This is a genomic window from Pseudomonas chlororaphis subsp. aurantiaca, from assembly GCF_013466605.1.
GTDB classification, from domain to species: Bacteria; Pseudomonadota; Gammaproteobacteria; order Pseudomonadales; family Pseudomonadaceae; genus Aquipseudomonas; species Aquipseudomonas chlororaphis_I.
Map to the genome: position 1 here is coordinate 5,582,899 of NZ_CP059162.1, position 113,469 is coordinate 5,696,367.

A 113,469-nucleotide genomic window follows, 5' to 3' on the forward strand; every position below is an offset into this window, starting at 1 on the left:
GTCCCGCGGGTCCTTGAGCAAGCGGTCGGCCAGTGGCTGCAACAAGCGGTGATAGCTCGTCACCAGCCAGCCGCCCAGGGCCTTCATTCCCGGCAGCCACGACAACATCCGGCGCCCGGCCTGCAAGGTGCACGACAGGGCCAGAATCACAACGATGGCCGCGGTGTTGAACACCAGCAGCAGACTGAACAGCGGAACAGCCAGGCAGTGAAACCCGCGACCGACATTGGCCGGGCGCGGCGGATAGAGAAAATCGCTACTCATGCTTCTACTCCATTAGGCATGTTGCCGAGGCCGGAGCGACGCCAGGGGCGCCACAGCTCCGGCTGCGGTAGCAGGCGAATCAGGCGCTGTAGGACTCGCGCAGGAACTGCGCCAGCAACGGCGTGGCGGCGCCGCGGGAGATCGGGTGGAAGCAGATCGCCCGGGAGGCCGCCAGCAGATAGGCCACTTCGTCGGAGGCGATGAAAGCCATGCCGCCCAGCAGCTCGACGCTGAGGTTGGTCGAACGCTCGATCGCCGCCTGCACCAGGAAGCGCGTGCACAGCGCCTTGTGGTAGGTGTTCATCGGCGCATCCTGTTGCGCCTGCAATTCGCCGGCGGTGCCGAGCAGCGCCTGATGGGCACCCTCCAGTTCGATGCACAGCAGCGCCAGTTGCGCGGGGTCGGCGAAAGCTTTTCGCAGCAACCGATCGACCAGGGCCGAGGCCACGCCCAGGTAGCTGCCGCCGACCATCAGCTGGAACCAGCTCAGGCCGTTGAGCGAGGTTTCCATGGCGGTGGCGGCCACCTCTTCGCTGTCGGCGCCGTCGGCCAGCAGCATGCGCTCGCTGGGCACGAACACGCCGTTGAACACCAGTTCGTTGCTGTCGGTGGCGCGCAGCACCGTGGCGTTCCAGAAGGGTTCGCGGGTGACCGTGCTGCCATCGGCGAAGACCACGGCAAAGCCCTGGCTGACGCAGCCTCCGTCCTGCTCACAAGCGACACCGACCACGATCACATCCATGTGGTGGCTCATGGTGCAGGGCTTCTTGCTGCCGTCGAGGACGAAACCGCCCTCCACCGGCCGCGCCTTGACGCTGCGGTTGAAGATCTCCGAGCCCGGCTTGCCCTCGGCGAAGGCCGAGGCGATCAGCAGCTGGTTCTGGGTGATGCCCCACAGCAGTTCTTCCGCCGCCGGGATCAACCCGCCCAGTTGCACGATGGTGGCGATGGTGTGGTGGTGCATGGTCATCATCACCGCCAGGGACGGGCACAGCGAACCGATGGCCCGCAGGATCTCCACGGTTTCCTCCGGCGAGGCGCCGAGGCCGCCGTAGGTCTCGGGGATGATCAGGCCGGCGGCGCGATAGTCGCGAAACAGCCCGCAGAGCACGGCCGGGTCGGCCTGTTCCAGGGCCATCAGGCCACGCTCCCGGAGGGCGGCGAGCAGGCCCGGCAGGTACTTCTCGGTGGCGTTGCGGGCGTTGTGCATCGACATGGTGTGGACTCCTTTCTCGTTGTCAGGGTTAACCGGCTTTTTCGATCAACTGCTCCACCGCGGGGGCGAAACCGAAGGCTCGGGCCAGGTCGAAGATCGCCTCGGCATCCTCCAGTGGAGGACGCTTGCCGATGCTGTAGTCGCGCTGCAGGCCGGCCATGGTCAGGACCATGGTTTCGGCCAGGCAACTGAAGGTCACGCCCGTGGGCAGGCCGGTGAGGTTCTGTTGGCCGAAACGCTGGCTGCGGTCGGGCAGATGGATCAGGCCACCCTCGATCACCGTGACGTCCGGGCGCAGTGCCAGGGTGACGTGACCGATGTCCGGCGGCTGCGCGCAGTCGCAGATGATCGCGTTCTGATGCAGGACCAGCGGGTCGATAAAGGCCGAGCCGTTGGAGGTGGCCGAGAGCACGGTTTCCAGGCGCGGCAGCCAGCTCCCCAGGTCCGCGGTAATCACCAGCGGCGGCTGCACCTGCGGCTTGCCCTGGGCCAGGGCATCGATGCGGTCGAACAGTTCGCGCAACTGCTCCTCGTCGCCGAGGTCGCGATCCAGCAGTTGCTCGACGCTGGCCAGGCTCGGCAGGAGCAGCACCAGGGTCTTGGCGATGCCGCTGCTATGGCCGCCCTGGATCTGCAGCAAGGCGTCGCGATACAGCTCGCCGGCCACCAGCCGCAGCTCGTCCATGGCGCCCCGATTGGCCCCATTGCCGAGCAGTACCAGGTGCTCGCAGAAACGCCCCAGGCGCAGGCTGGCCAGGCGGCCCACCGAACCGTAGGCGCCGATCACCCCGGTCAGGCGCTTGGCCAGCGGCGCGCCCCGATTGGCGCAGGTGCTCAGCAGCGCATCGACACCGACCATGGCCGTCAGGCTGTTGCCGGTGGTGGTGTGGAACCGCTCGTTGATGACATCCATCCCGGCACTGGAAATCACCGAGGTGTAGGCCCCCAGCCCGACGAAATCCACCTCCAGCTCGGCGACGCTGTCCAGGTAGTTGCCCAGCAGCTTGCGCCGCTTGCCCAGGCTCAGGCGCATCAGGTCGCGCGGTTGCAGCAGGCTGCCGACCAGCCAGCCTTCGACGTAGTCGCCGGCATCGTTGTAGACCCGCCGGGCGTGATAGGACACACCGGCATCGAGGTCGGGCTTGGCCCATTCGGAGAAGTCGTCGAGCCAGCCCTGCATGAAGGTTTTTTCCGCCGCCGACAGCCCCAGGCCGTCCACCACGCTGTCGCCGTTGACGCTCTCGGCGGTGGTCGGGTGCAGCAGGAAGGCGAAGCGCCCCAGGCAGCGCCCGCTGCTGCGCGGCTTGCCGGGCACCACCCAGGGGCTCGGCACACCCCGTGGCCCGGCATAACCGTGGGCTTCGAGGATCAAGCGATGCTGCTGGTTGTGCACCACCAGTTCCGCCACCGCCTTGAGGCCTTCGAGCAGCAGGTCGATGTCGGCGCGTTCGATGCACAGCGGTGGCTGGATGCGCAGCACGTTGCCTTCGGTGAGGGTCGGCAGGCAGTACACGCCATGGCGGCTTTTCAGGTAGCCGCAGACGATCGGCACCAGGGCGCCGAAGGCGCTGGCCAGGGACAGGGTGTACAGGCGCTCGCCGCTCCAGCGGCGGAATTTCAGGCCGAGCATCAGGCCGCGGCCGTCGAGACTGTGGAACACCTCGGGATAGTCGCGCACCAGACGCGACAGCCCGGCGTGCAGGTAGGCGCCCTGCTGCGCCGCGTGCTTGAGCTGGGCGCCGTCGTTGGCCGTGAGCTGGTCGAGCACGGCCAGGCCGATGGCGGCGCTGAAGCCATTCACGGCGAAGGTGGAGCTGTGGTGCCGGTCGAAATCACGGCTCCAGCACTGCTCGCCGTAGATGCACGCGCCAATGGCCGCGACACCGCCGCCCAGGGCCTTGGCCAGCAGCACCACGTCCGGCTCCAGGCCGTGGGCGGTGGCGGCGAACAGCTCACCGGTGCGGCCCAGGCCGGTCTGGATTTCATCGAGGACAAACAGGGTGCCGTATTGGCGGCAGAGGTTCTGCGCCGCCAGCAGGTAGCCTGGCGGCGGGGTGATCATGCCCGCCTCGCCCTGCACCGCCTCGATGAAAAAGGCCGCGGCGCGGCGGGTTTTCAGTTGCTCCTCGAGGGCCTCCAGGTCGCCATAGGGCACATGGCTGAAACCCTCGGCGCGAATCTGGAACGGCTCGCGGTAAGTGGCCTTGCCGGTGACCCCGACCGCGCCCTGGGTCTTGCCGTGAAAGCCGGTCAGGGTGCCGATCACCAGTTCGCGCTGGGTCGCGGCGCGGCACAGCTTGATCGCCGCCTCGACGGTTTCCGCGCCGCTGGTGGTGAAGGTCACTTTCGAGTGGGTGCCCGGCGCCAGCTCGATCAGGCGCCGCGCCAGTTCTTCGGCGCCGGGGTTGATCAGCGGCTGGACCAGCGAGGCCTGGCCACTGGCGAGGAATTTGTGGATCGCCTCGGTGATAGGCGCCGCGCCATAACCGAAGGGCACCGCCCCGAACTGGCCGACGAAATCGATCAGAGTCCGGCCGCTGGCGGTTTCGATACGGGTGCCCTGGGCACGAACCACGGTCTCGTTGAGGCCGACGAATTCCAGCAGTTCCTGGCGGGTGATATTGAGCAACGAGTCAGCCATGACTTACCTCCCCACCGCGCCGAGCGCGCCCTGGTTGATGACGCCGTACAGGTGCTGGCTGACCTTGCTCACGGTGTCATGCAGGTAGGCCAGTTCCGGGTCCAGGGAGATGTCGAAACGGTCTTCGAACTCGGCGGACAGACCGACGATCAGCACCGAGTCGACGCCCATCTCATGGAACGAGCGCTCGACGTCCAGCGACCCGGAATCGACTTCCAGCAGGCTGGCCAGGGTTTCGGTCACGGCAAAGGTTATTTCGTCTATGTGCACAGTCGCCTCCCAGCGTATTTCGCTTCCTTTGCATGGCCGTTGGCCCGCGCCACCCGTGGTGAAACCACGGGATCGACGCTTGGGCAGGCGTCATGATGCAAACGCGTTTTGAGTGTGGATGACCCACCGCGGCAGGCCATTTGCTACACCCCGATGCTCGGCGTCATTCCGGCTCAGCTCAATACTCCGTAAGGAGTAGCGCCCGGTTTTGTAGGCGCTGCCGCGGGCTGCAATAAGGTCCGCAAGATCTTCGGCGGTCTCCAAACCCTGCGCCCGCTTCGCGGTCGATCGCAGCCTCGCAGGCTCGGCAGCGGCTACAGAGTTCAGCGCCGACCGGCAGGTCGCGCCCGGCTTTGGCTTTGGCTTTTGATCTTGATCCACCCGCCCCATCGCGAGGGAACCTGAGCGCAGCGAAGGCCGTACGCAGGGGCAAGCGTTTTTGGTTCCTTTTTAGGCGTTTGTAAAAAGGGACTCGCCGTAAGGGCGAAACCATAAGTGGCCGTTACCACAGGAATGGATATGTACACCGTCCAAAAAATGCAGCGCCTGCACAGACGCAATCGCGGGCAATCGAACGTCGACCGGCCGCTCCTACAGAAGCCAGCAAACGTGTCCGCCATGACCGCAGGAGTGGATGTGTACACCACCCCAAACATGCAGCGCCCAAACAGCCCCCATCACGGCCAATCGAACACCGACCGGCCGCTCCTACAGAAGCGCAGGCGACGCCGAAGCACTGAACCTCGTCAGCACTGTGGGGTGGTTACTGGATGAAAGGCAGGCAGCACTCACTCGTCGCAGAACAACGCCGCGATCTGCGCCCGACTCGACGCCTGGAGTTTGGAGAAAATGTTCTGCAGGTGGGTTTTTACGGTCTTGTCGCTGATGCCGAGGATCTGGCCAATCTCCCAGTTGGTCTTGCCTCGGGCCACCCAGCGCGAAATCTCCGCTTCGCGACTGGACAGGATGGACAACAGTTGATGGTTCGGCCCCGGGTTGTGGCGCAACAGCTTGCTGCCCAGCGCCCGGTTCAGGGCGATGTGCAGGTACGGGGCGAAGACCATCATGCGCATTTTGCTTTCATGGGCCACGGTGGTCGAGATGTTATGAAAGAAGTAGCCGGTGAAGGTGTTGCGGTGCAATCCGGGCAGCAGGGTCCAGCCCAGATTGCGTATGCCGTGTTCGCGAAAAATCTTCGCCCACACCTGGTCCTGCGAGTTGCCCAGGCGCTCCAGGGTGGTGAACTTGGGGCGCCCGCAATGCTCGATGGGGTCGATGCCCAGCGGCGGAATCATGCCGTCGCGACCGACGATGGCCTTGATCAGGTCATCGGAGACGCTGTCCGGATGAATCAGGTGCGAAAAGAACACCCGGTGCGCGCGGACCCGTCCGCTGGCGAACACGAAGTTCTCGCACGGCAGGATCTGCGGCAGCGCCAGCTGGGTCTGCTGCGTCAGCTCGGCGATGCTGCGCGCCGAGGTGATGGAGTTGAGCACGCTGGTCAGCTGCAACCGTTGCTGGCTGTCGGTGGGCGGCAACGACAGCACCGACCGCGGGCGGCTGGCCAGTTCCAGCCGCGGTTCGCAGAAGGCCGGCTGGGCGAACAGCAACGCCGCGGGTTTGGGCGCATGCACCGGGCCGATCGATAGACTGGTCATGCTTCCACGACCTGGCTGTCGGCGGTGATGTCACGCAATACCCGGCCGTTGCTCTCCACCGCGACCACCGACTTGTCCAGCGGGTGGGCTGCGGCCGGCGCCGGGCCATCGAGTGCCGCCAGCCAGGGAGCGAACTGCTTGCGGCACTCCTGGCGCTTGATCTTGCCGCTGGAGGTACGCGGTAACGACCCGCCGAACACCAGCAACAGCACCGGTCGCGCCAATTGGTGCTGTTGCCACAGCCGCGCCTTCAAGTCGCTGAACAGCTGCGGCAGGTCGAGGCTGCGCAAGGCCCGCCGCTCCATTTCCTGGGCGATCACCACCTGCTCGCTGTCGCCGGTCTCGATGCTGAAGGCCGCAGTGCCGTCCGGACGAAAGCTGTCATGGGTACGCAGCACGGTGTTCTCGATATCGCCGGGGTGATGGTTGACGCCATTGACGATGATCAAGTCCTTGAGGCGCCCGGTGACGAACAGCTCGCCGTCGAGCAGGAACCCCAGGTCACCGGTGCGGAAGTAGCGCGACCAGCCGAGCGCCGGCGGGGCCGGGCGAAAGGCCGCGGCGGTGCTCTCCGGACGCTGCCAGTAACCGCTGGCGACGCTGTCGCCGAGGATGCAGATCTCGCCGACCCGCCCGTCCTCCAGCGGCTGTTCGGTGTGCGGATCGCAGATGAACGGGCCCTGCCCGGGAATGCCGCGACCGCTGCTGACCAGGGTGCGCAGGCGCAACCCGGCGTCGCTGCCCTGGCCGTCGTGCAGGCGCGCCACGTTGTCCTCCAGCAAGCCGGCATGGAACTGGCGGATCACTGGCTCGCGCTTGCTGCCGCCGGCGCTGACCATCAGCGTGCCTTCGGCCAGTCCGTAGCAGGGAAAGGCCGAGGTGCTGGCAAAACCGGCGCGGGCGAAACGCTCATGGAAGGCGGCAATGGTCTGCGCCCGCACATGCTCGGCGCCGTTGAAGGCCACCTCCCAGCTGCTCAGGTCGAGGCCGGCCAGCTCTTCGTCCTTGATCTTGCGCAGGCACAATTCATAGGCGAAGTTCGGCCCGCCGCTGACGGTGCCGCGGTAGGTGCTGATGGCCTGCAACCAGCGCAGCGGCCGTTGCAGGAAGTGGATCGGCGCCAGCAGGGTCGAGCCGAAACCGACGAACAAGGATTGCAGGATGCCGCCGATCAGCCCCATGTCGTGATACGGCGGCAGCCAGCTGACCAGGTGGCTGTCCTTGTGGGTCAGAAAGCCGCGGCTGATGCTGCGCGAATTGTGAATCAGGTTGCCGTGGGTCACCGCCACTCCTTTGGGAATCCCGGTGGAGCCCGAGGTGTATTGCAAAAAGGCGATATCGTCGCGGGTCACCGGGACGCGCCGCCATTCGCCGGCCAGGGCCAGGTCGAGGCTCGCCATGTCCAGCACCCGCGGACTTTCGGCCTGCCCCAGCCGGGCCTGGATGGTCGGGACATCCTCGCCACTGGCCAGCGCCGCCGTCGGCTGGCAGTCGTCGATGATGCCGTCCAGCCGGTCCAGGGTCTTGGTGGCCCCCGGCGGATAGGCCGGCACCGCCACCAGCCCGGCATACAGGCAGCCCATGAAGGCGATCACATAGTCCAGGCCCGGCTTGAGCAGGATCAGCACCCTGTCCCCCGCCCGGCAATGCCCCTGCAACCGGGCCGCCGCCGCTCTCGCCGCGCGGTCCAGTTCAGAGAAGGTGATCAGGGTTTCTTCGTCTCGCCCGTTGTGCAGAAAACGATAGGCCAATCGGTCCGGGATCGTATGGGCGTGAAGCTGCAGACATTCCGAAAAATTCGCATACGGAACGTCGCTATCGTGGTCGTTCGTAGTCATTATTTTGTGTCCAGGCAGCCGTACTTAGCCATCTCCCGCAAGGCCCGAAATCTGCGGCCTTGCGCATCCATTACGCTTGATCATCCTCTGGGAGCGCGCAGTCGAAGTTAATACTCCGAACGGCGTATACCCGCAATTTCCGCCCCCGGCGCATATTCGCCTCACAGCTCGATGCATGCATGGCTTTTTGCCATATACCCTTGCAGTCATCAGCCCTTTTCAAAGATGTGAAGCCGACTATCCGGGCCTGCGCAAGCTGGGCTTGTGTAACTGGCCATGTCATGAAATCCACGCCGGAACGGGAGCGTTCCGGTATCGCCACCAGCGTGCGCAGCACCGGGAGAACAGGATGTCTTTTAGCGAATACGCCACCTTCGATGCGGTCGGCCTGGCCAATCTGGTCAGAACCAGGCAGGTACGCCCCTCCGAACTGCTGGAGGAAGCCATACGCCGCATCGAAGCCTTCAACCCAGCGGTCAATGCCGTGGTCTACAAAGCCTACGACAAGGCCCGGGCACAGGCCGCCGAACAGGACAAGGCGCCAGCGACGGGCGCGCTGCACGGCGTGCCGTTCCTGCTCAAGGACATCCTCGGCGACTGCCAGGACCTGCCTTCGACCCTGGCCTCGCGCATGCTGCAAGCACGGGTCATGCCCCAGGACTGCGAGCTGGTGAAACGTTTTCGCCAGGCCGGACTGGTGTTCGTCGGCAAGACCAACGCCCCGGAGTTCGGCATTCTGCCCACCACCGAAGGCGCCTTCCATGGCCCGGCGCGCAACCCGTGGAACCTGGACTATTCCACCGGCGGCTCCAGTGGTGGCGCGGCCGCCGCGGTGGCCACCGGCATGGTTCCGGCGGCCCATGGCAATGATGGCGGCGGCTCGATCCGTATTCCTGCGTCCTGCTGCGGCCTGGTCGGCCTCAAGCCGACCCGGGCGCGCAATTCCCTGGCCCCGGACTTCGGCGAGCTGCTCAGCGGCCTGCTGGACGAACATGTGCTGACCCGCAGCGTGCGCGACAGCGCCGCCCTGCTCGATGCCACCCATGGCGTGGTGCCGGGCGACCCGTACCGCGCGCCGCCCATGCAGGGGCGTTTTCTCGACCAGCTCGGCCGCGAACCGGGGCGCCTGCGCATCGCCTTTTCCAGCACCGACCCGGCCGGGCGGCCGCTGCACCCCGACTGCATCGCAGCGGTGGAAAGCACCGCGCGCCTGCTCGAATCCCTCGGCCACCATGTGGAAGAAGCCGCGCCGCAGCTGGACCTGCAAAGCTTCGCCGAAGCCTTCAGCGCCCTGTGGTTCTCCGGAATCGCCTTCGCCGTGGAACTGATGAGCCTGCAACTGGGACGCGGCCCGCTGCCCGGCGAGCTGGAAAACCTGACCCAGGCCGTGCATCAACGCGGCCTCGGGGTGAGCGCGGTGGAGTACCAGATGTCCGAGCTGGTGTTGCAGCAGGTGGGCCGGGAAATGGCGCGTTTCCATCAGACTTACGATTGCTGGCTGACCCCGACCCTGGCCCGGCCGCCGCTGCGCAACGGGGTGGTGGATATCCATTCCAGCGACCTGGAAAACACCTATGGCCCGCTGATCGACTACAGCCCGTTCACCGCCATTCACAACGCCTCGGGGCAACCGGCGATCTCCCTGCCGCTGCACTGGAACGCCGAGGGCCTGCCGATCGGCCTGATGCTCAGCGCCGCCTTTGGCGAGGAAGGCCTGTTGTTCCGCCTGGCCGGCCAGCTGGAACAGGCACGGCCATGGAAGGATCGGCGGCCGCAGCTGTTCATGCAGCACAGCCCCGACGAAGCGGTTATCGGCTAAGGAGAACAGCACACATGCGCACGCTGGACACCTCGACCGCCCCGCCTTGTTGCCCCGCTGGTTCAGGCCAGGAGCAGCGCCTGCCGGGGGCCATTCCCTGGCCCACCGATGGCATGAACCGCGAGCAACTGGCGCGTTATGGCAAGGAGCTGATTCGCCAGACCCTGCCCTTCACCGTGGAAAACCGCCGCCTGAGCTGGTGGCATTTCTACTCGACGCTGCTGGTGATCGGGCTGTTCGGCGCGGCCGTGGCCATGCCGTTGTGGTGGCCGCTGCGCCTGGCGTGCAGCGTGCTGCTGGGCTTGTCCCTGGTGCGCATGTTCGTGCTGTACCACGACTATATGCACGGCGCGATCCTCAAGGACTCGCGTTTTGCCGAGGTGTTTTTCAAGACCTTCGGCTTGCTGCTGATGGCCCCGCCGATGCTGTGGAAGCAGTCCCACGATTACCACCACGGCCACAGCTGCCAGTACGTGGGCGCGGAAAAGAACCGCCTGCCGCTGCTGTCCACCCACACTGACCTGGGCACCTTTCCCCTGCTGTCCACCGAGGAATATGCGCGCGCCGGGCGCCTCAAGCGCTTGCGTTATCGCGTCGCCCGGCACCCGCTGATGATCCTGCTGGCGTCATTCAGCATCTTCATTTTCAGCATCTGCCTGGTGTCGCTGATCACCCAGCCGCGGCATCGGCTCTGGTCGCTGCTGGCCCTGGCGCTGAACCTGGCGAGCGCCATCGCCCTGGCGCTGCTGGCGCCGGACATCCTGCTGTACGGGGTGCTGGTCCCCAGCCTGTCCGGCTCGGCGCTGGGCGCCTATATGTTCTACTGCCAGCACAACTTCCCCGGCGTGCGTTACCCCGAGCGCGCCGACTGGGACTACGCGGCCACCGCGGTGTTCTCCTCCAGCTACATGCGCACCGGCCCGCTGATGGCCTGGTTCACCGCCAATATCGGCTACCACCATGTGCATCACGCCAACTCGAGCATCCCCTTCTACCGCTTGCCGCAAGCCATGGCGGCGATCCCGGCGTTGCAATCACCCATTACCACCTCGCTGCACCCGCGGGATATCTACCGCTGCCTGCGGCTCAAGCTGTGGGACCCGGCGCACCAGCGCATGATCTCCTTCGCCGAGTTTCACCAGCAGGCGCAACGCTGAAGGAAATGAGCTGCGAGGCCCCGTCGGGCGTTGCCCGGCGAGCGCTCGCCAAGGATGATCGGCGCCGGAATTTTCCCGTCGATCGTGGGTCAGTAGAGCCACGCCTTTTCGCACCGGTCCGTTGGTCCGTGACAATGGGGCCTCGGTCCCATAAATTAGGCGCCCTGAAAAGGCCCGGTGCTTTTCTAGCCTCATTTCCAGTTAAACGAAGTAGTGAAATATCAATGTCCGATTCCAATACAGAAGAATCCGTAAACGCCTTGTCGTCCAAAGCGGAATACGAAAACGCCATCAATCTTTCACAGCACGTATCCCAGGCCAAGACCATCAGCGAGATGGTCCTCGATGCTTTCCAGTCCACCAAGGAAAGCGACCAGATCCGCGAATTGCGCGCCGAGATCCGCCAGGCTCACGACCGCTTCGACGACGACCGCGCCTATGAACTCATGGGCCAGCTCAAGCAGCTCAAGGACGCCGAGGCCGCCGACAGCGCCGCCCTGGAAGACCTGAGCAGCAAGTTCCCGATCAGCCGCATCCTGTCCAGCTACAAGGACGACCCGAGCTTCCAGGAACTGGTCTACGGCCTGGCGCTGAAAGTGCTGAACCAGACCCACCAGGCCATCAGCAACCCCAGCGGCGGCAAGGGCAAGGCCTCGCGGGCCAAGAAGGAAATGGAAGTGTTCGCCATCAGCAAGGACGGCATCAGCGTCACCCTGCCGATCCGCCCGCGCTCCAAGGCCAACGTCGACCGTGAAGCCTTCGAGTTCCTCGGTTTCGCCTTTGTCGGCGAAGGTGACGAAGCGGAACTGGAAAGCGAAGTGTTCCTCGACAAGGACGGCAACGAACAGCCGGCCACCCGCAAGAACATCGTCACCGCGATCCAGCAGCAGACCGCGTTCGAAGGCTACAGCGCTCTACAACAGCAATAACCCGTACCAGCGAGCTGGCTCGTGCAGGTGGCGCGCCCCTCAGCGGCTGGCTCCTGTGAATGAAAGACCGGGGCCCCCTCAGTTGCCCCGGTAATCGGCGATGGGGTACATCGCGCACAACGCCTCGGTCTGGAGACGGAACTGCTCCTGCAACTCAGGCTCCAGGCTGTACTTCTGCTCGCTGAGGGGCGTGACCTTGTCCAGTATCCGGCACACCAGATCGACCACTTCACGGCACCCCTGAGGATCGATGTAGCGTTGGGCGATGGAACCGGTGCCGATACACAAGCCATTGGCGACGAATGAGGATCGGGTTTCCCCCAGTGCGCGGTTTTTACTCACGATGATGCCGCATCGCTCCAGTGCCGAGGCGGCAATCGAACCGCTGATGCCCCCATGCAGCCTGAGCAGAACCGTGTGGTTCTCCGTCCCCCCGCCCACGACCTCGTAGCCCTGCGCCATGAATGCGCTGGCCATTGCATCGGCCGTGCTGCGAATCCGCCCCATGTAGGCATCGAACTCGGGGGACATCGCATAACCCAGCGCAGCGGCCTTGGCCGCGATCATGTTGACCGCCGGCGCGCCTTGCATCCTGGGGAATACCGCTTGCTCAAGGACACGACTGAAGCTCGCCCTCAGGCCGGGAACCTTGGTGTCGGCGTCCCGGCCGGAAAGGATGAGGCCACCACGAGGCCCCGCGAGTTGCTTGTGGGTACAAGCGGTGGTGACATGTGCCACGTCGATCGGGCTCGGATGCCGCCCCGTTGCGACCAGCCCGGCGATATAGGAGATATCCGCCAGCAGGATGGCCCCGGCCTCATCGGCAATAGCGCGAAAGCGTTGGAAGTCCACGACCCGGGAATAGGCAGTCGCACCGCAGATGATGATCCGCGGACGATGGGCGAGCGCCAGTTGGCGTACCTCTGCGTAATCGATCACGCCCTGCGAGGTGGTGCCGTAGCGGATCGCCTTGTAGTGGGCGCCCGTGAATGCGACAGGGCTGCCGTGGGTCAGGTGCCCGCCATGATCGAGGGCCATTCCGAGAATGGTGTCCCCCGGCTCGAGCAGGGCGGCCAGCACTTGGTAGTTGGCGTTCGAGGCGGAGTGTGACTGGACGCTGGCATATTGCGCCCCGAACAGCTCCCGCGCCCGGCGAATCGCCAGGGATTCGACCAGGTCGACGTTCTCGCAGCCAACATGATGACGCTTGCCTGGAGTGCCCTCGGCTGTGACGTTGACCAGTGCCGAGGCAGACGCTGCCAGGATGCGAGGGTTGGCCGCGCAGGAGGATGAAACCAGGGACAGTGTGCGGTGTTGACGCGTGACTTCAGCGTCCAGGATCCCGGCCAGTTCGGCGTCTTCTGCGCGCAGATCCGCCAAACCACGTCGTAACAGGTCGGCCTGGTCCCTCAGTGGTTCTGTATAAGCTGCCATCGTTCGGTGTTCCTTCCTTGTCATTTGCGTGCCACGAACGACAGCACGCTTCCTGGTTTAACGTTCGTGGGCAGCTAATTAATCAAAAAATTAAACACTTTCCAAATTAAATGCTTCTTTTCCGAGGAGCGGGAAGGGACACCAGGTTTGCGTTGCTGCTGAATGTTCGCCAATCAAGGCTATGGCACCGAGCATTTCGGGGCTTTATTGTCATGATGGGGACATGCAACACTTGCCCCCGGTCCGAACCCTCCCAAGGATTCCGGGCGCGCCCTACTACCGACAGCGAAATATTCCAGGATGGATGCAGGCTGGCTAAAGGAGCACTAGCGAGTTGGTACAGACCACGAAAGAAGCCGACAAGCTCTTGCCGCATCAATCCGACTGTTCTCACCCCTGGCGTCGAGCAGTTGAATGTCATGCAAGCCACGCACGCTATGAAAGCCCCTAAGCGTGGCGACTATAAGGAAATGGTGAGCATTTGATGCACAGAAGAGAAAGAACAGAGTATTTGAAGAGCAATATCAAATACCTGATAAAAAGCCGCGGCGAGACGCAACTGTCTTTATGCAATGCCAGTGGCCTGACCAGGACGACCATATACAACATTCTGGAAGGCAAGGTCAGCAACGTACAGCAATCCACCATTCGCAAAATCTCTGATTTCTTCGGTGTCTCCTACGAAGAAATAGAAACCGTCGATTTTGAAGAGAAGGAAATCATCGACAGCAGTATTTCCCCACAAGGAAACATGAACCCGGCGGCGGTTCCGATCCTCAAGGAAAGCCTGTTGATGGTCAACATGGACAAACGGATTGGCGAACTGGCCATACTTCACCCACTGACCTATTACTTCGGCGCATCCTACAACTTGATAGCGGTGCTGCTCGAAAATGAGATCAAGGGCCTGTACGAGGCCGGCGACCTCTTGATCATTCAAAAGGGAGTGTCGACCGACGACAAGGAAAAACTGGTCTACGACAGACAGACAAGAAAGCTGTTCATCATCAATGAGCCATGCTCCGACTCAGACCGAGTACTTGTGGTGGGTGACATCATCGAGGAGCGATTCAATGGCAGCTTATGAAGGCGAACTCGAGAACAGCAAATATAAACTTCTGGGCTTCGAAAACAACAAGAACCTGGCGGTGATCATGATCATCGCTACAGGCAAAGTCATAAAGATCAAATTAAGCGAAGTGCTTAACAGCGAAATAATGGAAAACCTGAACAAAATGGAAGTTAAAAACATCTACAAGAAGTTCTACTCCCAAGGAGGAGCGCTTACCGCATACGATCTGAACGACCGCCACGAAAGCTCATGGATGATTTATATCATCCTTAATCTGCTGCTCTTTACCTTCTATATCTTCACCAGCATTGCCGCCACCAAGCCCATTTATCTTGAATCACTTGGCATCATTATCACTCCAGGTACCTTCCTTTACCCCCTGACATTCCTGATCGTTGACCTGTTGAACGAAAACTTTGGACTCCGGCTGGCAAGAAAAGCGATCTTCTTTGCCTTTGCCAGCAACGCCATGATTATCATCCTGCTCTATGGCTCGACCTTTCTCCCCGGTCTGCCAGGCTGGAAGCTCGACACCCCGTACAACGACGTGATCATTCATGTGTCATCTGTCCTGGTGGCGTCCTCTGTCTCTTTCCTGGTTTCCGAGAACATAAACTCGTACTTGCTGTGCAAGATAAAAGAGCTGACGAACTCCAGATTCCTGTTCCTGCGGATATTCTTGAGTACTCTGTTCGCGGTCATTATCGACAGCTTCCTGTTTTGCTACATCGCCTTTTATGGCTCGATGCAAAACAGCGACATCCTGAACATGATTTATGTGCAGATCGCGATCAAGGTATGCTTTGCCTTCCTCAACATCTTGCCTGCCTATGGAGCAAGGTCACTGTTCAAAAGATACATAACGGACAGTCAAACAAAATAGTTCAACCACTCTTTATCTCAAGCTGATGGATTCAACACTCATCCGGCAGGTGGATGCAGTGTTGAAATCCATTGACGTGCTGTCGATCAAGCCTTCATTGCAGATTCATCTTGCTTCTCAAGCTATTCATGACTGCTGTCTTGTTCCCCAGATAATCATTCAGCCCTCTCGCACGAAGGTTGCAAGCATCGCAATTGGCACAACCGCTGCCAACAATGCCGTTGTAGCACGTCAGGGTATGCTCGCGAACCAGGTTCAACTGGTTGTGATGATCCGCCAGCGCCCAAGTCTCCGACTTGTTCAGCCACATCAGTGGCGTATCAAGACGCAGGCGGTATTCCATGCCCAACTCGACGGCCTTGTTCAAGGCTTTTACAAACTCGTCACGGCAATCGGGATAACCAGAGAAGTCCGTTTCACACACACCCGTAATGACCGTTTCAGCCTTTACCTGGTAGGCATAGATAGAGGCCAGGGTCAGAAACAGAATATTTCTTCCCGGCACGAAAGTGCTAGGCAGGCTTTCACCTGAACTGTTCACCGTCGGCACCGGAATATTGTCTCGAGTGAGACTGCTGATCGCCAATTCATTGAGCAACGAAGCATCCAGCACTTTGTGGACTGTCGCTCCCAACTGCTTCGCGAGCTGCTGCGCCACTTCTATTTCTGCGCGATGGCGCTGACCGTAATCAAAGGTAATACAGTGCACTTCATCATAGAGCGGCAATGCGTGGATCAGACAGGTCGTCGAGTCCTGCCCGCCACTAAATACGACAACAGCTTTTTTCTTCATCATTCTGCTTCCTGCATGAATAGAGTCATTTGAATATTTAAACAGCCCACTGACTGACACTCAATAAAAAAACCCCGCGCTTCTGTCGAAGGCGGGGCTTTTTCATAGCGTTTGCAACTTATGGCGCGTAGGTCAGCAGCAGCTCGCTCGGTACCTTGAAATCCAGGGACATCATCACGCTCAGCGCGGTGATGGTGAAGATCGAGAACACGAACAGCTTGCGGGCCCAGACGGTGTCGTCCACCGCCTTGTAGCCGGTCCAGGCCATGTACAGCCAGTACATGCCCATCGCGGCCGCGACGGCCAGGTAGCTCATGCCGGCATACCCGCTGAAGGTCAGCATCAGGGTCGCCACCAGGAACGCCAGGATGTAGAGCAGGATGTGCTTCTTGGCCACCAGGATGCCGCGCTTCACTGGCAGCACCGGAATCGATGCGGCCAGGTAATCGTTGAAGCGGAAGATCGCGATGGCGTAGGAATGTGGCATCTGCCACAGGCTGAACATCACCAGCAGGGTCAGCGCAGCCATGTCGAAGCTGTTGCTCACGGCCACGTAGCCGATCACCGGCGGCATCGCCCCGGACAGGCTGCCCACCAGCGTGCCGTGCACCGACTTGCGCTTGAGGTACAGGCTGTAGAAGCCGACGTAGATGACAAAGCCGATCACGGCGAACAGCGCCGCCAGCGGATTGGCCACCTTGTACAACAACGCAACGCCGGCGACACCCAGGAGGGTCGCGTAGACCAGTGCCACTTTCAGGGAGATCAGGCCCTGAACCAGCACACGGTTCTTGGTGCGCTCCATCTTCAGGTCGATGTCACGGTCGATGCAGTTGTTGAACACGCAACCGGAAGCCACCACCAGGGACGTGCCGATCATCGCGGCCAGGAAGATGGCCAGATCGACATGTCCCTTGGAGGCCAGGAAGAAGCCGCCCGCCACAGAAAGCACGTTACCGAAAATGATCCCCGGTTTGGTGATTTGGATAAAGTGCTTCAGCGACATCGGGTCTTACCTCACTTCGCCATCATGAACGTGTGGATGCTGAACATGATCCACAACGACAGGCCAACCAGCAGGACGATCACCAGCGCAGCGAAGACGAACGCGATCACGTTGTTACGCTGGGCCTCGGAGCGGTCCAGGTGCAGGAAGTACACCAGGTGAACCAGGACCTGGATCACCGCGAAGGCGAGCACGATCATCAGGGTGATGGATTTCGGCAGGGTCGGGTACATCACCAGGCCGAACGGGATGATCGTCAGGATCACCGACAGGATGAAGCCGATGGCGTACGACTTTACGCTGCCGTGGCCAGCATCATGGCTGTCATGGGAGTGTGCATTAGCCATTACATAGTCCCCATCAGGTAAACAACGGTGAAGACGCAGATCCAGACCACGTCCAGGAAGTGCCAGAACAGGCTCAGGCAGCTCAGGCGGGTCTTGTTGGTTGCGGTCAGGCCGTGCTTGTTGACCTGATACATCATGATCGCCATCCAGATCAGGCCAGCGGTCACGTGCAGACCGTGGGTGCCGACCAGGGTGAAGAACCCGGACAGGAAGCCGCTGCGGCTAGGGCCGTAGCCTTCGGAGATCAGCAGGTGGAACTCGTTGATCTCCATGCCGATGAAGCCCAGGCCGAACAGGAAGGTCAGGGCCAGCCAGCCCAGGACCTGCTTCTTGTTACCCCGGAAGAACGCCAGCATGGCGAAGCCGTAGGTGATCGAACTGAACAGCAGCAAGGCGGTTTCGCCGAGCACGTAAGGCAGTTCGAAGATGTCGTGGCCCGACGGGCCACCCGCTACGTTGTTTACCAGTACCGCGTACACCGCGAAGATCGACGCAAACAGAATGCAGTCGGTCATCAGGTAGAGCCAGAAACCGTATACGGTCATCTCGCCCGAGTCGTGGTGATGGTCATCGTGCCCATGGTCATCGACATGGGTGTGTCCAGCATTGGTCACTAAGTTCGACATGGTTTAAGCCTGTTCCAACGAGGTTTCTACACGGTTGGCCGGAATCTTCTTCTCGGCTACCAGGCGAGCGTGCTGCTCGGCTTCGATGCGTTCGATCACGTCGACCGGCACCATGTAGCCTTGATCATCGCGAGCCGCGTGGATCACGAAGTAGATCACGGTACCGGCCAGGCTAGCGATCGCCAGCCACCAGATGTGCCAGATCATCGCGAAACCGAAGACGGTCAACAGAGCCCCCATCACCAGGCCGGTGGCGGTGTTGTTCGGCATGTGGATCGGTTCGTAGCGAGCAGGCTTCTGGTACGCGGTACCGTCTTCCTTGGCTTCGGTGAACGGGTCGATGCCATTGGCCTTCGGCAGTACGGCGAAGTTGTAGAACGGCGGTGGCGACGAAGTCGACCATTCCAGGGTGTGGGCATTCCATGGGTCGCCGGAAACACACTGGTTCTGCTTGCGATCACGCACGCTGACGTACAGCTGGATCAGCTGGCAGGCGATACCGATGGCGATCATCACCGCACCGAACATGGCGACGTACAGGTACGGCACCCACTCTGGGTTGGTCGTGGCGTTCAGACGACGGGTCATGCCCATGAAGCCCAGTGCATAGAGCGGCATGAACGCGACGAAGAAGCCCGAGATCCAGAACCAGAATGCAGCCTTGCCCCAGCCTTCGTGCAGCTTGAAGCCGAACGCTTTCGGGAAGTAGAAGCTGAAGCCAGCGATGTAGCCGAATACAGCACCACCGATGATCACGTTATGGAAGTGCGCGATCACGAACAGGCTGTTGTGCAGGACGAAGTCGGCACCCGGGATGGCCAGCAGTACGCCGGTCATGCCGCCGATGGCGAAGGTCACCATGAAGCCCAGGGTCCACAGGACCTGGCTGGTGATACGCAGACGGCCGTGGTAGATGGTGAACAGCCAGTTGAACAGCTTCACCCCCGTCGGGATGGAAATCAGCATGGTCGCCAGGCCGAAGAAGGCGTTGACGCTGGCCCCCGAACCCATGGTGAAGAAGTGGTGCAGCCAGACCATGAAGCCCAGTACCGAGATCGCGCCGGAAGCGTAGATCATCGAGTGGTGGCCGAACAGGCGCTTGCCCGAGAAGGTCGAGATGACTTCGGAGAAGATACCGAACGCCGGCAGGATCAGGATGTACACCTCAGGGTGACCCCAAGCCCAGAACAGGTTCACGTACATCATTGGATTGCCACCAAGTTCATTGGTGAAAATGTGGAAATCCATGTAACGGTCGAGTGTCAGCAGTGCCAGGGTAGCGGTCAGGATCGGGAACGAAGCGACGATCAGCACGTTGGCCCAGGTGCAGGTCCAGGTGAAGATCGGCATGTCCATCAGCTTCATGCCCGGGGTGCGCATTTTCAGCACGGTGGCCAGGAAGTTGACCCCCGTCAGCGTCGTCCCTAGCCCTGATAGCTGTAGCGCCCAGATGTAGTAGTCGACACCCACGCCCGGACTGTATTGCAGGCCCGACAGCGGCGGATACGCAACCCAGCCGGTCTTGGCGAATTCGCCGACGCCCAGGGACAGGTTGATCAGCACGACGCCGGAAACCAGCAGCCAGAAGCTCAGGGAGTTGAGGAACGGATAGGCAACGTCACGCGCGCCGATCTGCAGCGGCACTGCAAGGTTCATCAGGCCGGTGAAGAATGGCATCGCCATGAAGATGATCATGATCACACCGTGGGCGGTGAAGATCTGGTCATAGTGTTCAGGAGGCAGGTAGCCCGGCGAACCCTCGGTGGCCATGGCCAGCTGGGTACGCATCATGATCGCGTCGGCAAAACCGCGCAGGAGCATGACCATGGCGACGATGATGTACATCACGCCGATTTTCTTGTGGTCGACCGAAGTCAGCCATTCGGTCCACAGGTAGGACCACTTCTTGAAGTACGTGATACCCGCGACAAGCGCCAGACCACCGAGGATGATCATGGCAACGGTCACCATGACAATCGGCTCGTGGAACGGTATCGCGTCCAGACTTAATTTACCAAACATCGTTTACTCCTCTGCCCCAGCAGCTGAATGCGAGCTCATATCAGTCCCTTCCACAGCGGCCACTTCTTTCTTCTCGTGCTTGACCGGCTTGCCTGGTTTCATGCCTTCATACTTGTCGACGATTTTCTGAAACAGGTCCGGCGTGTACGAGGAGTACAGCGCGACAGGGTTGTTCTGGCTTGGCTTGGCAAGGGCTTCGTATTCAGCTTGATCAAGCTGTTTAGGTGCGGCCTTGACTTCGGCTACCCAGGCGTCGAAATCTTCCTGGCTCGTCGAGATCGCTTTGAATTTCATGCCGGTGAAGCCAGCGCCACTGTAGTTAGCGGAGATGCCTTCCATTTCAGCTTTCTGGTTGGCGATCAGGTGCAGCTTGGTCTGCATGCCTGCCATCGCGTAGATCTGGCCGCCCAGAGCAGGGATGAAGAACGAGTTCATCACGGCGTCGGAGGTGATCTTGAAGTTCAGCGGAGTGTGCTCCGGGAACCGGATTTGGTTAACAGTGGCGATACCCTGGTCCGGGTAGATGAACAGCCACTTCCAGTCCAGCGCGACCACTTCGATGTTGATCGGCTTGACGTCGGATTCCAGCGGACGATACGGGTCCAGCGCGTGGGTGGACTTGTAGGTCACATAACCCAGGGCAATGATGATGAGGATCGGGACCAGCCACACCGCGATTTCGATCTTGGTGGAGTGCGACCACTTGGGCGCGTAGGTCGCGTTGGTGTTGGACGCGCGGTATTTCCAGGCGAACGCGAAGGTCATCACGATCACCGGAATCACGACCAGCAGCATCAGCAGGGTAGCGGTGATGATCAGGTTTCGCTCATCCAGACCGACCTGTCCTTTCGGGTCGAGCAAGGTCCACTTGCAGCCTCCCAGCATTAACATCATGCCAAGCAGCGGCAAAAAGCCTAGTAATCGGGGGTACCTGTTTTTACTCATCTCACGACCTCTAAAGCAGCTTGCGCAATGCAGTTGGGTTTTGATGGCCAACACTTCACCGTGCCAAGGGTTGGCATTTTTTCTTCGATTGAATAAGGGCCTGCCCGGCGCGTTACGCGCTGTTTGACAAATCCTGGGCTAGCAGTGAGTTCTTATTCGAATTCGTGGTCAAAGGCCTTGTTACAGACCAATTCCATTTGGTGCGGATATTTGGAAGGTGCCGACACCTGGGGTCGCATGGAGCGTCCAACGCCCCTCGACCGCCGCCGTAAGCTCAGGGTGAGCAGCGCCGGAAATTCAGTGCGGGCGATTGTAGATATGTCGCGTTTTATAAACCATGTCTTATCCCGAAATAATTTTTATCGGTTCGCGCAACAATGCGTGGTGATTATTGCAACGGGTCGGGATCATATCGATATTCATTCGCAATAAAAAGCCCCGAAAACGCCTTCCAGCCAGGTCGAAAAAGGTGCCTTTCCGCAATGGAAAATCCACCGATGGCATCGCGCTGTCCCTTGTAAAACGAGGGCTGAAACGATTTATTTAGATAGCCGGCTATGTTTGTTTTGCCGCTCGCTACGCCAATACGAACTGACAGACTTTTTCCGTTTCTGACACAAAAAAAACGGCGTACTGTCATCTGCGCAAACACAGGTGCGACACCCTCCATGTGACAACATGTCGCACTTTTATCGCGCAGCCGATTGCCCCATATCACGCCCCTTTCGCACATTGTCCTACACGCAAAAAAGCCCCGGTCCCGAACATCGGGACCGGGGCTTTTGGCGTCGGGTCAGGCGCTTTTGCGACGATTACGAATGATGCCCAGCGGCACCAGCACCAGGGTCAGCACAAAGGCCACCAGCGCCCACTGCGCCAGGGACAGGCCCAGCACCGGCGGGTACGGCGTGGAACAGAAGCCATCGACCTGGAACCCCAGCGGGAAGACGGTCGCCAGCGGCAGGCTGTCGACGATCGGCTGCAGCACATCGATGCCGCAGCTGACCGCAGGATGGGCCTGGGTGTAGACGTGATGCCCCGCCACCGCCGCCCCGAACAGCGCGCTGATCACGACCAACGCTTCCAGCACCGTGAGACTGCGACGGCTGCGCATGGCCGCGCCGATGAAGGCGAAAATCGCGATCAGCAGAAACGCGTAGCGCTGCAGGATGCACAGCGGGCAAGGCGCCTCGCCCAGCACCACCTGCATGTACAGCGCGCCGCCGATCAGCGCCAGGCAGATCCCCCCCAGCAACACCAGAAAACGTCGCTCGCGCCCCAAGCGCAGTGTGTCGTCAGTCATCCTCAATTCCTTTCTGTTTGTGGCTCAACCCGATGGTAGCGCTTGCAACTGCTGCATCAGGCTGAGGTTGTCTTCGATATGCCAATTGGCGGTGATCCGGCCATTGGCGATCTGATAAATGTCGGTTGCCCGGAAGTCTACACGCTGACCATGACCTTTGAGTGCATTGAAGGTCCCGCTGAAGTGCCCGCGAAAATGCAGGTGCAGCACCACCCGATCCCCGGCCACGATCATCTGCTCGATTTCCGCACTCAGGTCCGGCACCGCCGTGCGAAAGAACCGCGACGCCAGCAGCGGCCCGGTCGGGCCCTGGACCCGCCCTGCAGGCGGCGTCATATCGACGAAGTTCTCCGCCAGCGCGGCCTTGGCCAGGCTTTCATCGCCGCTGTTCCAGAAACTGCCGTAGCGCCGCGCGGCCAGTTCCATGGCCTCGCGCTGGGCCTTGGGCAGGTTCTGATCGACGACCAGGGTCTGCGCCTGGAGCAAGGCCGGCTCGGCGAAAACCAGGGGACTGGCGAGCAAGGATGCGGCCAGGGTGATGCGGGGAATGGCTGAGAGTTGCATGGGATGATCCTGATCAGTGCGAACGAGCGCCTATCATCAGCATCGGGGAATTAACGATAAACAGGTTAAGAACGGATTAACCTTTAAAGGATTTTTATGAGTGCGGCTACAAAGAGGCCAGCCTCCGGGCGGGGGCTGGCCGATGGGGGTTACTCCAGTGCCGCGGCCGGGCCAAAGAACTCGTAGCGGCTTTGTTTTTCCGGTACGCCCAGGGCCTTGAGGTGGCGCTTGATCGCCGCCATGAAGGCTTTCGGACCGAGGAAGTAGGCGTCCAGGTCACGCTCCTGCGGCAACCATTCGGCCAGTTGTTCCTGGCTCAGCAGGCCGACCTTGTCCGCCGCCGGGCTGACGCCGTCGTCTTCGGCGTAGCAGTAAAAGCGCTTGAGTTGCGGATGACGCGCGGCCAGGCCGTCGACCCAATCGCGGAACGCATGCACCCCGCCGTTGCGCGCGCAGTGGATAAAGTGCACCGGACGCTCGGTGTCCAGCGCGGCTTCGAGCATCGGCAGGGTCGGCGTGATGCCGACGCCGCCACTGATCAGTACCAGCGGCTTGTCGCTGTCCACCAGGGTAAATTCGCCCGCTGGCGGGAACAGCTGGATGCTGGCGCCGACCTGCATCTGGTCGTGCAGGTAGTTGGAAGCACGGCCACCGGGCTCGCGCTTGACGCTGATGCGGTACTGGCCGGCGTCGGACAGGGCCGACAGCGAATAGTTGCGGCGGATTTCCTCGCCATCGAGGAACAGCTGCATGCCGATGTACTGACCGGGCTCGGCAGCGAGAATCGGGCCGTTATCCACAGGTTCGAAATAGAACGAGGTGATTTCCGCGCTCTCCTGCTCCCGGCGGACCAGCTTGAATTCCCGCGCGCCGCGCCAGCCGCCCGGGGCCTGGGCCTTCTGGTCGTAGATCGCGCCTTCGGCACCGATCAGGATATCCGCCAACTGGTTATAGGCCGCACCCCAGGCGCTCATCACCGCCGGCGTGGCGATTTCTTCGCCCAGCACTTCGGAGATGGCGCGCAGCAGGCAACTGCCGACAATCGGGTAATGCTCCGGCAGGATTTGCAGGGCCACGTGCTTGTTGATGATCTTCGCCACCAGATCGCCGAGCTGGTCGAGCTGGTCGATATGCCGGGCGTACATCAATACACCGTTGGCCAGGGCCCGTGGCTGGTCGCCGCTGGCCTGGTGCGCCTGGTTGAACAGCGGGCGCACTTGCGGATACTCGGAGAGCATCATCCGGTAGAAGTGGGTGATCAGGGCTTCGCCACCGCTTTCCAGCAACGGAACGGTGGATTTGATGATGGCACGATCTTCGACGCTAAGCATAAGAACAACTCCTGAGCTTTCTGACTTCTTGCAGGTTGCCCTTCACCTATCAGTTTTCATGCCAAGAATAAAAATAATATAAATCAATAACTTAAAATACTTGTAGTCATATCGACACACCGGCTTTTATAGTCATTAAGACCACACGGAGTCATTATGACCGCAAAATCCCTGCTCACCGCCTTGTTGCCCCTGGTCTCCGACCTGTCCCGCGAACTGCCCGAAGGCGAGCGCTACCGCCGCCTGCTGGAAGCCATGCGTGCCCTGCTGCCCTGCGACGCCGCCGCGCTGCTGCGCCTGGATGGCGAATGGCTAGTGCCGCTGGCGGTGGACGGCCTGAGCACCGACACCCTGGGCCGGCGTTTCAAGGTCAGCGAACACCCTCGTTTCGCCGCCCTGCTCAGCCACCCCGGCCCTACCCGCTTCGCCAGCGACAGCGACTTGCCGGACCCTTACGACGGCCTGGTGGATGGCCTGCATGAACACCTGGAAGTCCATGACTGCATGGGCTGCCCGCTGTTTATCGACGAGCGCCCCTGGGGCCTGCTGACCCTGGATGCCCTCGACCCACAGCGCTTCGAACCCATCGAACTGGATGCCCTGCAGGCCTTCGCCAGCCTGGCGGCGGCCACCGTCAACGCCGCCGAGCGCATCGAGCGCCTGGCCCTGCGCGCCGAAGACGAACACCAGCGCGCCGAGGTCTATCGCCAGGCCAGCGGCCAGAACCGCGAAATGATCGGCCAGAGCAAGGCGCACAAACGCCTGCTGGAGGAGATCGGCCTGGTCGGCGGCAGCGACCTGACGGTGCTGATCACCGGCGAAACCGGGGTTGGCAAAGAACTGGTGGCCCAGGCCATCCACGCCGCCTCGCCCCGGGCCGACAAGCCGCTGATCAGCCTCAACTGCGCCGCCCTGCCCGACACCCTGGTGGAAAGCGAACTGTTCGGTCATGTACGCGGCGCCTTCACCGGCGCCACCAACGACCGCCGCGGCAAATTCGAGCTGGCCAATGGCGGCACGCTGTTTCTCGACGAAGTGGGCGAGTTGTCGCTGACCGTCCAGGCCAAGCTGCTGCGCGTGCTGCAAAGCGGCCAGCTGCAACGCCTGGGATCGGACCAGGAGCATCAGGTCGACGTGCGGCTAATCGCCGCCACCAACCGCGACCTGGCCGAAGAAGTGCGCAGCGGCCGCTATCGCGCGGACTTCTATCACCGCCTCAGCGTCTACCCGCTGCTGGTGCCGGCCCTGCGCGACCGCGGCCGCGATGTGTTGCTGCTCAGCGGCTACTTCCTCGAACAGAATCGCTCGCGCATGGGCCTGGGCAGCCTGCGCCTGACCAGCGATGCCCAGGCGGCGCTGCTGGTCTACGCCTGGCCGGGCAACGTCCGTGAGCTGGAACACTTGATCGGCCGCAGCGCCCTCAAGGCCCTGGGCAACTGCCGCGAACGGCCGAAAATCCTCAGCCTGAGCGCCGCCGACCTGGACCTGCCGGACGCCTCGGCACCCGTCGCGCCCCAGTCCGCCCCGGCAGCCATGGCCGAGATTCCCGGCGGCGGCGATCTGCGCCAGGCCACCGAAAACTACCAGCGCCAACTGATCAGCGCCTGCCTTGAGCGTCACCAGCACAATTGGGCCAGCGCCGCCCGCGAGCTGGGCCTGGACCGCGCCAACCTGGGGCGCATGGCAAAGAGGCTAGGCTTGAAGTGACTCACCAGCCGAAGGCTGCGATCGGCCTGGGTGGCATTGCGACAAAACGGCCGTGAACCCGCTACATAAGGGGTGACCGAAACGACGCAATGGCTGATCTTGCGAGGACTGCGTCCTCGATCGCAGCCTTCGGCAGCGGCTACAGATTGCGCGGGGCGCGGATATTGGGATTAAGCCTAAAGCCAGCCCTTCGCGCGTCGATAACCCGTTATCGCTAGCTGTTCGCGGCCTATCGCGCGAACCACCTTTTTCCACAGAAGGTTTTTATGTCTTCCAACAAAGCCCGCGCAGACTCCCTTTCGCTTCTGCTGTTCACCTTGCGCAGCGGCAAGCTGATGGCGATCAACCTGCTCAAAGTCAGTGAAATCATTCCTTGCCCGCCGCTGACCAAACTGCCGGAATCGCATCCGCACGTGAAAGGCATCGCCACCCTGCGCGGCAATTCGCTGTCAGTCATCGACCTGAGCCGGGCCATCGGCGAACGGCCGCTGGAAGACCCGGAGGGCGGCTGCCTGATCGTCACCGACGTCAGCCGCTCCAAGCAGGGCCTGCATGTGCAGGCGGTGAGCAAGATCGTGCATTGCCTGACCACCGATATCCGTCCGCCGCCCTATGGCTCCGGCGGGGTCAAGTCCTATATCACCGGGGTCACCCAGGTCGACGGCACCCTGGTGCAGGTGCTGGACATCGAGAAAGTCATCCACGGCATCGCCCCGGCGCAGATCGAAACCGCGCCGACCGAGCTGAGCATGGAAGATGCCGAACTGCTGGGTAACGCGCGGATCCTGGTGGTCGACGATAGCCAGGTGGCCCTGCAGCAGTCGGTGCATACCCTGCGTAACCTCGGCCTGCAATGCCACACCGCGCGCAGCGCCAAGGAGGCCATCGACTGCCTGCTGGACCTGCAAGGCACCGCCCAGGAGATCAACCTGATCGTCTCGGACATCGAGATGTCGGAGATGGACGGTTATGCTCTGACCCGCACCCTGCGCGAGACGCCGGACTTCGCCCACCTCTACGTCTTGCTGCATACCTCGCTGGACAGCGCCATGAACGCGGAAAAGGCCCGCCTGGCCGGCGCCAACGCGGTGCTGACCAAGTTCTCCTCGCCGGACCTGACCCGCTGCCTGATCGAAGCGGCCCGTCACGTCGCCGCCCAGAGCGCCTGAGCCATGGCCGACGATTACTGCCTGCTGATGCGCCGCGACCTGACCGGGCAACCGGCGCCCGCCAGTTGGCCGGCCGCCTTCAGCCTCGACAGCTATCGACCCGAGCTGGCCGAAGCGGTGCATGGCCTGATGCATCTTGGCTACCAGGACGGCGGCGGGCGCGCGCCGGAACTGGACATCTGGCGCCAACGTTTCGAAAGCGACGCCGAATACGACCCGCAACTGTGCCTGGTGGCCCGGGATGCCGAGGGCGTCGCCGGGGTGATCCAGTGCTGGACCAGCGCCTATATCAAAGATCTGGTGGTGCATCCGCGGGCCCGTGGCCAGGGCCTGGGACGGGCCTTGCTGCTGCAGGCCTTCGAGGTCTTCCTTCAGCGCCGCGAAGCCTTTGTCGACCTGCGGGTGCTGGAAGACAACCAGCGAGCCCGCGGGCTGTACGACAGCGTCGGCATGCGGGTGATCCGCCGCGAGCAGGTTCCCCACACGCCGCTGTAACGCCTGTAGCCGCTGCCGCAGGCTGCGATCGCGCCCGGAGAGTGCGCAAAATCTCAAGATCGTCGAAGGCCTGCGGCCTTATCGTCCGAACGCGGCCCGAGCCTTCGGCAGCGGCTACAGGGATATCTTTCAGCGCCCGCGCCTCAGGCATACTCCTGCGCTCCCCCGCGAACGAAGGAACGCCCCGCCATGAAAGCCCTGCCTCTGAGCCTCGCCTGCCTGACCGCCCTCCTCGCCTGCCAGGCCCAGGCCTCCAGCCCCGACGCCTGGGCGACATTCGACAAGCAGGTGCGGGCCAGCTGCATCAAGGCCAGCCAGTTGAAGAATGTCAAAGTGCAGGGCAATGCCGCGCAGTTCGACGACCGGGTCGGCTACAGCGCCCTGCTGCTCCAGGGCCAGTACCCGCAAAAACACATGAAGGGCCAGACCGGCGTGGAACTGTGCCTGTACGACAAGCAGCGCAAGAGCGCCCATGTCACCGAATGGGATTCGGTCCGCCCCGCCCTCGAGGCCAAGGGCCGGTGACTGGCGCATAACTTGCTTCGAGAGCGCTATTTAGAGGGCGATGTGAATCATTCCGTCGCCGCTTCCGTCTTTCGACTATGGTTGCCGGCTCAATGAATACTCGTTTTTCCTGCGTAGGCTGCGGCAAGTGCTGCAACGATCACCACGTTCCCCTGACCCTCGGCGAAGCCCGCCAGTGGGCGCTGGATGGCGGCCAGGTGATCGTGCTGGTGGAAGGCTTCCTGAGCAATGGCCTGGGGCTGCCGGCACAGCAGCGCGAGCACGCCGAACGGCGTTCCTGCGTGGTGCCCAGCGGCAATGCCCAGGCCCATGTGGCGATCACCTTCGCCGCCTACAACGTCGGCCCCTGCCGGAATCTTGACGAAGACCAGCTGTGCCGGATCTATGAGCGCCGGCCTCTGGTGTGCCGCATCTACCCGATGGAAATCAATCCGCACATCCCGCTCAACCCGGCGATCAAGGAATGCCCACCCGAGTCCTGGGAAAAAGGCCCGCAGCTGATTGTCGGCGGTGAACTGGTGGACCGGGAACTGGCCGAACTGATCCAGCGCTCACGCCAGGCCGACCGCGACGATATCCACAGCAAACAAGCCATCTGCCAGCTACTGGGGATTCACACCACCGCCCTCAAGGGCGACGGCTTTACCGCCTACCTGCCGGACATGGCCGCCCTGGCCGAAGCCATCGAGCGGGTCCAGGCGCAACCGCTGGCCGCGCCGGCCAGCGAGTGGCTGTTCCATGTCTCTGGCGCGGACATTGCCGGGCAGGTGCAGGACGCCGGCGCCCAGGTAGTGACCGAGGCGCCGCTCACCTACGCCTTCATTTCCCTGCGCGCGGCCTGACCTGTAGCTGCAGCCGCAGGCTGCGATAAGGCCGAAGGCCTTCGGCGATCTTAAGGCCGTGCGCCCGCTTCGCGGTCGATCGTCCGAACGCGGCCCGAGCCTTCGGCAGCGGCTACAGAAGCCCGGACTCAGCGCTTGCCCATCGAGCGACGGGTGCCGGGTGGCGCCGCGCCCGGGGTCTTGGTGTGGCCGTTGGTGGCGCCGTTCTTGTACCAGGGTTGCTGGGCACTCTTGGCCTGGACGAATTCGGACGGCTTGAACGGAAACTTGAACGGCGCGATCGCCGGCTTGCCTTCGCCAGGCGCGCTGGCGTCGTCGACCTGGTCGGCGCTGGGAGCGTCGGACACAGGCGGTTGTGCTGGGGTAGTCATGGAAGCTCCGGGGTGAAAAGCAAAGGCCGGGCCCGGGGAAACGGGCCGCGAGGGCCGGCAGTATACCCACGTTGCGGGTCTTTGACCTGCCGCGACCGGCATGGGCCAGGGTCATGCGGTCGGCCTTTGCTGACAGCGCTGTCAGGCAGGCGTCACGTTGCTGACCGGGTCGGCCGGCTATAAAGGGGCCCTCGATACTGGCCATCCTCCCGTCCCACCTGCCCCCCCCGGCGCTGGCGTCCATGCGTAATCGAAAAACAACCCTTGTGCTCGCAGGTGTGTGCGCCGTTCTCGCCGCCACGGGCCTATGGCACCTGCTCAAGCCGCCCAGCGCCAAACTGGCAGCGCCGACCGCGGTGCCGGTACGGGTGATCAGCGTCGCCCAGCGGGATGTGCCGCGGTATGTCAGTGGCATCGGTTCGGTGCTGTCGCTGCACAGCGTGGTGATCCGGCCCCAGGTGGACGGCATCCTCACCCGGCTGCTGGTCAAGGAAGGCCAACTGGTCAAGGCCGGCGACCTGCTGGCGACCATCGACGACCGCTCGATCCGCGCCAGCCTCGACCAGGCCCGGGCGCAACTGGCGGAAAATCAGGCGCAACTGCAGGTGGCCCAGGTCAACCTCAAGCGCTACAAGCTGCTGTCGGTGGATGACGGCGTGTCCAAGCAGACCTACGACCAGCAGCAAGCGCTGGTCAACCAGCTCAAGGCCAGCGCCCAGGGCAACCAGGCCGCCATCGATGCGGCGCAGGTGCAGCTGTCCTATACCCAGATCCGCTCGCCGGTGTCCGGTCGCGTCGGCATCCGCACCGTGGACGAAGGCAATTTCCTGCGCACCAGCGATACCCAGGGCCTGTTCTCGGTGACCCAGATCGACCCGATCGCAGTCGAGTTTGCCTTGCCGCAACAGATGCTGCCGACCTTGCAGGGGCTGCTGGTCGCCGAACGCCCGGCCACGGTGGACGCCTACCTGGGCGCCGATACCGACTCCAATACAGGCGAGCGCCTGGGCGAAGGCCACCTGAGCCTGATCGACAACCAGATCGACACCAATACCGGGACCATCCGCGCCAAGGCCGAATTCAACAATCCCGGGCAAAAGCTCTGGCCCGGCCAGCTGGTGACCATCAAGATCCGCACCGCCGTGGAGAAGGCCGCCCTGGTGGTGGTGCCCAACGTGGTGCAGCGCGGCCTGGACAAGCACTTCGTTTATCGGGTCAAGGACGACAAGGTGGAAATCGTCCCGGTGCAGATGATCTATCAGGACAGCGGCCAGAACATCATCAAGGGTGTACAGGCCGGCGACCTGCTGGTCAGTGACGGCCAGTCGCGACTCAAGGCCGGCTCGCGCATCGAGGTGCTCAGCGAACCGCCACAACAGATCCAGGCCGCGAACACGGAGCCGCAGCCATGAAGGGCCACGGCTCGATCTCCGCCTGGTGCGTCGATCATCCGGTCGCCACCCTGCTGCTGACCTTCGCCCTGGTGCTGCTGGGCGCCATCGCCTTTCCCCGGCTGCCCATCGCCCCGCTGCCGGAAGCCGAATTCCCGACCATCCAGGTCTCCGCGCAGTTGCCCGGCGCCAGCCCGGAAACCATGGCCTCTTCGGTGGCCACGCCGCTGGAGGTGCAGTTCAGCGCCATCCCCGGCATGACCCAGATGACCTCCAGCAGCGCCCTGGGCTCGACCATCCTGACCCTGCAGTTCACCCTCGACAAGAGCATCGACACCGCCGCCCAGGAAGTGCAGGCGGCGATCAACACCGCTTCGGGCAAGCTGCCCAACGACATGCCGAGCCTGCCCACCTGGCGCAAGGTCAACCCGGCGGACAGCCCGGTGCTGATCCTCAGCATCAGCTCCACGCAGATGCCCGGCACTGAACTGAGCGACTACGTGGAAACCCTGCTGGCCCGGCAGATCAGCCAGATCGACGGCGTTGGCCTGATCAACATCACCGGCCAGCAACGCCCGGCGATCCGCGTCCAGGCCTCGCCCGACCGGCTGGCAGCCATCGGCCTGACCCTGGCCGATATCCGCGTCGCCCTGCAGCAGGCCAGCCTCAACCTGGCCAAGGGCGCGCTGTATGGCGAATCGAGCATCTCGACCCTGTCGACCAACGACCAGCTGTTCCATCCCGATGACTACGGCCAGTTGATCGTCTCCTACAAGAACGGCGCACCGGTGCAGCTCAAGGATGTCGCCCGGGTCATCAGCGGCCCGGAAAACGCCTATGTGCAGGCCTGGTCCAACGACCAGCCGGGGCTCAACCTGGTGATCTTCCGCCAGCCGGGAGCCAACATCGTCGACACCGTGGACCGTATCCAAAGCGAGTTGCCGCGCCTGGAAGCCATGCTGCCGGCCTCGGTGGACGTGACCGTGCTCTCGGACCGCACCAAGACCATCCGCGCGTCCTTGCACGAAGTGGAAATCACCCTGCTGATCGCGGTGTTGCTGGTGGTGGCGGTAATGGCGCTGTTCCTGCGCCAGCTGTCGGCGACGCTGATCGTCTCCAGCGTGCTCGGGGTGTCGCTGGTGGCCAGCTTCGCGCTGATGTATGTGCTGGGCTTCAGCCTGAACAACCTGACCCTGGTGGCGATCGTGATCTCGGTGGGTTTCGTGGTCGACGACGCGATTGTCGTGGTGGAGAACATCCATCGCCATCTGGAAGCCGGCGACGGCATGCGCGAGGCGGCGATCAAGGGCGCCGGCGAAATCGGCTTCACCGTGGTGTCCATCAGCTTCTCGCTGATCGCCGCGTTCATTCCCCTGCTGTTCATGGGTGGCGTGGTCGGGCGACTGTTCAAGGAATTTGCCCTGACTGCCACCTCGACCATCCTGATTTCGGTGGTGGTGTCGCTGACCCTGGCGCCTACCCTGGCGGCGCTGTTCATGCGCGCCCCGACTCATCATCCTCACGATCGTCCGGGCTTCGGCGAACGCCTGCTGGCGTTCTACGAACGCGGGCTGCGCCGGGCGCTGGACCATCAGCGGCTGATGCTCGGCCTGTTCGGCCTGACCCTGGGCCTGGCCATCGCCGGCTATGTGTTCATTCCCAAGGGCTTCTTCCCGGTGCAGGACACCGGCTTCGTACTGGGCACCAGCGAAGCGGCGGCCGACATCTCCTACCCGGACATGGTGGCAAAACACCTGGCCCTGGCGAAGATCCTCGGTGCCGACCCGGCGGTGGAAACCTTCTCCCACTCGGTCGGCGTCACCGGCAATAACCAGACCATCGCCAACGGCCGCTTCTGGATCGCCCTCAAGGACCGCGGCCAGCGGGACGTTTCCGCCAGCCAGTTCATCGACCGCATTCGCCCGCAGCTGGCCAGGGTCCCGGGCATCGTCCTGTACCTGCGGGCCGGCCAGGACATCAACCTCAGCTCCGGGCCGAGCCGCAGCCAGTACCAGTACGTGCTCAAGAGCAACGACGGGCCGACGCTGAATACCTGGACCCAGCGCCTGACGGAAAAACTGCGGGCCAACCCGGCCTTTCGCGACCTGTCCAACGACCTGCAACTGGGCAGCAGCATCACCCATATCAGCATCGACCGCAGCGCCGCGGCGCGTTTCGGCCTGACCGCCACCGATGTCGACGAAGCGCTCTACGACGCCTTCGGCCAGCGCCAGGTCAACGAGTTCCAGACCGAGACCAACCAATACAACGTGATCCTCGAACTGGACGCCAGGCAACGTGGCAAGGCCGAAAGCCTGAATTACTTCTACCTGCGCTCGCCCCTGAGCGGCGAGATGGTGCCGCTGTCGGCGCTGGCCAAGGTCGATCCGCCCACCGTCGGCCCGCTGTCCATCGCCCACGACGGCATGTTCCCGGCCGCCAACCTATCGTTCAACCTGGCGCCCGGCGTGGCCCTGGGTGATGCGGTGATCATGCTCGAGCAGGCGAAAAACCAGATCGGCATGCCCGCCTCCATTGCCGGCAACTTCCAGGGCGCGGCCCAGGCCTTCCAGAGTTCCCTGGCCAGCCAGCCGTGGCTGATCCTCGCGGCGCTGGTGGCGGTGTACATCATCCTCGGCGTGCTCTACGAGAGCTTCGTCCATCCGCTGACCATCATTTCCACCCTGCCCTCGGCCGGCCTCGGCGCGTTGATCATGCTCTGGCTGCTGGGCCAGGACTTCTCGATCATGGCCCTGATCGGCCTGGTGCTGCTGATCGGCATCGTCAAGAAAAACGGCATCCTGATGATCGACTTCGCCCTCGAAGCCCAGCGCAAGGGCGGGCTGTCGCCACAGGAGGCGATCTACCAGGCCTGTATCACCCGTTTCCGGCCGATCATCATGACCACCCTCGCAGCCCTGCTCGGCGCCCTGCCGCTGATGCTCGGCTATGGCGCCGGCGCGGAGCTGCGCCAGCCACTGGGGATCGCCGTGGTCGGTGGCCTGCTGGTGAGCCAGGCGCTGACGCTGTTCACCACTCCAGTCATATACTTGTGGCTCGAGCGGCTATTCCATCGGCCCACACCAGCGCCAGCGCTGGCAAGCACATCCTGAGGCGGGGTCATGCGCGTTCTGATTATCGAAGACGAAGAAAAAACCGCAGACTATCTGCACCGCGGACTGACCGAACAAGGCTACACCGTGGACCTCGCGCGCGACGGCGTCGAGGGCCTGCACCTGGCGCTGGAAAGCGACTACGCGGTGATCGTGCTCGACGTGATGCTGCCCGGCATCGACGGCTTCGGCGTGTTGCGGGCCCTGCGCGCGCGCAAGCAGACGCCGGTGATCATGCTCACCGCCCGCGAGCGCGTCGAAGACCGCATCAAGGGCCTGCGCGACGGCGCCGACGACTACCTGGGCAAGCCCTTTTCCTTCCTCGAACTGGTGGCGCGCCTGCAGGCCTTGACCCGTCGCAGCGGTGGTCACGAACCGGTGCAGATCAGCATCGCCGACCTGTGGATCGACCTGATCAGCCGCAAGGCCAGCCGCGCCGGCACGCGCCTGGACCTGACCGCCAAGGAGTTCTCGTTGCTCAGCGTGCTCGCCCGGCGCCAGGGCGAGATCCTGTCGAAAACCGCGATCGCCGAGATGGTCTGGGACATCAACTTCGACAGCGACGCCAACGTCGTCGAAGTGGCGATCAAGCGCCTGCGGGCCAAGCTCGACGGGCCATTCGAACAGAAACTGCTGCACACCATCCGCGGCATGGGTTACGTGCTGGAGAACCGCGGTGCCTCGTAACTCGATTGCCCTGCGCCTGAGCGGGCTGTTCACCCTGGTCGCCCTGCTGATCTTCCTGCTGATCGGCGGCGCGCTCTATCAACAGGTGGACAAGGGCCTGGGCCTGCTGCCCGAGGCCGAACTGGACGCGCGCTACAGCGTGCTGGAATCGGCCCTGACGCGCTTCGGCAACCCGGAGCACTGGGCCAAGATCAACAACAAGCTCAAGCTGCTCAGCGAAGAAGACAAGCGCATCCGTTTCTGGGTGGTCAGCGGCGACCCCGCCTACGAATACGGCAACCCCGCCCCGCAGATCCGCCGCTTCGCCCAGGGCCCGCTGGGCATGCGCGACCTGACCCTGCCCGGGCATCCCTATCCGCTGAAAGTGCTGGTCAGCCAGCTACCGGCCAAGGAGCTGCGCCCGCCGCTGCGCTTTCTGATCGCCATCGACACCGAGACCTTCTACGAGACCCAGCACCAGCTGTTGATTGCCCTGATCAGCCTGGCCATCGTCGGCGTGTTGCTGGCCTCGGCGCTGGGTTACTGGGTGGCGCGCATCGGCCTCAAGCCCTTGATCGGGCTGTCCGAAGAGGCCCAGCGCCTGGCCCCGCCGAGGCTTTCCGGGCGCTTGCAGCTGTCGTCGCTGCCGCCGGAGCTGACGCAGTTCGCCAACTCGTTCAACTCGACCCTGGAGAGGGTGGAACAGGCCTATTCGCGCCTGGAATCCTTCAATGCCGACGTCGCCCACGAACTGCGCTCGCCGCTGACCAACCTGATCGGCCAGACCCAGGTGGCGCTGACCCGCGGGCGTTCCGCCGAGCATTATTTCGAGGTGCTGCAATCCAATCTCGAAGAGCTGGAACGACTGCGCTCGATCATCAACGACATGCTGTTCCTGGCCAGCGCCGACCAGGGCAGCAAGGCCACCAAGCTCACCAGCACCTCCCTGGCCAGCGAAGTGGCAACCACCCTGGACTACCTCGACTTCATCCTCGAAGACGCCCAGGTCAAGGTCGAGGTGCGCGGCGATGCCCAGGTGCAGATCGAGATCGCCCACCTGCGCCGGGCGCTGATCAACCTGTTGAGCAATGCCGTGCAGCACACCGAACCCGGGCAGGTGATCCAGGTACAGATCGATGTGCAGGAACACCAGGTAGCCATCGCCGTGAGCAACCCTGGCCAGGCCATCGCCCGCGAACATCTGCCACGGCTGTTCGAGCGCTTCTACCGGGTCGACGCCTCCCGCAGCAACAGCGGCGCCAACCACGGCCTGGGGCTGGCGATCGTCAAGGCCATCGCCCTGATGCACGGCGGCGACGTGTTCGTGCGCAGCGATGACGGCATGAATACCTTCGGCATCTACCTGCCGATCTGAGCCCTCCTCTTCTTCCGCAGGAGCAGCCGATCGACGCTCGATTGCTCGCGATGGCGGCATGTCAGATGCACCGCATTGACTGCATCGCCGGCAAGTCTGGTTCCTGCAGAAGCGGTGTCAACTATTGCTTTTGGTGTAACAGTGCTTATCCTGTTCGGCGCTTTTTCCAGCAGCCCTGAAGTTATATTTTTGTCGCACCTAATTTGAACTTGCTCTGCAAGAAGGTCTTCAGAAATGTCCAACAGTATGGGTATTGCCAGCGCCTTTGTTTTGTCCTCCCTGTTCTTGGCCCCTATGGCCATGGCCGAAGAATCGCAGACTTTCGCCGCGCATAACGCTGCACGTGCCGCTGCATTCCAGGACGCCCAGGAAGCGCTGGCTGCCAAGCAACAGAACAGCGGGAAGCCGCAGAACATCACGGCGGAACAACGCCAGCCGGAAGTTCGGAAAGACAGCTGATACCCGCTACCGACTCGTTTCCCTCGACAACTTCTCTGCTCTACCCCCTGGAGTAAGTTGTCTTAAAGCCGCTGATAACAGCGGCTTTTTTTTGCCATGTAGAACCGACTGTTTCATTCGTTTCACCCAGAACAAGAAACACCCGAATCGACAATAACAACTGTCATCATTCATCCAAGGAGCTTTATACCGGTGAAGGTCACTTCAACTCTCAGCCCGTTGTTCATTGCAATGGCTGCAACTATCGCCCCCTGTGCCCAGGCGGCCGATCAGGCCAGCCCCGAAGGCTTCGTCGAAGGCGCAAGCCTCAAGCTCAACGCCCGCAACTACTACATGAATCGCAACCGCCACCAGCAGAACGATGACAACATCGAGTGGGGCCAGGGTTTTCTGGGGATCTTCGAGTCGGGTTATACCCCGGGTACGGTCGGTTTCGGCCTCGATGCCAACGCCATGCTCGGCTTGAAACTCGATGGCGGTGGCGGTACCGACGGCTCGAGCATCCTGCCGGTCAGCGATGGCAACGGCAAAGCCCCGACGTCGTTCTCCACCGCTGGCGCCACCCTGAAAATCCGCGCCTTCGACACCGAGCTCAAGGCCGGCGACCTGTTCCTCAACAATCCGGTGATCGCCGGCGGCCAGAGCCGCATGCTGCCGCAGACCTTCCGCGGGGTTAGCCTGACCAACCACAGCTTCGATGGCTGGCTGTTCGAAGGCGGCCAGGCCAGTTTCACCAAGCTCTACAACCAGAGCGGCCGCCAGCGTATCGACACGGCCTACGGCAAACTGCTGGACGGCGACGAAAGCCGCCACCTGAACTGGGCCGGCGTGGCCTGGAGCGGCGTGAGCGGGTTGATCAGCAGCCTGTACGCCGCCGAACTCAAGGACATCTGGAACCAGTACTACTACGACCTCGACTACAGCTATGCGCTGAACGAGTTGGTGACCCTGAACCCGGGCCTGCACTTCTATCACACCCAGGACACCGGCGACGCGCTGCTGGGCGACATCGACAACAACACCTACAGCCTGCATTTCACCCTGGGCGTGGGCCATCACAGCCTCACCGCCGCCTACCAGCGGGTGAACGGCAACACACCGTTCGACTACATCAACCAGGGCGACAGCATCTACCTGGATAACTCCCAGCAGTATTCGGATTTCAACGGCCCCAACGAGCGCTCGTGGAAACTCAAGTACGCCTACGACTTCGCCGGCCTCGGCCTGCCGGGCCTGACGTCGGCGCTCTCCTACTCGCGCGGCGAGCTGGACCTGACCAAGGTCGATCCGCACAGCCGTGGCTACGCCCACTGGTACAGCGCCGGCGGCGAGCACGCCAAGCACTGGGAACGCGACCTTGACCTCAAGTACGTGGTGCAGGGTGGCAAGGCCAAGGACCTGGCGGTCCGCCTGCAGTGGGCCACCAACCGTGGCGGCAACGGTTATGGCGCGCTGGACAACGACACCGACGAATACCGGGTGATCGTCGATTACCCATTCAATGTGCTCTAAGCGCCAGTCAGCAAAAGGCCAGCATCATTTTGCTGGCCTTTTTTTTGTCTGCGATTTATACATGCGCCCGCAGGCGCGATCGGTCTCTGCAACTCTGCTCGCTTCACCCGAAACACCCTTATAGAAAACGTACACAACGCAGAAGTCAGAACCATGAGTGTGAGTAGTGCGACACCCCGCAACGCGACCACTTCGACCCGGTCGGAAAGGATGCTGATTCTTGGAAGCTCATTGATGGTCATCTCCATCCTGAGCATCGTGACCTTCTTGCTGATTCGCGAACGCGGCAGCGCCGAAATGGCCGCCACCCGCGCGGCTTCCAACATCGTGCAATTGATCGACGCCGACGTGCTGCGCAACGTCGAGCTGTACGACGTATCCCTGCGAGGCCTGATCAGCGCCTCGCAACGCGACGACCTGAAACAGGTCTCGCCGACCATTCGCCATATGGCGCTGTTCGACCGGGCCACCGCGGCGCCCTACAAGGGCAATATCCTGCTGCTCGACGCGCGCGGCGACGTGCTCGCCGACTCCACTTCGGCCGAACCGCGCAAGGGCAACTTTGCCGATCAAGAGTATTTCCAATCCCATGTGAATAACCCCGATCCGGGCATGCTGATCAGCCGACCGTTCCGCGCCCGCTCGCCCGAGCAGGATTGGCGCATCAGTTTCAGCCGGCGGGTTTCCAGCGAGCGCGGGGAGTTCCTCGGCGTGGCCGAAGCGGCCATGCGCCTGGACTACTTCAGCCAGTTGTTCAAAAGCCTGAATGTCGGCCACGACAGCTCGGTCAACCTGATCAGTCGCGACGGTATCCTGTTGGCCCAGGAACCGCCGCGAGCGGACAACCTGATCGGCCAGAACTTCAGCCAACGGCCCAATTTCATCCGCATCCTGCGCGAGGGAAACGGCAGCTTCAAAGGCATGTCCAGCACCCAGCAGCCGCGCCTGTACACCTTCTCCCAGGTCGGGGACCTGCCGCTGATCGTGATCGTGGCGCTCTCCAGCAATGAAGTATTCGCCTCCTGGCAGCGCACCGCGCTGGTGGTCGGCGGCGCCACCGGTGCGCTGTGCCTGGGCCTGCTGTGGCTGACCTGGCTGCTGTGCCGGGAATTGCGCCGACGCCAGAGCGCCGAGCAGGAACTCGCGCAACTGGCGGCCACCGATGCCCTCACTGGCCTCGACAACCGTCGCAGCCTGGATCAGACCCTGGCTCGCGAATGGGGACGTGCGCAGCGCTCCCATAGTGCGCTGTCGCTGCTGATGTTGGACGTGGATCACTTCAAGGCCTTCAACGACCGCTACGGCCACCCCCTCGGCGATGAAGCCCTGCGCATCGTCGCCCGGGTGATCAGTGACAATATCCGGCGCCCCGGTGACCTGGCCGCACGCTATGGTGGCGAAGAGTTCGCCGTGGTCCTGCCGGAGACTGACAACGAGGGCGCCCGGCGTATCGCCGAGCATATTCGCCTGGCGATCGAGCGCCTGCCGCCGATCCAGGATGGCGCCTCGCCGATCACCATCAGCATCGGCCTCAGCACCTGGGCGGGCACGCCGAAGTCCAGCCTGAAAGCGCTGTGCTCGATGGCCGACAAAGCGCTGTACCAGGCCAAGGCCGAGGGGCGAAACCGGGTGGTAGCGGGCTGACCTCGCTTCTGCATGCCCTGCGCTGCCCGCAGGAACTACCTGCGACAACATCACTAGGCGCACAGAAACCTGCGGACATAAAAAAAGGCCACCCGAAGGCAGCCTTTAAAAACAAAAGGAAAGAGAGTGTTAGTTACACGACCGCAACCGGACGCACATAAGAGATCGGTGCAGTGCTGGCATCTTCGAAGATCACGACTTCCCAAGCGTCTTTCTGCTCAATGAGCTTGCGCAGAAGCTGGTTGTTCAGTGCATGGCCCGACTTGAAGCCTTTGAACTCACCTATCAGGCTGTTGCCCAGCAGGTAGAGGTCACCAATTGCGTCGAGGATCTTGTGCTTCACGAACTCGTCTTCGTAGCGAAGGCCGTCCTCGTTCAGTACACCATCCGCGTCGACCACGATGGCGTTTTCCACGCTGCCGCCGAGTGCGAGGTTGTGCTTGCGCAGGTACTCGATATCACTCATGAAACCAAAGGTACGGGCGCGGCTGACTTCCTTCACGAACGAAGTGCTGGAAAAGTCCACGCTTGCACTCTGGGTGCGGTCACGGAAAACCGGGTGATCGAAATCGATCTCAAAGCTCACTTTAAAACCGTCGAAAGGCACGAAAGTGGCGCGCTTGTCGCCGTCTTCCACCGTCACCTCACGAAGGATGCGGATGAACTTCTTGGCTGCGTCCTGTTCTTCCAGGCCGGCAGATTGAATCAGGAATACGAAGGGTCCAGCGCTGCCATCCATGATCGGGACTTCGGACGCGGAGAGCTCGACGTAGGCGTTATCGATGCCCAGGCCAGCCATGGCCGAGAGCAGGTGCTCCACCGTGTCCACTTTGGCGTCACCGTTGACCAGGGTGGTCGACATAGTGGTTTCACCAACGTTTTCCGCGCGAGCAGGTATCTGCACCACAGGGTCCAGGTCGGCACGACAAAACACAATGCCGGTGTCGACAGGCGCAGGCTTGAGGGTCAGGTAAACCTTCTCCCCAGAGTGCAGGCCTACACCTGTGGCACGGATAATATTCTTCAGGGTGCGTTGTTTAATCATGGCTTGGGCCGCTTCAGCGCAAATTGCGAACTGGTATCAACAAAGGCTGGCGATAATAACAGACCAGGCCTTTGCTGAACACCAATCACCCTAATACCCCTGATACATTCCATCAATCGGCCTGGCGACGCAGGAAAGCCGGGATGTCCAGATAGTCCAGATCATCTTGCGGATTCAGCTTCGCCGCAGTCGCAGCACTGGCCTGGGCCTGGTTGCGCATGACGGTCGGACGGTCCAGATCACGGTAGTTGACCGACGGCAGTTCCTGACGGGCAGGGGCTGGCGCCTGTGCAGCGGCCATGGAGGTTTGCACGGTATTGTCGATGACCTTCACAGGCTTCTCGATTTTCGCGCCCAGCCCCGTGGCAACCACGGTCACGTGCAGCTCGTCGCGCATGTCCGGATCGATAACGGTACCGACCTTGACCATGGCGTGCTCGGAAGCGAAGGCTTCGATGATGCTACCCACGTCGGAGTACTCGCCCAGGGACAGGTCGGGACCTGCGGTGATGTTCACCAGGATGCCACGCGCGCCTTGCAGGTTCACATCTTCCAGCAGTGGGTTGCGGATTGCCGCCTCGGTCGCTTCACGGGCACGGTTAGGACCGCTGGCGCAGCCAGTGCCCATCATCGCCATGCCCATTTCACTCATCACGGTACGTACGTCGGCGAAGTCGACGTTGATCATGCCCGGACGCTTGATGATGTCGGAAATACCGCGAACGGCACCGGCCAGAACGTCGTCGGCCTTGGCGAAAGCCGACAGCAGGCTGGCGTCCTTGCCGAGGATGGTCAGCAGCTTTTCGTTGGGAATGGTGATCAACGAATCGACGCTTTCGCTCAGCGCGCGGATGCCTTCATCGGCGATCTGCATACGCTTGCGGCCTTCGAACGGGAACGGACGAGTCACCACCGCAACGGTGAGGATGCCCATTTCCTTGGCCACTTCGGCGATGATCGGCGCGGCACCGGTACCGGTACCACCGCCCATGCCGGTCGTGATGAACACCATGTTGGTGCCCGCCAGCACTTCGGCGATACGCTCGCGGTCTTCCAGGGCGGCTTGACGGCCGACCTCAGGATTGGCGCCAGCACCCAGGCCCTTGGTCACGCCGGTACCCAGTTGCAGGATGGTCCGCGCGCCGATGTTTTTCAGCGCTTGAGCATCAGTGTTGGCGCAGATGAATTCGACGCCTTCGATGTTGCTCTTGACCATGTGATTGACGGCGTTGCCGCCGCCACCGCCAACACCGATAACCTTGATTACCGGACTTGCGGGGACGTTGTCTACGAGTTCGAACATTTTCCCTCTCCTTTCATTTCTCTAGTTTTTTCGCCTACTGCTTACAACGGTGTTGCGGTAAATCTTCAGAAGTTGCCCTGTACCCAGCTCTTGATGCGATCGAGCAAGGCTGCCTTGGGTTCGTCGCTGCTGTAGCTGTCCCGGCTGCCGATGCCGGAGAACGAGATACCGTCGGACTGCTTCTGCAGCCCGTACAGCAGCAAGCCCACGCCAGTGGAATAGATCGGATTGCGCACCACGTCGGACAGGCCCTTGACGGTGTGAGGCACGCCCAGGCGCACCGGCATGTGGAAAATCTCTTCGGCCAGTTCGACCGCGCCTTCCATTTTCGAAGTACCGCCGGTCAGCACGATGCCGGCCGGGATCAGGTCTTCGTAGCCACTGCGACGCAGTTCGGCCTGGATCAGGGTGAACAGCTCGTCGTAGCGCGGCTCGACCACTTCAGCCAGGGCCTGGCGGGACAGCTCGCGCGGTGGACGGTCGCCGACGCTTGGCACCTTGATGGTTTCACCGGCACCGGCCAGCTTGGCCAGGGCGCAGGCGTAACGGATCTTGATTTCTTCGGCGTACTGGGTCGGCGTACGCAGCGCCATGGCGATGTCGTTGGTCACCTGGTCGCCGGCAATCGGGATCACTGCGGTATGGCGGATCGCGCCTTCGGTGAAGATCGCGATGTCGGTGGTACCGCCGCCGATATCCACCAGGCACACGCCCAGCTCTTTCTCATCGTCGGTCAGCACCGAATACGCCGAGGCCAGCTGTTCGAGAATGATGTCGTCGATTTCCAGGCCGCAGCGACGCACGCACTTTTCGATGTTCTGGGCGGCATTCACCGCGCAGGTCACCACGTGCACCTTGGCTTCCAGGCGTACGCCGGACATGCCCAGGGGCTCGCGCACCCCTTCCTGGTTATCGATCACGTAATCCTGCGGCAGGGTGTGCAGCACCCGCTGGTCGGCCGGAATCGCCACGGCCTGCGCCGCGTCGAGTACCCGCTCCAGATCCGCCGAACTCACTTCGCGATCACGAATCGCCACGATGCCGTGGGAATTCAGGCTGCGAATGTGATTGCCCGCCACGCCGACGAACGCCGAGTGGATACGGCAACCGGCCATCAGTTGCGCTTCTTCTACCGCGCGCTGGATCGATTGAACGGTGGACTCGATATTCACCACCACGCCCTTCTTCAGGCCGCGCGATGGATGGGTGCCGATACCGACGATTTCCAGCGTGCCATCGGCCGCGACCTCGCCTACCAGCGCCACCACCTTGGAGGTGCCGATATCCAGACCGACGATCATTTTGCCGCTTTGCACGTTTGCCATGGTCCTGCCTCTTCTTAATTCTTCGCGACGGCGGGTTGGGCCGTCGTGGGCGCTACAGGTTCCCGCCAGCCGACGGCCAGGCCGTTGGCATAACGCAGATCGATGCGCGCGATGTTCGTAATCTGTTCTTTCAGCGTTTTTTCATAAATGGCAATGAAGCGGCGCATCTTCTCCACCAGATGATCGCGTCCGAGCAACAGCTCGATACCAGGACCGGCGCTGCCGGCCCCCGTGGTCAGGAACCAGCTGCCGCGCTCGCGCAACTCCAGACGGGCGATGGAGAAGCCCATCGGGCGCAGCATCTGGCTCAGCACCTGGTACTGCTGCATCACCTGCTGCTGGGCCCGCTGCGGGCCGAACAACTGTGGCAAGTGCTCGTAGTTCGCCAGCTCACGCGGGGTGAAGGCCTGGCCCTGGTTGTTCAACAGCGCTTCGTCGCCCCAACGGGCCACCGGCAGTTGTTCTTCCAGGCGAATCACCACCTGGTCCGGCCACACACGCCGTACCTCGGCATGAGCGATCCATGGCATCTGTTCCAGCTCGGTACGCATGCTCGCCAGGTCGATGGTGAAGAAGCTCGCCGCGACGTAGGGCGCGATCCGCTGCTGCACCGCCTGCTGGCTGATGTAACTCAGGTCGCCCTGCACTGCGACCTTGGTGATCGGCCGGTCGGCATAGGGCAACAGGCGTTGCGCGCCTTCGTAAGTACCGAAGCCCAGCGCGACCAGCAGCACCGGCCACATCAGGCTTTTCAGCACGCCAAAGTTGGCTTTCGGCAGGCGCGCCGACATCGGCTCCTTGGCCACCATCCGGCTGGCACCACGCGGCACCGGCTTGCGGCCGGGAGCGGGTTGCTGATGACGTAGCTGGGCGCCTTGCATGGCCTTAACCTCGCGGCTCTGCGTTACTGACGACACTCTCCGCCAGGATGGCCAGAACCAGCTGTTGGAAATCCAGACCGGCGGCACGCGCCGCCATCGGAACCAGGCTGTGATCGGTCATGCCGGGAGCGGTATTCACTTCCAGGAACCAGAATTGGCCGTCGGCGTCCTGCATCACGTCGGCACGCGCCCAACCGGCGATACCAAGCGCCCCGCAGGCTTTCGCCGTCAGATCCATGAGCTCCTGCTCTTTGTCGATGTCGAGGCCGCACGGGATCCGGTACTGGGTATCGGAAGCCAGGTACTTGGCGTCGTAGTCGTAAAACGTGTGGGGCGTGCCCAGGGCGATCGGTGGCAATACCTGGCCACGCAGCGTGGCAATGGTGAACTCCGGACCTTGAATCCATTGTTCGACCAAGACTTGCGAGTCGTAGGTGCTGGCCGCTTTCCATGCGTCGATCAGTTCGGACGCAGATGTCACTTTGGCCATACCAATACTGGAACCTTCATGCGCCGGTTTGACGATCAAAGGCATGCCCAGTTCCGTCGCCGCGCAAATACAATCGGCCTCGGAGCCAAGTACGGCGTGGCGTGGCGTCGGAATACCGAGGCTGTGCCAGACCTGCTTGGTACGCAGTTTGTCCATCGCCAGCGCCGAAGCCAGGATGCCGCTGCCGGTGTAGGGAATGCCCATACACTCCAGCAAGCCCTGCATGCTGCCGTCTTCGCCGCCACGGCCGTGGAGGATGATGAAGGCGCGGTCGATCTTCTCGTTCAACAGGCGCTGCAGGAAGTCGTCACCGACGTCGATGCCGAAGGCGTCCACACCGGCGCTCAGCAAGGCTTCGAGCACGGCGTTGCCGGACTTCAGCGAGACTTCGCGCTCGGCGCTCTTGCCGCCGAACAGCACGGCGACGCGGCCGAAATCCTTCGGCGCGATAGTCGAAAACAGAGAGGCGTAGGCGGCGGTCATTTCGACTTCCCCTGACCGGCAGGCACGGCACCCGCGAACAACGGACTGTTCAACAGCTTCGGTGCAAGACCGCCGATATCACCGGCGCCCTGGCACAGCAGGATGTCGCCGGCACGCAGCAGCGGCTTGACCAGCGGCGCGAGGTCGACCCCACGCTCGATGTAGATCGGATCCAGCTGACCGCGCTGACGGATGCTGTGGCACAGCTGACGACTGTCCGCCCCCGGGATCGGCTCTTCACCCGCTGGATAGACTTCCATCAACAGCAGGACGTTGGCGTCCGCCAGCACCTGGACGAAATCGTCGTACAGGTCGCGGGTACGGCTGAAACGGTGCGGCTGGTAGACCATCACCAGGCGGCGCTCAGGCCAGCCACCGCGCACGGCCTTGATCACCGCCGCGACTTCGGTCGGGTGGTGGCCGTAGTCGTCCACCAGCATCACGTTGCCGCCTTCCACCGGCAGCTCGCCGTAGACCTGGAAGCGTCGACCCACGCCCTGGAAGCCCGACAGGCCCTGGACGATGGCTTCATCGCTGATGCCTTCGTCGGTGGCGATGCAGATGGTCGCCAGCGCGTTCAGCACGTTGTGGTTGCCCGGCATGTTCACCGAGACATCCAGCGGCTCGCGATCGGGACGCAGCACGGTGAAGAAGGTCTGCATGCCCTGCTGACGTACATTGATCGCCCGCACGTCGGCGTCCTCGTTGAAACCGTAGGTGACGGTCGGACGTTTGACCTGCGGCAGGATCTCACGCACCACCGGGTCGTCCAGGCACAGTACGGCCAGGCCGTAGAACGGCAGGTTGTGCAGGAACTCGACGAAGGTTTTCTTCAGTTTGTTGAAGTCACCGTCGTAGGTCGCCATGTGGTCGGCGTCGATGTTGGTGACCACGGCCACCAGCGGCTGCAGGTGCAGGAAGCTGGCGTCGCTTTCATCGGCTTCGGCGATCAGGTAGCGGCTGGTGCCCAGCTGTGCATTGGTCCCAGCTGCATTCAGCCGGCCACCGATGACAAAGGTCGGGTCCAGGCCACCGGCGGCGAACACCGAGGCCAGCAGGCTGGTGGTGGTGGTTTTGCCGTGAGTACCGGCCACGGCGACGCCGTGGCGATAGCGCATCAGCTCGGCCAGCATTTCCGCACGCGGCACCACCGGGATGCGGCGTTCCAGGGCGGTGGCCACTTCCGGGTTGGAGGTGTTCACGGCGCTGGACACTACCAGCACATCGGCGTTGGCGGCGTTCTCGGCACGGTGGCCGATGAAGATCTGCGCACCGAAGGACTCCAGGCGCTCGGTAACCGGCGACGCCTTGAGGTCGGAACCGGAGACCTGGTAGCCCAGGTTCAGCAGTACTTCGGCGATCCCGCACATGCCCACGCCGCCGATACCGACGAAGTGGATGCGACGGATACGGCGCATTTCCGGTTGTGGCATGGCTTTCTGATTCTCAACCATGGGCCACCTCCAGGCAGATATCGACCACGCTACGGGTGGCATCGGGTTTGGCCAGGCGACGAGCTGCGTCGGCCATGCTGTTGAGTCGTTCCGGTTGCATCAAAACCTCTGTCAGGCGAGCGGCAAGGTCCGCTGCGCCAGTCGTTCTTTGCGGCATCAGGAAGGCAGCGCCTTCACGAGCCAAATAATCGGCATTGCGGGTCTGGTGATCGTCGATGGCGTGAGGCAAAGGCACGAGCATCGAAGGCAGACCGGCGGCAGCCAGTTCACTGACGGTCAACGCGCCTGCGCGACAGACCACCAGGTCAGCCCAGCCGTAGGCTTGGGCCATGTCTTTGATGAACGGCTGCACCTGCGCCTCGACGCCAGCGGCGCGATAGCGCTCTGCAGTCACTTCATCGTGGTTTTTGCCGGCCTGATGAAACACTTCCGGACGCAGCTCGGGAGAGACCAGCGCCAGGGCTTCAGGCAGCAACTTGTTCAACGGCTCTGCTCCCAGGCTTCCACCCAGGATCAGCAAACGCGCCTTGCGTCCGGCCAAAGCCTCGCGCGGTGTATCGAGGAACAGCTCGGTGCGCACCGGGTTGCCGGTGGTACGCCGGCTGTTGGAGGCACCAAAGGTGTCCGGGAAAGCTTCGCAGACTCGGGCCGACAACGGCACCAGCAGCCGATTGGCGGTACCGGCGACCGCGTTCTGTTCATGAACGATCACCGGCACACCGGACAGTTTTGCCGCGACCCCGCCAGGACCGGTCACATAACCGCCAAAGCCCAGCACACAGACCGGCTTGAGCTGACGAATGATCCGGCGCGCCTGCAGCACCGCCTTGAGCAGCACCAATGGCGCCTTGAGCAGCGACAGCTTGCTCTTGCCCCGCAGGCCGCTGACGTTGATCAGGTGCAGTTGCAGGCCGGCGTTCGGCACCAGTTCGTTTTCGATGCCACGCGGGGTGCCGAGCCAGTGCACGGTATAACCGCGCGCCTGGAACTCACGGGCACAAGCCAGCGCCGGGAACACGTGACCGCCGGTGCCACCGGCCATGATCAGCACATTAGCGCCCATGGCTTGGCTCCTCGGCGAAGTCGCTCTCGCTGAACTCCATCTCTTCACTGCCCAGGTGGGTCCGACTCTCCCACTCGATGCGCAGCAACAGGCCAAGACAGGCGCAGCAGATCACCAACGAACTGCCGCCATAACTGAGGAACGGCAAGGTCAGGCCTTTGGTCGGCAGCAAACCGACGTTCACCCCGATATTGATCAGGAACTGGCCGATCCACAGGAACGACAGGCCATAAGCGACATAGGCGGCAAAGAACTGCTTGGCTTTTTCGGCCCACAGGCCGATGTACATGCCACGGATACAGACGAAGACGAACAGCGCCACCGTGCACAGGGAACCGACGGCGCCCAGCTCTTCGGCCAGGACCGAGAACACGAAGTCGGTGTGGGCTTCCGGCAGGTAGAACTGCTTCTGCACGCTGTTGCCCAGGCCAACGCCCAGCCATTCGCCGCGACCGAAAGCGATCAAGGCCTGGGACAGCTGGTATCCCGCGCCGAACTGGTCGGCCCAAGGGTCGGCAAAGTTGGTCAGGCGCGCCATTCGATAGGGCTGCATCTGAATCAGCAGGACCACCGCCGCGACCGCCAGGACCACCATCAAGGAGAAACGGAACAGCCCGACCCCGCCAAGGAACAGCATCGCCGCCGCGGCCCCCATCATCACCACGGTGGCGCCGAAGTCCGGCTCCATCAGCAGCAGGCCGGCCATTGGCAGCAGCACGATGAACGGCTTGAAGAAGCCCATCCAGCTTTCGCGCACTTCTTTCTGGCGACGCACCAGGTAACCGGCGAGGTAGATCACCACGAATACCTTGGCGATCTCGGAAGGCTGGACGTTGAAGAAACTGAAGCCGATCCAGCGCATCGAACCGTTCACTTCACGGCCGATCCCCGGAATGATCACCATCACCAGCAAACCGAAGGCACCGAGCAGCATCATCCAGCCCAGGCGTTGCCAGGTGGCGATCGGGATCATCATGGTGACGATGCAGGCACCGAGGCCCAGCACCACATAGATAAGGTGGCGAATCATGTAGTACAGGGCGCTGCCCGACTGCGCCGCAGCCACTTCGGTGGAGGCCGAGGCAATCATGATCAGCCCGAGGCCGAGCAGCGTCAGGCAGCCGGCGAGCATCGGGAAGTCGAGGTCGACGCCACGCCCGGTAATGATCGGCGATGGATAAGGCTTGATGATGTCTCTCAGGTTCATGCCAGATCCTCCACGGCGCGGACGAACTGGTGACCACGGTCTTCGTAATTCTTGAACATGTCGAAACTGGCGCAGGCCGGCGACAGCAGCACCACGTCACCGGCCTGGGCGGTGGCACGGCATTGCGCCACGGCTTCGACCAGGGAGCCGACACGAATCAGCGGCACGGCATCGCCGATGGCCTCACCGATCTTGTCGGAATCGCGGCCCATCAGGATCACGGCGCGGCAGTTGGCCGCCACCGGATCGCGCAGGTCCTTGAACTCGGCACCCTTGCCGTCGCCACCGGCGATCAGCACGATCTTGCCTTCGATGTCCGCGCCCAGGCCTTCGATGGCCGCCAGTGCGGCGCCAACGTTGGTGGCCTTGGAGTCGTTGTAATAACCCACGCCATCCAGGTCGCGAACCCACTGGCAACGGTGCTCGAGGCCGGCGAAGGTGCGCAGGGCCGAGAGCATGGCGTCGAACGGCAGGCCGACCGCATGTCCCAGGGCCAGCGCCGCCAGGGCGTTGGACTGGTTATGGGCGCCGCGGATCTTCAGCTCGCGCACCGGCATCAGGTTCTGGAATTCGAAGGCCAGGTATTTCTCGCCATTCTCTTCACGCAGGCCGAACGCCTTGAAGTCGGGTTTGCTCAGGCCGAAAGTCCAGCACGGCAGGCCTTCGCCGATCAATGGCCGGGTCAGGGCATCCTGGCGGTTGAACACTACCTGCCGGGCGCCACGGAAGATCCGGTGCTTGGCCAGGTGGTACGCCGGCAGGCCGCTGTAGCGGTCCATGTGGTCTTCGCTGATGTTCAGCACGGTGGCCACTTCGGCCCCCAACTGATCGGTGGTCTCCAGCTGGAAGCTGGACAGTTCCATGACGTACAGCTCGACGTCGTCGCTGAGCAGGTCCAGGGCCGGGGTACCCAGGTTTCCACCCACGGCGACCCGCTTGCCCGCCGCCACAGCCATTTCCCCCACCAGGGTGGTCACGGTGCTTTTTGCGTTGGAGCCGCTGATGGCGACGATCGGCGCCTTCGCGTTACGGGCGAACAGCTCGATATCGCCGGAGAGTTTCACCCCACGGGCAGCGGCGGCTTGCAGGGCCGGGGTCGCCAGGGCCAGGCCGGGGCTCACGTAGAGCTCGTCGGCACGGCACAGGAAGTCGACGTCCAGCTCGCCACAACGCACTTCCACATGCGGATAGTCACGGCGCAGCGTGGCCAGTTCCGGTGGATTTTCCCGCGTATCGGCGACGGCAAACGACACGCCCCGGTTCGCCAGGAAGCGAACCAGGGACATGCCGCTCTTGCCGAGGCCGACAACGATGCGGAAGTGGTCAGAAGCGATCAGAGACACTCGTTCTACCTCAGCTTCAGGGTGGCAAGGCCGATCAGCACGAGAATTACGGTAATGATCCAGAAACGGACGATCACGCGCGGCTCGGGCCAGCCCTTGAGTTCAAAGTGGTGGTGAATCGGCGCCATGCGGAATACACGACGACCGGTCAACTTGAAGGAGGCAACCTGAATGACCACCGACAGGGTTTCCATCACGAACACACCGCCCATGATGAACAGCACGATTTCCTGGCGAACGATCACCGCGATGGTGCCCAGGGCCGCGCCCAGCGCCAGTGCGCCGACGTCGCCCATGAAGACTTGTGCCGGGTAAGTGTTGAACCACAGGAAGCCCAGGCCGGCGCCAATCAGCGCACCGCAGAACACAATCAGCTCACCTGCGCCCGGGACATAGGGAATCAGCAGGTATTCAGCGAATTTCACGTTACCCGACAGGTAGCAGAAGATGCCCAGGGCGCCGCCCACCATCACGGTCGGCATGATTGCCAGGCCGTCGAGGCCATCGGTCAGGTTGACCGCGTTGCTGGAGCCAACGATCACGAAATAGGTCAGGACCACGAAGCCAATGCCCAGCGGAATGCTGACGTCCTTGAGCATGGGGATCAGCAAGGTGGTTTCGACCGGGGTTTGCGCGGTGACATACAGGAAGATCGCCGCGCCCAGGCCAAATACCGACTGCCAGAAGTACTTCCAGCGGCTAGGCAAGCCACGGGAGTTCTTCTCGATCACCTTGCGATAGTCATCGACCCAGCCGATGGCGCCGAACAGCAGGGTGACCAGCAACACCACCCACACATACCGGTTGCTCAGGTCGGCCCACAACAGGGTGCTGATACCGATTGCCGAAAGAATCAGCGCGCCGCCCATGGTCGGGGTGCCCGACTTGGAGAGGTGCGATTGCGGACCATCGTTACGCACGGCCTGGCCGATCTGACGGGTCTGCAGAGTGCGGATCATCCACGGCCCCAGCCACAAGGACAGCACCAGTGCAGTCAGTACCCCGAGAATCCCGCGCAGGGTCAGGTACTGAAAGACCGCGAAGCCTTTGTAGAACTGTTGCAGGTACTCCGCTAGCAGCAGCAGCATCAATGTTTCTCCGTGCTGGAACCACACAAAGCCGCGACGATGTTTTCCATCACCGCGCTGCGCGATCCCTTGATCAAAATAGTGGTGTTTGTATCTTGCTCGGCGCCCAGTGCTGCGATCAGCTCGGCCTGGCTGGCGAAGTGTCGGGCGTGTTCACCGAAGGCGGCGACCGCGTGGGCCATCATCGGGCCCACGGCGTAGAGCGCCGAGACCTTGCCGGCGGCATAAGCACCCACTTCACGGTGCCCCTGCTCCGCCCAATCGCCCAACTCGCCGATATCTCCGAGCACCAGGACGGTGCGGCCGGAAAAGCCGGTGAGTATATCAACGGCTGCGCACATTGACGTGGGGTTCGCGTTGTAGGTGTCGTCGATGACCCGCATGCCGTTTTTCGCCAGCTGGGCGACGGTGCGGCCCTTGACCGGCTGCACCGCGTTGAGCCCGGTGGCGATGCCGAACAGCGACACGCCCAGGGCATGAGCGGCAGCCGCAGCGGCCAGGGCATTGGCCACGTTATGGGTGCCCAGCAGGTTCAACTGGATCCGCTCGGAGCCGTTGCCAGCGTGCAGAGTGAAGTTCGGGCAGCCACGGGCATCGCGCTGGATATCAGAGGCGTAAAAGTCGGCGGCATTGTTGGTCAGGGCAAAACTCAGCACCTGACGGCCGGCGGCGCGGGCTTTCCAGATCGGGAAGGCCTTGTCGTCGAGGTTGAGCACGGCGATACCGGAAGCATCCAGCCCTTCGAGGATCTCGCCTTTGGCCTCGACGATTTTTTCCGGCCCGCCAAACTCGCCAACATGGGCGGTACCGGCGTTATTGATGATGGCGACATGCGGCTTGGTCATCGCCACGGTGTAGGCAATTTCGCCGATGCGCGAAGCCCCCAGCTCGATCACCGCCGCGGTGTGCTCCGGGGCCAGTTCCAGCAGGGTCAAGGGTGCGCCCAGGTCGTTGTTCAGGTTGCCGCGCGTGGCAAGCACCGGCCCGCGCGTACGCAGGATGCTGGCCAGCATTTCCTTGACCGTGGTCTTGCCACTGGAGCCGGTAATCGCCGCGACAGGCTTGGTAAAAGCCGCGCGATTCAACGCTCCCAACTGGCCGAGCGCCTGTCGGGTATCGCTGACCAGCAACTGCGGCAGCGTGCTGTCTGGCACTTCGCGCTCGACCAGGGCGCCGACGGCGCCTTTGGCGGCGACCTCATTCAGGTAGTCGTGCCCGTCGAAACGCGGGCCGGCCAGGGCAATAAAGAGTTGGCCCGGCTTGATCGCCCGGCTGTCGATGCTCACGCCATCGAAACTGCAATCGCCAGCCAGCAGGCGCCCCGCCAGCGGGCCGCTCAGTTCACTGAGTTTCAGGGCCTTAAGCATGGGCCACCTCCCACGCGGTCAGTGCCCGGTCGGCTTCCACCAAGTCGGAGAAGTCGAGACGCACGCCGTTGATTTCCTGATAGTCCTCATGGCCTTTACCGGCCAGGACAATGACGTCATCGGCCGAAGCGCCGGCGATCAGCTGGGCGATGGCCAGGCCGCGACCGGAGACGAATTCGACCTTGTCCACCGCGCTGAAACCGGCACGAATGTCGTCGAAAATCTGCGCTGGATCTTCCGTGCGCGGGTTGTCATCGGTGACCAGCACACCATCGGCCAGGCGCTCGACCACTTCCGCCATCAGCGGACGCTTGCCGCGATCGCGATCGCCACCGCAGCCGAACAGGCAAAGCAAACGGCCCTTGGCATGGGGACGCAGGGCCAGCAATACTTTTTCCAGGGCATCCGGGGTGTGGGCGTAGTCGACCACTACCAGCGGTTGCGAGCCACCACCCAGGCGTTGCATGCGGCCGGCCGGACCTTCCAGTTTCGGCAGTACATGGAGAATTTCGTCGAGGGCGTAATCCAGGCCGAGCAAGGCGCCGATAGCAGCCAGCACGTTGCTCAGGTTGAAACGACCGAGCAAGGTGCTGCACAGATGATGTTCGCCCTGCGGAGTCACCAGGGTCGCCCGCACGCCTTCATCATCGAATTGCGCTTCGCGGCAGTACAGATAGGCCCGAGGGTCCTCGAGGCTGTAGGTAATCAGCCGCGAATCCTGCTCGTCACTGGCCAACAGCCGACCGAACTCATCGTCGAGGTTGATGACCCGGCAACCCAGGTCGGCCCAGCCGAACAGCTTGGCCTTGGTGGAGCCGTAGGCTTCCATGGTGCCGTGATAGTCCAGATGGTCACGCGACAGATTGGTCAGCACCGCCACATCGAAAGCCAGAGCAGTGACCCGCCCTTGGTCCAGACCATGGGACGACACTTCCATCGCCACGGCTTTGGCACCGGCCTTTTTCAGGTCGGCCAGGGTGGCCTGCACGGCAATCGGGTTCGGTGTGGTGTGCATCCCGCTTTGCAGCGTGCCATAAAAACCGCTGCCCAGGGTGCCAACGATACCGCAGTGCTGGCCCAGCAGGTCGAGCGCTTGCGCGACCAACTGGGTCACGCTGGTCTTGCCGTTGGTACCGGTCACGCCAATCAGGTTGAGATGACGACTCGGGTCGCCATAAAAACGTCCGGCGATATCCGACAGCTGCGCCGCCAGGCCTTTGACCGGAATCAGCGGTACGTCGGTAATCGGCAGAACGGTCGCACCTTCAACCTCATAAGCCACGGCAGCCGCACCGCGCTGCAAGGCATCGGCAATGTGCGCACGGCCATCGAACTTGCCGCCAGGCACCGCAAGGAACAGATCGCCGGCGCGCACATTGCGGCTGTCCAGGGTCAGTTCGCGAATCAGCAGATCACGACCAGCGTGGGCGAAAATCTTGTTCAGGCTAAGAGACATCAGCCGCGCCCTCCTTTAGCTGGTGCCGCATTGGCTTGTTGGGTAGGTGGCAGGTTGTCCGGCGAGATATTCATCAGACGCAGGGTGCCGGACATCACTTTGCTGAACACCGGTGCCGATACCAGGCCACCGAAGTAGCCGGCCTTGCTCGGCTCATCGATCACCACAACGATGGCGTAACGCGGATCGCTCATCGGGCCGAAACCGGCGAACAGCGAGCGGTAGGAGTTCTCGGCATAACCCTTGGTGCCCACCGACGTCTTGCGCGCGGTACCACTCTTGCCGGCCACGTGATAAGCCGGCACCTGGGCACGGAACACGCCACGCGGAGCCTCGATCACCTGCTGCAACATGCCTTGCATGGTCTTGGCGACTTTTTCCGGAATCACCTGGGTGGTTTCCGGGGTTTTGTCGGTTTTGATCAGCGTCAGCGGTGCGATGCGGCCGTTGTTGGCCAGTGCCGAGAAGGCGTGAACCAACTGGATCGCGGTCACCGAAATACCGTAGCCGTACGACAGCGTGGCCGTCTCGGCCTTACGCCACTCGCGGTAGTTCGGCAGGTTGCCGACACGTTCGCCCGGGAAGCCGAGGCCGGTGTCCTGGCCGAGGCCAATTTTCTGGGCCAGACGGAAGATGGCTTCGCCGCCGATGTCGAAGGCGATCTTGCTCATGCCGACGTTACTGGAATTGATCAGAATCCCGGTCAGGTCGAGCACCGCGCCTTCGGTCTTGGATACGTCACGAATGGTGTATTTGCCGATCTGCAGCGTGCCCGGATACACCTCGACGGTGTCGCTCGGTTTCCAGCGGCCGGTTTCCAGCGCCGCGCTCATGGAGATGGCTTTCATGGTCGAACCCGGCTCGAACACGTCGATCATGGCGCGGTTGCGCATCATCGCCGGCTGCAGGTTGCGACGGTTGTTCGGGTTGTAGGTCGGCTGGTTGACCATGGCCAGGATCTCGCCGGTCTTCACATCCATGATGACCAGGCTGCCGGCCTTGGCGCCGTTCTCGACGATGGCATTGCGCAGTTCGCGGTTGGCCAGGTATTGCAGGCGCAAGTCAATCGACAACGCCAAGGGCTTACCGGCCTTGGCGTTTTTGGTGACCTGGACATCCTTGATCAGTCTGCCGCGCCGATCCTTGATGACCTGGCGCTTGCCCGGGACCCCGGCCAGCCATTCGTCATAGGCCAGTTCGACCCCTTCGCGACCGCGGTCGTCGATGTCGGTAAAGCCGACCATGTGCGCGGTCACTTCACCGGCCGGGTAGAAACGCCGGAACTCTTCGATGCCATAGACCCCCGGCACCTTGAGATCGAGAACCTGCTGACCCTGCTCGGGCGTCAGGCCACGCACCAGGTAGATGAACTCTTTATTGGCTTGTGCTTCAAGACGCTCGGCCAACGCTTTAGGGTCTTGCCCCAAGGCAGCAGCCAGTGCTGGCCACTTGTCCTTGGCCAGCTGCATTTCCTTGGCGTTGGCCCACAGGGTGGTCACCGGCGTACTGACCGCCAGCGGCTCGCCGTTACGGTCGGTGATCAGGCCACGGTGAGCCGGGATCGGGATATGCCGAACGCTGCGCGCGTCGCCCTGCCCCTTGAGGAAGTCGCGATCGACGACCTGCAGATCGATGATGCGCCAGGCAATCGCCGCCACCATGATGCCAAGCAGACCCAGCACCAGGCGGAACCGCCAGGGAAAGAGTGCGCCTTCAAGTTTCATCATGGCGCCACCATCTGGACTTCTGCCGCGCCGGGAATACGCATTTTCAGTTGTTCGGTGGCCAGCACTTCGATCCGGCTATGGGCGGTCCAGGTGCTTTGTTCGAGAATCAGTCGCCCCCACTCCGCTTGCGCCTTGTCGCGCACACTCAACTCGCCGTACAGCGTATTGAGCAGCTGGCGATTCCAGTGCGCGCTGTAGGACACCGCAATCGCGGACACCAGAACGCCGATGAACAGCAGAAGCATGAAAAAGCTTCCGCCTGGAAGTGGCTTGGCGAAGAGCTTGCTCACCGCAGCTTCTCCGCAACACGCATGACAGCACTACGAGCACGCGGATTGGCTTTGAGCTCGGCATCGGAGGCCGTCTGCGCTTTGCCATGGATTTTGATTTTCGGCTCGAAAGCCACGTGGCGTACCGGCAGATTGCGAGGCAGGTTGTCCGCCTCGCCCTTCACCAGCTTGCGCATGAACAATTTGACGATGCGATCTTCCAGGGAATGGAAGCTGATCACCACCAAGCGACCGCCCACTTCGAGAGATTCCAGCGCTGCTTCGAGGCCGGCCTCGAGATCGCCCAGCTCGTTGTTGACGTGAATGCGCAACCCCTGGAATGCACGGGTAGCCGGGTTCTTGCCCTTTTCCCACGCCGGGTTGGCAACTTTCAAGACCTCCGCCAGGTCGGCGGTGCGCTCGAACGGTTTGATGTCGCGGCGCTCAGCCACGGCGCGGGCCATACGACCGGAGAAACGCTCTTCGCCGTATTCCTTGAACACACGGGCGATTTCTTCCACCGGCGCGGTGTTGACGAACTCCGCCGCGCTGATGCCGCGGGACGGGTCCATGCGCATATCCAGAGGACCATCATTGAGAAAACTGAAGCCGCGTTCAGGATCGTCGAGCTGCGGCGAAGACACGCCCAAGTCGAGCAACACGCCGCTAACCTTGCCATCCAGGCCACGCTCGGCCACTTCCGAACCCAGCTCGGCAAAGCTGCGCTGCACAACGACAAAGCGGCCGTCTTCGGCCGCTAGCGCTTGCCCGGTGGCAATCGCTTGAGGATCTTTGTCGAACCCGAGCAGCCGACCATCCGGCCCGAGCTTGCTGAGGATCAGACGACTATGACCGCCGCGACCGAAGGTGCCATCCAGATAGCAGCCATCAGGACGTACGGCGAGAGCCTCGACGGCTTCGTCAAGCAGTACGGTGATGTGGTTAAAGCCGCTATCAATAGTCACAGGATCAAATCACGCAGTTCATCAGGCATGGCGCCCGGTTGTTGAATAGCTGCCAGGTCCGCTGCAGAAACAGCATTCCAGGCATCCTCGTCCCACAGTTGGAACTTGTTCAGTTGGCCTACCAACATTGCGCGCTTATCCAACTTGGCATATTCGCGCAGACGCGGCGGAACCAGAAAACGACCACTGCCATCGAGTTCGAGGTCGACGGCATTACCAATCAGCAAACGCTGCAAGCGACGGTTTTCTTCACGTAGCGAAGGCAGCGCGCGCAGTTTGGTTTCAATAATTTCCCACTCATCGAGGGGGTAGACACACAAACACGGATCAACGGCATCAATAGTGACGATAAGTTGCCCGGAACTACGCGAAACGAGCTCGTCACGGTACCGGCTCGGCATGGCGAGACGGCCCTTTGCGTCGAGACTGATAGCGTTAGCTCCGCGAAACACGTCAGCGTTTCTCCAAATTTTAGCGTTTTACGTCCAAAAAACCCACTTCATGCCACTTTCCGCCACTTGCGCACACTATAGGAATGCGCCCACCACACCGTCAAGGCACGGATCGACGGAAAAGCCTTATAGAACGGAGATTTAGGAGACTAAAAGGAGGGGTAACGGGAATTTGGCGAAGGATTTGGCACAATAACTTCACTCAGCTCAAGAAGCTGTATCGCGAAGTTAAAGTAATTTGTTAAGAGTAAGATCTTTTCGGTATTACAAAAGCGCTTCTGCTATTGATTCAAGCAGGGAGGGAAAAGGTGGAGAGTCGATCTGTAAGCCGGGTTCTGTCGAGGACAGTCATTCCTCTACGATGGCCATCACTGGACATCTTTAGCAACCTACCCGGTTCCAGCGCGGGCCACGCCTTGGAACCCTATTTGGTCTTGCTCCGAGTGGGGTTTACCTAGCCACGAACTGTTGCCAGACGTGCGGTGCGCTCTTACCGCACCTTTTCACCCTTACCGGCACCGAAGTGCTTAGGCGGTTATTTTCTGTGGCACTTTCCGTAGGCTCGCGCCTCCCAGGCATTACCTGGCACTCCGCCCTATGGAGCCCGGACTTTCCTCCCCCCTCTAATTTTCATAGAGGGCAGCGACTGTCCAATCGACTCTCCGCCGCGCAGGTTAACGGCAGAGTGGCGGAAGAACAAGCGATAAAAGCCTTTTGCCATTCCGCCGATCGTGTTTACTCGCCTTTCTGTTTATCCAGCGCCACCTGATAGAGAACATTCTTGCGCACGCCGGTAATTTCCGCCGCCAATGCCGCAGCCCGCTTGAGCGGCATCTCCTTGAGCAGCAGATCGAGAACCCGCATTGCCTCGCCGCTTACGGCCTCGTCGCTCTCCGGCGCCGACCACCCCGCCACCAGCACCACGCATTCGCCGCGCTGCTGATTGCTGTCCGCCTCGACAAAAGCGCGCAACTCCGAAAGCGGCAACCCCTTGAGGGTTTCAAAGGTTTTGGTCAGCTCCCGCGCCAGCAATGCCGGACGCTCGCCACCGAATACCAGCTCCATATCCTGCAAGCACTCGAGAATGCGGTGTGGCGCCTCATAGAAAATCAGTGTGCGCGGCTCTTCCTTTAATAGCTCAAGACGACCACGCCGACCTACCGCCTTGGCCGGCAGAAACCCTTCGAAGATAAAACGATCGGAAGGCAGCCCCGCCGCCGACAAGGCCGCAATCAGAGCACAGGCCCCGGGAACCGGAACGACATTGATACCTGCCGCCCGCGCCTGACGCACCAAGTGGTAACCCGGATCGGAGATCAACGGCGTGCCCGCATCGGAAATCAGCGCAACGCTGTCTCCCGCCAACAGACGGGTCAGAAAGCGGCTGCCTTCATCCCGCTCGTTATGTTCATGGCAGGCGGCCAGCGGCGTGGAAATCCCGAAGTGCTGCATCAAGCGCTGCGAGTGACGCGTATCCTCGGCGGCGATCAATGCCACCTCACGCAAGATCTTCAAGGCCCGGGCACTGATGTCGTCCAGGTTGCCGATGGGCGTCGCCACCACATAAAGCGAGCCAGCAGCGGAATTCAAAGGACCTGGAGCAGTCAAAGCGCACACCTCTTGATCGGTAAAACCGACATTGTAGCGCGTAGATGCCTTCGGAATGCGTGTCGCAGGCACCTCGTACCTGCGACAACACCGGCCATTCCAAAGCGCTGCAACATTTGCACGACCTAAAATAGACGGTTTATTGCCAGTAAGATCGCGCCCCGGCCAGTGCTTGGGTACAATTCCACGCTAATTTGATCGAGTATCAGGAACACTTACATGATCGCTTGCCTGCGGCTGTTCTCTGCCTTATGCCTTGCTGCCCTCCTGGCAGCTTGCGCCAGCTCGCCCTCCTCCAGCCTTGGCGAACTTCCACGGACCCCGGATGCCAGCATCGAGCAACTGCTCGAACAGGCCGCCAACAGCAAAACACCCGACAAGGCAGCCTTGCTGCGCTTGAGCGCTGCCGACCTGGCCTATCGCCAGGGCAGCGCCGGCCAGGCCGCGCAGATCCTGCAACAAGTGCCGATGGAGCAGCTCAAGGCCGGCCAGCAGGTTTTCGCCAGCACCCTGGCGGCCGAACTGGCCATGACTCGCAACCAGCCAAAGGCGGCCCTGACTGCCCTGAGCCACCCGAGCCTGCAACGCCTGAGCGAACTGCCGGAAGAGCAGCAGATCCGCACCGGCACCGTCCACGCTCGCGCACTCGAGGCCGACGGTCAGGCTCTCGCCGCAGCACGGGAGCGCATCTTCATTGCACCACTGCTCAAGGACGACGCCGCGAGCAAGAACCATGAAGCCATCTGGGCACTGATTGCCAGCTTGCCGACTGATCAACTGCAAGCCGTCGGCAACGACGACCTCGGCGGCTGGATGAGCCTGGCATTGGCAGTGAAGACTGCCGGTACCCTGGAACAACAGCAGGCCGCCATCGACAACTGGCGCGCACAGAACCCCAAGCATCCGGCCGCCATTCAACTGCCGCTGCCACTGACCAAACTCAAGGAGCTGGCCAGCCAGCCGCTGTCCAAGATCGCCCTGCTGTTGCCGCAGGACGGCCCGCTGGCTGCGGTCTCCAAGGCCCTGCGCGACGGTTTCATGGCCGCACACTATCAGGCCCAGCAAGCCGGACAGAAACCACCCAGCATCGAGTTCTACGACAGCTCGCGCCTGACTTCGCTGGATGACTTCTATCGCAAGGCCCAGGCAGATGGCGTGCAACTGGTCGTCGGCCCGCTGGAAAAACCGCTGGTCAAACAGCTCGCCGCACGCCCGCAACTGCCTATCACCACCCTGGCGCTGAACTACAGCGAAGGCGAGCAAGGCCCGGCGCAACTGTTCCAGTTCGGCCTGGCCGCCGAGGACGAAGCTCGTGAAGTTTCCCGCCGTGCCCGCGCCGACGGCCTGCACCGCGCAGCCGTCCTGGTACCACGTGGAGAATGGGGTGATCGTGTGCTCAAGGCTTTCCGTCAGGACTGGGAAAGCAACGGCGGCAGCGTGGTTGGTATCGAACGCGTCGATCAGCCCGTAGCCCTGGCCCAGCAGATTGCCGACCTGTTCCAACTGCGCCAGAGCGAAGCTCGCGCCAAGAGCCTGCAGAACGCCGCTGGCACTCAGGTGGCCGCACAACCTTCGCGCCGCCAGGACATCGAGTTCATTTTCCTGGCATCCACTCCGCAACAGGCACAACAGATCAAGCCGACCCTGAACTTTCAGTACGCCGGCGATGTACCCGTCTATGCCACCTCCCATGTCTTCAGCGCCAGTGGCGATCAGAACCAGTACAACGACATGAACGGCGTACGCTTCTGTGAAACGCCTTGGCTGCTGGACGCCAATGACCCGCTGCGCCGGCAGGTCGCCGCGCAGTGGCCACAAGCTGGCGGCAGCCTGGGCCGACTGTATGCGATGGGTGCCGACGCCTACCGCTTGGCGCCACGCCTGGGGCAACTCAAGGCACTGCCGGACAGCCGCATCGAAGGCTTGTCGGGCAGCCTGACCATGAGCCCGAGCCAGCGCGTTCAACGCCAGTTGCCGTGGGCCGAGTTCGTCAGCGGCCAGATCACTCGCCTGCCAGATACCCAGCGTTAATGCCACAACGATCACGCCAGCAAAGCGGTCAGGATGCCGAAGCCCAAGCGCTCCGGCATCTTGAACAACAGGGGCTGCGCCTGCTGGCGCAGAACTGGTTGTGCAAACGCGGCGAGCTTGATCTGGTCATGCTTGACGGCGATACAGTAGTATTCGTCGAAGTCCGCTACAGACAACACACGCAATGGGGTGGCGCACTGGGCAGTATCGACGCGCGCAAGCGTCAGAAACTGATACTCGCCGCACAGTTTTTCCTGCAGCGCGAGTCGCGCTGGTCCAACCACCCTTGCCGCTTCGATGTGGTCGCCATAGACAGCGCCCCAGGCACGACAACTCCTTTGAACTGGCTACGGAATGCCTTTGAAAGCTGATCGACGCTCTCGGGCCGAGCCGGACATTTTCACTCAACATTTTTGCTCTTTGCTTTGCGGGCAGCACATTCATGTGCCAGAAAGCCGCGCTACTTAAGGTCACACAGATGGACATGCAATCCCGAATTCGCCAGCTTTTTCAGGCCAGCATCGACACCAAGCAACAGGCGATGGACGTACTTGCACCGCACATCGAGCAAGCCAGCCAAGTCATGGTCAATGCACTGCTCAACGAAGGGAAAATGCTTTCCTGCGGCAACGGCGGCTCGGCCGGCGATGCCCAGCACTTTTCTTCCGAGCTGCTCAACCGTTTCGAGCGCGAACGCCCGAGCCTGCCAGCCATCGCGCTGACCACCGACAGCTCGACGATCACCTCGATCGCCAACGACTACAGTTACAACGAAGTCTTTTCCAAGCAGATTCGCGCCCTGGGCCAGCCCGGCGACGTCCTGCTGGCGATTTCCACCAGCGGCAACTCGGCGAACATCATTCAAGCGATCCAGGCCGCACATGATCGCGAAATGATTGTCGTAGCATTGACCGGTCGCGATGGCGGCGGCATGGCGTCCCTGCTATTGCCGGAAGATGTCGAGATTCGCGTACCGGCCAACGTCACTGCACGTATCCAGGAAGTCCACCTGCTGGCGATCCACTGCCTCTGCGACCTGATCGACAGCCAACTGTTCGGGAGTGAAGAATGACCCCTAATCGCCTTGGCCTACTGGCCCTGACCCTAGCCTTGAGCATCAGCGGTTGCAGCTCGGTGATTACCGCCACCCGCGAAAGCCCGATCGAAGATGACCGCGGCACCCGCACCTTCGGCAGCAAGATCGATGACTCACTGATCCAGACCAAAGTCGAAGTGAACGTCGCCAAAGCCAGCCCGGACCTGGACCACAACTCGCACATTGTGGTGACCAGCTTCAACGGCATCGTCCTGCTGGCCGGCCAGACTCCGCGCGCCGACCTCAAGACTCTCGCCGAGCAGTCCGCCAGCGCCGTGCAGCGGGTGAAGAAGGTCCACAACGAACTGCAGGTTCTGCCGCCTTCTTCCCTGCTGGCCCGACAGAACGATGCCTGGCTGACCACCAAGATCAAGACCCAGATGCTGACCGATGCCAGCATCCCAGGTTCGCGCATCAAGGTCGTGACGGAAAACGGCATCGTCTACCTGATGGGCCTGCTGACCCAACAGGAAGCCACCCAGGCGACCAATCTGGTACAGGGCGTTTCCGGCGTGCAGAAAATCGTCAAACTGTTCGAGTACATCGACTGATGCAGGCGAAAGGTAGAGGCACAAAAAAGGCGATCCGGATGGATCGCCTTTTTTGTTACTTCACGACCTTCAGACTCGGTCGACCGCTTGGACGCGGCGGCTCGTTATCCGGTGGTGGGATATCATCATCCGGCTCGATTTCATCGTCCTCGTCATCCACGGGCGACTCCAGATCGAACACCATACCCTGACCATTCTCCCGGGCGTAAATACCCAGGATCGCCGGCACAGGAACGTACAAGCTATGTGGGACGCCACCAAAGCGCCCCTCGAAAGTCACCACCTCGTTATCCATGTGCAGATGGCGCACGGCACTCGGCGAAATATTCAGGACGATCTGTCCGTCACTGGCGAAACCCTGAGGCACCTGCACCGCCGGGTATTCGGAATTGACCAGCATATGCGGGGTGCAATCGTTGTCCACAATCCACTCGTAGAGCGCGCGGACCAGATAAGGTCGACTGGAGTTCATAGCGGCTCCTTAAGCCTTAGCGCATGTCGCGTTCGACGCCAGACAGACTTGCCTGGAACGTCTCACGGGCGAACTGGCGCTCCATGTAATCAAGCAACGGCTTGGCTTGCCGTGGCAATTCAATACCCAGAATCGGTAATCTCCAGAGTATTGGTAATAGGCAGCAATCCACCAGACTTTGTTCCTCGCTGAGGAAAAACGGCTTCTCCGCGAACAGCGGCGAAACGCCGGTCAGGCTCTCGCGCAGCTCTTTACGCGCCTGAGCCCGAGCCGCTTCCTTGGTCCGGGAATCCAGGATCAGGTCCACCAGCCCACACCAGTCACGCTGGATCCGGTGGATCAGCAGACGGCTGTTGGCACGCGCCACAGGGTAAACCGGCAGCAGTGGCGGGTGCGGGTAACGCTCATCCAGATATTCCATCACCACGGTCGACTCCCACAACGCCAGGTCACGATCGACCAGGGTGGGCAGACTGCCGTAAGGGTTCACTTCGATCAGCTTCGGCGGCTGACGCCCCGCCTCCACACTGATGATCTCGGCGCTGACACCCTTCTCTGCGAGCACGATACGTACCCGATGGGAATAGTGGTCGGCGGGGTCGGAGTAACAGGCCAACCGATTGGTCACGCCCATGGCGGTCCTCCTCGCTTGTTGAAATTATCGGAAGCAGAAAAACGAGCGCGCCCAGAGGGCGCCTCCCGTAACGCCTGGATGATCCAGACTCGTTACACCTTCAGAGACGCCCTTGGGCGCGCACGATTAACAGCAATGAATTACAGCTTTATCAATGAACGTCTTTCCAGTATTCGCGCTTGAGCAGATAGGCGAACACGAAGAAGAAGGCCAGATACAGTAACACATAGGTGCCGATACGTTGATGCTCCAGCTTGACCGGGTTGGCCGAGTAGGCCAGGAAGGTCACCAGATTCTTGACCTTCTCATTGAACTGCTCTTCGTTGAGCGTGCCGGTTTTTGGCAGCACGGTCAGCTGGTCGCAGGCTTCATGGGTCAAAGCGGTGCCGGTCAGCGGATCGTATTGCTTCTTGCCGTCTTCGACGATCTGAACCTGCTTGCAACCCACAACCTGGCGGCCTTGCAGGCCGACCAGAACGTTAGGCATGCCCACGTTCGGGAAGACCTTGTTGTTTACGCCCCATGGGCGCGCAGGGTCTTCGTAGAAGGAGCGCAGGTAGCCATAGAGCCAGTCGGTACCACGCACACGAGCCACCAGGGTCAGGTCGGGCGGAGCCGCACCGAACCAGGTCTTGGCGTCAGCCGGCTGCATGCCGATGTTCATGTGATCGCCGATTTTTGCACCGGTGAACACCAGCTTGCTCATCATCAGATCGTGAGGAATCCCCAGATCGTCGGCAACGCGCTCATAGCGTTGGAACTTGGCGCTGTGGCAGCCCATGCAGTAGTTGACGAATGTCCGCGCGCCATCCTGCATGGCGGCCTTGTCGGAGACGTCGATGTCGACTTTTTCCAGCTCGGGACCACCGTGCTCGGCCGCGAAGGACAGTACAGGCATAGCAGCAAGAATCAGTACAGCAAATAGCTTTTTCATCAGCCAGTCACCCTTTCCGGAACCGGTTTGGTCTTCTCGAGCCTGGTGTAGAACGGCATCAGAATGAAGTAGGCGAAGTACAGGAAGGTACATACCTGCGACAGCAGCGTACGACCTGGAGTCGGAGCCAGGACGCCCAGGATCCCCAGGATCACGAACGAGATGCAGAACACCACCAGCCAGATCTTGCTCAGCCAACCCTTGTAGCGCATGGATTTGACCGGGCTGCGGTCAAGCCATGGCAGCACGAACAGCACAGCGATCGCCGCGCCCATCGCAATCACACCCAAGAGCTTGTCCGGAACCGCACGCAAAATCGCGTAGAACGGGGTGAAATACCAAACCGGGGCGATATGCTCAGGCGTCTTGAACGGATTGGCCTGTTCGAAGTTCGGCTTCTCGAGGAAATAACCACCCATTTCCGGGAAGAAGAACACGATCGAACAGAAGATGAACAGGAACACCACCACACCGACGATGTCTTTCACGGTGTAGTACGGATGGAAAGCGATGCCATCCAGCGGTACGCCGTTTTCGTCTTTGTGCTTCTTGATGTCCACACCATCCGGGTTGTTCGAACCCACTTCGTGCAGCGCCAGGATGTGCAGTACCACCAGACCGAGAATCACGATCGGCAGGGCCACTACGTGCAAGGCGAAGAAGCGGTTCAGGGTGATGCCGGAAATCAGGTAGTCACCACGAATCCACTGGGTCAGGTCGTTACCGATGACCGGGATCGCACCAAACAGCGAGATGATCACCTGGGCGCCCCAGTAGGACATTTGCCCCCAAGGCAGCAGGTAGCCCATGAAGGCCTCGGCCATCAGCGCCAGGTAGATCAGCATGCCGAACAGCCACACCAGCTCACGCGGCTTCTGGTAGGAACCGTAGAGCAGGCCACGGAACATGTGCAGATAGACCACGATGAAGAACGCCGAAGCACCAGTGGAGTGCAGCAGACGCAGGATCGAGCCGTACTCGACGTCGCGCATGATGTATTCGACGGAAGCGAAAGCTTCTTCTGCCGACGGGGTGTAGCTCATGGTCAGCCAGACACCGGTGACGATCTGGTTAACCAGAACCAGCAGAGCCAGGGAACCAAAGAAATAGAAGAAGTTGAAGTTCTTCGGGGCGTAATACTTGCTGAGATGGTCTTCCCACATTTTGGTTGCGGGGAAGCGCGCATCGACCCAATCCATGAACTTGCTCATCACGCTTTCTCCGTATCGACGCCGATGACAATAAGGTCGTCCGACTCATAGGAATGCGGGGGTACTGGCAGGTTCAAAGGCGCGGGTTGCGACTTGTAGACGCGGCCAGCCAGATCGTAGTGGGAACCGTGGCAAGGGCAGAAATAGCCACCTACCCAATCCTTGCCCAGATCCGCAGGCGCCACTTCAGGGCGGAAAGTCGGCGAGCAACCCAGGTGGGTGCAGATACCGATCAGCAGCAGAATCTCTGGCTTGATCGAACGCACTTGCGGGTCGACGTAGGTTGGTTGGACAGAGTTCTTGGAGTCGGGGTCGGAAAGTTGACCCTCGATCTTTTTGAGATTCCCCAGGATTTCCTGTGTACGGCGGACGATGAATACCGGCTGACCACGCCACTCAGCAATCATCTGCTGACCTGGGTCGATCTTGCTGATATTCACTTTCACCGGTGCCCCTGCAGCTTTCGCCTTGGCACTGGGAAACCATGACCCCACGAACGGGACCGCAGCCCCCACCGCTCCTGCAGCACCCACCACGGATGTGGCTGCTACAAGGAAGCGACGCCGGCCTGCATTCACGCCGTCATTGCTCATTCAGTCCTCTCCCATCAGCTTTGTGGCCTGTTAAACCAGGCATCTACTAAGTAAAAATCTGAACTTATAAAAATTTTGCCGAATGGTAATGAAAAGCCCCTACTCTGACAAGGTAATTACCAACTTGGCCCTGCCCCAAGCCCTGTAGTATAGGGGCTCTGCAGATGTGGCAAGTTGTCACACTGTAAAATAGTCACCCATAAAAAAACGCCCAGCTCCGCGAGGAGACTGGGCGTTCTTTTGAACGCGAAAGCGAATTAACGCTTCGAGTACTGCGGACGCTTACGCGCCTTACGCAGACCAACTTTCTTACGTTCAACTTCACGTGCGTCACGGGTTACGAAACCGGCTTTACGCAGAGCACTGCGCAGAGTTTCGTCGTAATCCATCAGAGCGCGAGTGATGCCGTGGCGGATTGCACCAGCTTGGCCACTCACACCACCGCCGATAACGGTGACGTAGATGTCGAACTTCTCGACGGTCTCGGTCAGTTCCAGCGGCTGACGAACTACCATGCGAGCAGTTTCGCGACCGAAGAAGTTATCCAGGGAGCGGTTGTTGATGGAGATGTTACCAGTGCCCGGACGCAGGAAAACGCGTGCGGTTGCAGTCTTGCGACGGCCAGTGCCGTAATTTTGAGTCGCCGACATAATGAACTATTCCGTTAAATCTTCAGTTCTTGGGGCTGCTGAGCAGTATGAGGGTGTGCAGCGCCCGCATAGACTTTCAGCTTACGGTACATGTCGCGACCCAGCGGGTTCTTAGGCAGCATGCCTTTTACCGCGGTCTCGATCACGCGCTCAGGGGCCTTGGCGATCAGCTTTTCAAAGTTGATCGACTTGATGCCGCCCGGGAAACCGGAGTGGGAGTAGTACATTTTGTCAGTGGTTTTAGCGCCAGTAACACGTACTTGCTCAGCGTTGATCACGACGATGTAGTCACCGGTGTCGACGTGAGGGGTGTACTCAGGCTTGTGCTTGCCACGCAGACGGCTCGCGATTTCGGTGGCCAGACGACCCAGGGTCTGACCAGCAGCGTCGACGACAAACCAGTCGCGCTTAACTGTTTCCGGTTTAGCAGTAAAAGTTTTCATTCTTTATAGCCTCAGGGGCCGCCCTGTAAATTAGACGGCGGATCTTACTGAATAGTGCGTACTTTGACAAGTCAAAGGCAGCCGGATACAGACGCTATCGGGGGCTCGGGTCAGCGCGTCCGTTATACGGCAAGATTCTTCGGCAGGCGGCGCATCACTTCCACTGCAGAAAGAGCTGCGGAATTATGCAGATTGCGAAAAAAAATTCAACCTGCTTTTATGATTGTTTTGCCGAAGGAGCACCCGATGGACTATCGCCAGCTAGGCCGGACCGACCTGAACGTGAGTGCAATCTGCCTGGGAACCATGACCTGGGGCGAGCAAAACAGCGAGTCCGAGGCCTTCGCCCAGATCGAACGGGCCAAGGCTGCGGGGATCAATTTCATCGACACCGCCGAGATGTACCCGGTGCCGCCAAAGGCCGAAACCTACGCTACCACCGAGCGCTACATCGGTAACTGGTTCAAGGCTCGCGGCGATCGCGCCGACTGGATCCTGGCCAGCAAGATCGCCGGCCCTGGCAATACCATCGACTACATCCGCGACAAGCAGCTCAAACACAACCGCAAGCACATAGCCCAAGCCGTGGACGCCAGCCTCAAGCGCCTGCAAGCCGACTGGATCGACCTCTACCAGTTGCACTGGCCGGAGCGCAGCACCAACTTCTTCGGCCAACTGGGCTACAAGCACAAGGAAGAAGACTTCACCCCGCTGGAGGAAACCCTCGAAGCCCTGGACGAGCAGGTCAAGGCCGGCAAGATCCGCCACATCGGCCTGTCCAACGAAACGCCCTGGGGCACCATGAAGTTCCTGGCCCTGGCCGAGAGCCGCGGCTGGCCACGGGCGGTATCGATCCAGAACCCGTACAACCTGCTCAACCGCAGCTTTGAAGTGGGCCTGGCGGAAATCGCCATTCGCGAACAATGTGGATTGCTGGCCTATTCGCCCCTGGCGTTCGGCTTCCTCTCCGGCAAATACGAAGGTGGCGCGCGCCCGGCCAAAGGCCGCCTGAGCCTGTACAGCCGCTTCAGTCGCTACTTCAATCCGCAATCGGAAGCCGCCTGCAGCCGTTATGTCGCCCTGGCCCGCGAGCACGGCCTGGACCCGGCGCAAATGGCCCTGGCATTCGTCACCCAGCAACCGTTCGTCACCAGCAATATCATCGGCGCGACCACCCTTGAGCAGCTGGACAGCAACATCGCCAGTCTTGAGTTGAAGCTGTCGAATGAGGTGCTGGCCGGCATCGAGGCGATCCACAAGGACCACCCGAACCCGGCGCCGTAACCTGCCCTACCGCATAGAAGCGAGCTGGCCCGCCAAGCTCGCCTCTACGCGGGAGACAACGCGCTACAGGGAACGCGCGATGATTTCCTTCATGATCTCGTTGGTCCCGGCATAGATGCGCTGCACGCGCGCATCCGCCCAAGCCCGGGCCACCGGGTACTCCCACATGAAGCCGTAACCGCCGTGCAACTGCACGCACTCGTCGAGCACCTTGCACTGCAAGTCCGTGCCCCAGTACTTGGCCATGGCGGCGGTCGGCACGTCGAGCTTGCCTTGCAGGTGCAATTCCAGGCAGCGATCGACGAACACCCGACCGATCTGGATCTCGGTGGCCATCTCCGCCAGCTTGAAGCGGGTGTTCTGGAAGTCGGCGATCGATTTGCCGAAGGCCTTGCGCTCGCGGGTGTATTCCAGGGTCCACTGCAATGCCGCCTCGGCTGACGCCAGGCCACCCACCGCCACCGTCAGGCGCTCCTGCGGCAGCTCCTGCATCAGATAGGCAAAGCCCATCCCGGCCTGCCCCAGCAGGTTTTCCTTGGGTACGCGGACATCCTGAAAGAACAGCTCGGAAGTGTCCTGGGCCTTCATGCCGACCTTTTCCAGGCGCTTGCCCTTGGAGAAACCGGGCGTATCCGCCTCCACCAGGAACAGACTGGTGCCCTTGGCGCCAGCCTTGGGATCGGTCTTGGCCACGACAATCACCAGATCGGCCAGATAGCCGTTGGTGATAAAGGTCTTCGAGCCATTGATCACATAGTCGTCACCGTCCAGCACCGCGGTGGTCTTGACCCCCTGCAAGTCGGAACCGGCGCCAGGCTCGGTCATGGCAATGGCCGTGACCATCTCGCCGGATACCAGTTTCGGCAGGTACTTGTGCTTCAGCGCCTCGCTGCCGTAATGCAGGATGTAGGGCGCAACGATATCGGAATGCAGGGAGAAGCCGATGCCGGTCAGGCCGAGACGCCCCACTTCCTCGATCACCACCGCGCTATAGAGAAAGTCAGCCCCCAGCCCACCGTACTCCTCGGGGAGATGGGAGCAGAGCATGCCCGCCTCACCGGCCTTGTTCCACAAGGCGCGGTCGATGTAACCCTGTTTTTCCCATTGCCCATGGAACGGCACGGCCTCCTTTTCCAGGAAGGTACGCACGCTGTCACGAAAGAGTTCGTGCTCGGAGCTGAACAAGGTTCTGGGGATCATGGGGCCACCTGTCGTTATTGTTAGCCGGGATTGGCCCACAGAGCCTAAGCCCGCGCGTACGACACAGGACACTGGACACATCCGACAAAAAATAAGACGATCCAGCCGTCTGGTGACCACTTTCCCCTATAAGAACAATTGAATTATGTCTAACCAAACCTCCACGCCCTTGCGGCGCGTCAGCATCCTGGCGATCGACCGGGTGTTCGCCTCCACCCTCATGCAAGCCAAGGATTTTTTCCATCTGGCCAGCCTGCGCTACGGCAAGCAGCTGGGCCAGGGCCTGACCCCGGCATTCGAAACCCGCCTGGTCAGTCCCGATGGCAAACCGGTGTGCAGTTTCAGCAACGTGATGCTCCCGGTGGACGGCGCCCTGGAAGATACCGACGTGATCATCCTCCCGGCGTTCTGGGACGACTTCGAAACCCTCTGCCAACGTTATCCACAGATCCTGCCCTGGCTGCGCCAGCAACATGCCCGCGACGCGGTGCTCTGCGGCGAGGCCACCGGGGTGTTCTGGCTGGCCGAGGCCGGGCTGCTCGACGGCAAGGAAGCCACCACTTACTGGCGCTTCTTCAATGCCTTCAGCGAACGCTTCCCCAAGGTCCAGCTCAATCAGGACAAGCACCTGACCGACGCCGACAATCTGTATTGCGCTGGCGGCACCACTTCGGCCTGCGACCTGTACATCTACCTGATCGAGCGTTTCTGCGGCGCCAACGTCGCCCAGGCCGTGGCCCGCGACATTCTCTATGAAGTGCAGCGCAGCTATTCCCCGGGGCGTATCGGCTTCGGTGGCCAGAAGCTGCACCAGGACGTGATCATCCTGCAGATCCAGCACTGGCTCGAAGAACATTTCGCCGACAAGTTCCGCTTCGAGGACGTGGCCCGGGAACATGGCATGAGCATTCGCAATTTCATGCGGCGCTTCCAGACCGCCACCGGCGACAAGCCCCTGCATTACCTGCAACGCCTGCGGATCGAAACCGCCAAGGGCCTGCTCTCGGGGACGCGCAAGAGCATCAAGACCATCAGCTACGAAGTCGGCTATGACGATGCGAGCTTCTTCGCCCGCCTGTTCCGCCAGCACACCGAGCTGTCGCCGAACCAGTACCGGCAGCAGTTTCACCAACAAGCCGCGTAAATGAAAAAGGGCCTGCATTGCAGGCCCTTCTTTTATCCGGACAACCGTTAAGGCTTGTGCGCCCGCGAGAGGAACTCGTGGGACTGCATTTCCAATAGACGGCTGAGGGTGCGCTGGAACTCGAAGGTCAGGCGACCGCCGGTGTACAGGTCCTTGAGCTCGACTTCAGCGGAAATGATCAGCTTGACGTTACGGTCGTAGAACTCGTCGACCATGTTGATGAAGCGACGGGCGATGTCGTCGGTGGCGACGCTCATCTGCTCGACACCACTGACCAGCACGGCGTGGAAGATCTTGCCCAGTTCGATGTAGTCGTTCTGGCTACGCGGACCGTCGCACAGTTCGCGGAAATCGAACCAGGCCACGTCATCGCAGGTACGCAGGGCGCGGATTTCGCGGTTCTCGACGATCAGCACATCGTTTTCCACCGCCTGAGTGCATTCCGGCGTCAGCGCGCGGAAGCTCTTGCGCAGGCTTTCGTGGGCCGCCTCGTCCAGCGGGAAGTGGAACAGTTCGGCCTGTTCCAGGTGACGCAGACGGTAGTCGACACCGCTGTCGACGTTGACGATTTCAGTGTGCTGCTTGATCAGGGCAATGGCCGGCAGGAAGCGAGCACGTTGCAGGCCGTCCTTGTACAGACCGTCCGGCACGATGTTCGAGGTGGCCACCAGGGTCACGCCGTTCTTGAACAGCTCTTCCATCAGCGTGCCGAGGATCATGGCGTCGGTAATGTCAGAGACGAAAAACTCGTCGAAGCAGATCACCCGGGCCTCGTCGGCGAAACGCTTGGCGATGATGGTCAGCGGGTTCTTCTCGCCGCCCAGGGTCTTCATCTCTTCGTGCACACGCTTCATGAAGCGGTGGAAGTGAGTACGGACCTTCTGCTTGAACGGCAGGGCTTCAAAGAAGGTATCGACCAGGTACGTCTTGCCGCGCCCTACCCCGCCCCAGAAGTACAGGCCCTTGACCGGCACCTGGTCTTTCTTGCCAAACAGCTTGCCCAGCAGGCCCGGCTTGTTGTTCGACGCGGCGATCAGATCGTCGTACAGGCGCTGCAAATGACGCACGGCGGTTTCCTGCGCAGCGTCGTGGAAGAACTCCGGGCGTTTCAGATCAGCTTGGTATCGTTCTAGGGGCGTCATAATTCGTTAGCAAGGCAACAAAAACGGGCCGTCACTGTAGCGACGGCCCTGGAGAATGGCAATCAGCCCTTGGTCGGGAGATTGCGGTTAGTCCTGCACAGGCGTCAGGGCGACGCGCAGTGCATCGATCGCCGCATCGCGGGCCGCCGCGTCGGCAAAGGCCGGGCTGTCGGCCACGCACTCACCTTCCAGCCAGACGCTGAAACTCAGCGCGTCGCTGCGCAGATCCAGCGCCTGGCCGGCTTGCAGTTGCTTGGTCACGGCCCCCGCGGTCTTGCCGTCGGCGAAGTTGCGCGACAGCAGCAGTTGCTCGCCATCGGCGGCCAGCAGGCGGAAACGGAAGCTGCCGTCGTCTTCACGAAAGCTGACGAAGCGCGCGGCCTTGGCCGCTTTCTTCTTGGTGGTCGCCGCCACTTGCACCTGGTTGACGAACGAACGCAGGCCCACGGCCTCGCGCAGCTCGTTGAGAAAGGGCGTGGCCACGGCGCGGGCTTTCTTGGCACCGGCCTGGAGAATGTCTTCCAGGTCCGAAGGGCGCTCGATCAACTGGTGATAACGCTCGCGCGCCTCGCCCAGCTGATTGTCCAGCAGCTGGAACAGACGATTCTTCGCCTCGCCCCAACCCAGGCCCTGCAGCAGTTCGCTGCGGAACTCGTCAGCCTGGGCCTGTGTCGCGAAGGCCTGGAACAGGGTGAACAGGTGCGCGTTGTCCGGGTCCTTGGCTTCGCCAGGAGCGCGGGAGTCGGTGACGATGCGCGAGATCGCGTCCTTCATGTCCTTGGCGCCGCTGAACAACGGAATGGTGTTGTCGTAGCTCTTGGACATCTTGCGGCCATCGAGGCCCGGCAAGGTGGCGACACTTTCCTCGATCAGCGCCTCGGGCATGGTGAAGAACTCCTTGCCCTGGCCGAACAGGTGGTTGAAGCGCTGGCCGATGTCACGGGCCATTTCCACGTGCTGGATCTGGTCGCGACCGACCGGCACCTTGTGCGCATTGAACATCAGGATGTCCGCGGCCATCAGCACCGGGTAGCTGTACAGGCCCATGGTGATGCCGGCATCCGGGTCTTCGCCGGCCTCGACGTTTTTATCCACCGAAGCCTTGTAGGCGTGGGCACGATTGAGCAGGCCCTTGGCCGCCACGCAGGTCAGCAACCAGGTCAGCTCCGGGATTTCCGGGATGTCGGACTGGCGATAGAAAGTCACGCGCTCCACATCCAGGCCTCCGGCCAGCCAGGTCGCGGCGATTTCCAGGCGCGAGCGCTGGATACGCAGCGGGTCGTCGCACTTGATCAGGGCGTGATAGTCGGCCAGGAAGTAGAACGAGTCGGCATTGCTGTCGCGGCTGGCGAGGATCGCCGGGCGGATGGCGCCGGCGTAGTTGCCCAAGTGCGGCGTGCCGGTGGTGGTGATGCCGGTGAGGATGCGCGTACGAGTAGTCATGGGTAATCGCTTATCAGACTGCAATCAATTCGAGAGTCGTGGCAGCACCAGATCCTTGAGATCGGTGAGCTTGCCATGAAAAAAGTGTCCGCATTCTGCCACTTTCAGCAGCTCATGGGGGCGCTCAAGCGCGTCGGACCAGTCATAGACCAGTTGCGGGTCGACCACTTCGTCGGTTTCCGGCTGGATCAGGGTCAGCGGGCAGTTCTGCGGCAGCGGGTCGGTGTCGCGCAGACGCATCACGGCGGCGGCGACCATGAACAGGTGCTTGAGCTGTTCGCCGCGGGCTTCCAGGCGCCCGCCGAGGCTGGCGGCGACGAAGCCGCCGAAGGAGAAGCCGAGCAGGGTCATCGGCAGGTCCGGGTGCCTGGCCCGCAGCCATTCGGCAGCCGCCTGCGCGTCATCGACCTCACCACTGCCCATGTCGTGGCTGCCTTCGCTGGCGCCGACGCCACGGTAGTTGAAACGCAAGGTGATCAGGCCGGCGTCACGCGCCGTACGTTGCAGGGTCGAGACCACCTTGTTGAGCATGGTGCCGCCCTGCACCGGGTTCGGATGGCAGATCAGCGCCACGCCACGGGCGTCGGCGACATCCAGATACAGGGCTTCCAGTTGGCCGACCGGGCCGGCAATCACTACGGGGGTTTCACGCATAAGCAAGGAAGGAACTCCGTGACCTCGAATCGGGTCGACTCGTCTAGCAAATTGTCTGTGCCAATCTATTGCGAGTGAATCGCGGTATACAGCGCAGGTTCGAGCCGTTAACGTAAAGCAAAGCCGTTTATAGAGGAAGGACTCGTGGAACACTCGCTCTTAGTTTGGTTGTTGCCGACTCTTGCCCTGATCGCGGGTGTCGCCATTGGATTTCTGGTCGCTCGCCTGCTGCCGAATGCCGCGCCTAACCGCACGCAACGTCAGCTGGATGATATTCAGGAACGTTTTGACAGCTATCAGAACGAAGTGGTCACCCACTTCAACAGCACCGCCACCCTGGTGAAAAAACTCACTCAAAGCTATCAGGAAGTGCAGGACCATCTCGCCGAGGGTGCCAACCGCCTGGCCCTGGACGAGCTGACCCGCCAACGCCTGCTGGCCGCGCTGCACTCCGACTCGGTGCAGGCTCCACGGGAACGCCTGACGCCGCCGCGCGACCAGGAACCGCCACGGGACTACGCGCCAAAGACGCCTAACGCGCCTGGCATGCTCGACGAGCATTATGGTCTGAAGAAGTAATCAGGTTTCGCGTCCAATAAAAAGCCCCCGGACAATTCGGTTGTCCGGGGGCTTTTTTGTATCTGGTGATTTGATAGCGGCTGATCGGACCTCTTCGCGGGCAAAGGCCACACACAAAAATGCCCGATCACAGGATCGGGCATTTCTTCATTCAAACGATCAGTTACGGATACTGCTGAACCGTACCCGGCTGTTGCTGCTGACCACCATACTGCTGGCCAGGAATCGCCTTGAGGTTCACTTCCACCCGACGGTTCTGCGCACGGCCATTGACGTCGCTGTTGCTGGCGATCGGGTTATCCGGGCCAGCGCCACGGGCCGACAGGTTGGCACCGCTGACACCTTGCGAGGTCAGGTAGGTCGCCACGCTCTGGGCGCGACGCTGGGACAGGTCCATGTTGTGCTGGCGGCTGCCGGTGCTGTCGGTGTAGCCAACGATTTCGATCTGGTTCTGGTTGAACTCCTTGAGGGAGTTGGCCAGGTTGTTCAGCGGTTGATAGAAGCTTGGAGCGATGTTCGCCGAATCGGTGGCGAACGTGATGTTCCCCGGCATGATCAGCTTGATCTGATCGCCCTGGCGCTGCACTTCGACCCCGGTATTGGCCATGCTGGCACGCAGTTTCTTTTCCTGCTGGTCGGCGTAATAGCCGTAACCGGCGGCGGAAGCACCGACTACCGCGGCGCCGATCAGCGCGCCCTTGCCACGGTTGTTGTGGTCGATGGCGGCACCGGCCAGCGCACCGGCCAAGGCGCCCAGGCCACCGTATTTTGCAGTTTTGCTCATGCCCGTGGAGCCGTCGGCCTGCCCCTGATTGTCATAGGGGTTAGGCGAAGCACAGCCGGACAACAAGGCCACAGCGGTAGCAACAACGATCAAACGACGCGAGGTGAACATGGAGAAGCTCCTACTTTTTCATTCTGTGATGCAGCGGACGTTGGCAACAGACCTTTGCAGGCGTTTGAACACGGCCAATGACAAAAATTCCGTGAAACTTTTGACAGCAAATGTCAGGCCCTGACAAAGGGATTCTCACGCATTTCATCGCCCAGGCGGGTGTCCGGACCATGCCCGGCCACCACGGTCGCGTCTTCATCGAGGCTGTACAGACGCTGCTTGATCGAACGCACGATGGTGGCCTGGTCGCCACCCCACAGGTCCGTGCGCCCTACCCCGCGCTTGAACAAGGTGTCGCCGGCAATCAGTAGCTTAGCCTCTGCGAACCAGAAGCTCATGGAACCTGGAGTATGCCCCGGCGTATGCAGGGCCACGCCGCAGCCGCAGGCCAGCTCTTCGTCGTCCGCCAGCCAGCGATCCGGCGCCGGCACCGGCGTGTAAGGCACGCCGAACATGCTGCACTGCATCTCCAGGTTGTCCCAGAGGAACTGATCTTCCTTGTGCAGATGCAGGGTCGCGCCGGTTTTCTCCTTCATCTGCCCGGAGGCCAGGAAGTGATCCAGGTGGGCATGGGTATGAATGATGCTCACCACCTTCAGCCCCAGCGCGTCGAGCCGCGCCATGATCAGGTCGGGATTGCCGCCCGGGTCGACGACGATGGCCTTTTTTGTAACAGGGTCGCCGATGATCGTGCAGTTGCACTGCAACGGGCCGACGGGGAAGGTTTCGCGGATAAGGGCAGGTTTTGCGATGTCCATGGGGGTCCTAAAGGGCTGAGGCCAGGCTGATGACGCCAAGGGTGACCGCAATGGGCCCTGACTTTCAACTCCGCAGCCCTCTGCAGCATCCCCTAGGCCAGGGAACTCCACACTTGCACCAGGCCGAACAGATGCACCAGCCCATAGACCAGGCAGATCGTCGAGCTGACAAAGATGAAGCGCCGGCTGCGCCCGGTGCCCGCCAGGGCGACCGGCCCCAACAGGCCGCGCAGCAGGTAGACCAGGGTGATCGCGATTAACGCCGGGCGCAGCAAGGGCAAGGGAGCGATCACCCCGGCCGCGGACAGCGCATACGCCGCCCAGGCGGCAAGCACCAGGGCAATCCCGGCCGTGACCACCGCGGGAAACCAGCGCCCGGCCTGGGCTGCCCGCACAAAGCGCTCGCCTGCGCCAAACAGGCGATACCAGGAAGGGCCGACCATGATCACCCCGACATGCATCAGCGCCGCCAACAGGCTGAGCCCGGCGCCGATCACCAGCGCCATGTTGTATCCATTCGTCATTCCATCGCTCCTTGATGCGAGTCCATTCTCGGTGAATCCAATGATTCACGCGCTGCAGCATAGACGTCATGGCGCACCGACGGGGTGCGCCATGACGTCGCCGTCAACGGACCGCCGCTTCGGCGCGGGTGCCGATGTCCATCACCTGGTAACGCACGTGACGACCACTGACCGCCGCGGCCGCTTCCACGCCACCGGTCATGGCGCCAAAGATGCCGTGCCCAGTACGGGTGGAAGCGCCGCACAGGTACAGGTTGCGGATTTCCGTCTTGGCCCCCGGCCGGTTGTGCAGGAAGTACTCCGGGGTAAAGGCCAGGCCGTAGGAGGTCCCGCCTTCGGAGCCGATAAAGCGCGTCACCGAAAAAGGCGTCGAGACTTCCTGATAGACAATGTGCTTCGACATGCCCGGAATCACCCGTTCAGCCAGGGCAATCAGCTGGCGGGCGTACCACTCTTTTTTCGCCAGGTAGGCCGGGTTGGTCCGATAGCTGCCATCCGTCAGCTCGGCCTGGGTCACGCCCCAGCTTTGCGGGGTGGAAGGCACTGCCGACATCAATTGCAGGTTATAGATGCCCGGTGGCGCGATGGCCGGGTTATCCGGGTCCTTCATGGTGGCGTTGCCGATGAACAGATGGGGCTCCTCGGGAAACGCCCCGGCGAACACCTCGCGGTAGGCCTTCTCGTAATCGCAGCCTGGGTAGATGCGATAGTTGGTGTTCTTCAGGCCTATGGCCTTGAGGTCCATGTCGATACCGAGATAGACCACGCCCATGGCCGGTGACATCTCGAACTGCTCGGCACGGCGCACGGTCTTGGGCTTGAGGTGTTCACGGCCGATCAGGCCGAGCAGGGCCTGCTTGATATCGGCGTTGCAGATCACCGCATCGGCCTTGACCACCCGTTTGCCCAGGTGCTTGTTGCTGAACTCGACGCCCACGGCACGACCGTTCTCGATCAGGATACGTTCGACCTTGGACCGCAGGAGGATCTTGCCGCCCTTGCGCTCGACCACCTCGCCCAGCTTGTCGGAGAACATCTGGCCACCGCCCGAGGGGTAGTAGGAACCCTGCAGGAAGTGATTGACCACCGCCGCGTGGCCGGCCATGGTCGCGCGGCTCGGCGGCTGGTGATAGACCCCCAGCTGCCCGGTCAGGATGGCCCGCAGGCGCTGGTCCTGGGTACAGGTGTCGAGGAATTGCGCCACCGTCGATTTGGCGTGACGCATCAGCATCCACGAGCGCGGCAGTACCCACAGCGCCGTCAGCGGGCGCGAATGGATGCCCATGAAGTCCCAGACCTGCTGCAGCATCTTGAAATAGCGGTTGATCCCCGCCCGCTCCTTAGGGAACGCCTCCAGCAGCTGTTCGCGAAAGCGTTCATAGCCGCGGGGAACCGCGAACTGGAAGTCGGGAAAACACAGGGTCTCGAAACCCTCCGGGTCCTGCTCGATAAAGCGGATTTCACCGTCATCGATGCCGGCCCCGCGCAGGATCCGCGGAATCAGGCCGTCCTTGCCGCAGTCACCGATGTAGTGCAAGCCGACATCGAACTCATAGTCCTTGCCCTTGCGGTGGAACACCGTGGCACAGCCGCCCATTTCATAGTGCATATCGAGCACCAGCACCTGCTTGCCGCGGTTGGCCAGGGTCGCGGCAGCCGTCAGGCCACCGATGCCGGCGCCGACCACTATCACGTCGAAGGTGTCGCTCTCGAGGGTCTTGAATCGATCAAAGCTTTGCATGGGTTACGGTTCCAGTCGCGCATCAGGCATGGGCTAGGTGGTGGTCGCGGGCCGGATCGACCGCCTCGGCCTCATGTATCAGGTGGGGCAGCTTGTTCGGCTTGCGGCTCCATCGCTCATGGTCAGCCAGGGGCGGAATCCGCTGCAGGATCACCGGCCAGTGCTCAGCCAGCTCGGCATTGAGCTTGAGGAAATGCCGGTTGCTGTCATCGAGCTGGTTCTCCGGCTGGATGGCTTCCTCCGGGCATTCGGGCAGGCACAGGCCACAATCGACGCACTCCTGGGGATTGATGACGATGAAGTTCGGCCCCAGGTGGAAGGCATCCGCGGGGCAGATATCGACGCAGTTGGTGTGGCGGCACTGGATGCAGTTGTCGGTCACTACGTAGGTCATGGTGAGTCTCGTAAACGTCTGGTTGGACTGGGAAGTCGCCGCTCAGAAATAGCGGTCGACCAACAAGCGCGCCGACAACATCGTTCCGATGAAGCCTGCGCCCGGGAATGTCCAGGCCCCGACCTGGTACAGCCCCTTGACCGGGTATTTCTGCGGGAAACGGTTGAACAGGCCGGACTGTCGAGTGTTCTGCTCGAAGCCGTAGATCGCGCCCGCCGGGTTATGGGTGAACTTGCTCATGGTGCGCGGCGAGCCCGCCTCGCAGACCTCGATGTGCCGACGCAGGCCGGGGATGACCCGCTCGGCGTTGGCGATCAGCAGCTCGGTGAGTTCGATCTTCTTGCGCCGGTAGGCGAGCTTGTCCAGGGAGTGCCATTCGCCGGCGCCCGTCAGGGTGAACAGGCCCAGGCTGGACTTTCCGGCCGGGACCATCGAGGGATCGACGTTGGAGAAGTAGTTGATCGACCAGCTGGTGTTGTCGCCATGCAGCTCTCCAGCCTGGATATGCTCGAACTGTTGGCGCTGGGTTTTCGGCGGGGCGAAGAAGTGGATGTATTCCTCGGCGCCCACGCCCAGTTCGCTCAGCGGGCAATCGAGCCCCAGGTAGACCTGGAAGCCCGAGACCGACAGCTTGAGCTGGCGCAGGCGCGAGCGGTACTTGGCACCGAAATGCTGCTCGCCCGCCAATGCCAGCACCGCGTGGGGCGAGATATTGGCCACGACGTTGCGCGCCTTGACCTTGCCCGACTTGCGTGTCACCACGCCACCGACCCGGCCGCGCTCGATCACGATCTGGTTGACCGCCGACTCCAGCTCGACCCGGCCGCCATGCTGCTCGATGACCTCGACCAAGGCGTTGGACAAGGCCTGTGAGCCGCCCTTGATCGAATAACCGCCGTTCTCCAGGTAGTCGATGAAGGGATAGGAGAAGTAGCCGAACGCCAGGTCCTTGGCCGGCAAGCCGTAGTAGCTCCATTGCGCCGACAGCACTTCCTTGAGGCGTTCATTGGAGGTGAAGCGCGAGAAGTAGTGATCCACCGTTTCATGCCCATACTTGAGCACCCGGGGATAGATCATCGGCGTGGCCACCAGCCTCATCCAGAACGGCTTGCGCGAATACAGGAAGCCGCACAGGTCCTTGTAGTTGCGCTGCGACTCGGCGAACAGCCGGTTGATGTTATCGACCTCCTCGGGAAAGAAGCGGAACAACTCGCGCTTGTAACCTTCCAGGTCGCGGTGCCCGACCGTGAGGTCGATGTCCTGCGAGCGATAGCGATACAGGGTCGGGTGATGGAGAAACTCGACCTTGTCCGCCACGCCACAGGCCTGGATCACATTGAACGACTCGGCGCCCCGCACCACGCCGTCGAACGAATGCAGCGAGACATCGAAGTTGAAATCCTTGCGGCGGAAATTGCTCGCGTAACCACCGGCTACGTTGTGCTTTTCCACCACCAGGACTTTCTGACCTCGCTGCGCCATAAGGCTGGCACCCGCCAACGCGCCAAGGCCCGCGCCGACGAAAACGGTATCGTATTCTTGACTCATGATTTCTCCTGGCTCTGCGGCCAGATCAGAACTGCTAATCAGGCCGTCAGACCGCCATCGATCACGAATGTCTGGCCAGTGATGTAGTCGGCCTGGGGCGACAGCAAGAAGCTGGCCAGGGCCGCCACTTCGCGGACTTCGCCGAAGCGTTTGAGGGGGATGGTGTCGGTGATCGACTTGCGTATCGGGTCGGCGATCTGCCCGACCATCTCCGTGGCAATGAAGCCTGGGGCGATAGCGTTGACGGTGATCTTGAAGCGCGCCATTTCCAGGGCCATGGTCTTGGTGATGCCGATCATCGCCGCCTTGGTCGCCGAATACCCCATCTGCCCCTTGTTGCCCTTGAGCCCGCTGACGGAGGACATGTGCAGGATCTTGCCGCGGCGCTCGGCGGCCATCGCCGGGGCCAGGCACTTACTGAAATACACCGCCGAATCGAGGTTGGTCGCGACCACGTCGCGGTAGCGCTCGATGTCGAACTTGAACAACAGCTGGTCGCCGGTCACGCCCATGTTGTTGATCAAGCCGTAGGGCTCGCCGTGGGTATCTACCAGCTGCGCGCACACCGCCTCGACTGAATCGTGGTCCCTGCCGTCGCAGGCATGCCCGCTGGCCAGGCCGCCACTGGCGGCCACTTCCTGCTCCAGTTGCAAGGCCGCGTCGGCCGAGGACTGGTAGGTGAACGCGACCCGATACCCTTCCCGGGCCATGGCCAGGACCAGTGCGCGGCCAATGCCGCGACTGCCGCCGCTGACCAGTACCCATTTGCCGTTTGAAGACTGCTGAACTTCCATGATCTACATCCTTTGACCTGATGATCCCTGCCGCCGTCATGCCGGCACGGCGGTTTTTCGAGCTTCCGCACGGGCGAAGAAATCGAAGATTTCCTCGAAGTAGCGGTCCCGGTGTTTCTTGTGGTTTTCCAGGTGGCGACAGCCCTCGAAACCGACCACGTGCAGCGCCTCGCACTCCTGGCTGAGCCCGGTCACGCTGGCATCCGGGATGAAGTGGTCGTTGCGCCCGTAGAAGTAGGCGATCGGAAGATGACGCACGCCGCGCAGCGAGTGATCGATGGCACAGGTCCCCGTGGGGACCGCCAGGCGGCTGCCGCTGATCCAGCGCATGGCCAGTCGCAACGGCCCGCGGGTGAAGTAGCTGCGCACCGAAATCGGCACGCTGTCCAGCACGGCCGAGGTGAAGGGCGTGGCATCCCGCGCCAGGGCATGGGACAGGTGATAGCCACCAAACGAACAGCCCACCAGATGGATCGGCAGGCCCGGGTTGTCCCGCGACACGCGCCGGGCAATCGCCAGCACATCGTCGGCGAACGCATGGCCGCCGATGGTGCTGCGGCCGAAGCCTTTGAAGTTGAAGGCGACCACGTGATAGCCCTGCTCGAGAAACGCCTGGTCCAGGTTGTTCTCGAAAAAGTAATGCATGCCGTACTTGAGGAACGGATGACACAACAGCACCACGCCCCGAGGGTGCATGGCGCTGGTGCGCAGCGACGCCCCCTCCAGCCGGCTGCCGTCGCGCGCGATCTCCACAAAGCCTGCCGCACGCTTGGGTACGTCACGTTTCCAGCCCTGTACCTGACGGAACATGACCCGGATGAACAGCTTGGAAATGGCGATCCCCAGCCAACCGGTCGATTGCTCGTTCTTGCTCATGCTCGCCTCCATTGCCTGGCCTTCATCTCGGCATAGCCGAAGGCGGCTTCGTAACTGGGACCTGCCACCCAGGCGCTGAGGAACTGCACGCCCTGCACCGGGAAGCCGTGATGGAACACATGCCCCTTGAGATCGGTGCCCACCATCGCCCCATAACCCGAACCGTCGGTGTTGTTGGTGAAACGCACATAGGTGTGGGGCGTGGCGACCTCGGTATGCAGCACATGCCCGCACAGCCCCGGCACCTGGCGCAACAGACGCTCCACCAGGATGTCGCTGGCCCGCTGCTTCTTGGCCCGGTATTGCGCGGTGCGGCGCTGCGGCCAATGGGCGATCGAGTCGAGCACGTTGATGCACACCACCTGGCCCGCAGCCGGGTCCAGGGCGTGATAGTTGGTGACCTCGATCGGCGACATCTCCCAGAAAGCCCGCTCACTGAGCTGCGCCTCATAACCGCTGAGGGCGGCCGCCATGCGCAACTCGGCGCCTGCCGCCGGGTCATCGGCGAACAGCATCGACTCGCTGTGCTGCAAGCCCAGTTGCTCCGGTGGCAGATCGGTCACCAGGTACACCGTGGTGGTCGAGCGTGCCGGCTTCAGCCCGGAGAGCTTCTCCCGGGTGGCCGCCAGTTCCACATCCGCCGCGAACAGGTGCTGCACCGCATAGTGCGGTGAAGCGTTGATGTACACCCGCGAAGAATGGAACACCCCGCGATTGGTGCTGATGCCCGTGGCATTGCCCTGGCCGTCGGTGAGCACCCCATCGACACGGGTGCTGAGCAGGATCTGCCCGCCCGCCTGTTCGATCTGCCGCGCCAGCAGGTTGGACAGGTGCTGGGAGGAGCCGGCGACATAGGCGTTGCCTCGGTTGAGCGTGGCGTACACCACATGCAGGTAGTACAGATAGCCCAGGTCTTCCGAGTAACCGCCGACGTAGATGCCCGGCGCCGCCAGGATCTCGATCAGGTACGGGTCGTCGAACAGTTCGTGCAGCGCCTGGCGCACGGTCTTGTGCTTCAGGTTGCGATGGGCGAAACGCAACTGGGCCATGTCCGGCTCGAAGCTGCCGTCGAGCATCTGGAACTGGTAGTAGCCGTTGCGCCCGTAGGTCCGGACGTGCTCGAAGAAGGTCGCAATGGCCTCGGCCTGATGGGGAAAGCGCTCGACCAACTGCCGCTCCGCCCCGTCCGCATCGTTGGCCAGCGGCAGCTCAGTGCCGTCCCGGTAGGCGCAGAAGTAGTCCTGGGGATAAACCAGGTCCAGCGTCTCGTCCAGCCCCAGGTCACGCAGGATGCGGATAAGATTGCCGCCCTCGGCCATGCCACTGAGCTTGTGCAGGCTGCAGTCGAACACCGCACCCTGCTTTGGCCGGCTGAAGGTGGAGGCATAGCCGCCGACGACAATATGCTTGTCGACCATCAGCAGGCGCACCCCGGGGTCACGTTTGACCAGCATCGCCGCACAGGCCAGGCTGGTGATCCCGGCACCGACGAAGATCGCGTCCCAGGACGGCTGGTTCATTGCCGCAACCCCAGCTTGTCGACCCAGGCATAGATCTCGGCAAAACGTGCGTCGTTGAGCCGGGCGTTATGGGCCGAGCGCCAGACCTCCTCGATCTTCGCCTTGTCATCCACCGCGATCGGGAACTCGAACGAGGTGTGCCGGGCGATTTCCGGGTTGTAGGTGAACATGTCGATCAGCGCCGGGATGATCCGGCGGCTCATGGCCTTCACCTGGGCGATGGACTCGGGGCTCGCCGTTTCAAAGAACGACTCGCTGATCCAGCGACCGAAGGCGATGTGCCGGGCCTCGTCATGATGGTGCTCGCGGAACATGGTCCGGGTCATAGGCTCGATGCCTGGCCCCTGGGACGTGTGCATCGCGCCCATTTCCGCGACCCACTCGATCAGCAGCGTGAACAGCACGCCCACCGCGGGCTCCATCTTCGGCAGCGTCTCGGTGAGCAACTCATAGAGGCCCACCGGCGGGTTCCACAACTGCAGGCCGGCCTTGCCCATGAAACGCTTGAAGGTCAGGGTGTGAACGATCTCCTCCTTGGAGAAGATCATCAGGTACTCCTGCAGGTCCTGGGAGATGCGGTCGTGGAACTGGGTGACATAGCCCATGTACAACGGCGGAATGGTCTGCTCCAGCCAGATGAACATGGAGATGTCACGGCCGGTTTCCAGCCAGGCCAGTTCCAGCTTCTGCGCCTCGCTCAGGCCTTCGCAGAAACGTGTGCCATTGATCCACAGGTGATCGGGGTCCTTCGGGTACAGGCTGCGATCGACCTCCTGGTCCCAGGGCAGCACGGTCGCGTGGTCCATGGTCTTGTGATGCGAGACTTCGCTCAGCTTGCGGACCTTGGACTCTCTTGCTTCTGAAATGGCGAGCACACTATTGGTCAGCGTGGACATTCCCTTGCTCCTCTCCGTAACGGTGGACCTGCCAGTCAGGCAGGGACAGCGGCCGATTCCTTGAGCTCGACCACGAACTCGCACAGCTGGCGCAGCGTGGCGATCTTGCGGCTGACGAACGAGTCGGGATCCAGCGCCACGCCGATCTTCTTCTGCACCACGACCTGCATCTCGACGAAGTCCAGGCTGTCGAACTCCATCGCTTCGATGTTGGTATCGAGGGTCACATCGTTTTCGTCGACATCCTTGAGTTCCAGGATGAGGTCGCGAACAACGGCAAATACTTTCTCTACGGTGGTCATTGCATAGCTCCTTGGGAGGTTGGAAGGGCCTTTATCATCAGGCCGAGGGTGATGGTCATTACGTGGCGATCGCTGACATGCACCCCGAGATCGAGGGTGCCCACGGCCTTGCCGGGGCTTTCGATCAGGTGGATGTTGTCGATCTCGCAGCGAATATCGGTCTGCAACTCGCCCAGCGAGCGCAGCGATGTGCAGAAGGTGATCTGGTGGCTGGTCTGCACCACCAGGTGATCGGACAGATCCTCGAGCCGGTTCGGCCGCTGCCGCTGACGGAACTGCGGGGACAGGCAATCGAAGATCACGCCCAGATGGTTACGGATGAAGTGGGAAAAGATCAGCGCATCGAGCGCGACCCAGTCATCGAGCTCCCGGCCCAAGTCATCACGAAAGCGCGCGAGCCAGGCCGCGACTTCCTCCTGTGCCAGCAGGAAGCCCGGGGTTGTGGATGACCACTCCGGCGCCTCGACGATGCGTACATGGCCGATCACGTGTTCGCTGTTGTCAGCGCTCGAGTGCAACTTGAACCCTGTGCTGTCGCTGCGTTCGCGGGTCGACAGGGCCACCGTGCTGTCGCGCAGCACCGGGGTCTTGAGCAGCGCCTTGAACTGCATCCAGTCCTGGGGCAGCACCGGGTTGACACGCCCCATGCGCTGCTTGACCGGCAGCAGCGCGAGCATGCCATGCACCACCACATCGGCCGCGTCCATGCGGCGCGCCGCCTCGCGGTCGAAGTGGATCGGGTTGCGATCGCCGGAGAGACCGGCCCAGGCCTCGATCTGCTCGGCTCCGAATTGCAGCTGCATGATCAGACCACCTTGCGCAGCATGATGCCGGCGTTGGCGCCACCGAAGCCGAAGCTCAGGTTCAGCACGTTGTTCAGGGTCTGCCCATGCAGGTGTTCGTTGGGCACGTAGTTGAGGTCGCACTCAGGGTCGGCCTCATCCATATGGATAGTCGCCGGAATCGTGCCCCGGGCCATGGCCTTGAGGCAGAAGACCGCCTCCATCGAGCCGGCGGCGCCGATCAAGTGCCCGGTGTAGGACTTGGTGCTGGACATCGGAATGCTGTATGCCGCATCCCCCAGGGCCAGCTTGATCGAGCGGGTTTCGTTGACATCGTTGAGCGGTGTCGAGGTGCCGTGCAGGTTGACGTAGTCGATTTGCGACGCCTCTACGCCTGCCTGCTGGCACACGTCATTGATCACCCGCACCCGGGCCTGCATGTCTTCGGCCGGGGCCGTCATGTCGTAGGCGTCCGAATAGTTGGCGTAGCCAGTGATCTCGCCGAGGATCTTCGCGCCCCGTGCCCGGGCCAGTTCATAGTCTTCCAGGCACAACACCGCCGCGCCCTCGGAGAGCACAAAGCCGCTGCGCCCCTTGCTGAACGGGCAGCAGGCCAGGCGTGGGTTTTCCTGTTCCTTGCTCAAGGCCTGGATGACATCCACCGACCAGACGTTGAACTGCTCTTTCAGGGATTCGCTGCCACCGGCGATCATCACCTTGGCGCGGCCGCTGCGAATCGCCTCGTAGGCTTCGCCAATGGCGATGGTGCCCGTGGCGCAGGCCGCCACCGGGCTGTTCTGGATACCGCGCATGTTCCAGTTCATGGTGATACCGGCGGTCGCGGCATTGCACATCGACATGACGGTGGCGAAGGACGTGGAAATGCCCTGCTCGCGGTATTCGTTGTTGTTGCTGTTGGCGGTATCGAGCCCGCCCCAGCCGGTGCCCAGAATCACGCCGCGATCGAAGGGCGAGACGACCTCATCCAGGGGCGTGTCGCCAAACGCCATGCGGATCGCCTCGTGGGTGGCCACCAGGCTGTATTTGGCGAACAGCGGCAACATCTTGGAGATTTTCTTCGAGAACGGACGCATCGCTTCACGACCGAAGTCATCGATAAAGCCAAAGTAACGCGCATGGATGCTCGGATCGTCGAAGCTGTGCTGACGGTAACCGATCTGGTAATCCATCATTGCATCCCAGATGGCTTCGACATTCTCGCCAAGCGAGCAGATGGCGCCATAACCGGTTACAACCACCCGGCGCGGTTCTGAAGAGGCGGACTTTTCCATGATCTTCCCTGTTTCGATGTCTTGGCTGGAGATGCCACGCAGCGTGAAGAAGCCTGATCCAGACACTCAGACTGCCATTGGCATATTCGACGATTAAGGCAAGTGGAGTACTCGCAAGTACAAGCCATGTACGCACTAGTTGGAACAATCGTCCAACATTGCAAAGCTCAGCTCTACGGCGTTATTGGGGGCTTAACCACTGCCCGGCATAAGTTGTCGCAATTGCCCGGGGAGGACAACTGTATCTAGGTACAGATGGCCAAGTGCGTAATGAAAATCAAGTCAGATAACCTGCAACTGCACCTAAGTACAGGTTGTCTCCGGGCAGACATTGTTAAACTAACAAGCGCCGCACAATTGATTTGCCTTAGCCGCAAGTTGACTCTCCGCGAACTGTGCGAGCTCAATCCTTAGTACTGACAATATCCCATGGAAGAACTTCAACAATATGGAATCCATCGAATTTCACGCGCTCGACTATAGTGCGACACCCCACCCCTGGGTCGCCGATTTGTATGGTCTGCGCAAGGAAGTATTCGCCGATCGTTTGAACTGGAAGGTTAATATAAAGAATGACATCGAGTTCGATGAGTACGACAACGAGCGCACCACCTACCTGATCGGTACCTGGAAAGGCGTGCCCCTGGCCGGCCTGCGCCTGATCAACACCCTGGATCCCTACATGGTCGAAGGGCCGTTCCGCGACTTTTTCCGCTGCGCGCCGCCCAAGCAGGCACTGATGGCCGAATCCAGCCGCTTTTTCGTCGACAAAACCCGCTCGCGCCAGCTCGGCCTGGCCCATCTGCCGCTGACCGAAATGCTCCTGTTGTGCATGCACAACCATGCCGCGCGCAGCAGCCTGGAATCGATCATCACGGTGGTCAGCAACGCCATGGGACGGATCGTCCGCAACGCCGGCTGGCACTACGAAGTAATGGACACCGGCGAGGCCGCGCCGGGAGAAAAGGTGCTGCTGCTGAACATGCCGATCAGCGACACCAATCGTCAGCGCCTGCTGTCCAGCATCGCTCGCAAATGCCTCTTGTCATCCGCGCAGCTCAACTACTGGCCGCAGCGCCTGAACCCGCTCCACACCGCGTTCTACGAGCCTCAGCGGATCAGCGCCTGAATCAGAGGATGCCCTGGCGCTGAGCCTCGTAGACTGCCTGCTTGGCGTTGCAGACCTGCAGCTTTCCAGAAATGTTCGACATGTGAAATTTGACCGTCCGCTCGGAAATCGCGCAGATCAGCGCGATTTCCCGGTAGGCCTTGCCCATCATCACCCACTTGAGCACCCCCAGCTCCCTGGCCGAAAGCGGCCCGGTCTGAGGTTCAGGGAACAGCTCGTCCATCGCCCGCAGGCTCAACAGCCGGCTATGAAAGCGGATCAGCGCCATCTGTAGCTGCCCCTGCTGGTCGGCCATACGGCGCTCAAAGTCGGCTTGCGACCCACCATTGCAAAGGCTCAGCGAACTGAACATGCCGCAGGCGTCATGCAGGGTAAACGTGGCGCCGGAGCAGATACGGTATTGGCTGGAACGCCGAAACAACTCCCGACTCTTGTCACAGGAGGCGGCCTGGAGGGCGTCGCTCCAGGAAAATGGCGCGCAACTTTTAAGGCCGTGATGAATGATCGGATCGATCAAATGATAGTTGGCATTCTTATAGGCTTTCAGCCAGCGCGATGGGTAGTTCGAAATAATAAGAGGGGCTACTTCGCGGTTTCGAGGGGCGGCAAAGTAGGCATAACTTGCCCCTTGCAGATCACCCAACAGCTTTTCAAGCTCTAAATTTAAACAGACATTTGAATTACTTTCATCGGCCGGAATAAAGTCAGAGTATTTGAGTCGACTATCCATGTCATGAGCTCGTCATATTTCAGGATTACTTCAGTCTCTCGGGAGAGGGTGAAGACGGTGCAAGATTTTTCTTATTATGCCTAAGCACGTGAATACATAGCTGCTGACCTACCAAGTAGGTAAATCCAGATACGCTGGCGGGCTATATTCAGTTATGCCTTGATAGAAATCAAGCAGGCGAGCTATACGGCTTTAGTTGTATTTCGGGAGAATTATAGCGGGCGGTTTGTGATGCTTTTTTGACGACAGAATACAAAACTCTTATTACCCGTTCGGTTAATACCGAACGATATCGCTGCAACCGCTCTACAACCGCTGCTGGAGACAAGATGTTCCTGTCACCAGCCGCTTGCCTGTCACGCCGACAAAGCCCTGGCCGACAGGGCTAGAAATCCAGCGGCAAGGTCTGCTCGCCCTCCAGCGCCAGCAGGAACTGCTTGGCCTGCAAGCCGCCGGCAAAGCCGGTGAGGCTGCCCGAGGCGCCGACCACCCGGTGGCAGGGGGCGATGATCGAGATCGGGTTCCGGCCATTGGCCGCGCCGACTGCGCGCACGGCCTTGGGGCTGCCAACCTGTGCGGCAATCTGGCTGTAGCTGCGGGTTTCGCCGAAAGGAATGGTCAGCAGCGCCTGCCAGACCTTGCGCTGGAACTCGGTGCCGACGAAGTCCAGCTCCAGTTCGAAGCGATCGCGGCTGCCGGCAAAGTACTCCTTGAGCTGGCGTTCGGTTTCCAGCAAGACCGGATGATCGTCGGCAGGCTGCAACGAGCCGAGGCGCACGCGGTTTTCGCGCTCGCTCTCCCAGAGAATCGCGGCGAGCTTCGCGCCCCTGGCAACCAGGGTCAGTTGACCGACAGGCGAGTTCATCAATTTGAATACGCAGGACATGCTAAGCCTCCTTTATCTTCCAGGGAGATCAGGCCCGGACTTGGCCTTCATCCCGATACGCCTGCACTGTAGATCGACATTCAAGCGCAAGAACTACGTTTCTTGCGGTGGAATTTAACCCAGCAAGCCCAGCTCCTGGGCCCGGGCCACGGCCTGGGTGCGACGCTCCACCCCCAGCTTGCTGTTGATATGGCTGGCGTGGGTTTTCACGGTGTGCAGCGAGATAAACAACTGATCGCTGATTTCCTGGTTGGAACAGCCCTGGGCGATCAGTTGCAGCACCGCCAGCTCACGGGAGCTGAGGGCTTCGCCGTGATGCTGCTCCACAGGTTCGCGCGCCACTGCGACCGGCAGGCGTTCGAGCAAGGTCTGGCGCAATGACGTCGCCGGCCCCTGCTGAAGCTGCTCGCGGACCCAGGCCGGATGCGCCCGCAGCGCCCACTCGAACGGTTGCAATGCCCCGCCCACGGCCGCCTCCAGCGCCTGGGCAAAAGCCTGCCGGGCCTCGGGGTCGCGCCCCTCGACCAGCAACAACGCGACCTTCTGATTCAAGGCCATCACATTGAGCATCTGCCGCCCGGTCTCGCGGCCATGTTCCACTAGCTTGTCCAGGCGCTGTTCGGCCAGGGCCGGCGCGCCCTGGATGCTGTCGAGCAAGGCTTGCTGCAACTCGATATGCAGCGGCAGCTGTGGATGAAATTCCGGCGCCGCGGCGGCCTGATCGCCGATGTAGGTCTGCCCCAGGCGAGCCAGCCAGGCCTGCGCCAGGTCGGTGCGGCCCTGGGCCAGCCAGAGTTCGCATTTGACCAGGGTGATCATCGCCAAGTAGTAGATCGGCGGGACGTCCCAGATGTGCATCAGGCGTTCGGCCTCGGCCAACTCGGCAAAGGCCTTGGCAAACTCACCGTTGTGACCTTCCAGGTTGGCGATCACGCAATGGCCGATCAGCACGCTGATATCGCGACAGGCCCGGGCCTCGACCAGGCCCGCCCGCAAGCGCGACAGCCCGGTCTCGGGCTGGCAGCGCAACGTCAGCAGATACCCCTCATACAGCGTCAGCCGCGCACGTACCGCGTACAGGCGTTGCGTGGACAGGCCATACAAGCGCTGCAAGCCCTGGCGCACTTCATCCAGCGCCCGCAGGATCTCGCCGCGTGCTTGCAGCACCCGGGCCCGGTCGTAATGGGCCAGGGCCTCGAACAAGGGGTTGCCGACCCGCTGCGCCAATTCCAGGGACTCGCGGTTGAGCCCCCGGGCGCGCCACAAATCGCCATCGGCGATCGCCAGGTTGGACAGGGTCGACAGGCACACCAGCCGCTGCCCGTAACGTTTCTGGGGCAAGGTTTCCAGAGCTTCGGTGCAGTACCGCAGGGTCAGCTCGCGATTTCCCCGTCCGCGGGCGACGATCCCGCTCAAGGCCAGCCATTGCGCCAGCATGGATTTCTGCGCGGTGGCCGAAGGGGCCGGCAGGAAGCGACTCAAATGGCTGGCCAGCTCCTCGGCGGCATCCAGCTGGCACGCCAGCCCCAGCGCCCAGCTGTACAGCACGATCAGCCGTGGGGTGCTGATCAGCAGGCTGTCGGGCAAGTCCATTTTCCAGCGCAGCAACATGCCGACGTTCTGCTCGGCCAGCAGTTGTTCCTCGGACAGGTTCTGTACCAGGTTCGCCGCCACATCGAGGTGCCCGGCGCGCAACGCCTGCTCCACCGCTTCGTCCAGCAGCCCCTGGGCGTTGAACCAGCGACAGGCGCGCAGGTGCAGGCTGGCCGGTGGCAATACCGCGTTGGCGGTGGGCCGGGTGCGCAGCAGGTCGGAAAACAGGTGGTGATAACGGTACCAGTGCCCCTGCTCGTCCAGCGGCACCAGAAATACCTGGTGGGCCAACAGATAACGCAGGATCTCGGCACTGTCATGGGACTCGCGCAGCGCATCGCACAGTTCGCTGCAGAAGCGCTCCTGGGGCGCCGTGTCGTAGAGGAACGACTGCACTTCGGCAGGCAGGCAATCGATGACTTCTTCCAGCAGATAGTCGCGAATCAGGCCTTCGCCGCCATTCAGCGACTGTGGCAAGGTTCCACCGTTGCCCGCCTCCGAGGCCGCCAACAACCAGAAACGCAACCCCGCTACCCAGCCTTCGCTGCGCAGGATCAGGCTTTCCAGCGCCTCGCCGCGCAGCGAACTGCTGTGCCGGTCGAGCAGGGCCAGGGATTCGTCATAGGTCAGGCGCAGATCCTGCTCGTGCAGTTCCAGCAACTGCCGCGACAGGCGCAGACGCGCCAGGTGCCAGTCCGGACGCTGGCGGCTGGTCACCAGCACCAACAGGCCGTCGGGTAAATGATTGAGAAAGAACTGCAGGCAACGATCGAGCACCGGCCCCTGGGCCAGGTGGTAATCGTCCAGCACCAGCAACAAGGGGGACGCACTGGAAAGATGGGCCGCCAACTCGTCGAGCAGGCCGTCCAGCCATTCTTCGAAGGCGAAGGGCTGGTGGCGCTGGCGCATCTTCAGCAGCCCGAGGGATTGGCTGCCCAATTGAGCGAAATACTGCTGCAGCCCCTCGAGCAGGCGTTCGAGAAAACGTCCCGGATCGCTGTCCCGGCGACTGAGCCCCAGCCACAGGCTGCGCCAGTGCGGCGGCAGGCTTTGGCAGAACTCCACCGCCAGCGAACTCTTGCCAAAACCGGCCGGCGCACTGACCAACAGCAACCGGCCATTGAGGCCCGCGCTCAAGCGCTCGCACAGACGCGGCCGCAGTACGTAGCCGTCGGGCAAGGGAGGTCGGTAGAAGCGCCCTTCCGGCGCGGGAATGGCCGCACCGGCAGGCCCCTGGATACGGGACAGATCAGTCATGGCCAACTCTTATTGAAGTGCTGTTGTCGGCAATACAGATGTCGGCAGACTAGCGGTAAAAAGCCCCCTGTTGAAGATTTTTGCTACAGATGGCTAGAAAAAGAATACAACCGGGTTTGTCAGCGCTTTCCACCTTCCCAACATGAGCGAGCCGGCTTGCGCTGCAGGAGATGCGGTTTCACTTGGGCTCGGCTCGCCCGGCGCGCCTTTTTCTCGAGTGAACTCGCTTCAGCGGGAGCTCACCCCCGTGTTTTGTAGAAATACCCAGACAATAAAAAACGCCCCGAACCAGTCGGGGCGTCGATCGAGGATGCGCCTCGATTTACCGCGGGTTAACGAACGCCATCCTGGCGCAGGGCCGCCGGGGTGAAGTCGCTGGTGGTGGCGGTGAAGCCGAAGTCATAGGCCGATTTCTCTTCGTTCTTCATGCCCAGTGCCAGGTAACGGCCGGACTGCAGGTCGTAGAGGGTTTCCAGGGCATACCACGGCACTTGCTTGTCGTAGTAGTTCTCGGCGTGCGCCTCGGCCACGCGCCACAGTTGGCCACGACCGTCGTAGTGGTCGATCACCGCGGCCTGCCAGGTGTCCTCATCGATGTAGAAGTCACGCTTGGCGTAGATATGACGCTGGCCTTCCTTCAGGGTCGCGACCACGTGCCAGACACGGCGCAGCTCGTAGCGCGCCAGGTCCTGGTTGATGTGGCCGGCCTTGATGATGTCGGCGTACTTCAGTTGCGGCGAGTCGAGCTTGTAGCTGTTGGAGGCGATGTACATCTCCTTCTTGCCTTCCAGCTTCCAGTCGTAGCGGTCCGGCGCGCCGTTGTACATGTCGAGGTTGTCGGAAGTACGCAGGCCATCGGCCGCGGTACCCGGACCGTCATACGACACTTGCGGGGCGCGACGCACACGACGCTGGCCGGCGTTGTAGACCCAGGCCGAGCGCGGTTCCTTCACCTGGTCGAGGGTCTCGTGCACCAGCAGCACACCACCGGCCAGGCGCGCCGGCGCGGTCACTTTCTGCTTGAAGTAGAACAGGATGTTGCCCGGGTTCGCCGGATCGTAGTCCTTCATCTTGTCGCGGAACACGAACTGGTCCTGGAAGTACACCAGGCTGAACGAGCCGTTGGCCTGTGGCGTCGCCTGGGTCACCAGACGGGTCACGCTGCCGCCGCGATAGCGGGTGATGTGGTTCCAGATGACTTCCACGCCGCTTTTCGGAATCGGGAACGGAATGGCGGTCTTGAAGTTTTCCAGGCCGTTGCCGCCGCTGACCAGGTTGGTCTTGGTGGCATTTTCCTTGATCGCGGCGAACACCTCGGCGGGCACCGTGGCACCGCGGTGGGAAGGATAGACCGGCATCTTGTAGGTTTCAGGGTAGCGCTTGAACATCGCGTACTGCCCCGGCGCCAACTTGTCCTTGTACTGCTCGACGTTCTGCGCGGTGATGGTGAACTGCGGCTGCTCGCTGGCGTACGGATTGGACAGGAAGCCCTTGCCGTCCACATTGCCGGCGTTGGTCGGCAAGGCTTTCCAGGCAGGAATGGTGCCGGCGGAGTTACCGGCCATTTCCGCGCCCATCGGCGTCAGGGAGGTGCCCAGCTTGGCCGCTTCATCGGCCGAGACCGCGGCCATGACCCCGGTCGCCAGCAGCGACAGCCCGAGGACACCGACCTGCAACAGACTCTTGGTTACTTTCATATTCTTGTTCTTCCTGAAAATGCAGTGCTTAGAAGTTCACGCCGAAACTGAGTGCCACGAAGTCACGGTCATCCACGGTGGTGTACTTGCCGTCGAAGAAGTTGGTGTAGGCCAGGCTCGCGGTGTAGGTGTTCTGGTACTCGGCATCCACGCCCAGGCTGATGGCCTTGCGGCCTTCCTCGAAGTTGCCGCCAGGACCAGGCGAGTAACCACTGACGTCATGGGACCAGGCCACGTTCGGCTTGAGGTTCACACCGGCGAACACGTCGTTGTATTCCCAGATGGCACGACCGCGATAACCCCAGGAAGTCGAGGTGGTGAAGCCGTCGTCGTTGCAGTTGCGGCTGCGATTGTTGGTCGCCGCGCCCGCACCTGCGCCGTTGATGGTGCTGGTATTGAGGATTTGCGAGCAGGTGTCCAGGCTGCCGGTGGCAGGCAGTTCGCCCGGCCCATAGACCGGATCGCGGCCGTAACGAACCTTGGAGGTGCTCTCCAGGCCGCCCACGTAGGTCAGGCCGACTTCACCGACCAGGGTCAGGCGGCTGGCACCCATGACCTGATCGAAGAAGTGGGTGAAGGTGGTCTGCAGCTGGGTGATCTCTTTACGGCGATAGCCGTGCAGGTCCTGGCCTGGCACGCCGTCGAGCAGCGAGGCATTGGCCAGGGTCCCGCCCAGGGGACGAACACCGGCGAACAGGATATCGGTGGAGTTCAGCTGCACCGGAGCGTTCGGGCGATAGCTGATCTCACCGCTCCACGCGGTACCGGTAGGCAAGGTGGTGGAGAAGCTCAGGCCGTAGAGGCGGATGTCCTCAGGGTACTCGACGAAGTACTCGGAGCTACCGGCAACCACCAGTGGGCCCAAGGCGCGGAACGCTGGAGGCAAGGCCGCCACGCGATCGAAGACCGACTGCGGAGCACCGGTGGCGCTGAAGATCGGCGCACGGCTGTGGTAGTTCATGAAGTACGCGCCGAACTCGGTGTCGAGCGGCTCGTACATGTACTTGAAGGACACGCCCCACTGCCCGCTGTCCCGTGCATCGCGGTCCGGGCCACGACGTACCAGCACGCCTTCCTGGTTGACGTCGACGCCCGCGGCGGCCAATGGCCCGAGGGCAATCGATGGAATGGTCGAGCGTTTGTTCAGCACGCGCAGGTTGTCGGTGCAACCGTCGGCGATGATGTCCGGCTGGGAGAAGAAGGTGCCGCAATTGTCGACGACGGTCTGGTCCCATTCCAGCTGATAGAAGGCTTCGGCCGAGAGGTTGTCGGTCAGGCTCTGGGAGACGTAGAACATGTTGACCGGGATCAGGCCTTCCTTGATCTCCGCGCCAGGACGGCGGAAAGCGGACACATCGATCGGGTTGATCGAGTTGATGCCGCCGCCGATGAAGGTACTTTCACCCCAGCTCACCACTTGCTTGCCCAGACGCACGGAACCCGGCTGCTCGGCGATCGAGTAGTTGTGGTAGATGAAGGCGTCGAGAATCTGCCCGCCGGAGGACTTGGCGCCTTCCTTGCGATTGCTGTCGCTGATGTCCTTGAACTCGCGGCTTTCGTCCTTGAGCTCGAAGTCATACCAGTACTTGCCACGGACGAAGACGCCGGTGTCGCCGTATTTCAGTTCAAGGTCATGGATGCCCTTGAAGATCTTGGAAAAGGTTTCGCCGCTTTTGAAGTTAGCGTGGCCATCGTCGGAGGTCTGGGACAGGCCATGACCGCCGTTGTTGACACCAATCAGATTCTTGTTGGGGCTCTGGGTAGACCAGCTCGCACCCAGCGATAGAGAAGAGTCGAACTGACCTTCGATTTCACCGATGTTGAAACTGACGCCGAAGGCAGGTCCGGCGAGCGTAGAGGCGAGACTGACGGCCAGAGGCAGTTTCGCCCGGCGCCAGAACTGGTTTACTGATGTCATCGACGCTACTCCATGTGCTTTATTGTTATGGCAGTGAGCACTTTTAAAAACGCTCTGAACGGGCGGAACCCAGTCAGCCCCGAAGTCGTTCAAAGTTGCATCGCCCCGTGTTGTGCGGTTGCTCCGTTCTTAAAAATCCTTGGGCGGACTATAGCCAGCAGGTGGTACGGCTTGATCCCTCTAAAGTGTGATTTGCAGCCTCCAACCACTCTGGAACGGTCCTTTCGCCAGTCCGGCAAATGCCGGCACGGCAAGGATGGCTGAAAATTCGGATTTGACAAGGCAAGCGCTTGCTTGGTGGGCTCTACCGTGCCCTTTCGGGCACGGCAGGAGGTGTTTACAGGGTAGAAAGAAAGGTGCTGTTGTTGGCCTGCCATTCGGTGATGTCGAGGCGGATGCGCTTCTTGTCGAGCTTGCCGACACTGGTCTTGGGAATTTCAGTAACAAGGGCGATCTGACTGGGAATCGCCCACTTGCTCAAGTGCCCCTGTTCGACAAACGGCTTGAGATGCTCCTTGAGCTCCTTGGCCTCGATTGCATGCCCTTCGCGGACCACCAGCAAGGCAAACGGGCGCTCGCCCCACTGCGGATCGGGAATACCCACCACTGCTACTTCGCGTACCGCCGGGTGCCGGCTGATCAGGTCTTCCAAGGCCAGGGACGATACCCACTCGCCTCCGGTCTTGATCACATCCTTGATCCGGTCGCGAATGTCGATCACACCCATGCCGTCGAGGGTCGCCACGTCGCCGGTGTGCAGCCAGCCGCCTTCCCATAGCTCCGCGCCCTTCTGCGGTTCGTTGAAATAGCCTTCGGTCAGCCAGGGTGCGCGCAGCACCAGCTCACCCTGGGTCTCGCCATCGGCCGGCAGGAAGTTGCCGTCGCCATCGACAATCGCCGCCTCCACCAGAGGCCCGGGCACGCCGGCCTTGATCCGGTAGGTGGTGCGCTCATCCTCGGTACCCGCCAGCAGCTCTTCGTTGAGGTGCGCACAGGACACCAGCGGCCCGGTTTCCGACATGCCGTAGGCCGCCGTCAGTTGAATACCCTTGGCCTTGGAGGCCTCGTACAGCGCACGGTTGAGCGCGCTGCCGCCGATGACGATCTTCCAGCCGCCGAAATCCGTGCCCTGGGCCGCCTTGGCATTGAGCAGCATCTGCAGGATGGTCGGCACGCAATGGGAGAAGGTGACCTTTTCCTTGCGCCACAGCTCCACCAGCAGCTCCGGGTCGTAACGGCCGGGATAGACCTGCTTGAGGCCGAGCATGGTCGCCACATAAGGCAGGCCCCAGGCATGCACGTGGAACATCGGGGTAATGGGCATGTACACGTCGCTGGTGCCCAGCAGGCGCACGCTGTCGATGCTGCCCATGATCACCGCCACGCCCATGGTGTGCAGCACCAGCTGGCGGTGGGTGAAGTACACACCCTTCGGGTTGCCCGTGGTGCCCGTGGTGTAGAAGGTGGTGGCCACCGAGTTTTCGTCGAAATCCTCGAAGGCGTACTGGGGGCTGGCCGCCGCCAGAAGCTGCTCGTATTCGCCCACCAGGTTCGGCAGGTCGGCGCTCTTTTCCGGACCGTCGGTCAGCAACAGGGTCTTCTCCACCGTGGTCAGTTGCCCGGCGATCGCCTGGTAGAGCCCGACGAACTCGCTGTTGACCAGCACGAAGCGGTCCTCGGCGTGGTTCATGGTGTACAGGATCTGTTCCGGCGACAGGCGCACGTTGATGGTGTGGATCACCGCGCCGATCATCGGGATGGCGAACATGCACTCCAGGTAGCGATGGCTGTCCCAGTCCATCACCGCCACGGTATCCCCGGCCTTGACCCCGGCAGCCGTCAACACGTTCGCCAGCCTGGCCACGCGCTCGATCAGGGTTGGGTAGCTGTAACGCAGTTTGTCCCGGTAAACGATTTCACGGGTCTTCTCGTAACGGGTGCCGGACATCAGCAGCCGCTTGATCAATAGCGGGTATTGGTAAGCGCCTTCGGCTGGCGGAATAACGCGAGTCTGCAACATAAGCATCCCTTTTCGTGACTGCACGGTCGTGGCTGAAGAACGCTCACTCTAGAGCGCCGCTGGCTCTGCCAAATCAGCCAAAGGAATGATTTGCAGAACCGTACGAATGCTAGCTCCAAGCCAGCATTCGTGCGACCGGGGATTTGCCCGCCTGCCTTCATGGGAAGGCACTTGCACGACCATCAAGCCGTTTGCTCGGCCACCCTTCGCGGGAATAGCTCGGTGCCCCGAATCAGCTCAAGGCGCCAGGCCCATTACGTGGCCCTATGACTTAGCCCCGTGCGCAGGCCCGTGCGGCTGCAACTGCTGTTGCAGGTAGTGGCGCAGGCGTTTTTCCACGTCGCGGTTTTGCGGCCGGGGCAACCCGGCTGGCCATTCGCCACGCGCCAGAGCGCGAATCGGCGCCTGCTGGCTCATGCCCCGGCGCTGGATCTGGCGCAGCCCCTGATCCCACCAGACATGGCGGCAAGCCTCGACATAGGGCGAGATCGGGCCACAGCTGCCATACAGCAGGTCACGCCCGACCTTTTGCATGTCCTTGTTCTGCCGCCTCAAGTAGAACTTGATCCGCGAACGCTGAAACAGCGACGGCAAGGTTTTGCGCCGTGGCACCTCGCGCTGCATGCGCAACAGCTCCGGCCGGAAGGCTTCGCCGTGACGCTGGAAGAACAGCGCCTGCATGGCGTGGAAGAAGTCCTTGTCGGAGAAATAGTGATAGATGCAACTCTTGCTCTCGCCCACGGATTGACCGCGCAAGGCAAATGACAGGGCGATCTGTTCCAGGGTGTGCAGGTCCTTGATGTGCGCGCTCCACTCATCGATCAAGGCAATCGAGGCCTGCATCAACGGACCGTCGCCAGCCGTCAGGCCACAGACCCCGCTGTTGAACAGGCGCTGATCGTCGGGCACCGACTGACCGCTGGCCTGCAGGTAGCGGTCGAGCTTGACGAACTCGGGGCGGGTACGGACTTCGGACCAGAGAAACTCGTCTTCATCGATCAGGTACTGGCCGGGCGCAATGCGCTCGAACAGCCGCTGCGGGTCGGCCTCGAACAAGGTGTCGGTATCGACAAACAGGGTCTTGTCCGCCAGCTCAAGGCCCGCGGCAAACGCACAGGCCTTGCGCCGATGGTAGTAGCCCTGGTCGCCCTGCCACTCGACCAGCGTTTGCGTACTCAACGGCACCACGTGCACCGGCCAGCCGTGGAAATCCTCGGGACGGTCGGTCATGACCCGAATCACCAGCGGCTCGGCACTCTTGCTCTGGTCGAGGGCCGTCAGAATGCTGAATTTCGCTTCATGGCGATAAACCTCTTTGCCGCCATAAACCAGATAGAGCAACTGCTGCGGTACTTTTTGTATCGTCATCAAGCGTCCGGTCTCGCGCGCCCTCCGGCCGGTCAAGGGGCTCGACCGGCCGGAGTGGCATAAAAGCGGACGATTGTACGATTAATCCCAATTAATGATCAGAAATATCTGATAAGAGCCTAAGCGGGAAAGACCGACTCAATGCATCTCGGTAAAGGCCAGCTTCACCCCGATGGCAATCAGCACCGCGCCCATGGTGCGGTCGAACCAGTGGCCCATGCGGGCAAAACCGGCGCGGACTTTCTGCTGGCTGAACAACAGCGCCACCAGGCAGAACCAGGTCGCCGTCGCCGCCGCCAGGTACACGCCGTAACCGGCCTGGATGGCCAGGGGCGTGTGCGGATTGATCACTACGGTGAACAGCGACAGGAAAAACAGCGTCGCTTTCGGGTTCAGGCCGTTGGTCACGAAGCCGGAAGTGAACGCGCCGCGCGCAGTGCGCTCGCCGGCTTCCAGATGCAGGTTCTCGGTAGCGGGCTTGGCCGGCTGCGCCCGCAGGGCCTTGTAGCCGATGTACAGCAGGTAAGCGGCGGCGGCCCATTTCAGCGCGTTGAACAGCACGATCGATTGCGACACGATCAGACCGATCCCCAGCAGCGAATACCCCACGTGCAGGAAGATCGCGGTACCGACGCCCAATGCCGTCCAGGTGCCGGCGCGGCGACCGTGGGTCACGCTTTCGCGTACCACGACGGCGAAATCCGGGCCCGGGCTGGCCACGGCAAGCAGGTGAATAAGGGCAATGGTCAAGAACTCGGCGAGGTACATGGACACTCCTGTGTATCTAATTATTTCATCTGTTAGGCTCGGCAGATTACGCCTTCAGACCCTCGTGCAAAAGGTACAGTTGATGACTAACAATCGCCGCGCCGTCTTCCTCGACCACAGCTCCCTGGACCTCGGCGATCTCGACCTCGGCGCGCTGCACCACAGCTTCGGCGAACTGCAACTGCATGACCGGACCAACCCCGAACAGGTGGTCGAGCGCCTGCTGGGAGCCCAGGTGGCGATCAGCAACAAAGTGCTGCTCAACGCCGAAACCCTGGCCGCCTGCCCCGGGCTGAAACTGATCCTGGTTGCCGCCACCGGCACCAACAATATCGACCTGGCCGCCGCCCGCGCCCAGGGCATTACAGTCGCTAACTGCCAGGGCTACGGCACGCCATCGGTGGCCCAGCACACCCTCATGCTGCTGCTCAACCTCGCCACCCGCTTCGACGATTACCGCCAGGCGGTCAGTGACGGTCGCTGGCAGCAGGCGCGGCAGTTTTGTCTGCTGGACTTCCCGATCGTCGAGCTGCAAGGCAAGACCCTGGGCCTGCTGGGCCATGGCGAGCTGGGTGGCGCCGTCGCCCGCCTGGCCGAAGCCTTCGGCATGCGCGTGCTGCTGGGGCAGATTCCCGGTCGTCCGGCCCGTCCTGATCGTTTACCGCTGGATGAACTGCTGCCGCAAGTCGATGCGCTGACCTTGCATTGCCCGCTCAACGAACACACCCGGCACTTTATCGGCGCCCGGGAGCTGGCCCTGCTCAAGCCCCAGGCCTTCGTGGTCAACACCGCCCGTGGCGGCCTGATCGACGAGCAGGCACTGGCCGACGCCCTGCGCCGCGGTCACCTGGGCGGAGCGGCCACCGACGTGTTGAGCGTGGAGCCGCCAACCACCGGCAACCCGCTGCTGACCCACGACATCCCGCGACTGATCGTGACCCCACACAACGCCTGGGGCAGCCGCGAAGCCCGGCAGCGCATCGTCGGCCAGCTGGCGGAAAACGCCCAGGCGTTTTTCAGCGGTACAGCGCTGCGGGTCGTCAGTTGATAAACTGCGCCACTTTTTTCCCAGGAGCAGATTATGGATCCGCGCAGTGAAGTACTGCTTCGTCAGGCTGACTTGTTTCAAGGCTCGCTGCTGTTGGCCGGCCTGCCCGCCGATGACCTGCTCGGCCGCCTGCCGGCCGCCCATGGCTGGTGCTGGCATGCTGGCGACCAGGCCGCGCTGGATGCGCGTTTCGCCGGACGCAGCCACTTCGGCGTGACCGCCCCCGAGCAAGACTTTGCCAACGCCGTGCTGTTCCTGCCCAAGTCCAAGGAACTGACCGACTACCTGCTCAACGCCCTCGCCTCGCGCCTGGCCGGGCGCGAGCTGTACCTGGTCGGGGAAAAACGCAGCGGCATCGAACGCGCGGCCAAGCAGCTCAACCCCTTCGGCAAACCGCGCAAGCTCGACAGCGCGCGACACTGCCAGCTGTGGCAAGTGACGGTCGACAACGCGCCGCAAGCCGTCAGCCTGGAAAGCCTGGCCCAGGAATATGAATTGCCGCTGGCCGAAGGGCCACTGAAAGTGGTCAGCCTGCCGGGGGTGTTCAGCCATGGTCGCCTGGATCGCGGCAGCGCCTTGTTGCTGGAACACCTGGACAAGCTGCCCAGCGGCCACCTGCTGGATTTCGGTTGCGGCGCCGGGGTTCTGGGCGCGGCGATCAAGCGTCGCTACCCGCATAACAGCGTGACCCTGCTCGACGTCGACGCCTTCGCCGCTGCCAGCAGTCGCCTGACCCTGGCCGCCAATGGCCTGGAAGCCGAGGTCCTGACCGGTGACGGCATCGATGCCGCGCCCATGGGCTTGAACACCATCCTGACCAATCCACCGTTCCATGTCGGGGTCCACACGGACTATCAGGCAACGGAGAACCTGCTGCGAAAAGCAGCCAAACATCTGAAAACCGGTGGCGAACTCCGGCTGGTAGCCAACAGCTTCCTGCGTTACCAACCGCTGATCGAAGAGCATCTCGGCCCTTGTTCGATCAAGGCCGAAGGCCAGGGTTTTCGCATCTACAGCGCCAGGCGCGGCTGAAAACCTTTTTGCAAAAGAACGCTTGCCGAATGGATTCTGCCTAGGCAGAATCCGCTCCGTCCTAGGGGAGTAGTCTCCCGCGAGCGCCACGCTCGCCCGGCATGCGTCAACATACTTGATCTTCAGATCATGGCGCATGCGACCCAAGAGTCCGCACAGACGGACCGCTGGGTTTGACAAGACCTATGGCACGCACACCTTACCCGGGGCGGGAAGGCTGTACGTGTCATAGCCGTGTCGACCCGCCCCTTAGGAATGCCCTGATGCTGGATTCTCTACTGGTTCCCACAGCGATCGTTGCCTTGGCCGAAATCGGCGACAAGACGCAACTGCTTGCCCTCATTCTCGCCGCGCGCTTTCGCAAACCCTGGCCGATCATCGCCGGCATCGTCGCCGCGACCCTGGCCAACCATGCGGCAGCCGGTGCGGTAGGCGCCTGGTTCGGCAGCTTCTTCTCGGATGCGACCTTGCACTGGATCCTCGCCGCGAGCTTTACCGCGACCGCGCTCTGGACCCTGGTGCCAGACAAGATGGACGACGACGAAGCCAGCACCGCCCGCAAGTTCGGCCCCTTCCTGACCACGCTGATCGCGTTCTTCCTCGCTGAAATCGGCGACAAGACCCAGATCGCCACCGTCATGCTCGCGGCGCAATACCCGGAACTGTGGCTGGTGATCATCGGCACCACCGCCGGCATGCTGATCGCCAACGTCCCGGTGGTACTGGCCGGCAACTTCGCGGCGGAGAAACTGCCCCTGACCCTGATCCGTCGCCTCGCGGCCTCGGCGTTCTTCATCCTGGCCATTGTCGCGGTGTACAAGGCCATGCAAAGCAGCGGCTGGTTGTAAGCGCACCATCAGCAGTCATGCCTCCAGGCAAACCTGCGAGCACAAAAAAGCCCCGAACCGGTCGGGGCTTTTTTTGCAGGGGGCCGGCTTGTTCACGGCACTGTCGTCAACAACGACGCCAGACGATCAGGGCCTCTTGGCCTGCTGGTACAACGGCATCACCTTCGGAATCGCCGCTTCCAACGAGGAAATACGACTGCCGGACGCCGGGTGAGTACTGAGGAACTCGGGTGGCGCACCTTCCGAAGCCTTGCTCATCTTGTTCCACAAGGTAATGGCCGCGTTCGGGTTGTATCCGGCGCGGGCCGCCAGTTCCAGGCCGATCAGGTCGGCTTCGTTTTCATTGCCGCGGCTGTTGGGCAGAGTCATCAACAGATTGACCCCGTTGTCGCCCACGGCGACCGCTTCCTGCGGCGCGCCGGCGATCAGGGCGATCTGCTTCAGCGCGCTGACACCGTAGGCCTTGGACATCGCTTCACGACCGTGCTCGCGCAAGGCGTGGGCGATTTCATGGCCCATGACCGCGGCGATTTCATCGTCGGTCAGTTGCAGCTTGTCGATCAGGCCGCTGTAGAAAATGATCTTGCCGCCAGGGCCGCAGTTGGCGTTGAGCTCATCGCTCTTGATCAGGTTGACTTCCCAGTTCCACTGCGCGGAATCCGGGCGGAAAACCGGGGCCTGGGCAATCAGCCGGTTGGCGATCGCCTGGATGCGTTTGGCATTGGCGCTGGACTTGTCCAGCACGTTCTTGCTGCTCGCTTCGCCGATCTTCTGCTGATAGGACTGCGCGTAGGACTGGTTGACCTCATCGCTCGACAGCATGCTGAACATGTACTGCTTGCGATCGACGCCGACAGCGCCACCGCTGGTGGTGTTGACCGACTGGCAACCCGACAGCAGCAACGCGGCAGCCAGTGCACCCAAAACCTGTTTCTTGCTCATGAAAACGCTCCCTGAAAACATGGCGCGTATCCTAGGCCCAGTTGTGTATCGACGCCAGATACAACGGACGTGTAGCACGCTGTTTTCAGATACGGCGCCGTAGGAAAAAATTCACAGAACCTTCCCCTCCGCGCCCGACAACGGCCGGCAGCTGCCAATTTGCGACATGCCAGCCTACAAGACAGCCATTTTTCCGATCCTCGCTCATGGTCGGCGGGGGCCTTGCCGATACAGCGGGGCAGACGTCATTCCTGCGTCCGGAGCCCTTATGAAATTCAAGTCGATCCAGTTTTCCGTGGCCGCCCTGGCCGGTGCCATCGTCCTCAGCGTGGTCGTTGCCTTGGTGCTGTACGCTCTGTTCGCCGGCGCCCGGACCCAGGAGATGGTGCAGCAGCGAACCCAGGCTCAATTCGAGCAAGTCATCGAACAGCGGCTGGTCGGGCTGGCACAGACCCAGGTCAGCCAGATCCAGCGTGAACTCGAGGCGCCCCTGCTGATCGCCGGCGGGCTGGTGCGGGTCAACGCGCTGATCGGCAGCAAGGGCGCGGATGGCAATCCACAGCTCAATCTCGCCCGCGAACAGCTGATCAGCCTGATCAAGGAAAACGTCGCGCAGAATCCGAAGATTCTCGGTGCTTATATAGGCTGGGAAAAGAACGCCATCGACCATAACGACAGCGCCTATGTCGACACCAAGGTGGTAGGTATCGATGCCAGCAACGGGCGTTTCCTGCCGTGGTGGTTCCGCAACGAAGACGGCAGCCTGGGCCTGGACAAACTGGTGGACGTGGACGACCAGAAAGTCCTGTCCACCGGCGTACGCGCCAGCGAGTACTACCTGTGCTCCAAGGAAAGCAAGAAATCCTGCGTGATCGATCCGGCGCCGTACAAGGTCGGCGACAAGATCGTCATGCTCGCCTCCTTTATTCAACCCATCCTGCTCGACGGGACCTTCCAGGGCATCGTCGGCGCCGACCTGTCGGTGAACTTCATCCAGGACATGCTCCTGGGCGCCAACCAGAAGCTCTACAACGGCGTGGGCGAAATGGCCCTGATCGGTGGCAATGGCCGGCTGGTGGCCTACACCAAGGACCCGAGCAAGTTCGGCGAAAAGGTCAGCGACATTCTCGACAGCGAAGAAGTCGCCAAGCTGGGCAACCTCAAGCGCGGCGCAGTGAACTACAACGTCGATCAGGCCAACGGGCGGATCGAGCTGTACCTGCCGTTCGGTATTGGTCAGACCGACGCCCGCTGGACCCTGATGCTGCAACTGCCGCTGGACGCCGTCATGGCCGACCTGCAGAAACTGCAGAACGACCTGGCCGAACAGCGCCAGGCCGACACCTTCGGCATGGCCATGGTCGGCCTGATCATCGCCGGCCTCGGCCTGCTGGTGATCTGGCTGGTGGGCCACGGCATTGCCCGTCCGCTCAAGCAGATGGTGGCCATGCTCGACGATATCGCCCAGGGCGAAGGTGACCTGACCCGCCGCCTGAGCAGCGACCGCGCCGACGAACTGGGCTCGATCGCCAAGGGCTTCAATACCTTCCTGGCCAAGCTGCAGGCGATGATCAGCCAGGTGGTGACCTCGGTGCAGAGCGTCAGCGACTCCTCCGAACACACCGCCGATATCGCCATTCGCACCAACCAGGGCGTGCACAAGCAAATGGCCGAGATCGACCAGGTGGCCACCGCGGTGCACGAGATGACCGCCACCGCCCAGGACGTGGCCCGTAACGCGACCCAGGCCGCGCAAGCCGCCAACCATGCCGACCAGGCCGCCAGCCAGGGCATGCGGATCGTGCGCGACACCTCGACCGCCATTGGCGCCCTGGCCGTGGAAATCGGCAGGGCGGTGGGCGTCGTGCAGACCCTGGCCAAGGACAGCGAGAACATCAACGCGATCCTGATCGCCATTCGCGGTATCGCCGAGCAGACCAACCTGTTGGCCCTCAACGCCGCCATCGAAGCCGCCCGCGCCGGCGAACAAGGCCGCGGCTTTGCCGTGGTGGCCGACGAAGTGCGCAACCTGGCGCAGAAGACCCAGCAGGCGACCGAAGAAATCCAGTCGATGATCCAGCAGCTGCAGCAAGGCACCCGCGATGTGGTGCGAGTCATGGAAGACAGCCAGAACCGCACCGACGCAAGCGTGCAGCACGCGACGAAAGCGGCCGAGGCCCTGGAAACCATCACTCAGGCGGTGTCGGTGATCAACGACATGAACACCCAGATCGCCAGCGCCGCCGAAGAGCAGAGCGCCGTCGCCGAGGACATCAACCGCAACGTGATCAATATCGGCCAGGTGGCCAACGAAGTGGCGAGCGGCGCCGACGAGTCCAGCGCGGCCAGCGCCGGCCTGACCAAGCTGGCCGAGCAGCAGCGGCGCCTGATCAATCAGTTCAAGGTGTAAGCCACTGCGACCGGCCGCAAAGCGGCGTGGCCCGTACGAACGCTCAAGGTCCTGCGGACCTTGCGCAGCCTTCGGCAGCGGCTACAGGGATTGCGGCGCGACTCAAGAGCCCGGCACGGACTCTGTAGCCGCTGCCGCAGGCTACGATCGAGCTGGGCGGCACTCCGTGCGAAGTGCTCGCTGATTCAGGCCACACGATTCCGGATTGGAGCCACAGGGATGGCGTCAACCCGGGGTCAGGCATTCCGGGGCATTGAGCTTGGGATCGTTCACCAGGTTGGCCAGCACCCGCTCGCGCAAGGCGGCCGGTGGGCTGGCCAGCAAGGCCTGCAGCACCGGCAATGGCGTCTCGGGGTCGAGCCAGGCTTCCTGGCCCCGGGCATCGAGGATCAATGGCCGACGCTGACTGGCCGCCGGCTGGGTGACCACCGCGGTGCTCAGCCAGACCTGTTCCTGCACCGGATAGGCTTCCCAGATCGCCGCGAAGAACAGCGACGAGCCCTCCCCTGGCGTCAGCCAGTACGGGCGTTTACGGGTGCCGCCGCGCCATTCGTAAAAACCGTTGGCCGGCAGCAGGCAGCGGCGCTGGCGAAAGGCTTCACGGAACATCGGCTGTTCGGCCAGGGTTTCGGCACGCGCATGGGCCGGGGTGCGCGACAGATCGGTCAGCCAGGGCGGCGTCAGGCCCCAGCGAGCGCGGGCGAGATTGCGCTGGCCGTCGCTGCTGCGCAGGATCAGCACCGAATCGTTGGGCGAAATATTCCACTGCGCCTGCTGATCCGCGGGAAATCCGGGCAAGGCGGCAAACGCTTGGTTCCAGCGAAACAGGGCATAACGTCCACACATGGGGCAAACAACTCTCGGAAAATCGGCGGCCAGCCTAACAGATCAGCACGCCGGCATGATTGGCCGGCTCGTCGCCGGGCATTGGCAGCGCGGCATTGTACGCGGCGATCAGCTCCCGGGCGTATTGCGCCTGGTCGTTATCCACCGCCAGCCCGAGCAGGCCGAACATTGGCAACTCCCCGGTACCGCCGAGCAAATCCCGCCCCACCAGATGCGCCTCGATCCCCTCGCTGGCCAGCATGCCCTGGAGCAATTCCCCTTCCAGCAGGTTTTCCGGTTCGTAGATTCGCTGCATATAACCCCCGTCACTCGTTTTCGCTGCGCACCTCGAGCATCCATTCCTGACCGTCGGTCTGCAGGCTGAACACAATGGGCCGGCAACAGACCGGACAATCCTCGATGTACTGCTGATCGCCGCCGGACAGGTCCAGCACGGCCTCGGCCTCTTCACCGCAGTAGGGACATTGATAGTGCTCGGTTTCCAGCATCGCGGCCTCCGGAGTGACTTGTGCGTATAATCGCCGGTCTATTTGCAGGGCTATTGAGATCTGAGCTTACTTTTCAGACCGCGCCCGGCTATTTTTCGATCCAAACCTTTTTCTTACCTAGCCGTTTCCAACAAGAGAGCATGATGGGCGAATTCGATGCCATCCGACCTTACGACGACAGTGAAGTACCAGCGGTGCTGGCTCGACTGCTCGGCGACAAGGCGTTTCTAGATATCCTCACCCACTTCCGCTTCCCGCGCTTTGCCGGCGCTTTCGGCTGGCTGCTCAAACCCCTTATAGCTCATCGGCTGCGTCGTGAGTTCGCCGCGGTCACTTCGGTGGCGACCCTGCAGGACAAGGTCGAGTTCTACGTCGACCACACCATCGAGCGGGCCACCGACGGCGTGACCTACACCGGTGTCGAGCAATTCAAGTCCGGCAGCGCCTACCTGTTCATCGCCAACCACCGCGACATCGTGATGGACCCGGCCTTCGTCAATTACGCGGTGTACCACGCCGGATTGCCGACCCCGCGCATCGCCATCGGCGACAACCTGCTGCAGAAGCCCTTCGTCAGCGACCTGATGCGCCTGAACAAGAGCTTCATCGTGCACCGTTCGATCACCGGTCGCCGGGAAAAGATGGCCGCCTACCAGCTGCTGTCGGCCTACATCAACCACTCGATCCGCAACGATTGCGCGTCGATCTGGATCGCCCAGGCCGAAGGCCGGGCCAAGGACGGCGACGACCGTACCGAGTCGGCGATCCTCAAGATGTTCCACATGAGCCGCAAGGACGAGCCGTTCGGCGAGGTCATCCAGTCGCTGAACCTGACCCCGGTGTCGATCAGCTACGAATACGATCCTTGCGATCAGGCCAAGGCCCGCGAGCTGTACATCCGCGCCACCACCGGCAGCTATACCAAGGCTCCGGGCGAGGACGACATCAGCATCGCCAAGGGCATCACCGGCTATAAAGGTCGGGTCCACGTGAACTTCGCCGCGCCGATCAGCGAGTTGTTCGAGGACACCAAGCAATTGGCGGTGGAGATGGACCGGCAGATCCTCGGCGGTTACCGCCTGTTCCCGGTGCACTACCTGGCCTACGCCCAGTGGAGCGAGGCCGATCCGGAGCTGCAGGTTCCGAGCGCGGCCCAGGTGTTCCCGGCGGACGAATTGGCCAAGGCCCAGGAAGAGTGGCAACGGCGCCTGGACGCCTGCCCGGAGGAACATCGCCCGTACCTGGTGCTGCAATATGCGACGCCGGTGCGCAATCAGTATCGGGTCAAGGCGGGACTGGCCTTGCCATAACGCTCCCCGCACACGACAACGGCGCCAGAAGGCGCCGTTGTCGTTTGTGCACTGTAGGGTAATCGCGAATCGGTCAGAACCGCGTGCTGATCCAGGACACCAGCAACGCCAGCCCCAGGCAGGCAAAACCGAAGCGGTAGAAGAACCGGTTCATGCGCAAGGTCGCATCGTCCAGCCCCTGCGCCGGCATCTCCTGGGAGCGGGATTGGCCCCGGGCGGCCAGATTGGCCAGCGCGCGCTGTTCGCGACGTCGGGTGGCGTGCAACAACCAGCTACCGGGAAAGGCGAACAGCAAGGCAAGAATATTGATCAGCTTGGCGGGGTGGGCGCTGAACAGCGACCAGATCAGTTGCAGCGACATCACGAACCTCGAATGAAACCGGATAACGAGCCCTGGCGGCTCGCGGCGCGGATTTTACCCAAAGGCCCACTTTCTGCCTGGGTTTTCCGACAGACAACAACCCGCTGGCCGGTTAATTCACCCTGTCATACGTTCGTCATACAAACAGGCCAGTCTGGCGCCCCTCGAAACCGACACGGAGCTTGTCATGCTGCACGCAGAAAACCAGGATCGCCTCTACCTGATCGCCCCCAGCGACGAACAGGAAGCCTTGGTCGGTGGCCTGGCCTTCAACGTCCAGGACCGCCACTGGCTGGTGTATTGCGCCCTCGGCGGGCACCAGCATGCCGACCTGCCGGAAACCGATCTGCTGACAGGGGTCAGCGTGCTGGATTTTTACGTCGAGGCGGCGTGACTTCTGGCCTGACAGGAATCAACAGGAAATAAAAAAGCCCGGTGTCCAATGGAACCGGGCTTTTTTGTGTACGGAGCTCAAGGCGTCAAGCAAGGCCTTTCGGGCCTTATCGTCCGAACGCGACCCGAGCCTGCGGCAGCGGCTACAGGCTCACATCATTCGCCGAGGATCTGGCCGATGCTCGGGTCCTTGAACAGCCGGGTCAAGGCATCGCTGAGTACGTCGCTGACCAGCTTGGTATTGGTTTCCTGGTTCGGCGCCATGCCGAAACGCTGGTCCAGGGACGCGCCGTAACGACCGCTGTAGCGGCGGTTGGCGTTCTGCACATCGGAGCGGAAGGTCGCGCCGATGGTAGCCTCAGTCACGTACAGGCCTTCCTTGGGCGACTGATACTTCAGCTCGACCAGGGTCACGGTCAGTTGCGGAGCGTTCAGCGCGTTGGCGGTCGGGGTAAAGCCCAGCAGGCGTACCGCGGCTTCGGTCTGGGCCTGCAGCTTCGGCAGGATCTGCGCGCCCTGGACGGTAATCGCGCTGGTTTCAGGGTAAAGCCCGCCACGGGTACCCAGGGTCGGCGACGGACGGCCGTCGACCACTTTCACCACCACCGGCTGGCCATGGCCGACCGGCGCGAGCTGAGTGGTGAGCTTCGGTTCCGGGCTGAGTTGTTGCGGGCTATGGGCGCAACCAGCCAGCGTCAAACTGGTCACAGTGATCAAACCGAACAACAGGCGTTGCAACATGCTCATTTCTCCAGAAATCAGGCACAGACAGGCGCGCAGTATAGCGGGGGTCTGCGGCCGCTAACCAGCGGCCCGGCGCGAGTCAGTCAGCTCTCATACAGGTTCGGTACCAGGCGCTTGCTGTAACCTCCCCGTCACGAGCGTTACATGGCCATGTAACGCCCGGGCGGCATTCTTCATCGCAACTGCCCAACAGGTACATCGCCATGCATTTCCTCTGGTCCTTGTTCGCTCCGCGCCAGAAATACCGCAGCTTCGCCAAGCTCGACCCACAGGGCCGGTGCCAGGCGTTCAAGCACTGCAAAGTGCCGCCAATGGGCGATGGCTGGGTGGAAATCGAGGAAATCCGTCTCAACTGGTTGCACCAGCCGCTCCCCGCCAGCGCCCGTGTCAGCCCACGCGTTGCCCGCGCCCGGGTGCAACCGATGATGGCTACCTGACCAAAAGCCTAATAAAAGTCATTAAACAGGATCATTTCTGCGCGTTTCTTCGTTACAATCTCCCCCCGATTATAAGGACGTCTCCTGATCGGGCCTCGCAGCATCGCTGATGCATCAGCATCAGCTCCCCCGCATTGCCCACAGAGAGCCGCCCACACAGATCGAGTGAAGCCGGCGTGCTTGCTGTTCATCCTGCAAACCACCGCTTTTCGCGCATCTGCAGAGCTGCCATTGCTCGGCCACTGAGCTGTTCGCCCGTTAATGCCACGTGTTCCATGTCGGCATTCACCCCTCGGGCCGGTGCCAGGCTTGGACAGCCCTTTTTTGAGGTTCACGTCTTCAAAAGAGCGTGAAAAAACGGGTTTTCACAACTTCACAAGAGTGTGGCGAGCAAATGAATAGTTTTGCGTCTGTACTGGCACCATTAGCGTCTACAACAGCCCGATTACACAGGACCGAGCACGCCTCAGATACTTGCGCTTGAAGCCTGTCCGCTACGGATTTGGTTGCACAAACGGACTCTTGACCATAAGTCGAATTGCCCGCCCTGCCCTGAAATGCGTTCATACGCGGATCAGGCCTGGTTGGTAGCGTCCGTCGAAGTTGCGAAAAATTGCGAAGATTCGGACATGGCGATCCTGGCCATGAGTGACCTGGGGCATAACGTGAACCGCCCCCTACTCCTGGCAGCTATGCCGTCAATTTGGTGCTGCAGATTTTGGAGACGCGTTAATGGCGCATAACGAAGCAGTAGACGTCGTATTGGTTGGGGCCGGCATCATGAGTGCCACCCTCGCTGTACTGCTCAAAGAACTCGACCCCGCGATCAAGCTGGAAGTCGTCGAGCTGATGGATTCGGGTGCCGCGGAAAGTTCCAACCCGTGGAACAACGCCGGTACCGGCCATGCCGGCCTTTGTGAGCTGAACTACACGCCACAGGCCGCCGACGGTTCTATCGATATCAAGAAAGCCGTGCACATCAACACCCAGTTCGAGGTGTCAAAGCAGTTCTGGTCCTACCTGACCAAGAAAGGCACCTTCGGCTCGTCCAAGTCCTTTATCAGCCCGGTGCCGCACCTGAGCTTCGTCCAGGGCGAGAGCGGCGTGTCCTTCCTGAAGAAGCGCTATGAAGTGCTGAGCAAGCACCACGCTTTCGCGGACATGGAATACACCGAGGACAAGGCCAAGATGGCCGAGTGGATGCCGCTGATGATGCCAGGCCGCCCGGCTGACGAAGTCATCGCCGCCACCCGCGTGATCAATGGTACCGACGTCAACTTCGGCGCCCTGACCAACCAGTTGCTCAAGCACTTGACCAGCGCACCCGATGCCCAGGTCAAGTACTGCAAGCGCGTGACCGGTCTGAAACGCAACAAGGACAACGGCTGGACCGTGAGCATCAAGGACGTCAACAGCGGCAACAGCCGCGACGTCGATGCCAAGTTCGTGTTCCTCGGCGCCGGCGGCGCGGCGCTGCCGCTGCTGCAGGCTTCGGGCATCGAGGAGAGCAAAGGCTTCGGTGGCTTCCCGGTCAGCGGCCAGTGGCTGCGTTGCGACAACCCGGAAGTGGTCAAGCGGCACCAGGCCAAGGTCTACAGCCAGGCGGCCGTGGGTTCGCCACCAATGTCCGTGCCGCACCTGGACACCCGTGTGGTCGATGGCAAGAAGTCCCTGCTGTTCGGACCTTACGCCGGCTTCACCACCAAGTTCCTCAAGCACGGTTCTTTCATGGACCTGCCGATGTCGGTTCGCGCCGGCAACATCGGCCCGATGCTGGCGGTGGCTCGCGACAACATGGACCTGACCAAGTACCTGGTCAGCGAAGTGATGCAGTCCATGGAGCAGCGCCTGGAATCCCTGCGTCGCTTCTACCCTGAAGCCAAGGCCGAAGACTGGCGCCTGGAAGTGGCCGGCCAGCGGGTGCAGATCATCAAGAAAGATCCGAAGA

The 113,469-nt window shown here is 61.8% G+C and carries 105 protein-coding genes, 1 other RNA gene, 1 pseudogene and 1 riboswitch (2 of these 108 cut by a window edge); of the genes and pseudogenes, 34 read left to right on the forward strand and 73 right to left on the reverse strand.

Annotated features, from left to right (window positions below):
- The 6 genes from H0I86_RS25445 to H0I86_RS25470 form a co-directional block, all read right to left on the reverse strand.
- Positions 1–264, reverse strand: partial view of a fatty acid desaturase gene (locus H0I86_RS25445; RefSeq protein WP_180922615.1) — the beginning only. It extends 1,041 nt beyond the left edge of the window; only the first 264 of its 1,305 coding nucleotides appear in the window; it begins with the start codon at positions 262–264; the stop codon falls past the left edge of the window.
- 79 nt (positions 265–343) lie between these two features.
- A complete protein-coding gene (locus tag H0I86_RS25450; RefSeq protein ID WP_180922616.1) occupies positions 344–1,480 on the reverse strand; it encodes an acyl-CoA dehydrogenase family protein in 1,137 nt (378 codons plus the stop codon).
- A gap of 28 nt (positions 1,481–1,508) precedes the next feature.
- Entirely contained in the window at positions 1,509–4,121 is a 2,613-nt protein-coding gene (locus H0I86_RS25455; protein WP_180922617.1) for an aminotransferase class III-fold pyridoxal phosphate-dependent enzyme, read from the reverse strand.
- A 3-nt stretch (positions 4,122–4,124) separates the two neighbouring features.
- Positions 4,125–4,391, reverse strand: coding sequence for an acyl carrier protein (locus H0I86_RS25460; protein ID WP_180922618.1), 267 nt, complete (start codon positions 4,389–4,391; stop codon positions 4,125–4,127).
- Between the two features lie 788 nt (positions 4,392–5,179).
- A complete protein-coding gene (locus H0I86_RS25465) occupies positions 5,180–6,049 on the reverse strand; it encodes a LuxR C-terminal-related transcriptional regulator (RefSeq protein ID WP_180922619.1) in 870 nt (289 codons plus the stop codon).
- Positions 6,046–7,800 (reverse strand): fatty acyl-AMP ligase, encoded by a 1,755-nt coding sequence (locus H0I86_RS25470; RefSeq protein WP_373369376.1) that lies wholly within the window; start codon positions 7,798–7,800, stop codon positions 6,046–6,048. The genes H0I86_RS25465 and H0I86_RS25470 overlap by 4 nt, the downstream gene beginning before the upstream one ends.
- A 436-nt stretch (positions 7,801–8,236) precedes the next feature.
- Between H0I86_RS25470 and H0I86_RS25475 the strand changes: the two genes are divergently transcribed.
- The 3 genes from H0I86_RS25475 (at position 8,237) to H0I86_RS25485 (ending at position 11,792) form a co-directional block, all read left to right on the forward strand.
- Positions 8,237–9,706: an amidase gene (locus tag H0I86_RS25475; protein ID WP_180922621.1), complete on the forward strand. Its 1,470-nt coding sequence runs from the start codon at positions 8,237–8,239 to the stop codon at positions 9,704–9,706.
- A gap of 14 nt (positions 9,707–9,720) precedes the next feature.
- Positions 9,721–10,863, forward strand: coding sequence for a fatty acid desaturase family protein (locus tag H0I86_RS25480; RefSeq protein WP_180922622.1), 1,143 nt, complete (start codon positions 9,721–9,723; stop codon positions 10,861–10,863).
- A gap of 224 nt (positions 10,864–11,087) precedes the next feature.
- On the forward strand, positions 11,088–11,792 hold the full coding sequence (locus tag H0I86_RS25485) for a hypothetical protein (protein WP_180922623.1): 705 nt from the start codon (positions 11,088–11,090) through the stop codon (positions 11,790–11,792).
- Positions 11,793–11,870: 78 nt separating this feature from the next.
- Here H0I86_RS25485 and glyA read toward each other — a convergent pair whose 3' ends face one another.
- Entirely contained in the window at positions 11,871–13,226 is a 1,356-nt protein-coding gene (gene glyA, locus H0I86_RS25490; protein WP_180922624.1) for a serine hydroxymethyltransferase, read from the reverse strand.
- Between the two features lie 484 nt (positions 13,227–13,710).
- Between glyA and H0I86_RS25495 the strand changes: the two genes are divergently transcribed.
- Both H0I86_RS25495 and H0I86_RS25500 read left to right on the forward strand, forming a co-directional pair.
- Positions 13,711–14,313 (forward strand): helix-turn-helix transcriptional regulator, encoded by a 603-nt coding sequence (locus H0I86_RS25495; RefSeq protein ID WP_180922625.1) that lies wholly within the window; start codon positions 13,711–13,713, stop codon positions 14,311–14,313.
- A complete protein-coding gene (locus tag H0I86_RS25500; RefSeq protein ID WP_180922626.1) occupies positions 14,300–15,181 on the forward strand; it encodes a queuosine precursor transporter in 882 nt (293 codons plus the stop codon). Before H0I86_RS25495 ends, H0I86_RS25500 begins: the two co-directional genes overlap by 14 nt.
- A gap of 94 nt (positions 15,182–15,275) precedes the next feature.
- On the opposite strand, the gene queC is transcribed toward H0I86_RS25500, so the two are convergent.
- From queC to hmpA, 9 genes are all read right to left on the reverse strand, one after another.
- A complete protein-coding gene (queC, locus tag H0I86_RS25505; RefSeq protein ID WP_180925909.1) occupies positions 15,276–15,974 on the reverse strand; it encodes a 7-cyano-7-deazaguanine synthase QueC in 699 nt (232 codons plus the stop codon).
- A 118-nt stretch (positions 15,975–16,092) separates the two neighbouring features.
- The gene (cyoE, locus tag H0I86_RS25510) at positions 16,093–16,980 is read right to left on the reverse strand and encodes a heme o synthase (protein WP_007929705.1); all 888 of its coding nucleotides are present in this window, start codon (positions 16,978–16,980) and stop codon (positions 16,093–16,095) included.
- Between the two features lie 11 nt (positions 16,981–16,991).
- Positions 16,992–17,327, reverse strand: coding sequence for a cytochrome o ubiquinol oxidase subunit IV (cyoD, locus tag H0I86_RS25515; protein ID WP_053262544.1), 336 nt, complete (start codon positions 17,325–17,327; stop codon positions 16,992–16,994).
- Positions 17,327–17,953 carry a cytochrome o ubiquinol oxidase subunit III gene (locus tag H0I86_RS25520; RefSeq protein ID WP_007929702.1) on the reverse strand — a complete coding sequence of 209 codons (627 nt, stop codon included), beginning with the start codon at positions 17,951–17,953 and terminating at the stop codon, positions 17,327–17,329. Before H0I86_RS25520 ends, cyoD begins: the two co-directional genes overlap by 1 nt.
- Before the next feature lie 3 nt (positions 17,954–17,956).
- Positions 17,957–19,975: a cytochrome o ubiquinol oxidase subunit I gene (gene cyoB, locus H0I86_RS25525; protein WP_180922627.1), complete on the reverse strand. Its 2,019-nt coding sequence runs from the start codon at positions 19,973–19,975 to the stop codon at positions 17,957–17,959.
- A gap of 3 nt (positions 19,976–19,978) precedes the next feature.
- Positions 19,979–20,920: a ubiquinol oxidase subunit II gene (gene cyoA / locus H0I86_RS25530; protein ID WP_009045491.1), complete on the reverse strand. Its 942-nt coding sequence runs from the start codon at positions 20,918–20,920 to the stop codon at positions 19,979–19,981.
- 793 nt (positions 20,921–21,713) lie between these two features.
- On the reverse strand, positions 21,714–22,223 hold the full coding sequence (locus H0I86_RS25535) for a disulfide bond formation protein B (protein WP_180922628.1): 510 nt from the start codon (positions 22,221–22,223) through the stop codon (positions 21,714–21,716).
- A gap of 24 nt (positions 22,224–22,247) precedes the next feature.
- On the reverse strand, positions 22,248–22,787 hold the full coding sequence (locus H0I86_RS25540) for an ester cyclase (RefSeq protein ID WP_180922629.1): 540 nt from the start codon (positions 22,785–22,787) through the stop codon (positions 22,248–22,250).
- A 149-nt stretch (positions 22,788–22,936) separates the two neighbouring features.
- Positions 22,937–24,118 (reverse strand): NO-inducible flavohemoprotein, encoded by a 1,182-nt coding sequence (hmpA, locus tag H0I86_RS25545; RefSeq protein ID WP_180922630.1) that lies wholly within the window; start codon positions 24,116–24,118, stop codon positions 22,937–22,939.
- 156 nt (positions 24,119–24,274) lie between these two features.
- Here hmpA and norR point away from each other — a divergent pair, with 156 nt between their 5' ends.
- The 5 genes from norR to H0I86_RS25570 all read left to right on the forward strand — a co-directional run bounded on the left by norR (position 24,275) and on the right by H0I86_RS25570 (position 28,856).
- Complete coding sequence (norR, locus tag H0I86_RS25550; protein WP_180922631.1) at positions 24,275–25,825, forward strand: nitric oxide reductase transcriptional regulator NorR; 1,551 nt, start codon at positions 24,275–24,277, stop codon at positions 25,823–25,825.
- A 266-nt stretch (positions 25,826–26,091) separates the two neighbouring features.
- Entirely contained in the window at positions 26,092–26,994 is a 903-nt protein-coding gene (locus H0I86_RS25555; protein WP_009050702.1) for a chemotaxis protein CheV, read from the forward strand.
- A gap of 3 nt (positions 26,995–26,997) precedes the next feature.
- Positions 26,998–27,489 (forward strand): GNAT family N-acetyltransferase, encoded by a 492-nt coding sequence (locus H0I86_RS25560; RefSeq protein ID WP_180922632.1) that lies wholly within the window; start codon positions 26,998–27,000, stop codon positions 27,487–27,489.
- 189 nt (positions 27,490–27,678) lie between these two features.
- Positions 27,679–28,014, forward strand: coding sequence for a hypothetical protein (locus H0I86_RS25565; RefSeq protein ID WP_180922633.1), 336 nt, complete (start codon positions 27,679–27,681; stop codon positions 28,012–28,014).
- A gap of 92 nt (positions 28,015–28,106) precedes the next feature.
- On the forward strand, positions 28,107–28,856 hold the full coding sequence (locus tag H0I86_RS25570) for a YkgJ family cysteine cluster protein (protein ID WP_180922634.1): 750 nt from the start codon (positions 28,107–28,109) through the stop codon (positions 28,854–28,856).
- A gap of 128 nt (positions 28,857–28,984) precedes the next feature.
- On the opposite strand, the gene H0I86_RS25575 is transcribed toward H0I86_RS25570, so the two are convergent.
- Positions 28,985–29,227: a hypothetical protein gene (locus H0I86_RS25575; RefSeq protein WP_180922635.1), complete on the reverse strand. Its 243-nt coding sequence runs from the start codon at positions 29,225–29,227 to the stop codon at positions 28,985–28,987.
- A 242-nt stretch (positions 29,228–29,469) separates the two neighbouring features.
- On the opposite strand from H0I86_RS25575, the gene H0I86_RS25580 reads away from it, so the two are divergent.
- The 7 genes from H0I86_RS25580 to H0I86_RS25610 all read left to right on the forward strand — a co-directional run bounded on the left by H0I86_RS25580 (position 29,470) and on the right by H0I86_RS25610 (position 39,387).
- Positions 29,470–30,639 (forward strand): efflux RND transporter periplasmic adaptor subunit, encoded by a 1,170-nt coding sequence (locus H0I86_RS25580; protein WP_180922636.1) that lies wholly within the window; start codon positions 29,470–29,472, stop codon positions 30,637–30,639.
- Complete coding sequence (locus tag H0I86_RS25585; protein WP_180922637.1) at positions 30,636–33,731, forward strand: multidrug efflux RND transporter permease subunit; 3,096 nt, start codon at positions 30,636–30,638, stop codon at positions 33,729–33,731. Before H0I86_RS25580 ends, H0I86_RS25585 begins: the two co-directional genes overlap by 4 nt.
- A gap of 9 nt (positions 33,732–33,740) precedes the next feature.
- Positions 33,741–34,418 carry a heavy metal response regulator transcription factor gene (locus H0I86_RS25590; protein WP_009050709.1) on the forward strand — a complete coding sequence of 226 codons (678 nt, stop codon included), beginning with the start codon at positions 33,741–33,743 and terminating at the stop codon, positions 34,416–34,418.
- Positions 34,408–35,772 (forward strand): heavy metal sensor histidine kinase, encoded by a 1,365-nt coding sequence (locus H0I86_RS25595; RefSeq protein WP_180922638.1) that lies wholly within the window; start codon positions 34,408–34,410, stop codon positions 35,770–35,772. Before H0I86_RS25590 ends, H0I86_RS25595 begins: the two co-directional genes overlap by 11 nt.
- A 234-nt stretch (positions 35,773–36,006) precedes the next feature.
- The gene (locus H0I86_RS25600) at positions 36,007–36,231 is read left to right on the forward strand and encodes a hypothetical protein (RefSeq protein WP_180922639.1); all 225 of its coding nucleotides are present in this window, start codon (positions 36,007–36,009) and stop codon (positions 36,229–36,231) included.
- A 231-nt stretch (positions 36,232–36,462) separates the two neighbouring features.
- The gene (locus tag H0I86_RS25605) at positions 36,463–37,743 is read left to right on the forward strand and encodes an OprD family porin (protein WP_180925910.1); all 1,281 of its coding nucleotides are present in this window, start codon (positions 36,463–36,465) and stop codon (positions 37,741–37,743) included.
- A gap of 153 nt (positions 37,744–37,896) precedes the next feature.
- The gene (locus H0I86_RS25610) at positions 37,897–39,387 is read left to right on the forward strand and encodes a sensor domain-containing diguanylate cyclase (RefSeq protein WP_180922640.1); all 1,491 of its coding nucleotides are present in this window, start codon (positions 37,897–37,899) and stop codon (positions 39,385–39,387) included.
- A gap of 133 nt (positions 39,388–39,520) precedes the next feature.
- Here the strand turns inward: H0I86_RS25610 and lpxC are convergent, their stop codons facing one another.
- The 18 genes from lpxC to rsmI all read right to left on the reverse strand — a co-directional run bounded on the left by lpxC (position 39,521) and on the right by rsmI (position 58,895).
- Positions 39,521–40,432 (reverse strand): UDP-3-O-acyl-N-acetylglucosamine deacetylase, encoded by a 912-nt coding sequence (gene lpxC, locus H0I86_RS25615; protein ID WP_009050714.1) that lies wholly within the window; start codon positions 40,430–40,432, stop codon positions 39,521–39,523.
- 112 nt (positions 40,433–40,544) lie between these two features.
- Positions 40,545–41,735, reverse strand: a complete 1,191-nt coding sequence (ftsZ, locus tag H0I86_RS25620; protein ID WP_007922129.1) for a cell division protein FtsZ — start codon at positions 41,733–41,735, stop codon at positions 40,545–40,547.
- Positions 41,736–41,800: 65 nt separating this feature from the next.
- Complete coding sequence (gene ftsA / locus H0I86_RS25625; protein ID WP_007922131.1) at positions 41,801–43,060, reverse strand: cell division protein FtsA; 1,260 nt, start codon at positions 43,058–43,060, stop codon at positions 41,801–41,803.
- A 14-nt stretch (positions 43,061–43,074) separates the two neighbouring features.
- Entirely contained in the window at positions 43,075–43,941 is an 867-nt protein-coding gene (locus H0I86_RS25630) for a cell division protein FtsQ/DivIB (protein WP_007922133.1), read from the reverse strand.
- A 4-nt stretch (positions 43,942–43,945) separates the two neighbouring features.
- Positions 43,946–44,914 (reverse strand): D-alanine--D-alanine ligase, encoded by a 969-nt coding sequence (locus H0I86_RS25635; protein ID WP_180922641.1) that lies wholly within the window; start codon positions 44,912–44,914, stop codon positions 43,946–43,948.
- On the reverse strand, positions 44,911–46,368 hold the full coding sequence (murC, locus tag H0I86_RS25640; protein ID WP_009050716.1) for a UDP-N-acetylmuramate--L-alanine ligase: 1,458 nt from the start codon (positions 46,366–46,368) through the stop codon (positions 44,911–44,913). Before murC ends, H0I86_RS25635 begins: the two co-directional genes overlap by 4 nt.
- Positions 46,361–47,431 (reverse strand): undecaprenyldiphospho-muramoylpentapeptide beta-N-acetylglucosaminyltransferase, encoded by a 1,071-nt coding sequence (gene murG / locus H0I86_RS25645; protein ID WP_180922642.1) that lies wholly within the window; start codon positions 47,429–47,431, stop codon positions 46,361–46,363. The genes murC and murG overlap by 8 nt, the downstream gene beginning before the upstream one ends.
- Positions 47,421–48,638: a putative lipid II flippase FtsW gene (ftsW, locus tag H0I86_RS25650; protein ID WP_135006900.1), complete on the reverse strand. Its 1,218-nt coding sequence runs from the start codon at positions 48,636–48,638 to the stop codon at positions 47,421–47,423. Before ftsW ends, murG begins: the two co-directional genes overlap by 11 nt.
- Positions 48,635–49,981 (reverse strand): UDP-N-acetylmuramoyl-L-alanine--D-glutamate ligase, encoded by a 1,347-nt coding sequence (gene murD / locus H0I86_RS25655; RefSeq protein ID WP_180922643.1) that lies wholly within the window; start codon positions 49,979–49,981, stop codon positions 48,635–48,637. The genes ftsW and murD overlap by 4 nt, the downstream gene beginning before the upstream one ends.
- 5 nt (positions 49,982–49,986) lie before the next feature.
- Entirely contained in the window at positions 49,987–51,069 is a 1,083-nt protein-coding gene (gene mraY, locus H0I86_RS25660) for a phospho-N-acetylmuramoyl-pentapeptide-transferase (RefSeq protein WP_007928475.1), read from the reverse strand.
- On the reverse strand, positions 51,069–52,436 hold the full coding sequence (locus H0I86_RS25665) for a UDP-N-acetylmuramoyl-tripeptide--D-alanyl-D-alanine ligase (protein ID WP_180922644.1): 1,368 nt from the start codon (positions 52,434–52,436) through the stop codon (positions 51,069–51,071). The genes mraY and H0I86_RS25665 overlap by 1 nt, the downstream gene beginning before the upstream one ends.
- Positions 52,429–53,892 (reverse strand): UDP-N-acetylmuramoyl-L-alanyl-D-glutamate--2,6-diaminopimelate ligase, encoded by a 1,464-nt coding sequence (locus H0I86_RS25670; protein WP_180922645.1) that lies wholly within the window; start codon positions 53,890–53,892, stop codon positions 52,429–52,431. Before H0I86_RS25670 ends, H0I86_RS25665 begins: the two co-directional genes overlap by 8 nt.
- Positions 53,892–55,616, reverse strand: coding sequence for a peptidoglycan D,D-transpeptidase FtsI family protein (locus tag H0I86_RS25675; RefSeq protein ID WP_164486318.1), 1,725 nt, complete (start codon positions 55,614–55,616; stop codon positions 53,892–53,894). Before H0I86_RS25675 ends, H0I86_RS25670 begins: the two co-directional genes overlap by 1 nt.
- Complete coding sequence (ftsL, locus tag H0I86_RS25680; RefSeq protein ID WP_009050721.1) at positions 55,616–55,909, reverse strand: cell division protein FtsL; 294 nt, start codon at positions 55,907–55,909, stop codon at positions 55,616–55,618. Before ftsL ends, H0I86_RS25675 begins: the two co-directional genes overlap by 1 nt.
- Entirely contained in the window at positions 55,906–56,853 is a 948-nt protein-coding gene (gene rsmH / locus H0I86_RS25685; protein ID WP_009050722.1) for a 16S rRNA (cytosine(1402)-N(4))-methyltransferase RsmH, read from the reverse strand. Before rsmH ends, ftsL begins: the two co-directional genes overlap by 4 nt.
- A complete protein-coding gene (gene mraZ / locus H0I86_RS25690; RefSeq protein WP_003205355.1) occupies positions 56,850–57,305 on the reverse strand; it encodes a division/cell wall cluster transcriptional repressor MraZ in 456 nt (151 codons plus the stop codon). The genes rsmH and mraZ overlap by 4 nt, the downstream gene beginning before the upstream one ends.
- A gap of 308 nt (positions 57,306–57,613) precedes the next feature.
- Positions 57,614–57,967: RNase P RNA component class A (gene rnpB / locus H0I86_RS25695), an RNA gene on the reverse strand.
- A gap of 73 nt (positions 57,968–58,040) precedes the next feature.
- The gene (gene rsmI / locus H0I86_RS25700) at positions 58,041–58,895 is read right to left on the reverse strand and encodes a 16S rRNA (cytidine(1402)-2'-O)-methyltransferase (RefSeq protein WP_180925912.1); all 855 of its coding nucleotides are present in this window, start codon (positions 58,893–58,895) and stop codon (positions 58,041–58,043) included.
- Between the two features lie 237 nt (positions 58,896–59,132).
- Here rsmI and H0I86_RS25705 point away from each other — a divergent pair, with 237 nt between their 5' ends.
- The 4 genes from H0I86_RS25705 to H0I86_RS25720 all read left to right on the forward strand — a co-directional run bounded on the left by H0I86_RS25705 (position 59,133) and on the right by H0I86_RS25720 (position 62,591).
- A complete protein-coding gene (locus H0I86_RS25705; RefSeq protein ID WP_180922646.1) occupies positions 59,133–60,944 on the forward strand; it encodes a penicillin-binding protein activator in 1,812 nt (603 codons plus the stop codon).
- Complete coding sequence (locus H0I86_RS25710) at positions 60,944–61,315, forward strand: YraN family protein (protein ID WP_180922647.1); 372 nt, start codon at positions 60,944–60,946, stop codon at positions 61,313–61,315. Before H0I86_RS25705 ends, H0I86_RS25710 begins: the two co-directional genes overlap by 1 nt.
- 107 nt (positions 61,316–61,422) lie before the next feature.
- Positions 61,423–62,016, forward strand: coding sequence for a phosphoheptose isomerase (locus H0I86_RS25715; RefSeq protein ID WP_007928463.1), 594 nt, complete (start codon positions 61,423–61,425; stop codon positions 62,014–62,016).
- Positions 62,013–62,591, forward strand: coding sequence for a BON domain-containing protein (locus H0I86_RS25720; protein ID WP_180922648.1), 579 nt, complete (start codon positions 62,013–62,015; stop codon positions 62,589–62,591). The genes H0I86_RS25715 and H0I86_RS25720 overlap by 4 nt, the downstream gene beginning before the upstream one ends.
- Before the next feature lie 55 nt (positions 62,592–62,646).
- Here the strand turns inward: H0I86_RS25720 and H0I86_RS25725 are convergent, their stop codons facing one another.
- The 7 genes from H0I86_RS25725 to rplM form a co-directional block, all read right to left on the reverse strand.
- Positions 62,647–63,063 carry a ClpXP protease specificity-enhancing factor gene (locus H0I86_RS25725; RefSeq protein WP_007928461.1) on the reverse strand — a complete coding sequence of 139 codons (417 nt, stop codon included), beginning with the start codon at positions 63,061–63,063 and terminating at the stop codon, positions 62,647–62,649.
- Between the two features lie 16 nt (positions 63,064–63,079).
- Positions 63,080–63,697 carry a glutathione S-transferase N-terminal domain-containing protein gene (locus H0I86_RS25730; RefSeq protein WP_007928460.1) on the reverse strand — a complete coding sequence of 206 codons (618 nt, stop codon included), beginning with the start codon at positions 63,695–63,697 and terminating at the stop codon, positions 63,080–63,082.
- Positions 63,698–63,848: 151 nt separating this feature from the next.
- The gene (locus H0I86_RS25735) at positions 63,849–64,631 is read right to left on the reverse strand and encodes a cytochrome c1 (RefSeq protein ID WP_180922649.1); all 783 of its coding nucleotides are present in this window, start codon (positions 64,629–64,631) and stop codon (positions 63,849–63,851) included.
- A complete protein-coding gene (locus H0I86_RS25740) occupies positions 64,631–65,842 on the reverse strand; it encodes a cytochrome b (protein ID WP_007928456.1) in 1,212 nt (403 codons plus the stop codon). Before H0I86_RS25740 ends, H0I86_RS25735 begins: the two co-directional genes overlap by 1 nt.
- Positions 65,842–66,435 (reverse strand): ubiquinol-cytochrome c reductase iron-sulfur subunit, encoded by a 594-nt coding sequence (petA, locus tag H0I86_RS25745; RefSeq protein ID WP_009045522.1) that lies wholly within the window; start codon positions 66,433–66,435, stop codon positions 65,842–65,844. Before petA ends, H0I86_RS25740 begins: the two co-directional genes overlap by 1 nt.
- Before the next feature lie 257 nt (positions 66,436–66,692).
- Positions 66,693–67,085, reverse strand: coding sequence for a 30S ribosomal protein S9 (gene rpsI / locus H0I86_RS25750; protein ID WP_003228056.1), 393 nt, complete (start codon positions 67,083–67,085; stop codon positions 66,693–66,695).
- A gap of 14 nt (positions 67,086–67,099) precedes the next feature.
- Positions 67,100–67,528 carry a 50S ribosomal protein L13 gene (gene rplM / locus H0I86_RS25755; protein WP_007928449.1) on the reverse strand — a complete coding sequence of 143 codons (429 nt, stop codon included), beginning with the start codon at positions 67,526–67,528 and terminating at the stop codon, positions 67,100–67,102.
- 246 nt (positions 67,529–67,774) lie between these two features.
- Here rplM and H0I86_RS25760 point away from each other — a divergent pair, with 246 nt between their 5' ends.
- A complete protein-coding gene (locus H0I86_RS25760) occupies positions 67,775–68,812 on the forward strand; it encodes an NADP(H)-dependent aldo-keto reductase (protein ID WP_180922650.1) in 1,038 nt (345 codons plus the stop codon).
- A gap of 63 nt (positions 68,813–68,875) precedes the next feature.
- Here H0I86_RS25760 and H0I86_RS25765 read toward each other — a convergent pair whose 3' ends face one another.
- Positions 68,876–70,012, reverse strand: a complete 1,137-nt coding sequence (locus H0I86_RS25765; RefSeq protein WP_016703546.1) for an acyl-CoA dehydrogenase family protein — start codon at positions 70,010–70,012, stop codon at positions 68,876–68,878.
- 244 nt (positions 70,013–70,256) lie between these two features.
- Here H0I86_RS25765 and H0I86_RS25770 point away from each other — a divergent pair, with 244 nt between their 5' ends.
- On the forward strand, positions 70,257–71,156 hold the full coding sequence (locus tag H0I86_RS25770) for a GlxA family transcriptional regulator (protein ID WP_180925913.1): 900 nt from the start codon (positions 70,257–70,259) through the stop codon (positions 71,154–71,156).
- 47 nt (positions 71,157–71,203) lie between these two features.
- On the opposite strand, the gene zapE is transcribed toward H0I86_RS25770, so the two are convergent.
- The 3 genes from zapE to H0I86_RS25785 form a co-directional block, all read right to left on the reverse strand.
- Positions 71,204–72,298 (reverse strand): cell division protein ZapE, encoded by a 1,095-nt coding sequence (gene zapE, locus H0I86_RS25775; RefSeq protein WP_007928431.1) that lies wholly within the window; start codon positions 72,296–72,298, stop codon positions 71,204–71,206.
- 87 nt (positions 72,299–72,385) lie between these two features.
- The gene (locus H0I86_RS25780) at positions 72,386–73,741 is read right to left on the reverse strand and encodes a tryptophan--tRNA ligase (RefSeq protein WP_180922651.1); all 1,356 of its coding nucleotides are present in this window, start codon (positions 73,739–73,741) and stop codon (positions 72,386–72,388) included.
- A gap of 24 nt (positions 73,742–73,765) precedes the next feature.
- On the reverse strand, positions 73,766–74,395 hold the full coding sequence (locus H0I86_RS25785; protein ID WP_180922652.1) for an alpha/beta hydrolase: 630 nt from the start codon (positions 74,393–74,395) through the stop codon (positions 73,766–73,768).
- Between the two features lie 144 nt (positions 74,396–74,539).
- On the opposite strand from H0I86_RS25785, the gene H0I86_RS25790 reads away from it, so the two are divergent.
- On the forward strand, positions 74,540–74,974 hold the full coding sequence (locus H0I86_RS25790) for a Z-ring associated ZapG family protein (protein ID WP_007928428.1): 435 nt from the start codon (positions 74,540–74,542) through the stop codon (positions 74,972–74,974).
- 163 nt (positions 74,975–75,137) lie between these two features.
- Here H0I86_RS25790 and H0I86_RS25795 read toward each other — a convergent pair whose 3' ends face one another.
- From H0I86_RS25795 to H0I86_RS25855, 13 genes are all read right to left on the reverse strand, one after another.
- Complete coding sequence (locus tag H0I86_RS25795) at positions 75,138–75,869, reverse strand: YiaD family glycine zipper/OmpA-like lipoprotein (RefSeq protein WP_009050733.1); 732 nt, start codon at positions 75,867–75,869, stop codon at positions 75,138–75,140.
- A 113-nt stretch (positions 75,870–75,982) separates the two neighbouring features.
- Positions 75,983–76,627 carry an MBL fold metallo-hydrolase gene (locus tag H0I86_RS25800; RefSeq protein ID WP_180922653.1) on the reverse strand — a complete coding sequence of 215 codons (645 nt, stop codon included), beginning with the start codon at positions 76,625–76,627 and terminating at the stop codon, positions 75,983–75,985.
- 92 nt (positions 76,628–76,719) lie between these two features.
- Positions 76,720–77,151 carry a hypothetical protein gene (locus H0I86_RS25805; RefSeq protein WP_180922654.1) on the reverse strand — a complete coding sequence of 144 codons (432 nt, stop codon included), beginning with the start codon at positions 77,149–77,151 and terminating at the stop codon, positions 76,720–76,722.
- A 103-nt stretch (positions 77,152–77,254) separates the two neighbouring features.
- Positions 77,255–78,892, reverse strand: coding sequence for a phytoene desaturase family protein (locus H0I86_RS25810; RefSeq protein WP_180922655.1), 1,638 nt, complete (start codon positions 78,890–78,892; stop codon positions 77,255–77,257).
- Between the two features lie 22 nt (positions 78,893–78,914).
- Positions 78,915–79,286 (reverse strand): ferredoxin FdxA, encoded by a 372-nt coding sequence (gene fdxA, locus H0I86_RS25815; protein WP_180922656.1) that lies wholly within the window; start codon positions 79,284–79,286, stop codon positions 78,915–78,917.
- 42 nt (positions 79,287–79,328) lie between these two features.
- A complete protein-coding gene (locus tag H0I86_RS25820) occupies positions 79,329–80,834 on the reverse strand; it encodes a phytoene desaturase family protein (RefSeq protein ID WP_180922657.1) in 1,506 nt (501 codons plus the stop codon).
- A 38-nt stretch (positions 80,835–80,872) separates the two neighbouring features.
- Positions 80,873–81,628: an SDR family NAD(P)-dependent oxidoreductase gene (locus H0I86_RS25825; protein ID WP_180922658.1), complete on the reverse strand. Its 756-nt coding sequence runs from the start codon at positions 81,626–81,628 to the stop codon at positions 80,873–80,875.
- Between the two features lie 36 nt (positions 81,629–81,664).
- A complete protein-coding gene (locus H0I86_RS25830) occupies positions 81,665–82,504 on the reverse strand; it encodes an alpha/beta hydrolase (protein WP_016703553.1) in 840 nt (279 codons plus the stop codon).
- Positions 82,501–84,024: a phytoene desaturase family protein gene (locus H0I86_RS25835; protein ID WP_180922659.1), complete on the reverse strand. Its 1,524-nt coding sequence runs from the start codon at positions 84,022–84,024 to the stop codon at positions 82,501–82,503. The genes H0I86_RS25830 and H0I86_RS25835 overlap by 4 nt, the downstream gene beginning before the upstream one ends.
- A complete protein-coding gene (locus tag H0I86_RS25840) occupies positions 84,021–84,920 on the reverse strand; it encodes a diiron oxygenase (RefSeq protein WP_031286127.1) in 900 nt (299 codons plus the stop codon). Before H0I86_RS25840 ends, H0I86_RS25835 begins: the two co-directional genes overlap by 4 nt.
- A gap of 35 nt (positions 84,921–84,955) precedes the next feature.
- Entirely contained in the window at positions 84,956–85,222 is a 267-nt protein-coding gene (locus H0I86_RS25845; protein WP_009050743.1) for an acyl carrier protein, read from the reverse strand.
- Complete coding sequence (locus H0I86_RS25850) at positions 85,219–86,025, reverse strand: MaoC family dehydratase (RefSeq protein ID WP_180922660.1); 807 nt, start codon at positions 86,023–86,025, stop codon at positions 85,219–85,221. Before H0I86_RS25850 ends, H0I86_RS25845 begins: the two co-directional genes overlap by 4 nt.
- Positions 86,026–86,027: 2 nt before the next feature.
- Positions 86,028–87,296 carry a beta-ketoacyl-[acyl-carrier-protein] synthase family protein gene (locus tag H0I86_RS25855; protein ID WP_180922661.1) on the reverse strand — a complete coding sequence of 423 codons (1,269 nt, stop codon included), beginning with the start codon at positions 87,294–87,296 and terminating at the stop codon, positions 86,028–86,030.
- Between the two features lie 448 nt (positions 87,297–87,744).
- On the opposite strand from H0I86_RS25855, the gene H0I86_RS25860 reads away from it, so the two are divergent.
- Positions 87,745–88,425 (forward strand): acyl-homoserine-lactone synthase, encoded by a 681-nt coding sequence (locus tag H0I86_RS25860; protein ID WP_180922662.1) that lies wholly within the window; start codon positions 87,745–87,747, stop codon positions 88,423–88,425.
- A gap of 1 nt (position 88,426) precedes the next feature.
- On the opposite strand, the gene H0I86_RS25865 is transcribed toward H0I86_RS25860, so the two are convergent.
- The 8 genes from H0I86_RS25865 to H0I86_RS25900 form a co-directional block, all read right to left on the reverse strand.
- A complete protein-coding gene (locus H0I86_RS25865) occupies positions 88,427–89,155 on the reverse strand; it encodes a helix-turn-helix transcriptional regulator (protein ID WP_180922663.1) in 729 nt (242 codons plus the stop codon).
- 385 nt (positions 89,156–89,540) lie between these two features.
- The gene (locus H0I86_RS25870) at positions 89,541–90,041 is read right to left on the reverse strand and encodes a methylated-DNA--[protein]-cysteine S-methyltransferase (protein ID WP_180922664.1); all 501 of its coding nucleotides are present in this window, start codon (positions 90,039–90,041) and stop codon (positions 89,541–89,543) included.
- Between the two features lie 114 nt (positions 90,042–90,155).
- Complete coding sequence (locus H0I86_RS25875; protein ID WP_180922665.1) at positions 90,156–92,891, reverse strand: winged helix-turn-helix domain-containing protein; 2,736 nt, start codon at positions 92,889–92,891, stop codon at positions 90,156–90,158.
- A gap of 332 nt (positions 92,892–93,223) precedes the next feature.
- On the reverse strand, positions 93,224–94,588 hold the full coding sequence (locus tag H0I86_RS25880) for a DUF1329 domain-containing protein (RefSeq protein ID WP_180922666.1): 1,365 nt from the start codon (positions 94,586–94,588) through the stop codon (positions 93,224–93,226).
- A gap of 28 nt (positions 94,589–94,616) precedes the next feature.
- A complete protein-coding gene (locus H0I86_RS25885) occupies positions 94,617–96,506 on the reverse strand; it encodes a DUF1302 domain-containing protein (RefSeq protein ID WP_180922667.1) in 1,890 nt (629 codons plus the stop codon).
- Positions 96,507–96,843: 337 nt separating this feature from the next.
- Complete coding sequence (locus H0I86_RS25890) at positions 96,844–98,526, reverse strand: fatty acid--CoA ligase (protein ID WP_180922668.1); 1,683 nt, start codon at positions 98,524–98,526, stop codon at positions 96,844–96,846.
- A gap of 264 nt (positions 98,527–98,790) precedes the next feature.
- Positions 98,791–99,894, reverse strand: coding sequence for a hypothetical protein (locus H0I86_RS25895; protein WP_180922669.1), 1,104 nt, complete (start codon positions 99,892–99,894; stop codon positions 98,791–98,793).
- A gap of 138 nt (positions 99,895–100,032) precedes the next feature.
- The gene (locus tag H0I86_RS25900; RefSeq protein ID WP_180922670.1) at positions 100,033–100,662 is read right to left on the reverse strand and encodes a LysE family translocator; all 630 of its coding nucleotides are present in this window, start codon (positions 100,660–100,662) and stop codon (positions 100,033–100,035) included.
- An 82-nt stretch (positions 100,663–100,744) separates the two neighbouring features.
- Here H0I86_RS25900 and H0I86_RS25905 point away from each other — a divergent pair, with 82 nt between their 5' ends.
- The 3 genes from H0I86_RS25905 to H0I86_RS25915 all read left to right on the forward strand — a co-directional run bounded on the left by H0I86_RS25905 (position 100,745) and on the right by H0I86_RS25915 (position 103,590).
- Positions 100,745–101,710 (forward strand): 2-hydroxyacid dehydrogenase, encoded by a 966-nt coding sequence (locus H0I86_RS25905; protein WP_180922671.1) that lies wholly within the window; start codon positions 100,745–100,747, stop codon positions 101,708–101,710.
- 33 nt (positions 101,711–101,743) lie between these two features.
- Complete coding sequence (locus tag H0I86_RS25910) at positions 101,744–102,742, forward strand: methyltransferase (RefSeq protein WP_180922672.1); 999 nt, start codon at positions 101,744–101,746, stop codon at positions 102,740–102,742.
- 51 nt (positions 102,743–102,793) lie between these two features.
- A riboswitch (yybP-ykoY riboswitch) is annotated at positions 102,794–102,917 on the forward strand.
- 88 nt (positions 102,918–103,005) lie between these two features.
- On the forward strand, positions 103,006–103,590 hold the full coding sequence (locus H0I86_RS25915) for a TMEM165/GDT1 family protein (protein WP_009045541.1): 585 nt from the start codon (positions 103,006–103,008) through the stop codon (positions 103,588–103,590).
- A gap of 126 nt (positions 103,591–103,716) precedes the next feature.
- Here H0I86_RS25915 and H0I86_RS25920 read toward each other — a convergent pair whose 3' ends face one another.
- Positions 103,717–104,532 carry a M48 family metallopeptidase gene (locus tag H0I86_RS25920; RefSeq protein WP_038575914.1) on the reverse strand — a complete coding sequence of 272 codons (816 nt, stop codon included), beginning with the start codon at positions 104,530–104,532 and terminating at the stop codon, positions 103,717–103,719.
- Positions 104,533–105,979: 1,447 nt separating this feature from the next.
- On the opposite strand from H0I86_RS25920, the pseudogene H0I86_RS32595 reads away from it, so the two are divergent.
- A pseudogene (locus H0I86_RS32595) lies at positions 105,980–106,039 on the forward strand (hypothetical protein); the annotation flags it as partial.
- A gap of 198 nt (positions 106,040–106,237) precedes the next feature.
- Positions 106,238–106,942: a methyl-accepting chemotaxis protein gene (locus H0I86_RS32600; protein ID WP_373369437.1), complete on the forward strand. Its 705-nt coding sequence runs from the start codon at positions 106,238–106,240 to the stop codon at positions 106,940–106,942.
- Between the two features lie 225 nt (positions 106,943–107,167).
- Here the strand turns inward: H0I86_RS32600 and H0I86_RS25930 are convergent, their stop codons facing one another.
- Genes H0I86_RS25930 through H0I86_RS25940 form a run of 3 tightly spaced genes read right to left on the reverse strand, consistent with a single transcriptional unit; the run spans position 107,168 to position 108,276 of the window.
- Positions 107,168–107,788: an SOS response-associated peptidase gene (locus H0I86_RS25930; RefSeq protein WP_180922674.1), complete on the reverse strand. Its 621-nt coding sequence runs from the start codon at positions 107,786–107,788 to the stop codon at positions 107,168–107,170.
- 34 nt (positions 107,789–107,822) lie between these two features.
- Complete coding sequence (locus H0I86_RS25935; RefSeq protein WP_124322243.1) at positions 107,823–108,083, reverse strand: putative signal transducing protein; 261 nt, start codon at positions 108,081–108,083, stop codon at positions 107,823–107,825.
- Positions 108,084–108,093: 10 nt separating this feature from the next.
- Positions 108,094–108,276 carry a CPXCG motif-containing cysteine-rich protein gene (locus H0I86_RS25940; protein ID WP_180922675.1) on the reverse strand — a complete coding sequence of 61 codons (183 nt, stop codon included), beginning with the start codon at positions 108,274–108,276 and terminating at the stop codon, positions 108,094–108,096.
- Between the two features lie 140 nt (positions 108,277–108,416).
- Between H0I86_RS25940 and H0I86_RS25945 the strand changes: the two genes are divergently transcribed.
- Positions 108,417–109,586: a 1-acyl-sn-glycerol-3-phosphate acyltransferase gene (locus H0I86_RS25945; protein WP_180922676.1), complete on the forward strand. Its 1,170-nt coding sequence runs from the start codon at positions 108,417–108,419 to the stop codon at positions 109,584–109,586.
- Positions 109,587–109,659: 73 nt separating this feature from the next.
- Here H0I86_RS25945 and H0I86_RS25950 read toward each other — a convergent pair whose 3' ends face one another.
- Entirely contained in the window at positions 109,660–109,947 is a 288-nt protein-coding gene (locus H0I86_RS25950) for a hypothetical protein (RefSeq protein ID WP_180922677.1), read from the reverse strand.
- Positions 109,948–110,134: 187 nt separating this feature from the next.
- Between H0I86_RS25950 and H0I86_RS25955 the strand changes: the two genes are divergently transcribed.
- A complete protein-coding gene (locus tag H0I86_RS25955; protein ID WP_009050770.1) occupies positions 110,135–110,341 on the forward strand; it encodes a hypothetical protein in 207 nt (68 codons plus the stop codon).
- Positions 110,342–110,496: 155 nt separating this feature from the next.
- Here H0I86_RS25955 and H0I86_RS25960 read toward each other — a convergent pair whose 3' ends face one another.
- A complete protein-coding gene (locus H0I86_RS25960) occupies positions 110,497–111,081 on the reverse strand; it encodes a YajG family lipoprotein (RefSeq protein ID WP_180922678.1) in 585 nt (194 codons plus the stop codon).
- 206 nt (positions 111,082–111,287) lie between these two features.
- On the opposite strand from H0I86_RS25960, the gene H0I86_RS25965 reads away from it, so the two are divergent.
- A complete protein-coding gene (locus H0I86_RS25965; RefSeq protein WP_180922679.1) occupies positions 111,288–111,521 on the forward strand; it encodes a hypothetical protein in 234 nt (77 codons plus the stop codon).
- 732 nt (positions 111,522–112,253) lie between these two features.
- On the forward strand, positions 112,254–113,469 hold the 5' portion of the coding sequence (gene mqo / locus H0I86_RS25970) for a malate dehydrogenase (quinone) (RefSeq protein ID WP_180922680.1). 296 nt of this gene lie beyond the right edge of the window; the window shows 1,216 of its 1,512 coding nt (coding positions 1–1,216); the start codon lies at positions 112,254–112,256; its stop codon lies beyond the right edge, outside the window.

What these genes read in the sequence shown, in the direction of transcription:
- H0I86_RS25450 (WP_180922616.1), bottom strand. Translation starts at nt 1,480, where the DNA reads ATGTCGATGCACAACGCCCGCAACGCCACCGAGAAGTACCTGCCGGGC.
- H0I86_RS25455 (WP_180922617.1), bottom strand. Translation starts at nt 4,121, where the DNA reads ATGGCTGACTCGTTGCTCAATATCACCCGCCAGGAACTGCTGGAATTC.
- H0I86_RS25465 (WP_180922619.1), bottom strand. Translation starts at nt 6,049, where the DNA reads ATGACCAGTCTATCGATCGGCCCGGTGCATGCGCCCAAACCCGCGGCG.
- H0I86_RS25475 (WP_180922621.1), top strand. Translation starts at nt 8,237, where the DNA reads ATGTCTTTTAGCGAATACGCCACCTTCGATGCGGTCGGCCTGGCCAAT.
- H0I86_RS25480 (WP_180922622.1), top strand. Translation starts at nt 9,721, where the DNA reads ATGCGCACGCTGGACACCTCGACCGCCCCGCCTTGTTGCCCCGCTGGT.
- H0I86_RS25485 (WP_180922623.1), top strand. Translation starts at nt 11,088, where the DNA reads ATGTCCGATTCCAATACAGAAGAATCCGTAAACGCCTTGTCGTCCAAA.
- glyA (WP_180922624.1), bottom strand. Translation starts at nt 13,226, where the DNA reads ATGGCAGCTTATACAGAACCACTGAGGGACCAGGCCGACCTGTTACGA.
- H0I86_RS25495 (WP_180922625.1), top strand. Translation starts at nt 13,711, where the DNA reads ATGCACAGAAGAGAAAGAACAGAGTATTTGAAGAGCAATATCAAATAC.
- H0I86_RS25500 (WP_180922626.1), top strand. Translation starts at nt 14,300, where the DNA reads ATGGCAGCTTATGAAGGCGAACTCGAGAACAGCAAATATAAACTTCTG.
- queC (WP_180925909.1), bottom strand. Translation starts at nt 15,974, where the DNA reads ATGAAGAAAAAAGCTGTTGTCGTATTTAGTGGCGGGCAGGACTCGACG.
- cyoE (WP_007929705.1), bottom strand. Translation starts at nt 16,980, where the DNA reads ATGTCGCTGAAGCACTTTATCCAAATCACCAAACCGGGGATCATTTTC.
- cyoD (WP_053262544.1), bottom strand. Translation starts at nt 17,327, where the DNA reads ATGGCTAATGCACACTCCCATGACAGCCATGATGCTGGCCACGGCAGC.
- H0I86_RS25520 (WP_007929702.1), bottom strand. Translation starts at nt 17,953, where the DNA reads ATGTCGAACTTAGTGACCAATGCTGGACACACCCATGTCGATGACCAT.
- cyoB (WP_180922627.1), bottom strand. Translation starts at nt 19,975, where the DNA reads ATGTTTGGTAAATTAAGTCTGGACGCGATACCGTTCCACGAGCCGATT.
- cyoA (WP_009045491.1), bottom strand. Translation starts at nt 20,920, where the DNA reads ATGAGTAAAAACAGGTACCCCCGATTACTAGGCTTTTTGCCGCTGCTT.
- H0I86_RS25535 (WP_180922628.1), bottom strand. Translation starts at nt 22,223, where the DNA reads ATGACTGACGACACACTGCGCTTGGGGCGCGAGCGACGTTTTCTGGTG.
- H0I86_RS25540 (WP_180922629.1), bottom strand. Translation starts at nt 22,787, where the DNA reads ATGCAACTCTCAGCCATTCCCCGCATCACCCTGGCCGCATCCTTGCTC.
- hmpA (WP_180922630.1), bottom strand. Translation starts at nt 24,118, where the DNA reads ATGCTTAGCGTCGAAGATCGTGCCATCATCAAATCCACCGTTCCGTTG.
- norR (WP_180922631.1), top strand. Translation starts at nt 24,275, where the DNA reads ATGACCGCAAAATCCCTGCTCACCGCCTTGTTGCCCCTGGTCTCCGAC.
- H0I86_RS25555 (WP_009050702.1), top strand. Translation starts at nt 26,092, where the DNA reads ATGTCTTCCAACAAAGCCCGCGCAGACTCCCTTTCGCTTCTGCTGTTC.
- H0I86_RS25560 (WP_180922632.1), top strand. Translation starts at nt 26,998, where the DNA reads ATGGCCGACGATTACTGCCTGCTGATGCGCCGCGACCTGACCGGGCAA.
- H0I86_RS25565 (WP_180922633.1), top strand. Translation starts at nt 27,679, where the DNA reads ATGAAAGCCCTGCCTCTGAGCCTCGCCTGCCTGACCGCCCTCCTCGCC.
- H0I86_RS25570 (WP_180922634.1), top strand. Translation starts at nt 28,107, where the DNA reads ATGAATACTCGTTTTTCCTGCGTAGGCTGCGGCAAGTGCTGCAACGAT.
- H0I86_RS25575 (WP_180922635.1), bottom strand. Translation starts at nt 29,227, where the DNA reads ATGACTACCCCAGCACAACCGCCTGTGTCCGACGCTCCCAGCGCCGAC.
- H0I86_RS25580 (WP_180922636.1), top strand. Translation starts at nt 29,470, where the DNA reads ATGCGTAATCGAAAAACAACCCTTGTGCTCGCAGGTGTGTGCGCCGTT.
- H0I86_RS25585 (WP_180922637.1), top strand. Translation starts at nt 30,636, where the DNA reads ATGAAGGGCCACGGCTCGATCTCCGCCTGGTGCGTCGATCATCCGGTC.
- H0I86_RS25590 (WP_009050709.1), top strand. Translation starts at nt 33,741, where the DNA reads ATGCGCGTTCTGATTATCGAAGACGAAGAAAAAACCGCAGACTATCTG.
- H0I86_RS25600 (WP_180922639.1), top strand. Translation starts at nt 36,007, where the DNA reads ATGTCCAACAGTATGGGTATTGCCAGCGCCTTTGTTTTGTCCTCCCTG.
- H0I86_RS25605 (WP_180925910.1), top strand. Translation starts at nt 36,463, where the DNA reads ATGGCTGCAACTATCGCCCCCTGTGCCCAGGCGGCCGATCAGGCCAGC.
- H0I86_RS25610 (WP_180922640.1), top strand. Translation starts at nt 37,897, where the DNA reads ATGAGTGTGAGTAGTGCGACACCCCGCAACGCGACCACTTCGACCCGG.
- lpxC (WP_009050714.1), bottom strand. Translation starts at nt 40,432, where the DNA reads ATGATTAAACAACGCACCCTGAAGAATATTATCCGTGCCACAGGTGTA.
- ftsZ (WP_007922129.1), bottom strand. Translation starts at nt 41,735, where the DNA reads ATGTTCGAACTCGTAGACAACGTCCCCGCAAGTCCGGTAATCAAGGTT.
- ftsA (WP_007922131.1), bottom strand. Translation starts at nt 43,060, where the DNA reads ATGGCAAACGTGCAAAGCGGCAAAATGATCGTCGGTCTGGATATCGGC.
- H0I86_RS25630 (WP_007922133.1), bottom strand. Translation starts at nt 43,941, where the DNA reads ATGCAAGGCGCCCAGCTACGTCATCAGCAACCCGCTCCCGGCCGCAAG.
- H0I86_RS25635 (WP_180922641.1), bottom strand. Translation starts at nt 44,914, where the DNA reads ATGACCGCCGCCTACGCCTCTCTGTTTTCGACTATCGCGCCGAAGGAT.
- murC (WP_009050716.1), bottom strand. Translation starts at nt 46,368, where the DNA reads ATGGTTGAGAATCAGAAAGCCATGCCACAACCGGAAATGCGCCGTATC.
- murG (WP_180922642.1), bottom strand. Translation starts at nt 47,431, where the DNA reads ATGGGCGCTAATGTGCTGATCATGGCCGGTGGCACCGGCGGTCACGTG.
- ftsW (WP_135006900.1), bottom strand. Translation starts at nt 48,638, where the DNA reads ATGAACCTGAGAGACATCATCAAGCCTTATCCATCGCCGATCATTACC.
- mraY (WP_007928475.1), bottom strand. Translation starts at nt 51,069, where the DNA reads ATGCTGCTGCTGCTAGCGGAGTACCTGCAACAGTTCTACAAAGGCTTC.
- H0I86_RS25665 (WP_180922644.1), bottom strand. Translation starts at nt 52,436, where the DNA reads ATGCTTAAGGCCCTGAAACTCAGTGAACTGAGCGGCCCGCTGGCGGGG.
- H0I86_RS25670 (WP_180922645.1), bottom strand. Translation starts at nt 53,892, where the DNA reads ATGTCTCTTAGCCTGAACAAGATTTTCGCCCACGCTGGTCGTGATCTG.
- H0I86_RS25675 (WP_164486318.1), bottom strand. Translation starts at nt 55,616, where the DNA reads ATGAAACTTGAAGGCGCACTCTTTCCCTGGCGGTTCCGCCTGGTGCTG.
- H0I86_RS25705 (WP_180922646.1), top strand. Translation starts at nt 59,133, where the DNA reads ATGATCGCTTGCCTGCGGCTGTTCTCTGCCTTATGCCTTGCTGCCCTC.
- H0I86_RS25710 (WP_180922647.1), top strand. Translation starts at nt 60,944, where the DNA reads ATGCCACAACGATCACGCCAGCAAAGCGGTCAGGATGCCGAAGCCCAA.
- H0I86_RS25715 (WP_007928463.1), top strand. Translation starts at nt 61,423, where the DNA reads ATGGACATGCAATCCCGAATTCGCCAGCTTTTTCAGGCCAGCATCGAC.
- H0I86_RS25720 (WP_180922648.1), top strand. Translation starts at nt 62,013, where the DNA reads ATGACCCCTAATCGCCTTGGCCTACTGGCCCTGACCCTAGCCTTGAGC.
- H0I86_RS25725 (WP_007928461.1), bottom strand. Translation starts at nt 63,063, where the DNA reads ATGAACTCCAGTCGACCTTATCTGGTCCGCGCGCTCTACGAGTGGATT.
- H0I86_RS25730 (WP_007928460.1), bottom strand. Translation starts at nt 63,697, where the DNA reads ATGGGCGTGACCAATCGGTTGGCCTGTTACTCCGACCCCGCCGACCAC.
- H0I86_RS25735 (WP_180922649.1), bottom strand. Translation starts at nt 64,631, where the DNA reads ATGAAAAAGCTATTTGCTGTACTGATTCTTGCTGCTATGCCTGTACTG.
- H0I86_RS25740 (WP_007928456.1), bottom strand. Translation starts at nt 65,842, where the DNA reads ATGAGCAAGTTCATGGATTGGGTCGATGCGCGCTTCCCCGCAACCAAA.
- petA (WP_009045522.1), bottom strand. Translation starts at nt 66,435, where the DNA reads ATGAGCAATGACGGCGTGAATGCAGGCCGGCGTCGCTTCCTTGTAGCA.
- rpsI (WP_003228056.1), bottom strand. Translation starts at nt 67,085, where the DNA reads ATGTCGGCGACTCAAAATTACGGCACTGGCCGTCGCAAGACTGCAACC.
- rplM (WP_007928449.1), bottom strand. Translation starts at nt 67,528, where the DNA reads ATGAAAACTTTTACTGCTAAACCGGAAACAGTTAAGCGCGACTGGTTT.
- H0I86_RS25760 (WP_180922650.1), top strand. Translation starts at nt 67,775, where the DNA reads ATGGACTATCGCCAGCTAGGCCGGACCGACCTGAACGTGAGTGCAATC.
- H0I86_RS25765 (WP_016703546.1), bottom strand. Translation starts at nt 70,012, where the DNA reads ATGATCCCCAGAACCTTGTTCAGCTCCGAGCACGAACTCTTTCGTGAC.
- zapE (WP_007928431.1), bottom strand. Translation starts at nt 72,298, where the DNA reads ATGACGCCCCTAGAACGATACCAAGCTGATCTGAAACGCCCGGAGTTC.
- H0I86_RS25780 (WP_180922651.1), bottom strand. Translation starts at nt 73,741, where the DNA reads ATGACTACTCGTACGCGCATCCTCACCGGCATCACCACCACCGGCACG.
- H0I86_RS25785 (WP_180922652.1), bottom strand. Translation starts at nt 74,395, where the DNA reads ATGCGTGAAACCCCCGTAGTGATTGCCGGCCCGGTCGGCCAACTGGAA.
- H0I86_RS25795 (WP_009050733.1), bottom strand. Translation starts at nt 75,869, where the DNA reads ATGTTCACCTCGCGTCGTTTGATCGTTGTTGCTACCGCTGTGGCCTTG.
- H0I86_RS25800 (WP_180922653.1), bottom strand. Translation starts at nt 76,627, where the DNA reads ATGGACATCGCAAAACCTGCCCTTATCCGCGAAACCTTCCCCGTCGGC.
- H0I86_RS25805 (WP_180922654.1), bottom strand. Translation starts at nt 77,151, where the DNA reads ATGACGAATGGATACAACATGGCGCTGGTGATCGGCGCCGGGCTCAGC.
- H0I86_RS25810 (WP_180922655.1), bottom strand. Translation starts at nt 78,892, where the DNA reads ATGCAAAGCTTTGATCGATTCAAGACCCTCGAGAGCGACACCTTCGAC.
- fdxA (WP_180922656.1), bottom strand. Translation starts at nt 79,286, where the DNA reads ATGACCTACGTAGTGACCGACAACTGCATCCAGTGCCGCCACACCAAC.
- H0I86_RS25820 (WP_180922657.1), bottom strand. Translation starts at nt 80,834, where the DNA reads ATGAGTCAAGAATACGATACCGTTTTCGTCGGCGCGGGCCTTGGCGCG.
- H0I86_RS25825 (WP_180922658.1), bottom strand. Translation starts at nt 81,628, where the DNA reads ATGGAAGTTCAGCAGTCTTCAAACGGCAAATGGGTACTGGTCAGCGGC.
- H0I86_RS25830 (WP_016703553.1), bottom strand. Translation starts at nt 82,504, where the DNA reads ATGAGCAAGAACGAGCAATCGACCGGTTGGCTGGGGATCGCCATTTCC.
- H0I86_RS25835 (WP_180922659.1), bottom strand. Translation starts at nt 84,024, where the DNA reads ATGAACCAGCCGTCCTGGGACGCGATCTTCGTCGGTGCCGGGATCACC.
- H0I86_RS25840 (WP_031286127.1), bottom strand. Translation starts at nt 84,920, where the DNA reads ATGTCCACGCTGACCAATAGTGTGCTCGCCATTTCAGAAGCAAGAGAG.
- H0I86_RS25845 (WP_009050743.1), bottom strand. Translation starts at nt 85,222, where the DNA reads ATGACCACCGTAGAGAAAGTATTTGCCGTTGTTCGCGACCTCATCCTG.
- H0I86_RS25850 (WP_180922660.1), bottom strand. Translation starts at nt 86,025, where the DNA reads ATGCAGCTGCAATTCGGAGCCGAGCAGATCGAGGCCTGGGCCGGTCTC.
- H0I86_RS25855 (WP_180922661.1), bottom strand. Translation starts at nt 87,296, where the DNA reads ATGGAAAAGTCCGCCTCTTCAGAACCGCGCCGGGTGGTTGTAACCGGT.
- H0I86_RS25860 (WP_180922662.1), top strand. Translation starts at nt 87,745, where the DNA reads ATGGAATCCATCGAATTTCACGCGCTCGACTATAGTGCGACACCCCAC.
- H0I86_RS25865 (WP_180922663.1), bottom strand. Translation starts at nt 89,155, where the DNA reads ATGGATAGTCGACTCAAATACTCTGACTTTATTCCGGCCGATGAAAGT.
- H0I86_RS25870 (WP_180922664.1), bottom strand. Translation starts at nt 90,041, where the DNA reads ATGTCCTGCGTATTCAAATTGATGAACTCGCCTGTCGGTCAACTGACC.
- H0I86_RS25875 (WP_180922665.1), bottom strand. Translation starts at nt 92,891, where the DNA reads ATGACTGATCTGTCCCGTATCCAGGGGCCTGCCGGTGCGGCCATTCCC.
- H0I86_RS25880 (WP_180922666.1), bottom strand. Translation starts at nt 94,588, where the DNA reads ATGAAAGTAACCAAGAGTCTGTTGCAGGTCGGTGTCCTCGGGCTGTCG.
- H0I86_RS25885 (WP_180922667.1), bottom strand. Translation starts at nt 96,506, where the DNA reads ATGACATCAGTAAACCAGTTCTGGCGCCGGGCGAAACTGCCTCTGGCC.
- H0I86_RS25890 (WP_180922668.1), bottom strand. Translation starts at nt 98,526, where the DNA reads ATGTTGCAGACTCGCGTTATTCCGCCAGCCGAAGGCGCTTACCAATAC.
- H0I86_RS25895 (WP_180922669.1), bottom strand. Translation starts at nt 99,894, where the DNA reads ATGACGATACAAAAAGTACCGCAGCAGTTGCTCTATCTGGTTTATGGC.
- H0I86_RS25900 (WP_180922670.1), bottom strand. Translation starts at nt 100,662, where the DNA reads ATGTACCTCGCCGAGTTCTTGACCATTGCCCTTATTCACCTGCTTGCC.
- H0I86_RS25905 (WP_180922671.1), top strand. Translation starts at nt 100,745, where the DNA reads ATGACTAACAATCGCCGCGCCGTCTTCCTCGACCACAGCTCCCTGGAC.
- H0I86_RS25910 (WP_180922672.1), top strand. Translation starts at nt 101,744, where the DNA reads ATGGATCCGCGCAGTGAAGTACTGCTTCGTCAGGCTGACTTGTTTCAA.
- H0I86_RS25915 (WP_009045541.1), top strand. Translation starts at nt 103,006, where the DNA reads ATGCTGGATTCTCTACTGGTTCCCACAGCGATCGTTGCCTTGGCCGAA.
- H0I86_RS25920 (WP_038575914.1), bottom strand. Translation starts at nt 104,532, where the DNA reads ATGAGCAAGAAACAGGTTTTGGGTGCACTGGCTGCCGCGTTGCTGCTG.
- H0I86_RS32600 (WP_373369437.1), top strand. Translation starts at nt 106,238, where the DNA reads ATGACCGCCACCGCCCAGGACGTGGCCCGTAACGCGACCCAGGCCGCG.
- H0I86_RS25930 (WP_180922674.1), bottom strand. Translation starts at nt 107,788, where the DNA reads ATGTGTGGACGTTATGCCCTGTTTCGCTGGAACCAAGCGTTTGCCGCC.
- H0I86_RS25935 (WP_124322243.1), bottom strand. Translation starts at nt 108,083, where the DNA reads ATGCAGCGAATCTACGAACCGGAAAACCTGCTGGAAGGGGAATTGCTC.
- H0I86_RS25940 (WP_180922675.1), bottom strand. Translation starts at nt 108,276, where the DNA reads ATGCTGGAAACCGAGCACTATCAATGTCCCTACTGCGGTGAAGAGGCC.
- H0I86_RS25945 (WP_180922676.1), top strand. Translation starts at nt 108,417, where the DNA reads ATGATGGGCGAATTCGATGCCATCCGACCTTACGACGACAGTGAAGTA.
- H0I86_RS25950 (WP_180922677.1), bottom strand. Translation starts at nt 109,947, where the DNA reads ATGTCGCTGCAACTGATCTGGTCGCTGTTCAGCGCCCACCCCGCCAAG.
- H0I86_RS25955 (WP_009050770.1), top strand. Translation starts at nt 110,135, where the DNA reads ATGCTGCACGCAGAAAACCAGGATCGCCTCTACCTGATCGCCCCCAGC.
- H0I86_RS25960 (WP_180922678.1), bottom strand. Translation starts at nt 111,081, where the DNA reads ATGTTGCAACGCCTGTTGTTCGGTTTGATCACTGTGACCAGTTTGACG.
- H0I86_RS25965 (WP_180922679.1), top strand. Translation starts at nt 111,288, where the DNA reads ATGCATTTCCTCTGGTCCTTGTTCGCTCCGCGCCAGAAATACCGCAGC.